Source organism: Rhodanobacter sp. L36, assembly GCF_009765755.1.
Taxonomy (GTDB): Bacteria; Pseudomonadota; Gammaproteobacteria; order Xanthomonadales; family Rhodanobacteraceae; genus Rhodanobacter.
In genome coordinates this window covers 968249-1066484 of the sequence record NZ_LMUV01000002.1, presented here as the reverse complement: position 1 = coordinate 1066484, position 98236 = coordinate 968249, and the positions used below count along the sequence as shown (strand labels likewise).

The 98236-nt window shown below is 60.6% G+C and carries 79 protein-coding genes, 3 tRNA genes and 3 rRNA genes (1 of these 85 only partly in view); 43 read left to right on the top strand and 42 right to left on the bottom strand.

Annotated elements, in window-relative coordinates; genetic code table 11:
- From GSQ73_RS17890 to GSQ73_RS04500, 13 genes are all read right to left on the bottom strand, one after another.
- Positions 1-418 (bottom strand): retropepsin-like aspartic protease (locus GSQ73_RS17890; protein WP_254063286.1); only part of this gene is annotated, 418 nt, incomplete at its 3' end.
- Between the two features lie 190 nt (positions 419-608).
- A complete protein-coding gene (gene glmU / locus GSQ73_RS04555) occupies positions 609-1985 on the bottom strand; it encodes a bifunctional UDP-N-acetylglucosamine diphosphorylase/glucosamine-1-phosphate N-acetyltransferase GlmU (RefSeq protein WP_158881387.1) in 1377 nt (458 codons plus the stop codon).
- Positions 1986-2047: 62 nt separating this feature from the next.
- The gene (locus GSQ73_RS04550; protein WP_254063264.1) at positions 2048-2473 is read right to left on the bottom strand and encodes a hypothetical protein; all 426 of its coding nucleotides are present in this window, start codon (positions 2471-2473) and stop codon (positions 2048-2050) included.
- Between the two features lie 220 nt (positions 2474-2693).
- A complete protein-coding gene (locus GSQ73_RS04545; protein ID WP_158881383.1) occupies positions 2694-3119 on the bottom strand; it encodes a F0F1 ATP synthase subunit epsilon in 426 nt (141 codons plus the stop codon).
- 106 nt (positions 3120-3225) lie between these two features.
- Entirely contained in the window at positions 3226-4638 is a 1413-nt protein-coding gene (atpD, locus tag GSQ73_RS04540) for a F0F1 ATP synthase subunit beta (protein ID WP_158881381.1), read from the bottom strand.
- 74 nt (positions 4639-4712) lie between these two features.
- Positions 4713-5630, bottom strand: a complete 918-nt coding sequence (gene atpG / locus GSQ73_RS04535; protein ID WP_158881379.1) for a F0F1 ATP synthase subunit gamma — start codon at positions 5628-5630, stop codon at positions 4713-4715.
- A 119-nt stretch (positions 5631-5749) separates the two neighbouring features.
- A complete protein-coding gene (gene atpA / locus GSQ73_RS04530) occupies positions 5750-7300 on the bottom strand; it encodes a F0F1 ATP synthase subunit alpha (RefSeq protein WP_158881377.1) in 1551 nt (516 codons plus the stop codon).
- A gap of 158 nt (positions 7301-7458) precedes the next feature.
- The gene (locus tag GSQ73_RS04525) at positions 7459-7992 is read right to left on the bottom strand and encodes a F0F1 ATP synthase subunit delta (RefSeq protein WP_158881375.1); all 534 of its coding nucleotides are present in this window, start codon (positions 7990-7992) and stop codon (positions 7459-7461) included.
- A gap of 3 nt (positions 7993-7995) precedes the next feature.
- Positions 7996-8466 (bottom strand): F0F1 ATP synthase subunit B, encoded by a 471-nt coding sequence (locus GSQ73_RS04520; protein ID WP_158881373.1) that lies wholly within the window; start codon positions 8464-8466, stop codon positions 7996-7998.
- A 99-nt stretch (positions 8467-8565) separates the two neighbouring features.
- On the bottom strand, positions 8566-8859 hold the full coding sequence (atpE, locus tag GSQ73_RS04515; protein WP_158881371.1) for a F0F1 ATP synthase subunit C: 294 nt from the start codon (positions 8857-8859) through the stop codon (positions 8566-8568).
- 63 nt (positions 8860-8922) lie between these two features.
- Positions 8923-9729 carry a F0F1 ATP synthase subunit A gene (atpB, locus tag GSQ73_RS04510; RefSeq protein ID WP_158881369.1) on the bottom strand — a complete coding sequence of 269 codons (807 nt, stop codon included), beginning with the start codon at positions 9727-9729 and terminating at the stop codon, positions 8923-8925.
- A gap of 3 nt (positions 9730-9732) precedes the next feature.
- Complete coding sequence (locus GSQ73_RS04505; RefSeq protein WP_158881367.1) at positions 9733-10098, bottom strand: ATP synthase subunit I; 366 nt, start codon at positions 10096-10098, stop codon at positions 9733-9735.
- A 261-nt stretch (positions 10099-10359) separates the two neighbouring features.
- Positions 10360-10749 carry a phasin family protein gene (locus GSQ73_RS04500; protein ID WP_158881365.1) on the bottom strand — a complete coding sequence of 130 codons (390 nt, stop codon included), beginning with the start codon at positions 10747-10749 and terminating at the stop codon, positions 10360-10362.
- Positions 10750-11252: 503 nt separating this feature from the next.
- On the opposite strand from GSQ73_RS04500, the gene GSQ73_RS04495 reads away from it, so the two are divergent.
- From GSQ73_RS04495 to GSQ73_RS04470, 6 genes are all read left to right on the top strand, one after another.
- Complete coding sequence (locus GSQ73_RS04495) at positions 11253-12305, top strand: glucokinase (RefSeq protein ID WP_158881363.1); 1053 nt, start codon at positions 11253-11255, stop codon at positions 12303-12305.
- Positions 12306-12426: 121 nt separating this feature from the next.
- Positions 12427-15621 (top strand): TonB-dependent receptor, encoded by a 3195-nt coding sequence (locus GSQ73_RS04490; RefSeq protein WP_158881361.1) that lies wholly within the window; start codon positions 12427-12429, stop codon positions 15619-15621.
- Positions 15622-15779: 158 nt separating this feature from the next.
- On the top strand, positions 15780-17168 hold the full coding sequence (locus tag GSQ73_RS04485; RefSeq protein ID WP_158881359.1) for an APC family permease: 1389 nt from the start codon (positions 15780-15782) through the stop codon (positions 17166-17168).
- Positions 17169-17217: 49 nt separating this feature from the next.
- Entirely contained in the window at positions 17218-19875 is a 2658-nt protein-coding gene (locus tag GSQ73_RS04480) for a sugar-binding domain-containing protein (protein ID WP_158881357.1), read from the top strand.
- 16 nt (positions 19876-19891) lie between these two features.
- Complete coding sequence (locus GSQ73_RS04475) at positions 19892-20899, top strand: LacI family DNA-binding transcriptional regulator (protein ID WP_158881355.1); 1008 nt, start codon at positions 19892-19894, stop codon at positions 20897-20899.
- An 83-nt stretch (positions 20900-20982) separates the two neighbouring features.
- Positions 20983-21828, top strand: a complete 846-nt coding sequence (locus GSQ73_RS04470; RefSeq protein WP_158881353.1) for a sulfotransferase — start codon at positions 20983-20985, stop codon at positions 21826-21828.
- Positions 21829-23966: 2138 nt separating this feature from the next.
- On the opposite strand, the gene GSQ73_RS17980 is transcribed toward GSQ73_RS04470, so the two are convergent.
- Positions 23967-24272 carry a hypothetical protein gene (locus tag GSQ73_RS17980; RefSeq protein ID WP_254063263.1) on the bottom strand — a complete coding sequence of 102 codons (306 nt, stop codon included), beginning with the start codon at positions 24270-24272 and terminating at the stop codon, positions 23967-23969.
- On the opposite strand from GSQ73_RS17980, the gene GSQ73_RS04455 reads away from it, so the two are divergent.
- From GSQ73_RS04455 to GSQ73_RS04440, 4 genes are all read left to right on the top strand, one after another.
- Positions 24271-25092, top strand: a complete 822-nt coding sequence (locus GSQ73_RS04455; RefSeq protein ID WP_216844717.1) for a reverse transcriptase family protein — start codon at positions 24271-24273, stop codon at positions 25090-25092. The genes GSQ73_RS17980 and GSQ73_RS04455 overlap by 2 nt on opposite strands.
- A 90-nt stretch (positions 25093-25182) precedes the next feature.
- A complete protein-coding gene (locus tag GSQ73_RS04450; protein ID WP_158881345.1) occupies positions 25183-25854 on the top strand; it encodes a recombinase family protein in 672 nt (223 codons plus the stop codon).
- Between the two features lie 208 nt (positions 25855-26062).
- A complete protein-coding gene (locus GSQ73_RS04445) occupies positions 26063-27325 on the top strand; it encodes a hypothetical protein (RefSeq protein ID WP_158881343.1) in 1263 nt (420 codons plus the stop codon).
- 133 nt (positions 27326-27458) lie between these two features.
- Positions 27459-28157, top strand: a complete 699-nt coding sequence (locus GSQ73_RS04440) for a hypothetical protein (RefSeq protein ID WP_216844716.1) — start codon at positions 27459-27461, stop codon at positions 28155-28157.
- 2 nt (positions 28158-28159) lie between these two features.
- Here the strand turns inward: GSQ73_RS04440 and arsH are convergent, their stop codons facing one another.
- Positions 28160-28888, bottom strand: a complete 729-nt coding sequence (gene arsH / locus GSQ73_RS04435; RefSeq protein ID WP_158881341.1) for an arsenical resistance protein ArsH — start codon at positions 28886-28888, stop codon at positions 28160-28162.
- A gap of 81 nt (positions 28889-28969) precedes the next feature.
- On the opposite strand from arsH, the gene GSQ73_RS04430 reads away from it, so the two are divergent.
- The 4 genes from GSQ73_RS04430 (at position 28970) to GSQ73_RS04415 (ending at position 31522) form a co-directional block, all read left to right on the top strand.
- The gene (locus tag GSQ73_RS04430; protein ID WP_158881339.1) at positions 28970-29479 is read left to right on the top strand and encodes an arsenate reductase ArsC; all 510 of its coding nucleotides are present in this window, start codon (positions 28970-28972) and stop codon (positions 29477-29479) included.
- A gap of 50 nt (positions 29480-29529) precedes the next feature.
- Entirely contained in the window at positions 29530-30558 is a 1029-nt protein-coding gene (gene arsB / locus GSQ73_RS04425; RefSeq protein ID WP_158881750.1) for an ACR3 family arsenite efflux transporter, read from the top strand.
- A gap of 12 nt (positions 30559-30570) precedes the next feature.
- Entirely contained in the window at positions 30571-31071 is a 501-nt protein-coding gene (locus tag GSQ73_RS04420) for an arsenate reductase ArsC (protein WP_158881337.1), read from the top strand.
- 67 nt (positions 31072-31138) lie between these two features.
- Positions 31139-31522, top strand: a complete 384-nt coding sequence (locus GSQ73_RS04415) for a metalloregulator ArsR/SmtB family transcription factor (RefSeq protein ID WP_158881335.1) — start codon at positions 31139-31141, stop codon at positions 31520-31522.
- Between the two features lie 4 nt (positions 31523-31526).
- Here GSQ73_RS04415 and GSQ73_RS04410 read toward each other — a convergent pair whose 3' ends face one another.
- Together GSQ73_RS04410 and GSQ73_RS04405 are read right to left on the bottom strand one after the other, a co-directional pair.
- Positions 31527-32909, bottom strand: a complete 1383-nt coding sequence (locus tag GSQ73_RS04410) for a site-specific integrase (RefSeq protein ID WP_158881333.1) — start codon at positions 32907-32909, stop codon at positions 31527-31529.
- Between the two features lie 276 nt (positions 32910-33185).
- A tRNA-Met gene (locus tag GSQ73_RS04405) sits at positions 33186-33262 on the bottom strand.
- A 165-nt stretch (positions 33263-33427) separates the two neighbouring features.
- Here GSQ73_RS04405 and GSQ73_RS04400 point away from each other — a divergent pair.
- The 8 genes from GSQ73_RS04400 to GSQ73_RS04365 all read left to right on the top strand — a co-directional run bounded on the left by GSQ73_RS04400 (position 33428) and on the right by GSQ73_RS04365 (position 38512).
- Positions 33428-33988: an RNA pyrophosphohydrolase gene (locus GSQ73_RS04400; protein ID WP_158881331.1), complete on the top strand. Its 561-nt coding sequence runs from the start codon at positions 33428-33430 to the stop codon at positions 33986-33988.
- 66 nt (positions 33989-34054) lie between these two features.
- Positions 34055-34252, top strand: a complete 198-nt coding sequence (locus GSQ73_RS04395) for a (2Fe-2S)-binding protein (RefSeq protein WP_158881329.1) — start codon at positions 34055-34057, stop codon at positions 34250-34252.
- Positions 34253-34407: 155 nt separating this feature from the next.
- Positions 34408-34878 (top strand): bacterioferritin, encoded by a 471-nt coding sequence (gene bfr, locus GSQ73_RS04390; RefSeq protein WP_158881327.1) that lies wholly within the window; start codon positions 34408-34410, stop codon positions 34876-34878.
- A gap of 102 nt (positions 34879-34980) precedes the next feature.
- Positions 34981-35736, top strand: coding sequence for a DUF6776 family protein (locus GSQ73_RS04385; protein ID WP_158881325.1), 756 nt, complete (start codon positions 34981-34983; stop codon positions 35734-35736).
- Positions 35723-36142, top strand: a complete 420-nt coding sequence (locus tag GSQ73_RS04380; RefSeq protein ID WP_158881323.1) for a polymer-forming cytoskeletal protein — start codon at positions 35723-35725, stop codon at positions 36140-36142. The genes GSQ73_RS04385 and GSQ73_RS04380 overlap by 14 nt, the downstream gene beginning before the upstream one ends.
- Before the next feature lie 46 nt (positions 36143-36188).
- Positions 36189-36557, top strand: coding sequence for an iron-sulfur cluster insertion protein ErpA (gene erpA / locus GSQ73_RS04375; RefSeq protein WP_158881321.1), 369 nt, complete (start codon positions 36189-36191; stop codon positions 36555-36557).
- Positions 36558-36566: 9 nt separating this feature from the next.
- Positions 36567-37541, top strand: coding sequence for an NAD(+) diphosphatase (nudC, locus tag GSQ73_RS04370; RefSeq protein WP_158881319.1), 975 nt, complete (start codon positions 36567-36569; stop codon positions 37539-37541).
- Positions 37542-37639: 98 nt separating this feature from the next.
- The gene (locus tag GSQ73_RS04365; RefSeq protein WP_158881317.1) at positions 37640-38512 is read left to right on the top strand and encodes a beta-lactamase induction protein; all 873 of its coding nucleotides are present in this window, start codon (positions 37640-37642) and stop codon (positions 38510-38512) included.
- 23 nt (positions 38513-38535) lie between these two features.
- Here the strand turns inward: GSQ73_RS04365 and GSQ73_RS04360 are convergent, their stop codons facing one another.
- Together GSQ73_RS04360 and GSQ73_RS04355 are read right to left on the bottom strand one after the other, a co-directional pair.
- A complete protein-coding gene (locus tag GSQ73_RS04360; protein ID WP_158881315.1) occupies positions 38536-40413 on the bottom strand; it encodes an MFS transporter in 1878 nt (625 codons plus the stop codon).
- A 197-nt stretch (positions 40414-40610) separates the two neighbouring features.
- Positions 40611-43736 (bottom strand): TonB-dependent receptor, encoded by a 3126-nt coding sequence (locus GSQ73_RS04355; RefSeq protein WP_158881313.1) that lies wholly within the window; start codon positions 43734-43736, stop codon positions 40611-40613.
- A 277-nt stretch (positions 43737-44013) separates the two neighbouring features.
- Here GSQ73_RS04355 and GSQ73_RS04350 point away from each other — a divergent pair, with 277 nt between their 5' ends.
- Positions 44014-44580 (top strand): helix-turn-helix transcriptional regulator, encoded by a 567-nt coding sequence (locus GSQ73_RS04350; RefSeq protein WP_158881311.1) that lies wholly within the window; start codon positions 44014-44016, stop codon positions 44578-44580.
- A gap of 60 nt (positions 44581-44640) precedes the next feature.
- Here the strand turns inward: GSQ73_RS04350 and glyS are convergent, their stop codons facing one another.
- Positions 44641-46788: a glycine--tRNA ligase subunit beta gene (gene glyS / locus GSQ73_RS04345; protein WP_158881309.1), complete on the bottom strand. Its 2148-nt coding sequence runs from the start codon at positions 46786-46788 to the stop codon at positions 44641-44643.
- Positions 46781-47692, bottom strand: a complete 912-nt coding sequence (gene glyQ / locus GSQ73_RS04340; protein WP_158881307.1) for a glycine--tRNA ligase subunit alpha — start codon at positions 47690-47692, stop codon at positions 46781-46783. Before glyQ ends, glyS begins: the two co-directional genes overlap by 8 nt.
- Positions 47693-47788: 96 nt before the next feature.
- On the opposite strand from glyQ, the gene GSQ73_RS04335 reads away from it, so the two are divergent.
- Entirely contained in the window at positions 47789-49612 is a 1824-nt protein-coding gene (locus tag GSQ73_RS04335; protein WP_158881305.1) for a GspE/PulE family protein, read from the top strand.
- A 25-nt stretch (positions 49613-49637) separates the two neighbouring features.
- Complete coding sequence (locus GSQ73_RS04330; protein WP_158881303.1) at positions 49638-50393, top strand: glutamine amidotransferase; 756 nt, start codon at positions 49638-49640, stop codon at positions 50391-50393.
- Here the strand turns inward: GSQ73_RS04330 and GSQ73_RS04325 are convergent.
- From GSQ73_RS04325 to tyrS, 7 genes are all read right to left on the bottom strand, one after another.
- Entirely contained in the window at positions 50382-51065 is a 684-nt protein-coding gene (locus GSQ73_RS04325; protein WP_158881748.1) for a rhomboid family intramembrane serine protease, read from the bottom strand. The two genes, GSQ73_RS04330 and GSQ73_RS04325, sit on opposite strands and share 12 nt — an antisense overlap.
- A gap of 283 nt (positions 51066-51348) precedes the next feature.
- Positions 51349-51462, bottom strand: a 5S ribosomal RNA gene (gene rrf, locus GSQ73_RS04320).
- Positions 51463-51579: 117 nt separating this feature from the next.
- Positions 51580-54463 (bottom strand): 23S ribosomal RNA (locus GSQ73_RS04315).
- 212 nt (positions 54464-54675) lie between these two features.
- Positions 54676-54751, bottom strand: a tRNA-Ala gene (locus GSQ73_RS04310).
- Between the two features lie 19 nt (positions 54752-54770).
- Positions 54771-54847: transfer RNA gene (locus GSQ73_RS04305), tRNA-Ile, on the bottom strand.
- Positions 54848-54951: 104 nt separating this feature from the next.
- Positions 54952-56496, bottom strand: a 16S ribosomal RNA gene (locus GSQ73_RS04300).
- The 16S, 23S and 5S rRNA genes sit together here with 2 tRNA genes alongside, the layout of an rRNA operon.
- Positions 56497-56901: 405 nt before the next feature.
- Positions 56902-58113 carry a tyrosine--tRNA ligase gene (gene tyrS, locus GSQ73_RS04295; protein ID WP_158881301.1) on the bottom strand — a complete coding sequence of 404 codons (1212 nt, stop codon included), beginning with the start codon at positions 58111-58113 and terminating at the stop codon, positions 56902-56904.
- A 183-nt stretch (positions 58114-58296) separates the two neighbouring features.
- Here tyrS and GSQ73_RS04290 point away from each other — a divergent pair, with 183 nt between their 5' ends.
- Positions 58297-59739: a peptidoglycan DD-metalloendopeptidase family protein gene (locus GSQ73_RS04290; RefSeq protein WP_158881299.1), complete on the top strand. Its 1443-nt coding sequence runs from the start codon at positions 58297-58299 to the stop codon at positions 59737-59739.
- Positions 59740-59741: 2 nt separating this feature from the next.
- Positions 59742-60896: an anhydro-N-acetylmuramic acid kinase gene (locus GSQ73_RS04285; protein WP_158881297.1), complete on the top strand. Its 1155-nt coding sequence runs from the start codon at positions 59742-59744 to the stop codon at positions 60894-60896.
- Here the strand turns inward: GSQ73_RS04285 and GSQ73_RS04280 are convergent.
- The 3 genes from GSQ73_RS04280 to GSQ73_RS04270 form a co-directional block, all read right to left on the bottom strand.
- The gene (locus GSQ73_RS04280; RefSeq protein ID WP_158881295.1) at positions 60842-61153 is read right to left on the bottom strand and encodes a hypothetical protein; all 312 of its coding nucleotides are present in this window, start codon (positions 61151-61153) and stop codon (positions 60842-60844) included. The two genes, GSQ73_RS04285 and GSQ73_RS04280, sit on opposite strands and share 55 nt — an antisense overlap.
- A gap of 99 nt (positions 61154-61252) precedes the next feature.
- The gene (locus GSQ73_RS04275; RefSeq protein WP_158881293.1) at positions 61253-62524 is read right to left on the bottom strand and encodes an MFS transporter; all 1272 of its coding nucleotides are present in this window, start codon (positions 62522-62524) and stop codon (positions 61253-61255) included.
- Complete coding sequence (locus GSQ73_RS04270) at positions 62514-63284, bottom strand: exodeoxyribonuclease III (protein ID WP_158881291.1); 771 nt, start codon at positions 63282-63284, stop codon at positions 62514-62516. Before GSQ73_RS04270 ends, GSQ73_RS04275 begins: the two co-directional genes overlap by 11 nt.
- Before the next feature lie 61 nt (positions 63285-63345).
- On the opposite strand from GSQ73_RS04270, the gene GSQ73_RS04265 reads away from it, so the two are divergent.
- From GSQ73_RS04265 to GSQ73_RS04255, 3 genes are all read left to right on the top strand, one after another.
- On the top strand, positions 63346-63840 hold the full coding sequence (locus GSQ73_RS04265) for a GNAT family N-acetyltransferase (protein ID WP_158881289.1): 495 nt from the start codon (positions 63346-63348) through the stop codon (positions 63838-63840).
- A gap of 24 nt (positions 63841-63864) precedes the next feature.
- Positions 63865-64512: an orotate phosphoribosyltransferase gene (gene pyrE, locus GSQ73_RS04260; protein ID WP_158881288.1), complete on the top strand. Its 648-nt coding sequence runs from the start codon at positions 63865-63867 to the stop codon at positions 64510-64512.
- Between the two features lie 100 nt (positions 64513-64612).
- Positions 64613-65269 carry a DUF4124 domain-containing protein gene (locus GSQ73_RS04255; RefSeq protein ID WP_158881286.1) on the top strand — a complete coding sequence of 219 codons (657 nt, stop codon included), beginning with the start codon at positions 64613-64615 and terminating at the stop codon, positions 65267-65269.
- Positions 65270-65335: 66 nt separating this feature from the next.
- Here GSQ73_RS04255 and GSQ73_RS04250 read toward each other — a convergent pair whose 3' ends face one another.
- The 3 genes from GSQ73_RS04250 to coaBC all read right to left on the bottom strand — a co-directional run bounded on the left by GSQ73_RS04250 (position 65336) and on the right by coaBC (position 69390).
- Positions 65336-67651, bottom strand: a complete 2316-nt coding sequence (locus GSQ73_RS04250) for a phosphomannomutase/phosphoglucomutase (RefSeq protein ID WP_158881284.1) — start codon at positions 67649-67651, stop codon at positions 65336-65338.
- 78 nt (positions 67652-67729) lie between these two features.
- Entirely contained in the window at positions 67730-68185 is a 456-nt protein-coding gene (gene dut, locus GSQ73_RS04245; protein WP_158881746.1) for a dUTP diphosphatase, read from the bottom strand.
- Positions 68185-69390, bottom strand: a complete 1206-nt coding sequence (coaBC, locus tag GSQ73_RS04240) for a bifunctional phosphopantothenoylcysteine decarboxylase/phosphopantothenate--cysteine ligase CoaBC (RefSeq protein ID WP_158881282.1) — start codon at positions 69388-69390, stop codon at positions 68185-68187. The genes dut and coaBC overlap by 1 nt, the downstream gene beginning before the upstream one ends.
- Positions 69391-69486: 96 nt before the next feature.
- Between coaBC and radC the strand changes: the two genes are divergently transcribed.
- From radC to GSQ73_RS04220, 4 genes are all read left to right on the top strand, one after another.
- The gene (gene radC / locus GSQ73_RS04235; protein ID WP_158881280.1) at positions 69487-70158 is read left to right on the top strand and encodes a DNA repair protein RadC; all 672 of its coding nucleotides are present in this window, start codon (positions 69487-69489) and stop codon (positions 70156-70158) included.
- Between the two features lie 484 nt (positions 70159-70642).
- The gene (gene argS / locus GSQ73_RS04230; protein ID WP_158881278.1) at positions 70643-72331 is read left to right on the top strand and encodes an arginine--tRNA ligase; all 1689 of its coding nucleotides are present in this window, start codon (positions 70643-70645) and stop codon (positions 72329-72331) included.
- Entirely contained in the window at positions 72331-73053 is a 723-nt protein-coding gene (locus tag GSQ73_RS04225) for an SPOR domain-containing protein (protein ID WP_158881276.1), read from the top strand. Before argS ends, GSQ73_RS04225 begins: the two co-directional genes overlap by 1 nt.
- Before the next feature lie 116 nt (positions 73054-73169).
- On the top strand, positions 73170-73634 hold the full coding sequence (locus tag GSQ73_RS04220; protein WP_158881274.1) for a thioredoxin family protein: 465 nt from the start codon (positions 73170-73172) through the stop codon (positions 73632-73634).
- 41 nt (positions 73635-73675) lie between these two features.
- On the opposite strand, the gene GSQ73_RS04215 is transcribed toward GSQ73_RS04220, so the two are convergent.
- The 5 genes from GSQ73_RS04215 to speA all read right to left on the bottom strand — a co-directional run bounded on the left by GSQ73_RS04215 (position 73676) and on the right by speA (position 79304).
- Positions 73676-74539 carry an NAD(P)-dependent oxidoreductase gene (locus GSQ73_RS04215; protein WP_158881272.1) on the bottom strand — a complete coding sequence of 288 codons (864 nt, stop codon included), beginning with the start codon at positions 74537-74539 and terminating at the stop codon, positions 73676-73678.
- A 39-nt stretch (positions 74540-74578) separates the two neighbouring features.
- Positions 74579-75781, bottom strand: a complete 1203-nt coding sequence (locus GSQ73_RS04210) for a patatin-like phospholipase family protein (RefSeq protein WP_158881270.1) — start codon at positions 75779-75781, stop codon at positions 74579-74581.
- Positions 75762-76502, bottom strand: a complete 741-nt coding sequence (locus tag GSQ73_RS04205; RefSeq protein WP_158881268.1) for an acetoacetate decarboxylase — start codon at positions 76500-76502, stop codon at positions 75762-75764. Before GSQ73_RS04205 ends, GSQ73_RS04210 begins: the two co-directional genes overlap by 20 nt.
- Positions 76503-76573: 71 nt before the next feature.
- Positions 76574-77374: a 3-hydroxybutyrate dehydrogenase gene (locus GSQ73_RS04200; protein ID WP_158881266.1), complete on the bottom strand. Its 801-nt coding sequence runs from the start codon at positions 77372-77374 to the stop codon at positions 76574-76576.
- Positions 77375-77414: 40 nt separating this feature from the next.
- Positions 77415-79304: a biosynthetic arginine decarboxylase gene (speA, locus tag GSQ73_RS04195; protein WP_158881264.1), complete on the bottom strand. Its 1890-nt coding sequence runs from the start codon at positions 79302-79304 to the stop codon at positions 77415-77417.
- Between the two features lie 309 nt (positions 79305-79613).
- Between speA and speE the strand changes: the two genes are divergently transcribed.
- Entirely contained in the window at positions 79614-80468 is an 855-nt protein-coding gene (gene speE, locus GSQ73_RS04190; RefSeq protein ID WP_158881262.1) for a polyamine aminopropyltransferase, read from the top strand.
- 67 nt (positions 80469-80535) lie between these two features.
- Here the strand turns inward: speE and GSQ73_RS04185 are convergent, their stop codons facing one another.
- Positions 80536-80739, bottom strand: coding sequence for an antitermination protein NusB (locus GSQ73_RS04185; protein ID WP_158881260.1), 204 nt, complete (start codon positions 80737-80739; stop codon positions 80536-80538).
- A 155-nt stretch (positions 80740-80894) separates the two neighbouring features.
- Between GSQ73_RS04185 and GSQ73_RS04180 the strand changes: the two genes are divergently transcribed.
- The 5 genes from GSQ73_RS04180 to GSQ73_RS04160 all read left to right on the top strand — a co-directional run bounded on the left by GSQ73_RS04180 (position 80895) and on the right by GSQ73_RS04160 (position 85586).
- A complete protein-coding gene (locus GSQ73_RS04180) occupies positions 80895-81911 on the top strand; it encodes a hypothetical protein (RefSeq protein ID WP_158881258.1) in 1017 nt (338 codons plus the stop codon).
- A 74-nt stretch (positions 81912-81985) separates the two neighbouring features.
- A complete protein-coding gene (locus GSQ73_RS04175; RefSeq protein ID WP_158881256.1) occupies positions 81986-82618 on the top strand; it encodes a ParA family protein in 633 nt (210 codons plus the stop codon).
- A gap of 37 nt (positions 82619-82655) precedes the next feature.
- A complete protein-coding gene (locus GSQ73_RS04170) occupies positions 82656-83129 on the top strand; it encodes a histidine phosphatase family protein (protein ID WP_158881254.1) in 474 nt (157 codons plus the stop codon).
- Entirely contained in the window at positions 83126-83686 is a 561-nt protein-coding gene (locus GSQ73_RS04165; protein ID WP_158881252.1) for a YceI family protein, read from the top strand. The genes GSQ73_RS04170 and GSQ73_RS04165 overlap by 4 nt, the downstream gene beginning before the upstream one ends.
- 25 nt (positions 83687-83711) lie before the next feature.
- Complete coding sequence (locus GSQ73_RS04160; RefSeq protein WP_158881250.1) at positions 83712-85586, top strand: phospholipase D family protein; 1875 nt, start codon at positions 83712-83714, stop codon at positions 85584-85586.
- A gap of 75 nt (positions 85587-85661) precedes the next feature.
- Here GSQ73_RS04160 and GSQ73_RS04155 read toward each other — a convergent pair whose 3' ends face one another.
- The gene (locus GSQ73_RS04155) at positions 85662-86948 is read right to left on the bottom strand and encodes an acetyl-CoA C-acetyltransferase (RefSeq protein WP_158881248.1); all 1287 of its coding nucleotides are present in this window, start codon (positions 86946-86948) and stop codon (positions 85662-85664) included.
- Positions 86949-87062: 114 nt separating this feature from the next.
- On the opposite strand from GSQ73_RS04155, the gene GSQ73_RS04150 reads away from it, so the two are divergent.
- Both GSQ73_RS04150 and GSQ73_RS04145 read left to right on the top strand, forming a co-directional pair.
- A complete protein-coding gene (locus tag GSQ73_RS04150; protein ID WP_158881246.1) occupies positions 87063-88205 on the top strand; it encodes a hypothetical protein in 1143 nt (380 codons plus the stop codon).
- Positions 88206-88300: 95 nt separating this feature from the next.
- Complete coding sequence (locus tag GSQ73_RS04145) at positions 88301-90772, top strand: GGDEF and EAL domain-containing protein (RefSeq protein WP_254063262.1); 2472 nt, start codon at positions 88301-88303, stop codon at positions 90770-90772.
- Positions 90773-90835: 63 nt separating this feature from the next.
- Here the strand turns inward: GSQ73_RS04145 and GSQ73_RS04140 are convergent, their stop codons facing one another.
- Positions 90836-91291, bottom strand: coding sequence for a GNAT family N-acetyltransferase (locus tag GSQ73_RS04140; protein WP_158881242.1), 456 nt, complete (start codon positions 91289-91291; stop codon positions 90836-90838).
- 156 nt (positions 91292-91447) lie between these two features.
- Between GSQ73_RS04140 and GSQ73_RS04135 the strand changes: the two genes are divergently transcribed.
- A protein-coding gene (locus GSQ73_RS04135) for a glucoamylase family protein (protein WP_158881240.1) crosses the window boundary here: on the top strand, positions 91448-98236 show its 5' portion. The gene runs 1857 nt beyond the window's last position; 6789 of the gene's 8646 nt are visible here — the first part of the coding sequence; it begins with the start codon at positions 91448-91450; its stop codon lies beyond the right edge, outside the window.

Sequence of the window (98236 nt, the reverse complement as noted above, 5' to 3'; positions counted from 1 at the left end):
ATACGATATCGGCGGTGCTGTAATTGCCGTCCTTGGACCAGTAAGCCAGCGCTGATTTATCGCAGCCCTCGGGCTTGAACAGCGTCATCTTTCCGTGAGCCAGATCGATTTCCAGATCGGCGATATCGAGCAGGTTGGCGCCAATCAATGCATATCTCGTGTCACTGCCGCCCACGACGAATTCGATGTTCTTGAGCGTCGTGCCGAGAATGCCGAATTCCTTGACCTGCGTGTACCGCGCCGAAGCGTCGCCGCCGACGCCACTGATGCGAAAACCGAAAGGGAGGTCTCTGGTCTTCAGCCCCAGCGTCTGTGCATCGGCGCGTGACATCAAGCTGTAGAAGGCGCCGGTATCAAGCATGAAGCGCTTATCGGTACCGTTGATCTTGATCAACGTGGTGGGTTGCTCGCCAAGCATTTCCACTTGCAAAGTGCCATACAGTTTCAGATGGCATTCTGCAGCCCATATTGGGCTCGCAGCGAACAAAAAACCTGCCGCCGCGACACAAAATCGCAATACCTTCATCACTCTTCCCCATATGACTTTCTGGATTCAACGCCCAACGCCGCGTTTCTGATGACGGCCAGTGTTCATGCTCAAAAAGAATCTATGCCGGAGACTTTTTTTCCGGCCGCTTCCATCCCATCAGCGTCTGCTGACGGCCACGCGCCACGGTGAGTTCGCCAGCGGGCGCGTCTTTCGTGATCACCGAGCCGGCGCCGATGGTCGCCATCGCTCCAACAGTGACCGGTGCGACCAACGCGCTGTTGGAGCCGATGAACGCCCCGTCCTCGATGCGCGTGAGGCTTTTGTTCACGCCGTCGTAGTTGCAGGTGATGGTGCCGGCACCGATGTTCACGCCGCGACCGATCTCGGTGTCGCCGAGGTAGCTCAGGTGATTGGCCTTGCTGTTTTCGCCGATGCGGGTTTTCTTGGTCTCGACGAAATTGCCGACGTGTACGCCACTGTCCAGTTCGGTGCCCGGGCGCAGGCGCGCGAACGGACCGATGGTGCAAGGGCCATGCGTGATCACGCCTTCGAGATCGCAGTGCGATTGCACCACGCTACCGGCGGCGAGCTGCACATTCTTGAGGCGGCTAAACGCGCCGATGCGCACGTCGTCGCCCAGCGTCACATCGCCATCGAGGATCACGTCGATATCGATTTCAACATCGCGACCCGCCGTTACCGTGCCGCGCACATCGATACGCGAAGGATCAGACAGGCGCACGCCATCGGCGAGCAATGCATGCGCGGCACGACGGCGATACGCCGCTTCCAGTTCGGTGAGTTGCAGCGGATTGTTGGCACCGGCAGCTTCCACCGGATCGACGCATTCGACACTGAGCGCTGCGCGTCCTTCGACAGCCGCCATGCGGAAAATGTCGGTGAGGTAATACTCGCCCTGTGAGTTGTTGCGATCCAGCCGTGCAATCCAGCTGCGCAACGCCTGCGCATCCGACGCGAGGATGCCGGTGTTGACCAGGCCGACCGCGCGCTGATCATTCGTGGCGTCTTTCTCCTCGACCACTTCGTGCACGTAACCACTACCGTCGCACAGCACGCGGCCGTAACCATGCGGATCCGCGAGGCGCGTGGTGAGCAGTCGCAATACCGCATCTGCGTCTACAAGTTCGCGCAATGTCTCGATGCGCGTCAGCGGCACGTCGCCATAGAGCACCAGCACCTCCACGCCGTCGGGGATATTTGCCAGCGCCTGCTCCACGGCGTGGCCGGTGCCCAGCCGTTCGGCCTGCAACACCCATTGCAGATCGGTCTGCTCGGCAAACGCGGCTTGCACCTGCTCGCCGCAGTGTCCGTAGACGATGTGGATGGCTGACGGTTTCAGCGCGCGCGCGGCGGCGATCACGTGTCCCAGGAGAGGCCGGCCGGCCAGCGGCATCAACACCTTGGCCCGGTTCGATTTCATGCGCGTGCCGGCACCAGCCGCGAGGACAACAACGTGCAGCGGAAGGTTTTCCATCGATCTCTGCCTGGACGGTATCAATCGAAAAAGCATAGCAGCGGATTCGGTGCGCCTGCCGGCTAGGTATGACCTCCGGCCGATGCATTGCTGGACACCTGCCCCTTTCCCGCATGACATGCGAAACGAAAGACATAGCCGAGGCTGAAAGGTTTGGTCTCGCTGTCCACGACATGGCTGTTGCCCTCGGCGTCGGCAGCCCAGTGATCGATCTTGAGCGGCGCGAATGTCCACTGGATGACTGCGGCACGCACTGCAGCGATGAACGATCGACGATTCGCAGCGGCCCGCGATTCGTCGGCGACGCGCACTTCGCCGACCTTGCCGTCACCGCCCACGATCACCAGCGCTTCCACTTCCACGGGAGGCGGACACGCGGCTAATTGATCTGCCGGATAGATCGGTGGTGCAGCCGGCAACACGTTCGCGCCGGTGGCCACATCGCCCATGGCCAAGGTGTAGTGCGCGGTATCTGCGTCTTGCTTCACGCGCCAGGAAGCGTCGCCTGTAGCGGGCGGTGTGGCTGGCTTATGCACTTGGACGGCACATCCGGCGAGCAGGGCCAGCAGGACGATGGGGACGCACCGGAATGTCGTGGGCGTGAGCGCCATGCGGTTCATCCTTGAGTAGTTGTTCGGCACCGATAGTGCCGACGCAAAAACGCCGGCACAAGGCCGGCGTTCGATAACGCTGCTGCTTGCGAAAACCTCAGTGCTTGAGATTCTTGCGAATACGCTCCAGTGCCTGCAGCTGCGCCATCGCTTCGGCGAGCTTGGCTTGCGCTTCGGAGATTTCCATCGCGTCGGTGCGGTTGGCGAGAGCGTCCTCGGCTTCCTTCTTGGCACGTTGCGCGGAGGCTTCATCCAGATCGGAGGCGCGCGCGGCGGTATCGGCCAGCACGGTCACGACTTGCGGCTGCACTTCGAGAATGCCGCCGGATACGTAAAACTGCTGGCGCTCGCCATCGGCCAGCACCACGTCGACGTGACCGGGCTTGAGGCGGGTGATCAGCGGCGCGTGGCGCGGCGTGATGCCCAGCTCGCCCAGCTCGCCGGTGGCAATGACCATGGTCGCGTCGCCGGAGAAAATCTCGGCTTCGGCACTGACGATGTCGACGCGAATGGTTTGGGTCATTTAAGTGTCTCGCTTTGCTCGACGGGAATGGGGAATGGGGAACGGTTAGATCAAGTACGCGCTCGCTGGCTCGTTCTGTTCCCGTTCCCTGTTCCCGCTTTCAAGATTAGGCTGCCTTTTTGGCGCCCATGTCTTCGGCTTTCTTGATCGCTTCGTCGATGCCGCCGACCATGTAGAACGCCTGCTCCGGCAGATGGTCCACGTCGCCGTCGACGATCATCTTGAAGCCGCGAATGGTTTCCTTCAGCGCCACGTACTTGCCCGGCGAACCGGTAAACACTTCGGCCACGTGGAACGGCTGCGAGAAGAAGCGCTCGATCTTGCGTGCGCGCGACACGGCCTGCTTGTCTTCTTCGGACAGCTCGTCCATGCCGAGAATCGCGATGATGTCCTTCAGTTCCTTGTAGCGCTGCAGCGTGCCCTGCACCCGACGGGCGACGTCGTAGTGCTCGACGCCGATCACGTTCGGATCAAGCTGACGGCTGGTGGAATCGAGCGGATCGACCGCCGGATAAATGCCCAGCGACGCGATGTTACGGCTCAGCACTACGGTCGCATCCAGATGCGCGAAGGTTGTGGCGGGCGACGGATCGGTCAAGTCATCCGCGGGCACGTAGACGGCCTGGATCGAGGTGATCGAACCGGTCTTGGTCGAGGTGATGCGCTCCTGCAGCACGCCCATTTCCTCGGCCAGCGTCGGCTGGTAACCCACGGCCGACGGCATGCGGCCGAGCAGCGCGGACACTTCGGTACCGGCGAGCGTGTAGCGATAGATGTTGTCGACGAAGAACAGCACGTCGCGACCCTTGCCGCTCGCGTCCTTCTCGTCGCGGAAGTACTCGGCCATGGTCAGGCCGGTCAGCGCGACGCGCAGGCGGTTGCCCGGCGGCTCGTTCATCTGGCCGTACACCATCGCGACCTTGTCGAGCACGTTGGAGTCTTTCATCTCGTGGTAGAAGTCGTTGCCCTCGCGGGTACGCTCGCCCACGCCGGCGAACACGGACAGACCTTCGTGCGCCTTCGCGATGTTGTTGATGAGTTCCATCATGTTGACGGTCTTGCCGACGCCGGCGCCGCCGAACAAGCCGACCTTGCCGCCCTTGGCGAACGGGCACATCAGGTCGATCACCTTGATGCCGGTTTCCAGCAGATCGTTCGCGGCTGCCTGGTCGTCGTAGCTCGGCGCCTCGCGATGGATTACCCACTGCGCTTCTTCGCCGATCGGGCCGGCTTCGTCGATGGGGTTGCCGAGCACGTCCATGATGCGGCCGAGCGTCTGCTTGCCGACCGGCACCTTGATGCCTTCGCCGGTGTTGCGCGCCATCAGATTGCGGCGCAGGCCGTCGGTGGAACCGAGCGCGATCGTGCGCACGACGCCGTCGCCCAGCACCTGCTGCACTTCCAGCGTGATCTCGGTACCGTCGATCTTCAGTGCGTCGTATACCTGCGGCACCTGATCGCGCGGAAACTCGACGTCGATAACCGCGCCGATGATCTGAACAACTTTACCCTGGCTCATGGAATGCTCCGGATGGATCTTTTAGTGTCTGTGTCGGCGCCGCTTCGCGTCGCCATGAATAGGTTGGGTGTTGCTTAAACTGCCGCCGCGCCGCCGACGATTTCAGAAATTTCCTGCGTGATCGCTGCCTGGCGCGCCTTGTTGTAGACGAGCGTCAGTTCGCCGATCACCTTGTTGGCGTTGTCCGACGCGCTCTTCATGGCGACCATGCGCGCGGCGTGCTCGCTGGCGAGATTCTCCAGCGCCGCCTGATACACCACCGACTCCACGTAGCGCGCGAGCACGTGCTCAAGCACGGCCTGCGCGTCGGGCTCGTAGATGTAATCCCAGTCGTGGCTCGCCTCGAGTTTGACGCCGGCGTATGCCGACTGACCCGATGCCTGATGCGCTTCCATTTCCGCTGCCACCAGCGGCAACGGCAGCAGCGCGTCAATGGTCGGCTTCTGCGTCATGGTGTTGACGAAGTCGTTATAGGCGAGGAACACGCGATCCAGCCCATTGGCCGTATAGGCGTCCATCATCACCTTGATCACGCCGACGAGTTGTTCCAGCTTCGGCTTCTCGCCGAGATGGCTGACGCTGCCGATCAGGTTGATGCCCTTGAGCCGACGGAAGAACGAAATCGCCTTCTGTCCGATCGCCACCACGTCCACCTGCACGCCGTGCGCCTGCTGCTCGGCGATCACCGGCAACAAACGACGGAACAGGTTGGAGTTGAGGCCGCCGCACAGGCCGCGATCGGTCGACACCACGATGTAACCGACCCGCGCCACCTTGTCGCTCTCGATCAGAAACGGATGGCTGAAATCGGTGCTGGCCTGGGCGACGTGCGCGATCACTTTGCGCATGGCGCGCGCGTACGGGCGCGAGGCCTTCATCAAGTCCTGCGCACGACGGATCTTTGCAGCAGAGACCATTTCGAGCGCGCGCGTGACCTTGCGCATGTTCTGCGTGCTCTTGATCTTGGTTTTGATTTCGCGTCCGCTGGCCATGCTTTATTCGCTCGCTTTGCTCGCTCGTGGGAATCGGGAGTGGTGATTCGGGAATCGCCTGAAGCCGCGAAGCCCTGCTTTCCGAATCCCTATTCCCGATTCTCGATTTCCGGCTTCTCTTACCAGCTACCCGTTTTCTTGTACTCGTCGAGCGACGACTTGAAGGTCGCCTCGATGTCGTTGTTCCAGTCACCGGTGGCGACGATCTTGCTCATCAGCTCGGCCTGGTTCTGGTGCATGAACGCGTGCAGGCCTTTCTCGAACGGCAGCACCTTGTTCACCGGCAGGTCGTCGAGGTAGCCCTTCTCGGCGGCGTACACCGACAGCGCGAGTTCGGCGATCGACAGCGGCGAGTACTGCGCCTGCTTCATCAGTTCGACCACGCGCTGACCACGATCAAGCTGCGCACGCGTCGCCGGATCGAGATCCGAGGCGAATTGCGCGAATGCGGCCAGCTCACGGTACTGCGCCAGCGCCAGCTTCACACCGCCGGACAGCTTCTTGACGATCTTGGTCTGCGCGGCACCGCCGACGCGGGACACCGAGATACCGGCGTTCACGGCGGGACGAATGCCGGCGTTGAACAAGTCGGTCTCGAGGAAGATCTGGCCGTCGGTGATCGAGATCACGTTGGTCGGCACGAACGCGGAAACGTCGCCGCCCTGCGTTTCGATGATCGGCAACGCGGTCAACGAACCGGTCTTGCCTTTCACTTCGCCGTTGGTGAACTTCTCGACGTACTCCTCGGACACGCGCGATGCGCGCTCGAGCAGACGCGAGTGGAGATAGAACACGTCGCCCGGATACGCTTCGCGACCCGGCGGCCGCTTCAGCAGCAGAGAAATCTGGCGATACGCCACGGCCTGCTTGGAAAGATCGTCGTACACGATCAGCGCGTCTTCGCCGCGATCGCGGAAATACTCGCCCATCGCGCAACCCGAATACGGCGCAACGTACTGCAGCGCGGCCGACTCGGATGCCGAGGCGACCACGACGATGGTATTGGCCAGCGCGCCGTTCGCTTCGAGCTTGCGCACGACGTTGGCCACCGACGAACGCTTCTGGCCGATCGCGACGTAGATGCACTTAATGCCGGAATCTTTCTGCGCGATGATCGCGTCAATCGCGAGCGCGGTCTTGCCGGTCTGGCGATCGCCGATGATCAGCTCGCGCTGGCCGCGGCCGACCGGGATCATAGCGTCGACCGATTTGTAACCCGTCTGCAACGGCTGATCGACCGACTTGCGCCAGATCACGCCGGGAGCAACTTTTTCGATCGCTGCGTTGAGCTTGGCGCCGAGCGGACCCTTGCCGTCGATCGGCTGGCCGAGCGCATCGACCACGCGGCCGAGCAGTTCAGGGCCGACCGGCACTTCGAGAATGCGGCCGGTGGTCTTGGCGGTGTCGCCTTCGCGCAGGTGCTGGTATTCACCGAGCACCACGGCGCCGACCGAGTCGCGCTCGAGGTTCAGCGCCAGCGCAAACGAGTTGCCCGGCAGCTCGATCATTTCGCCCTGCATCACATCGGCCAGGCCGTGGATGCGCACGATGCCGTCGGACACGCTGATGATCGTGCCTTCGTTGCGCGCTTCCGCACCAAGCTTGAACTGCTCGATGCGGTTCTTGATCAGTTCGCTGATCTCGGACGGATTCAAAGTCGTGCTGGACATGTTTGTCATCCTGAAAATTTAGAATCGAAGCTCTTTCTCAGAGTCCGACCACGGAACGGATGGTCGGTTTTGCTCTTCGCGAAACGACTTCGCGTATCACCTAATTCGTCCGGTCATTGACGACCGGTTTGCTCGTCGCGAAGAGACTTCGCGTAAAACTACTGACTCAGGGCGCTCGCCAGCTGTGCGAGCCGTCCGCGCGCCGAGCCATCGATCACTTGTTCACCGGTATCGATGACCACGCCGGCAAGCAGCGAGGCATCGACCTTGGTTTCCAGTTCGATCTCGCGCTTGAAGCGGCGCTTCAGCGATGCCTTCAACTGTTCCGCCTGCGCCGCGTCCAGTGCCATCGCGCTGGTCACCTTGACCAGCAGCTGCGACTCGGATTCGCGCTTGAACGCTTCGTACAGATCGGCGACTTCCGGCAGCAATGCCAACCGACGCTGCTCCGCCATTTCGCCGAGGAACTGCGCGAACGGCGAATCGACTGCCATGTTTTCCGGCAAATGCAGCGCAACGAGCTGCGCGGACAACATGCGCGGATCGCCACCGAGTTCGGCCACGCGCGAGTCTTTGGCAACGGCGGCAGCAAACGCCAACGCCTGCGACCACGCATCCAGCGCACCGGTTGCATGCGCCACTTCGAAAGCGGCGCGTGCATACGGACGGGCGAGAGTGATTGCCTGTGCCATCGATCAGATCTCGGCCGCGAGCTGGTCGAGCAACGCCTTATGCGTCGAGGCATCGACTTCGCGCTGCACGATCTTGCTGGCACCCTGCACCGCCAGTGCACCGACCTGCTCGCGCAACTGGTCACGCGCACGCTGCGCCATCGACGCGATGTCGTCCTGCGCTGAAGCCTTCAGCCGGTCGATCTCGACGATCGCTTCGGCGCGAGCCTTGTCGATGATCTGATTGGCCTGCTGCTGTGCCTTGTCGATGATTTCGCCAGCCCGCTGACGTGCCACCTTGATTTCGGCCTCCACCTTGGTGTCGGCTTCCTTCAATTCGGCATGCGCGCGCTCGGCCGCATTCAGCCCTTCGGCAATCTTGATCTGCCGCTCTTCAATGGCCTTGTTGATATGCGGCCAGATGAAGTGGACAGAGAACCAGATCAAGATGGCGAACGAAATCATTTCGCCAATCAAGGTCGCGTTGAAATCCATCGCTGCGTTACCTGTAGATACGGGATGAAACGGTCACGGACTTGCGCCCGTGCCGGAAATGTTCGGCGCGCATCAAGAATGCGCGCCGAGACACGGTTCTTACTGGCCCTTGCCCGCAGCCGACAGAACCGCACCAAGCAGCGGGTTCGCCACGGCGAAGTACATCGCCAGCGCAACACCGATCAGGAAGGCTGCGTCGATCAGACCAGCAAGCAGGAACATGCGACCCTGCAGCAGCGGCACCAGCTCCGGCTGACGGGCGGCGGCTTCGAGGAACTTCGAGCCCATGATGCCGATACCGATACACGCACCGAGCGCACCGAGGCCGATGATCAGGCCAAGCGCGATGGCGGTGAAGCCCTGGATTTGAGCGAACTGAACGAGATGTTCCACGGTGATCTCCTGAGAAATTGAAACTGAAAATTTGAAGCGGTTGAATGAGAGTGCGTAACTAAATCAGTGGTGGTCGTGCGCCATCGAGATGTACACGATGGTCAGCACCATGAAAATGAAAGCCTGGATGCCGATGATCAGAATGTGGAAGAGGCCCCACACCGTGTAGCCGATGATGCCCATGCCATAAAGCGCCCAGCTGCCAGCGCTGAACAAGCCGGCGATCAGCATGAACACTAATTCGCCGGCATACATGTTGCCGAACAGTCGCATCGCCAGGCTCACGGGCTTGGACAGCAACTCGACGATGTTGAGCGCGAAGTTGGGAAGCCAAAGCAAGGGATGCGCACCGAACGGCGCGGTGAACAGCTCGTGCATGTATCCGCCGGCACCCTTGGCCTTGAAGCTGTAGAAGATGATCAGTACGAACACCGTCAGCGACATCGCGAAAGTCATGTTGATGTCGGCAGTGGGCACGGCGCGGAAATGACCGAGGCCGAATTTTTCGGTGATCCACGGCAGCAGATCGACCGGCAGCAGATCCATCGCGTTCATCAGGAAAACCCAGAGGAATACGGTCAGCGCCAGCGGCCCGAGAATGCGGCGGTCGCCGTGGAACACGTCCTTGACCTGTCCGTCGACGAACTCCAGCACGATCTCGACGAACGCCTGACCCTTACCCGGCACGCCGGCCGTGGCTTTGCGCGCCTTCAACCAGAACAGCAGGCTGAAAACCACGCCCAGCAGCAACGACACGAAAACCGAGTCGATGTGCACCGCCCAGAAGCCGCTCTGATTTGCGTGTGGCATCAGATGCGTCAAATGGTGCTGGATATATTCGGTTAGTCCGCCCTGCGGCTCGCCTGCCATGCTTCAACCCTTGAATCTGTACGCCAACAAATAAACCGCGAAGGCAGCCACCAGCCCCGAAATGGCGGCCAGCGGCGGCAGTTTGTATTCGACCAGGATCACCAAAAGCCCTCCGACGATCACGGCCCATCGAAGGACCATTCCCGTCATCAGTCGGCTCAGTACCACTCCCGCCCCACTCAATCCGCTGAACAAGCGCATCGACAGCAACGCGGTTCCCAAAGCCACCACGGCTGCTCCCGCTGCCGCCGACACCGCTTCGCGGCGCCCCAGCGCCAGAAAACCGAGGCCGGCCAATGCCGCCACAGCAAGCTGCAGCAGTGTTATGCGCAAGGCGAGACGTCGACCAGAGGCAAGACTATTGAGCACGTAACGTCTCCGCGCGGTTTACACCAGGCGGCACCGACAGAGCCACGGGCCACGATCCAATCCGCAAAAGTATATCAGCGCGCCGAATACACCGACAACCCGGAAGCCCTGCGACATCTCGTCCCGCTTCGCAGAATTTGCATTGGATCGGTTGCCGCGACGCGTCATCGCGGGCTTTAGCGATACACACGCAAACAGGGCCGGACACGAATGCCCGGCCCTGCGATCACGATGAAGCCGTGATTTCTACGAACTGAAGTCCTACTTCGCAGCCTTCTTGGCGGCGGCAACGACCGGAACGACGACGGCGTCGTTGGCGGCCTGACGCTGTTCCTGCACGAGCGCATTCAGCGACTCGGCGGTCTTCTGGGTGATGGCCAGGACTTCCTGCGACACGGCAACAGCGCGCTCGGCGTTGTCACGGCTCAAGCTGCTGCCCTTTTCCCACAGGCTGCGCAGACCGTTGGCGTCACGCGTTTCCATCGCCTCGGCGACGAATTCGGCGGAAACCTGGGCCTGCTGCTCGAGCGCCTTGAGCTGCAGCTCGGCGACCGTCTCCAGACCCTTCAGAGCCAGCGACTGTGCCTTGAAGGCGCTATCGGTGAGCTGCTTGGTGAAAGCGAAAAGCTGATTGTTGAGTTGCTGCGTCATGGTCGTAGTCCTCGCTGAGGATGGGGTAGTGAAACGAACTCTACCAACACTTTTGGTGCAATGCAATATATTTTGTATTCGGGATGCAGACCAGTTCACAAATATTCATTCAAAACGTCAACTTGTCACGTACCGGAAATTATGGCGACGCGCAATATTGGTAGAGCGTAGGCACCGCCATCGCTTGCGCGAGCAAGACACTTCGAGCGGTAGCGAAAGAAAACTGACCGGATTCTTGGCCCTAAAAAGCCGCCCGTTCGCATCGCGACGTTGTATGAGCCGATGACCTGCAAGCGGAATCGCCGCCGGGGCATTCGCGATGTCGCTATCGGATAACGCGCCGCAGCACGCCCAATCAATCCAAAGGGGCGATTGCGGTTCTAAAGTCAGATAAAACAATAATTTATCTATGGTTGGTCGCCGGAGACACGCGTTCTGCATTGCGAATTGACAGCGGTGTCAATGGCCCGCAAGCTGATGCTCGTTCAATGCGGGGGAGCGCGATGAACGCGGCAATCGACCATCTGGATCAACGGATCAATGTCCTGACAGCGCCATTTCTGGCGGCGGACGTCGGCGGCACGCACGCGCGTGTCGCTCTCATGCGCGCCTCGAATGACGAGGCTCGCGCCGAGTTACTCGCCTATCGCAAGTTTGTGTGTGCCGAATTTCCCGGACTGACGGAACTGCTGCAGGCGTTCGTCGCCGATGAGGCCCAAATTCCAGTACGCCACTGCGTGCTCGCCTGTGCTGGACAGGTGATGGGCGACGAGGTCGTACATGACAACCTCGCCTGGCCGATTCAGCTGTCGCGATTGCGCGAAGCGCTTGCATTGGATGACGTCGCGATCCTCAACGATTTCGAGGCGATGGGATACGCCCTCGACAACCAGTCAGCCGAAAACAGGCGTCATCTTTGCGGCCCACACATCCATGCCGACGGCCCGATTCTTATCGTTGGGCCGGGAACCGGACTTGGCGCGGCAGTGCGTATGCCTGATCACGCGGGTGGCCACGTGCTGACGACGGAAGTCGGCCAGATGGACTTTGCACCGCATTCGATTCGCGAGCGCGAAATCCTTGCGCATCTGGCGCCGCATGGCGGCTACGTGCCGTTCGAACGCATCGTGTCTGGTCCCGGCCTGCTGACCATGTACGAAACCTTGTGCGCGCTGCACGGAAAAACACCGATGTTCTCGAAGCCTGAGGCCATCACCGCTGCGGCGGCTGAGTGCAGCGACGCACAAGCGGTGGAGGCAGTGGAGATTTTTTGCGCTTCCCTGGGAGGTTTTGTCGGCAACCTCGCCATGGCTTTCATGACGGCCGGCGGCGTGTATCTGGCAGGCGGATTTCTGTCGTCCATGTTCGCCTTGCTCGAGCGCAGTGATTTCGAAAAGCGTTTTCTGCACGAGCGCAGCGTGCGCGCGTTCCTGTCGCAAGTTCCGGTGTGGGTGACGGAGCACGGTCGCCAGGGCGTGCTGGGCGCAGCGCGGTGGTATCTCGGCCGCGGCTTGTCCCGGGAAGCAACACAAGCACATGCCATGACGGGAAGTTGACCCATGAATTGCATCACGACATCGACGCCGACGAGTTTCCGGCGTCCGGCAGGACAAGCACTCATTTGAAGGACCGCGGAACAGTCGGGATTCGACAGACATCAACCAAGAGGTAAAGCCCATGTCCACCGCACATCGCAAGCATCCATTGTCATTTGCCATATCCGTGTCGCTGTTTGCTGCCGTGGCGACGTCGGCCATGGCATCCGGCGTGCAGGCAGACAATCCGGGCGCGCAGACCAGTGCATCGCAAAGCACATCCGCGACGACAACGCCTGGTGCGAACAAGGCCAAGCCAAAAACCGGCACGGGTGCGACCAAGAATGCAACGACATTGTCGACCGTCAGTGTCGTCGGTGTACGTGCGTCGCAGATGCGCGCGATCGAACTGAAACGCTCGGCGCCGAACATCCAGGACAGCATCACCGCCGAAGGCATCGGCCAGTTGCCGGACGTGACCATCACCGACGCGCTGCAACGTGTCACCGGCGTGCAGATCAATCGCGACGCGGGCGTGGGAACCTCGGTCGATGTGCGCGGCCTGCCCGAGGTCGGCACGATGCTCAATGGCGAAGCGTTCATTACGGCGGACCAGATCGATTCGCAGCAACCGGACTTCAGCATGCTGCCGTCCACGCTGTTTCATGGCGTGGATGTCATCAAGTCGCCCACCGCCAGCCTGACCGACGGCGGCATCAGCGGTTCGCTCGACCTGCACACCAATCGGCCGTGGGATCTCCCCAGCGGATTCACCTATAGCTACTCCACCAACGCGGAGCGCGGCTCGACCACCAAGCACACGGGTCCCGAAGGCAGCGGTCTCGTCTCGTACAACGACGATGGTCACTGGGGTTTGCTGGTTTCCGCGGATTTCTCCAACACCACGCGGATGAACGCCAACGAGGGACTGGATCAATACGGGGTCGTGCTCAACGGCGAGAACGCCGCCAGCGCCGGCGGCTACAACGGTTTCCTGACGCCGTGGAACGGTGCGCCGATTCCGTCGGCCATCAAGCAGAACGCTGATGGAAGTGTCGACGTCAATGGCGACGGCAAATCCAACGGCGTCTTCATGGGCAGCCAGAACTTCGGTATCTACGACACGACAACGCAGCGGCGACGCAAGTCCGGCAGCGCTTCGTTCCAAGCGGATCTTGGCAGCGGCCTTACGCTGACCAGCGATTATTTCTACGCGCATCAGGCGCAGTTCGATCGCAACGTCGGCATCCAGTTCAACTCCACCAACTGGCAGGGCGCGACCTACGTGCCGCTGCAATCGCGCAACACCGGCAGCCCGATTGCCGGCGCGTACGGCACGCCCGATCCGGACTGGAACGGCATGCAGCTGTTCACCACGCAGGTGTACGAAAAGTGGCCCGGCGATGTGGAGTCTTTCTCGCAGACAATACGCAAGGAATCCACCGCGAAAAATTTCAATCTTCAACTCGATTTCGACAATGGCGGCCCCTTCACCGGCGGCATCCGCGGCATCCACGACACGGCCGCGCAGACGAATGCCGAATCCGATATCAACATTTCCGATTCCGATGGTGCGCTGTGGCCCAACGTGCTGAAGGACGGCGTGCCTGACGACGCCGTGCCGCCGGGCACCTTCGTGTTCCCGTCGCAGCTCGGCGGCAACCGCGTATTCAACGCCAACGGCGTGCCACAAAACACGGTGCCGATCATCGCCAACCTCGGCGGTCGCTACCTCACGGTCAGCATGCCGTCGTCGCTCGCCGCCGACTTCGCCAACCCCAACGGCTGGACGATGAAAACGCTGGAATCCTCCGGCGACTACAACCGAAAAGTCGCATTGAATGCCGTGCGCTTCGATGGAAAGTACGACTTTGCGGAAGGTTTTCAGCTCAAGTTCGGCGTGCGCAACAGCATCCGCAGCGCCAGCAATCTCGGGTGGACGCTGGTCACCCCGGTCTACGCCGGCATGGGCGCCAGCGATCCGAATGGATGCCTCGTGCGCTACGTCGGCGCCGACGTGGTGTTGAACAGCGGCACGTGCACGGCAGGCAACGACCAGGGCTATTTCCGCGCCGGACCGATTTCCGCCCTGCAGATTCCCAACACGCCGGCGCCGTTGTCGAGCAACTGGAAGGAATACAAAAATCTGCTCGGCTCGGGCATCGACTTCTGGGCAGTGAACCCCGCCGCGATGGATAACCCCGAAGCCTTCTGGAAGTCGCTTTATCCCGACACCATCCGGCAGGAAGAACCGGGTACCACGTGGGGCGTGGGCCTGAAAGAGTTGACCGGATATCTGCAAGGTGACTTCAACGGCAACATCGGCGAGATGCCATACAGCGGCAACGTCGGCGTACGAATCATTCGCAGCAACCTGGACGTCACGCAGCATCTCACCGGTGACCCAGGTGCTTACGGCACCGAACCGGCGGACGTCGGTACCAATGTCACCAAGCGCAGCTATCAGGACGTTCTGCCGTCAGCCAACTTCGCGCTGGACCTGACTGACAGCCTGAAGTTTCGCCTGGCGTATTCGAAGAACATGATGCCGATCGACCTGAGTACGTGGGGCGGCGGACTTACCCTGGACTACTCGCTGACGGAAACACCCAATGGCCCGGTATTCCGCGTGGCGGACGGCTCGTCGACAGGCAACCCCAACCTCAATCCGTGGCGCTCCACCAACTTCGGTACGTCGCTCGAGTACTACATCAACTCCACCAGCATGCTCAGCCTCGCACTGTTCAGGATCAACATGCAGAGCTTCATCAAGAGCGGCAGCGTGATCAACTGCACGCTGCCCGATGAAGACGGCGTGGTTCGTGATCATTGCATCGTCATTACCGAACCCGTGCAGGGTACGGGCAACAGCATCAGCGGCGCGGAGTTCGATTACCGCCAGGGCTTCACTTTCATGCCGGGCATCCTTTCCAAGACGGGCATGGAAATCAACGGCACGTATGCGCCCAGCAATTCGGGCGAAAAGGATCTGTCCGGAAACAAGATTCCGTTCCAGGACAACTCGACCAAGTCCGGCAATTTCATCCTGTGGTATCAGGACGATCGCTTCCAGGCGCGCGTCGCGTACAACTATCGATCGCGGCGCGCGGTGTCGGAAGACGTGGGCGGCATCACCGGCATGGAAATGTACGAGGCGCCGCAGAAGTACGTCGATGCGTCGGTGTCGTACAAGATCAACAAGTACGCCGAAGTGTTCGTGGACGGCACCAACCTCACCAACGAATACCAGCATTATTACCTCGTCTTCCCCGACCAGCCGGCGCATTCGACCTTCTCCGAGCGCATGTTCATGGTCGGCATACGCGGGCAATGGTGATCGTCGGGAACACGATGCGTGCGAGACGCGCATCGTGTTCCGCACGTCACGAATGCTTAGTTGTTTCGTGCGACGCGCGATCCGTGCGCAGGATTCGCGCATCGCGATAATCGTTGCATCCAGACACTCCTGATTGCACTCCACCACGCAAGGCCCACATGCAAGATTCCAGCGCGACCCAGCCCACCCGCGGCAACGGCTTTCATCGCTCCATCGGCTTGTTTTCGGGAACGGCGATCAACATGACCCAGATGTGCGGCATCGGGCCGTTCATCACCATACCGATCATGGTCGCCACGATGGGCGGGCCGCAGGCGGTGATCGGCTGGATCGTCGGCGCCATTCTCGCGATCGCCGACGGCATGGTCTGGGCAGAACTCGGCGCGGCGATGCCGGGCTCCGGCGGAACCTACGTCTATCTGCGCGAAGCGTTTCAATACCGCACCGGAAAACTGATGCCGTTTCTTTTCATCTGGACGGTGTTGCTCACGATTCCGCTGCTGATGTCGACCGGCATCATCGGCATGGTCGAGTACCTGGGGTTTTTCTTCCCGCACATGGGCTACTGGACCGTGCATCTCATCAGTGTTGCAGCCACCGCCCTCGTGACCTTGCTGCTGTATCGGCGCATCGAATCAATCCGCATCATCACCATCGCGCTGTGGGTGATCATGTTGCTGTCCGTGATCGGCGTGTCGGCGGCGGGCTTTTCGGACTTCCATTCGAGCTACGCGTTTACCTACCCGGCGAATGTGTTCGGCGGTCACTTCTTCATCGGCCTGGGTGCGGGCCTGATCATCGGCATTTACGATTACCTTGGCTATTTCACCACCGCGTACATGGGCGATGAACTGCGCGATCCGGGCCGGACGATGCCCAGCTCCATCATCATCTCGGTGATCGCGATGATGTTCATCTACCTCATCCTCAACATCAGCGTGCTCGGCGTGGCGCCGTGGCAGGATATCGCCAAATCGCAATCAGTGGCGTCGCTGGTGGTCGAGCACAGCTGGGGCCACATGGCCGCCGCGGTCATGACCATCCTCATCATCGTGACCGCGTTTGCTTCGGTGTTCACCGGCCTGCTCGGCGGTTCGCGCGTGCCGTTTCAGGCGGCGCATGAAAAAGTATTTTTGTCGGTGTTCGGCAAGCTGCACGCGAAGCATGGCTTTCCGCACGTGGCATTGCTCACGATGGGAATCGTCACAGCCATCGGCACGTTCTTCGATCTCGCCGAGGTTATCAACATGCTGCTGGCCGCGACCATCATCGTGCAGTCCATCGCACAGATCGCCGCGCTGATCGTGCTGCGCAAACGTCAGCCCACGCTGCCACGTCCCTACAAGCAATGGCTGTATCCGATACCTTGCGTGATCGCGTTGCTGGGCTGGATCTACGTCTACGTGTCGGCCTCGTTGTTGTCGCTGATTCTGGCCGGCGCGTGGATCGTCGCCGGCCTGGTGGTGTTCGCCATCTGGGCCCGGTTCAATCGATCCTGGCCGTTCGCGCCGGTGGAAATCCGCGAAGCCTACCTCGGGAAATCATGACGCCATGCAAACGCCAATCCGGTACGCGCTCTGCTTGATGATCGCCTCGATGGCATCAGTCGCGCATGCGCAAGCGACGTACGCTCCCACGCAAGTGAACGCCGACGCAGGCGTCGTCACCACCATCGACCACTGGTTGATGCAGGACAGCGCGAAGGCGCAACAGAGTGGCGCCGATATTTCCGCGAGCCGCTTTTCCACCGATGGCTGGTATCCGGTAAGCGGACGCGCGACGGTGATGGCCGGGCTGCTGGAAAACGGCGTGTTCAAGAACGACGTGTTCTACGCCGACAACCTGCGTGCCGTGCAGGTGCCTGACGCCAGCGGCAATCTCTTCGTGACGCCGTGGTGGTATCGCGCCGTATTCACGCTGGCGAAGCGTGCAGCACAGACACATACGCTGCTGCGTGCCAACGGTCTGATCGCGAGCGCCGATGTGTGGGTCAACGGACACCAGATTGCCGACCACGCCGAAGTCGCCGGCGCTTATCCAGTCCACGAGTTCGATGTCACGCGCTGGATACATGCGGGCGCCAACATCCTCGCCATGCAAGTGCATCCGGGTGATCCGAGAAAGAGCCTGTCAATCGGCTGGGTGGACTGGAACCCCACGCCGCCGGACAACAACATGGGCCCGTGGCGTGGCGTCGACATCGTGCAGACAGGTCCCGTCACGCTCAGTTTTCCGCAGGTGCAATCGACGCTGTCGCTGCCCGATCTCGCGCGCGCCACGCTGACCGTGAAAGTCACCGCGAGCAACCTCGACACGGTGGCGCACGACGCGACGATCGCCGGCACCGCCGCCGGTGTTCCCTTGCAGCAGACCGTTCACCTCGCACCCGGACAAACCCAAGTCGTTTCGTTTTCATCCGCGACCACGCCGGGTCTGACGATGAACCACCCGAAGATCTGGTGGCCGGTGGGCATGGGCGATCATCCGCTGTACCAGCTCGAGATGACCGCTGCCGTCGATGGCGTGACATCCGACCGCGCCGCCACAACGTTCGGCGTGCGCAGTGTCAGTTCGAGTCTGACCAGGCAGGGCTATCGCCAATTTTTCGTCAACGGGAAACCCGTGCTGATTCGCGGTGGCGGCTGGGCGCCGGACATGTTCCTGCGCGACGACCCCGCGCGCATGGACGCCGAGTTCAGCTATGTCCTCAACCTCGGCCTCAACACCATCCGCAGCGAAGGCAAGCTGGAGAACCAGCGCTTCTACGATCTGGCCGATCGCAACGGCATCATGATTCTTGCGGGATGGGAGTGCTGCGACAAATGGGAGTCCGCCGCCAGGACCGGCGGCTCGACGTGGAACGCTGCCGATATGAAAGTCGCGCAGGAATCGATGGCCAGCGAAGCGCGGTTGTTGCGTAACCATCCTTCGGTGATTGGCTTCTACATCGGCAGCGACAATGCACCGCCGCCGCCGATCGCGAAAATGTATGTCGATACGCTGCGCGCCGAGGACTGGTCGCTGCCGATCATCTCGGCGGCGGCTGACCAGCCGACGGCCCAGACCGGCCCTTCCGGCATGAAGATGGCCGGCCCGTACGACTGGATTCCGCCAGCCTATTGGTATGCCGACAAGCTGGGCGGTGCCTTCGGCTTTGATTCCGAAGTCAGTGCCGGTGCCGACATTCCGCGCATGGAAGATCTGCAACGCATGCTGTCGCCACAGGAGCAGGAAGCACTGTGGAAATATCCGCAGGCGCGGCAATACCACGCCTCTGCCGACTGGTCGACCTTCGCCGTGCTCACGCCATTCGACAACGCGCTGGCCAAACGCTACGGCACACCCAGGAATCTTGCCGACTACGTGGCCAAGGCGCAGCTCGACAACTACGACAACACGCGCGCGCAGTTCGAGGCATTCAACGCGCACATGGATGCGGCCAATCCCTCGACCGGCGTGATCTACTGGATGCTCAACAACGCGTGGCCTTCGCTGCACTGGCATCTCTACGACTACTTCATGAATCCGGCTGGCGCCTACTTCGGTGCCAAGAAGGCCAACGAGCCGGTGCACATCCAGTATTCGTACGACACGCGCGCGATCGTGCTGGTCAATCACACGCTCACCGATCAGCGCGGTTTGCAGGCGAGCATCCGCGTTCGCGACCTGGGTGGCAGCGTGCGCTACGAGCAACGTGTGCAAGACATCGAGCTCGCCGGCAATCGCACACATCAGTTGCTGGTGCTGCCGGCGCTGGCCGGCTTGTCACGGACCTACTTTGTCGAACTCGTATTGACTTCGACCAGCGGCGATCCCATCAGCCGCAACGTCTACTGGCTTTCGACTCAATCGGACGAACTCGACTGGGCGCATTCGAACTGGTACCTCACGCCGATCACGCAATACGCAGACCTGACCGCGTTGCAGTCGCTGCCGCACGCGACGAATACAGCGCACGCGACGCTGCGGCGCGATGGCGACAAGGACATGGTGTCCGTCACGCTGACCGTGCCCGCGTCGTCGAAGGCGGTGGCGCTGCTCCAGCATGTGGTCATCCGGCGGTCCGCACGCGGCGAGCTCGTGTTGCCGATCCTGTGGAGCGACAATGACGTCACGCTGTGGCCCGGCGAGTCGATCACTCTCACTGCGCGCTATGCGGCGAAGGAAATCGCAACACCGGTCATCGAGATAAGCGGATGGAACGTTCCAAGCCAGAGCGTACCGGTGGGCGCTTTGCAGGGAACGAATCATTGAATCTGGCCAGACTTTCATGACGCGCGCGACCATCGACGACGTTGCCCGCATCGCGGGCATATCGACCAAGACCGTATCGCGGGTGCTCAACAACGAACCGAATGTGCGCGATGTGGTGCGCCAGCGCGTGCTGTCTGCCGTCGCGGAACTCAACTACCGCCCGATGACGTCGGCGCGCAGCCTGGCGACCAACCGTTCCTTCATGGTCGGCCTGCTCTACGACAACCGCTCGCCCAGTTACATCATGGAAGTGCAGGCCGGCGTGCTGGAGGCATGCGAAGCGCAGCACTACAGCATGATGGTGCAGCCGCTGGTCTCGGCCGCGCCGGACTTTGTCGAGCGTGTCGACGACATCGTCTCGCGGCACCGGCCCGATGGACTGATCCTCACGCCGCCACTGACCGATCACCCCGAGCTGCTGGAATTCCTGCGCGGGAATCGACTGCCGTTCGCTTCGATCGCACCGCATCACCCCAAGGATTGCATCGGCGTGATCCTGCGCGAGCGCGAAGCCGCCGCGGCGATGGTGGATCACCTGGTGTCGCTGGGCCATCGCCGCATCGCGCATATTCTCGGTGATCCCGAACACGGCGCCGGCGTCTGGCGTCTGGCGGGTTATCGGGACGGGCTGGAGCGTGCAGGATTGAAGGAAGACCCGGCGATCATGATTCAAGGTCAATTTTCATTTGAATCGGGCGTCGCGGCCACGCGACAACTGCTGGCGCTGCCGCAGCGACCTACCGCTATTTTCGCGGCCGATGACGACATGGCCGTCGGCGCGATCTGGGCCGCTGCCGAAGCTGGCATATCGGTTCCTGGCGAAATTTCCATCTGCGGTTTCGACGACACCATGATCGCGACACAGGTGTGGCCACCCTTGACGACCGTGCATCAACCCGTGCGCGAGATGGGCCGGCGCGCCACCGAGGAACTGCTGCTCCGCGTGCTGGATAAGGGCGACGCCCGCATGGTCGAGGTCGACTACGAAATGCGCATCCGTTTCTCGACGGATCGCGCACCATAGCTGGCTCTGCCGCGTACCATTCGCCATGCACCACTGCCGACACTTTTCGGCAAGCCAGATCACCGATTCAGAGGAGTGTCCGCATGCCCGCCACATCTGATGCCACGAAGCCGGCCCGGAAGTTCCACTTCATTTCCGGCATGCCACGTTCGGGCAGCACGCTGTTGGCCGCCATCCTCAACCAGAATCCGCGGTTTCGCGCGAGCATGACCAGTCCGCTTGCCGACATCATGGGCGTGGTGATCGCCGAGGCCAGCAGCAAGAACGATTTTTCGTTCGACGTCTCCGATGATCAGCGCGTCGCCTTGCTGCGCGGGCTGGTCGAGAACTTCTACACGGGACACGCGGATGCGGGCATCGTGTTCGACACCAGCCGGCTGTGGTGCAGCAGGATGCCATTGCTCGACACGTTGTTCCCGGAGTCGAAGGTGATCGCCTGCGTGCGCCAGTTGCCGTGGGTGCTGGACAGCATGGAACGTCTGGTGCGCAGGCAACCGGTCGGCGTCAGCAAGGTGTTCCGGTTCGACACCAACACCACGGTGTACTCGCGCGTCGAGGCGCTGACCGATCCCAGGGGCATGGTCGGGTTTTCGTTTCAGGCGACCAAGGATGCGTTTTATGGCCACTACGCTCCAGGCCACCTGCTGCTGCTGACCTACGAAAGCCTGGTGAACAACCCGCCGGTGGCCATGCGCGCGGTCTACCAATTCATCGGCGAACCGTGGTTCGAACATGATTTCGACCACATCGCTTATAACGCGGACGAGTTCGACGCCCGCGTCGGCATGCCCGGACTGCACACCGTGCGCCCAAAAGTGGAGCCAATAGAACGCACATCCATCCTGCCCCGCGAAATCTTCGGTCGATTCGTGAACGAGTCGTTCTGGATGGATCCGAAGAACAACGTCAGCCAGGTGCCCGTCGTATAGAGCGGGCCATCGCTGGAAGTTTTTGCCGCGGCGCTGATCGCTTCCATCGATCAGAAAGTCAGACCTCCGCGAGACGTGCTTGCACCGAGAGCAGATGCATTCCATGGCTCTTGCTTAGCCGACGGATGTCACGTTCTGCGTGCGAAGAGTCGAGCGTCTCCGCTCACCTTGGCATTGAGGAGAATGCGCTCCAGACCATTGCGCAGCGCTGCCGCTTCTGAATCGCCAATGCCGTCCATGAGCATTTCGAGCGACTTGCAGTAGACAGGTGCTAGCTGCTCGGCCAATGAAGCGCCCTATTCAGTGATACGAACTTAAGACACACGTCGATCGTGTGCGCTCGCCAATCGAGTCGCCAACGACTGATCTACCAAGCAATCAACCAGGCGCGTGATGGCACTTGGTTGGAGCTTGTAGTGCTTCGCCAAGTCATTGGACGTCATGCCCTGATTGCCTTTGAGCAATAAAAGCATGCTTGCTTGCATACCAGTGATGCTCCGATTGCGTGAGTCTGGCGAGTGATGAAAGCCCAAATGGCTTTGTTGGTTCGCCCTGTCAGATCGACCAGGCTTTGCGGCTTTTCCGTACGAGGCTGAACGTGTCGAGAAAAAGTCATTCGTCCTTGACCTCTTTCAGAAGTTGCGATGCCGGCAGGCAGCGACAGGCAGGCCCGGAAAATCAGCTAAACCCTACTCAGCGTTCGATGAGATCGACACAGCAGTTTCGGTGGCAAAGTCTTTTTTATCTCCGTATCTCATGGAGCGCAGATGCCTCTTTCAGGACCGCGCAACCGAACGATGATTGGAGCGGAAGGTGGCGAGACGCTACGCCCGATGTGGTCTATCGCCTATCTCGTAAGTGAGCGCGCTGTTGCCAGGTGTGGAGAAATTGATGATCCCGGCCCGCGGTTGTCCACCCTCACTCAGGTCATGGTCCAAAGCTTCGCCTAATCTGTTGCCACAAACGTACCCCAAGAGCTGAAGCAGTGACTCGCGACGCATCGGCACGACGACGGAATGCAAGGTGAAGCTTCGACGCTCGGCCAAGTCGGTCACCTGCTCGAGTTCGCGCTGATAGGGATAAGCCATCAGGGCGAACAAGTAATTGACCTTGAAGAGGTTGACCGAATGGATGCCCGGTGCGCCTTCAAACGGAAAAGGCCGGAACCCTTGGTATTACCAAGTTTTCCGGCATTCTTTGGATGTTACTGGATAGGTTCTTGGTGGCTATGGGTGGAGGGGAAGCATAGCCACCGACCAACCTTAAAACCGAGCATATCCGCGGGTTCCCGCAACAGCGGTTAGGCTTAATGTAGCAGCAGATGCGGCACCGCATGTAGCGCTCGCCGTCCATGAGCAAATCGTGCGGCGCAAATTTCCGTTGGGGTATGAAAGGCTTTCAAATGGTCGGTCTCCCCCCTGCCCCCTTAGGGCTATTCGAGGGCCAAAGGGACACTCGAACGACCGGCTCTGCGCGGCGCACACCGTTCCCGTAAGCTAAACGCCAACTTAATGGGGTTCGCTTAGAGCGAATTATTGTCGCGGAAAGCATTCGTGTGTGCTAATTTGTAATTGTCGTGACGGGGATCTTCTTGCACGGTGTGAGTTGCTAGTCGACTCGAGGGACGAACAGTCCCAAATGTTCCTGCGGCGACCTCATCCCGACACATGTGTGGTGAGGAAAGACGGGGGATTCAGGTGGCTCCGGCAAGGGCTCGGAGCCGTGGATTGGTGGAGGGATAAGCTGACGTTTCCCCGCTTCTGGAGTGGCAAGGGGTGCCAATTTCGGCACTACACCAGAGGCTAAGACCATGAGTAGTAACGGTCGGAAACACGACAAACGTCGGTGGTTGCTGTCATACCTCAAACGCATGTTGCGTACGAGGTGGTTTTTCAGGTTTGTCGTCACAGTTGTATGGAGGGTCTTTGATCACTTCACACGCTGATGATTATGACGATGAAGCGGAAAGATAGAAGGCACGGCAACACCCTCCCTTAGTTCAACCCGGCGCGGTTAGCGCGACATCGAGGCAATCCTGAGGAGCCATGCTAGACAGAGCATTAAAAACGGTGAGAGAGGTCCATCAGATTCGACAAGCCGATCTTGCAGATCAGCTGGGAATCTCAAAGTCTCACCTCTCAGAGCTGGAAAGTGGGAAGAAGGCCGTTTCCATCGAGTTGTTGAAGAAATATGCCGGTATCTTCGATGTCCCACCCTCTACCTTCCTCAGTTTCATGGAAGCTCTCGAGGGAGAGTCTGAGCGAAGGCGCGAAAGAGCAAAAAAGCTTCTCCGTGTCCTCGAGTGGACTTTGGACAAAGATGATGACGCCCAAGCGCACTAGCGTTAAGAAGGTATACGACGTCAGCGCGTCGCCACTCTTTGGAATCCGGTCAAAGAAGCGATTAGCCGAAATCCTGTTTTGGTCGGGGTCTCCGAGCAGCATGCTGGGCTTCGCTCGAAAATCCAGCAACTACAACCGCTATACCGACCGCAGTAAGCCCGAGAAGCCTCGACTGATAGAGGCGCCTCAAGAGCAACTCAAGAAGTTTCAGAAACGCATTGAGGAGCTCTTGAAACGTACTGAAATGCCGGACTACCTTCACTCGGGCATACCTGGCAGGTCGTACCTCACATGCTCTGCGGCTCATCGTGAAAGCGAAGGGTGCACAGTGACGTTAGACATTTCGGGGTTCTACCTCGCTGTCTCTCAAGACCTGATCGCGCGGCTGTTCATCGTGACGTTCAAGTGCGCACGCGACGTCGCGGAGCTGTTAGCACAACTTCTTTGTTGCGACGGTCATCTCGCGACGGGTAGTCCCGCAAGTCCCCTGCTTTCGTTTCTCGCCAATAGAGAGGGGTTTGACCAAATCGCACTGCATGCAAGTCGAAGAGGCGGCGTCTTCACCTTGTACATTGACGACATGGCGATGACCGGGAAGGGAATCGGCACGGCCGATATCAAGTGGATCACCCAGGTTCTTGAACGAGCCGGCTTCACCATAAACCGACCTAAGACTCGGTTGTTTCTAGCCTCGGCAGCACGTCTCATCACCGGACGAGTCATCTTCAACGGGCAGAGCCGAGCACCGAATCGCCAGCATCAGAAGATGAAAGCTGCCCTCGACGCCTCGAAGGCGTTTCCGAAAGACGCGGTGCTGAAAGCCTCAGCTATAGGGCGTATTAGGCACGTGGCGCTGCTTGACGACGCGAGAAGAAATGACATGCGGGCGGACGCAAAGCGACTCGTCCCGCCGCGTCGATGAATATTGACCGCGCAACTTTATAGCGCAAGCGCGAGTGGGGTATAGTTCGGACTAACGAGCGTTACGCCGAACTATACCCCCGAGGACTTCATGAAGCTTGTCAGCTATCTCCGCGTGTCGACGAAGAAACAGGGAGACAGCGGATTAGGCCTCGAAGCGCAACGAGCAGCCATCGAGTTCTACGCGGCTCAGCGGCAGGGCAATGTCATTCAGACCTTCGTGGAGGTCGAGAGCGGCAAGCTCAACCAGCGCCCTGAACTGACCGAGGCGCTGCATCTGGCCAAGGTTACCGGCGCGACTTTGATCATCGCCAAGCTTGATCGACTCTCTCGCAATGCTGCGTTCCTACTGGCCCTTCGAGATAGCGGTGTTCGCTTCGTAGCGGCCGATATGCCCGATGCCAACGATCTGACGGTGGGCATCATGGCTCTAGTGGCGCAACAAGAGCGCGAGGCCATATCCAAGCGAACCAAGGAGGCCCTAGCGGCCGCCAAGGCGCGTGGTGTACGCCTAGGGAACCCTAATGGGGCGCAAGCTCTTGCGATGGCCGGGAAGGGCAACGCAGCGAGCCTGATGGCCATCAAAGCTACGGCTGACACTCACGCACTCAATCTTAAGCCTGTAGTCCAAGCGTTGGCTGCAGAGGGCAAGACCAGTCTGGGCGCGGTAGCTCAAGCCCTTAACGAGCGCGGGATGCTGACGCCTCGTGGAGGAAGGTGGCACAAGACCACCGTTCGAAATCTGTTCGCCCGGATAGGCTAGGCCGACTAGCCGCGTCACAAGCCGACAATGTTGCAGCCCAAAGCGTAATAACATACGATCCCCGCCCATCTTCTTCGTACACCCCTACAGGCATGCACTCGCACCTCCGGGTGCGGGGTGTCGAGTTTTAGTCAGGCAGGGCAACGTGGCGAAACGAGTAAGCAGGCAAGCCACAGCGGAGCTTGATGACGAAGAGCCGACGGAGCGCTTGTTCGACCCGTCCCGACTGCCAATCTCTTCCGAGCTTCAGTCCTACATCGCTGACGAGCTGAAGAGAATCATCGCGTTTGAGGCGAAGACAAAGCGCCGAGTTCGACTCAGGAAGGTCGAGGACCACAAGCGCTTTGAGAGGGTAGTTAGCGCCATCCTCTGTGACCTGGCACATGCTCACTTGGAAGAGCGGGGAAGTTGGCGCTATGCAACGTTCTCCAAAGAGATACTTGGGCGTGCAGGTCGTGGACCAGACTTCATTACGGAGACCTTTCCGGGGATCGTGCGGCTCTTGAGTGAACCAGCCATTGCTCTAGTTGAGTACGAGCCGGGAAGGTACTCGCCGTTCGGAGGCCGCTGCACAACTCTCCGGGCGGGCAAGATCCTCCGTTCGGCCATACGTAAGCACGGCTTCCACTTCGGAGACCTCAAGAGCGACCTAGCGCTGCGTGGTGAATCCATTCGACTCCGAGGACCGAAGCAGGAAGGAAAGAAGCGTGGCGCCGTCATGCTTGTGCCCCTTGGCGAGCCAGCAGACGGCTTCCGCCGCGAAGTGGACCAACTCAACCAGTGGTACGACAAAGCGGACCTCGCGTGCGATGTGCTGCCCGATGGGCGTCGCTGCGACCTCTCCAGCCGCTACCTGCGGCGACACTTCAACAACGGGCGCATGGACCATGGTGGCCGTTTCTTCGGAGCGTTCTGGCTGGATATGAAGGCAGCTCACCGACTGCAGTGCCTAACCATCAACGGCGAGCGCGTTGTCAGTCTCGACTTTGGTCAATGCGCTGTTCGAATTGCCTACGGCCATGCAGGCGTCTCGGTACCTGCTGGTGATCTCTACGGGGTCGGCAACCTGAGCCGCGACGGTGTGAAAAAGGTAATGAACGCCCTTCTGCACAGTTCCAAGGAGCTGTCTCGTTTCCCTAGGGACACTCGTCCCGACTTCGGTCCGGGCTTTGGCTTCCATCAGGTAGTCCGAATCATTCAAGCACGTCACGCACCCATCGCCCATCTGTTTGGCACTGGCTTCGGCATGACGGGATTCTTCATCGAGAGCCAAGTGATCGTGAAGAGCCTGCTTGAGCTGATGGACATGGGCATTGTCGCTCTCCCTGTCCATGACTGCGTGGTCGTCCCGCGTAGCGCCGCACTCGCAGCAAGAGACGTTCTGCTGAAGACGTTCACCGAGGTCACAGGAGCAGTGGGAGAGGTAGAAATGGAACAAGACAAGTACGCAACCACACGACTCCCACAGTAGCTCCCGATGACCTCCTTCGATGCTGCTGTGCCGCCCCTACTAGGTGAATCATTAACTGCCCTTTGAGGGGGTCATAAGGACACCCACGGGGTCTCGCAAGCCGAGCCGTTAACGAGTCAATGACGGATAGCACATGAGCAGTTCAGCACAACGCCAACAGCGCATCTCCAGCCTGCGCAAACGTATCTCGGGACCGCAAGACACCTATGAGCGCTGCAGGGTCTACCCGTGCACCAACAGCACCACGGCGGACCGTGGTGAAGGCCTCAACCGCCTGTACTGCCGCAAGCACATCGAGTTCTATCGGCGTCATGGCAGCTACGTCAAACGAAGCTACAGCGCGAGTGAGTTGCGGCCTTTTCGCCTTGAGGCTCTGGCAGCTCTCAAGACGGCCTGCGGGGCACAAGATGTCATGCTCGCGGTGGCTTCTGTGCGCAAGCTCTACAGGGCGGCAGGAGCGCCCATTGAGGCCTTCAGGTTGCCCGGCAAGAGTCCTAGGGAGCGTGCGCAGGCAACGTGGGCGCAGCTTCGCCAACGTGAGGTCGATCCTCTTGAAGTCGTAGCGGCTTGGGTCGCAGTTCAACGCCAACTGAGTGAAGACCCTCAACCGGATCGGCACGAGGAGTATCGGCATGTGCAAGTCGCAAAGCTGATTCACCGCATGGCAGGTGGCGCCCACAAGCGATGGGAACACCAGCGCGCTGACGGCGGGACCGTGGTCACTACGCTCCACAAGCACCCGATCAGTCGCGGGCGCGTTCTCCGAGTACTGGGCAGCCAAGCAGCCAAGGCCTGCGAGTCAGTCACCTTGACCGTCCGTTGCGGCGGCTGACCTTACTCGGCGGCTTCAACTACCGCCGCCGCTGCAGCAAGCGCCCTGGCTTCGCCGTCACCCTTGCGCTCGCTGTAACGGTCCACGAGGTAGTTGCTACGGTCGCGAATCATCAGGGTGAATTTGAACAGCTCCTCCATCACGTCCACCACGCGGTCGTAGTACGCCGAGGGCTTCATGCGCCCCTCGTCGTCGAACTCCAGCCAAGCCTTGGCGACAGAGGACTGATTGGGGATGGTCACCATGCGCATCCAACGGCCCAGCAAGCGCAGCGCATTGACCACGTTGAACGACTGTGAGCCACCACACACCTGCATCACTGCGAGGGTGCGGCCTTGCGTCGGGCGCACGCTGCCATCCTCCAGCGGTAGCCAGTCGATCTGGTTCTTGAACACACCAGTCACCGCGCCGTGGCGTTCGGGACTCACCCACACCTGACCCTCGGACCACAACGACAACGCGCGCAACTCTTGGACCTTGGGGTGGCTCGCCGGCACGCTGTCGAGCATCGGCAACTCGCGAGGGTCGAACACTCGTGTATCGGCACCAAGACACCGCAGGATGCGCTCCGCCTCCAGCGCGAGCTTTCTACTGAAAGCCTGCGGTCGGAGAGATCCATAGAGAATCAGGATGCGCGGTGGGTGGTCCGCGCCAACGGGCACCGACAGCTTGGCCACAGTGGGTATGTCCATCGCTTCGAGCGTGATGTTCGGCAGGTCGTGTGACTTCATGAAAGCTTGTCCTGTTGCATCAATTCGACGATTCTACCATTATGGAAATATCGAACACCAACGAACCCTTGAGCGCACCCAATGAACCCTTGCCGCGTCCTCTTCATCTGCACGGGCAACTCCGCTCGTAGCATCCTCTCCGAAGCGACCCTCAACCACCTGGGCAACGGTCGCTTTGAAGCCTTCAGCGCCGGAAGCCAGCCAACCGGGCGGGTGAATCCGTATGCGCTCGACACTCTGGCAGCGGCTGGCTTGCCATGCGGGAACCTATCGAGCAAGTCATGGGACCAGTTTGTCAGCGAGGATTCTCCACCACTAGACATCGTGATTACGGTTTGCGACAGCGCGGCCAAGGAACCGTGTCCCGTGCTCTTCGGGGACTTCGTGCGCGCCCATTGGGGACTTGCTGATCCGGCTGGTGCCACGGGTAGCCCTGCGGCTATCGGAGAGGCGTTCCGGGACGCACATGCGTTGATCACGCGTCGCATCGAAGCGATGCTCAAGTTACCGGTCGAAACGATGGGTAAGACGGAGCTGAAGGCGGCGCTTGATGGCATTGGCGAGATGACTGAAAGTAGGACCGTCCTGTGAGTCAGATCACGCCTCAATCTGTTGCGCCCGCGCAGCCCAAGGCCGGCTCCATAGGTTTCTTTGAGCGCTACCTGACCGTCTGGGTGCTGCTGTGCATCGTGGTGGGGACGTTGCTCGGCCATCTGCTGCCGGGGGCCTTCGGTGCCATCGGCGCCATGCAGGCAGCGCACGTAAACCTCCCTGTGGCCGTGCTGGTCTGGCTCATGATCATCCCGATGCTCCTGAAGATCGACTTCAGTGCGCTGGCCGGCGTGCGCAAGCAGTGGAAGGGAATAGGCGTCACTCTGTTTATCAACTGGGCGGTGAAGCCCTTCTCGATGGCCCTGTTGGGCTGGATTTTCATCCGCCATGTGTTCGCAGCGTACCTCCCTGCGGCTCAGCTGGACTCCTACGTAGCGGGCCTGATTCTCTTGGCGGCTGCGCCTTGCACCGCGATGGTCTTCGTGTGGAGCAACCTGTGCGGTGGCGAACCCAACTTCACGCTCTCGCAGGTGGCGGTGAACGACGCCATCATGATCGTTGCCTTCGCGCCTCTCGTTGGTCTGCTGCTTGGTATCTCCGCGATCATCGTCCCGTGGAACACCCTGATTCTCTCTGTCGTGCTGTATATCATCGTGCCCGTTCTCATCAGCCTCGCGCTGCGTCGCTGGCTACTGGCGAGCGGTGGTCCGGCAGCGCTACAAATCGTACTCAGCCGAATGGGACCAATCTCACTCGTTGCCCTGCTGCTGACGTTGGTGTTGCTCTTTGGTTTTCAGGGACAACAGATACTCGCGCAGCCCCTGATCATCGCGATGCTCGCCGTGCCGATCCTCATCCAGGTGTATTTCAACTCGGGCTTGGCCTACCTGCTTAATCGAGTCTTCGGTGTGCCGCATTGCATCGCTGCGCCTTCCGCGCTGATCGGTGCAAGTAACTTCTTCGAGCTGGCCGTTGCCACGGCGATTGGCCTGTTTGGCGTGCACTCCGGCGCGGCGCTGGCCACCGTGGTTGGTGTACTCGTCGAGGTGCCCGTGATGTTGTCAGTGGTCCGCATCGTCAACGTTAGTAAGTCTTGGTACGAAGCGCGCAGCGTCTAACTGGAGGTCACCATGCAAGGCCAATACAACGTGCTGTTCGTGTGCACCGGAAACTCGGCGCGCAGCATCCTCGCCGAGGCAACGACAAACCACTTCGGGCGGGGGAAGTTTCACGCGTACAGCGCCGGCAGTCACCCCAAGGGCTTCATCTATCCCGAGACGTTGGAAGTACTGCGGGCCGTGGACTTACCGACCGAAGGGTTACACAGCAAGAGCTGGCATGAGTTCACGAAGCCTGATGCGCCCGCTATGGACTTCGTGATTACGGTCTGCGATCACGTGGTGGGTGAGGCTTGCCCTGCATGGCCCGGCGCGCCCATCACGGCGCACTGGAGCATCCCTGATCCCGCCAAGGCCCAGGGTGATCCCCAGAAGGTGGTGAAGGCCTTCCTGCTAGCCCGCAACCTCCTGCAGCAACGCATCAGCCTGCTGCTGAACTTGAACGTCGCCGCGCTAGACCGGCTTGCGGTATCGAGCCGACTAGAGGCAATAGGCGAGCCATCAGACCCTTGAGACGCGCCATCGGCCCCTCAGGAACTACACTCACTCATGCTGCACCACGACCCTCACGGCCAAGGCAATGAAGAGCACACAAGCAGTCACCATCCTCTCCGCGCTCGCTCAAGAATCGCGATTGGCGGTCTACCGTCTGTTGATCGAGCATGCGCCTGACGGGTTAGCAGCGAGCGCTATCGCCGAGAAGCTGGGCGTACCCAACGCGACGCTCTCATTCCATCTCAAAGAGCTGTCCCACGCCGGCTTGGTAGTCAGTCGGCCGAGCGGTAGGTTCGTGTACTACTCGCCCGTGATCAAAGCCATGAACGGTCTCATCGGCTACCTGACCGATCACTGCTGCAGCCAATCAGGCGGGGATTGCGGCGTCGCCCAAGATGTCTGCGAACCCACCAAGGCAAAGGACTCCAAAGCAGTATTGCGCCCAAAGCAGCGCAACGAAGCCGCGTAATGGTTCAGACAGGCAAGACTAATAGAGCGAGGACGTCCAGCAACTTCGGCAAGCTGCTTCTCTTGCCGTACCTGCCCGTTGTGATGTTGTCGTTCTCGTGACCGGCAAGCTCTGCGATGTGATACTCAGGAACTCCCAAGTCCTTCAACCTCGTCGTCATCGTGCCTCGGAAACTCTGGACTTTCTTCTTCGGGTCGGTGACCCCGGCACTGCGCAGCCAGCGTGTGAGTTGCTTCGACAGCCGGTCAACATTTCCCCTTTTGTCGTTAGCCGTGTACCGGACACGTTCGGGAAAGAGAAACTCCCCACTACAACTCTCGGCGAACGCCAATATGCCGAGGTCTAACAGCCGTGGATGAATCGGCACGACGCGAGTGCTGCCGTCCGTCTTGAGAGTCTTATGGCTCGGCTCATCCGACTCCTCATTGAAGTCGAACACAGGTATTCCCTGGTCCACTCTGATGTCGACTTTTCTCAGCTGGGCCGCCTCCCCCATACGGCAACCGGTTAGCGCCATGATCCTTGGCACCCATAGACCGTAAGGCTCTTTGGAACGCTTCGCGGCTTCAGAGAAAAACGCCACTATGTCGGCGTCGTCGAAGGCCTTCCGAGCATCTTGGGCGCGCCCTTCCTCCACCTCGCGGAGTATCGTGGCTGGGCTTTGGGCGATGTGATCGTGATCAGCGGCCCAACGGAACAAAGTTCGCACGTGCTGGTAATGCTTGTTCACGCTTCGCGGTTCGAGCCTGTGCGTTGTAGCGTCGCCCTGCACCTTGCTTAATACCTCGCGAGCTGTCAGGCCGGGATACCTTTTAGTCATGTTGGCCGGTAGCCGTGTGATGTCGAGGCCGAGTTGGCGGACGTGATCCTTAGAAACCTCGTGGATAAATGGATCTCCCAGAAGGCCAGCTATGAGCTGGAATATCTTCTTGCTCTGCTCGGCAGTCTTGGGTGTCCACTTGCCCTGCGCGATACGCTCTTCTGAGTACATGGCGCAGACAGCAGAGACCCTCGGACTCACTTTAGCCTTCGGCTGCGGCGCTGCCCCAAGTCCTCTGGTGGCCGCCTCGGGACGCCTCAATGGCTCGCCAGCAAGCGCACGAAGCTCCGCATGGGCAGAGTGCAGCTGCGCCTCGATCAAGCGTCTCGCGAGCTTACGGTGCGCTATAGCCTCGGCCTCCGGCGCCATCCCCACGGCCAGCTCTATCGTCGAGGAAACATCGGCAGCAGCCAAGGCCTGAGAGAGTTCGTGACAGCGCTCATTGAGTTGCGAGGAATAAACGTCAAGGCCGCCAGCGGTCCAATCAAGCGCGAGACGGTCTTCAATCTCGTCGAACGTGGCCGCGAGGTAGCGCTGCGTCAGTTCGTCCAGGTCACCTTGCTTCATTGCGCGCCCATGCCTTCTCAACAAACTGAGCAGGGTGCCGATATGCGGCTCCCATAGCAAGTTCTTGCGCCCGGCTTCGCGTCGGTCCGTCGTCCTGAGGCTCTTGGTGATCTCAACACGGCCTAGAAGGCCCTGAAGGTCACGAGGAATGACTATGCGGGAGGTGAAGTATTTCTGTCTGCGCTGTAGCACTTTATGTAGCACTCGCTGTAGCACTCGGCCAAAACGGTGCGGCGATGCTAAGAAACCAATTCGTGTCAGTGGATTAGACACAACTGGTGGCTATGGGTGGACTCGAACCACCGACCCCAGCATTATGAGTGCTGTGCTCTAACCAGCTGAGCTACATAGCCTTGGGAATCCCGATTCGACGGGTTCGGAGCGAACCGTGCGGGCGCGGAAGTGTAGTGGTAGCGCTGATACGGTTCAAGCCTCGCGCTTGCTGCCACTTTGCGCGCCGTGGTTGAATCCACCGCAGGACCGACGTGGTTTTTCGCGTCAAGGGCCCAGGAGGCGACATGATCGACATCGATGGCTATCGTCCGAACGTCGGCATCGTGCTGCTGAACGAGGCCGGCCAGTTGTTCTGGGCGCGTCGAGTCAATCGCGACGGCTGGCAGTTTCCGCAAGGCGGCATGCGCACCGATGAAACGCCATTGGAAGCCATGTACCGCGAGCTGGAGGAAGAAACCGGCTTGGCCCCGCAGCATGTCGAGGTGATTGCGGCCACGCATGGATGGCTGCGCTACAAATTGCCCAACCGTTATGTGCGCCACCACCAGCGCCCGACGTGCATCGGCCAGAAACAGGTCTGGTTTCTGCTTCGGCTCGTCGGCAGCGAAGAGGCGTTGAAACTCGACGCCTGTGAAAAACCCGAGTTCGATATCTGGCGTTGGGTAGATTTCTGGTATCCGGCGGCGCATGTGGTCAACTTCAAGCGTCAAGTCTACGAGCGCGCCCTGCGCCATTTCGCGCCGATGGTCGAAGGGCTTTGCAGCCTTCAACTTGGCACAACACCACCACGGGAAACAGGAGACGACTCGATCGACCGTCCCCGTCCTGGTTGGGAAGCCGCCTGAATCACCTGTCCGCCTTGTTGCGGGCAACTTATTGACAATCATTCGCATCCGCGTTCTCATACGCGCATGTACATCTGCCTGTGCAACGCCGTCACCGATCACGACATCCGCCGAGAAGCGGCCGATGGCGTGCGTTCGTTTGCGCAATTACAGGCCCGCACCGGTTGCTCCGACTGCTGCGGCTGCTGCGAGCAGGAAGCTCGAGTGACGCTTGATCGAGCTGTCGAAAGCTTGATCCACCGGCTGCCGATCGTCGTCGCCTGACATTGCGCGCGAACCGATGGCGCGCTCGATACAACCACCTCTGCGCGGTTCGCAATTCGACTCAACCCGCGAGAAAACCATAGCCATTCGCATTCCGCCAGCGCTTGCCTGGAGTACGTATAGTTCCCGCAACTTATCGTTCGGCGGAGACAGTCATGAAGGGTGATGCCAAGGTCATTGAGTTCCTCAACAAGGTGCTCTACAACGAGTTGACCGCGATCAACCAGTATTTTTTGCATTACCGCATGCTTAAAGACTGGGGTTACACCGAACTGGCCGAGCATGAGTACAAGGAATCGATCGAGGAAATGAAGCACGCCGATCACTTGATCGAGCGCATTCTTTTTCTCGACGGCCTGCCGAATCTCCAACATCTGGGCAAACTGCGCATCGGCGAAAACGTGCTCGAAACATTGCAGGGCGATCTCGATCTGGAAATGGCCGCCGTGCAGGATCTTCGTGCAGCCATCGCGCACAGCGAAGGCATCTCCGATTACGTCAGCAGGGATTTGTTCAAGGACATTCTGCATGACGAGGAAGAGCACATTGACTGGCTCGAAACGCAGTTCAGCCTAATCAAGGACATCGGTGCCGAGCGTTACCTGCAGAGCAAAATACAGAGCTGAATTTCCCGAGACCCGGCACGAGCGCGATGGAAGCGTGCGCTCGTTCCTTGACGCGTTGATCGCGGCAGGGCTATATCTTCGTTCTTTGCCGGAAAGCCCTCCATGGCTTCACGACCACCGCCGCGTTTCGTGGTGCGCCGGCACGACGACATGGATTCTCGACGACGCTGGTTGTGGCTGGGGGCTGCGTGGCTCGGCAGTCTGGTATTCACCGCTTTCTGCGCAAGCTTGCTGGCTCGACACGCCTCGCCAGCAGCCGTAACGCAGCGGCAGCAACATGCTGAAAGCGTCGAACTGGACGGCCTCAAACAGCAGATCGCCAATCTTCAGCGCGCGGCTCAGGTCGATGACGTCGCGACCCGTTCGCTGCGCGGAACCTTGGCGCAGCGCGAGGAAGAAATCAGCGGCTTGCGTGCGGACCTCGGGTTCTATTCCCGACTGGTGGGCGGCGACGCCCAACGCCAGGGTCTCAAATTGCAGGAAGTGAAGCTGCAGCCGATTACCGGCTCGCGCGGCTGGAATCTCATCCTGAGCCTGACCCAGAACGCCAAACGTGGCGACGAAACCACCGGCAATGTCGTGGCCAGCGTCGAAGGTCTGCGCGGTGACAAGGTGGTTCAACTCGATTGGGCGGCGCTGGGCGATACATCCCAGAAAGATGGGCTGCCCTTTCACTTCATGTATTTCCAGCAATTGCAGGGCACCATGGCGATTCCGGCCGATTTCCGGCCGACCCAGTTGCAGATCCGCGTCCAGCCGCATGGCGAAGAGCCCATCGTTCGAACCGTCGCATGGGGCGACGCGTTGAACGGCAACATCATCAGCACAGCTCAGGGGAATCACGATGCTCAACCGTAGGCGCAACGAGCGCAGCAACACCAGCCACGAAACGAGCCTTATCGCGCGCGGTACTGTCATCCGCGGCGACTTGCGTTTCAGCGGCGCCTTGCATCTCGACGGCCGCATCGAGGGAACTGTTTTAGGGGAGGGCGACGATGCCATCCTCACGTTGAGCGAATTCGGACAGGTTCAGGGCGAAATTCGCGTGCCTCATGCCGTGATCAACGGACACGTAACGGGCGACTTGCACGTGAGTGCGCGGCTGGAACTGGCTCCGCAGGCGCACATCGACGGCGACCTTCGCTACCACACACTCGAAATGAGTGCCGGCGCGCAGGTCAACGGCAGGATCTCTCGACAAGTCGAGGAAGCGCAGCGCGAACTGCCGGCGCCTGTCGCGCTGGAAGAAACCGCCGCGGCCTGAAGCAAAGTATGCTTGCGCTTGTCTGCCACGGCCCCATCTGAAGTACATGGAAACCATCGTCACCATTCCCGACTATCGCAACAGCGGCGCGCCACTGCTGTTCACTGAAGCCGCCGCGCACAAGGTGCATGAACTCATCGCCGAGGAAGGCAACCCCGGGTTGAAGTTGCGGGTCTACATCACCGGCGGCGGCTGCTCCGGATTCCAGTACGGCTTCACCTTCGACGAGGCCCAGGCCGAAGATGATTTTGCGATTGAGCGCGAAGGCGTAACGCTGCTGTGCGATCCACTCTCGCTGCAGTATCTGACTGGCGCGAAAATCGACTACGCCGAGAATCTCAGCGGCTCGCAGTTCGTGATCAGCAACCCGAACGCCAAGACCACGTGCGGCTGCGGCTCTTCGTTTTCGACCTGAGCGGCACTCATGGATCAGATGCCATCGCCGCGCATCAATACCTTCGCGGGGCTCAGCCTCGTACTTGATCGACAGGCCGAACACCGTGACAAGGCTGGGTGGATCGACGAGCAACAGCGTTCCGGCAACACCCGCTACGTTCTTCTCGATGGCGCCGGCGAAGCATTTCTTCGCCGCGACGCCATCGCCTTGCGCTGGATCGATGCCAGCGATCGCACAAAACTTCTAGATGATATCCCTGCGACTTTTCTCGGTGTCGCCGAAGGCCATACGTATTTCATGCTGGCGATCGACGATCCTAATCGCATCGATGCGCTGGAAGTTGCACTTGATGCGCGCCGCATGGGCCTTCGTGTCGCAGGGCTTGAACTGATCGCCATGGAAGCCGGCCTGTTCGCATACGCCAAGGGCTTGGCTCATTGGCAGCGCGAAAACAGACATTGCGCCTACTGCGGCGCATCCGTGCAGTTGGTCGCTGCAGGTCATCGCGCGCAGTGTGCGAATCCGGAATGTGGCCGCCTGCATTTCCCGCGTACCGATGCGGCCGTCATTATGCTCGTCGAACATGCTGGCGCCTGCCTTCTGGGGCGTCAGGCTGGCTGGCCGGCTGGCCGGTATTCCACGCTTGCCGGTTTTGTCGAACCCGGCGAATCGCTGGAAGACGCTGTGCGTCGCGAAGTGGCCGAAGAAGCCGGCGTGATCGTCGGAGAGGTGCATTATCACTCTTCGCAACCGTGGCCGATGCCCGCATCATTGATGGTGGGCTTCATCGCGACCGCCACGTCACGCGAAATCATCATGCGCGACGACGAACTGGAAGACGCACGCTGGTTCACGCCACAGCAGATTGTCGATGGTCTGGCAGACGGAACCTTCGTTCCTTCCACGGCACTGTCGGTGTCTTACCAGTTGCTGTCGCACTGGCTCATGCTTCGTGCGGGACTGAGTCTGGACAGTCTTATCGAAGTGTCCGATCGGCCATGATGTCGCGTTGATTGGCGTCGATACGGCCTGAGCAAGCCAGCCTGCGCCGAAAGGATTTCGTCGCATACAATGTCGACAACGTTCCACGAGCTAGCAGCATGGCCATCAGCCTACTCACCGCCCTCATCGCTCTTGGATTGCTCCACTTCTTGCCGCAACTTGCGCAGGCGCGCGACTTCGGCTGGTTTCGACGTTGGGTAAGACAGCTGTCCGATACCAGCGGATTCGGGCGCGTGCTTCTTGCCATTTTGCTGCCCGTGATCGTGTGCGTGGTGCTGATGTGGTTGCTTGATCGCTTGCCGATCGGCGACCTTTTGCAGATGATTTTCTCGCTGGCCGTGTTGTTGTATTGCTTCGGTCCGCGCGAGTTCGAATCGGATCTCGAAGCGATCCTGCATGCGCCCGACGGCGCCAGTCGTGAGGCTGCGGCGCAGCATCTTTCCGACGATGGAAACAGCATCGCTTGGAACGCGCCGGATCTCGGCGTCGCCATCGCATACGCCGCACTGCGTCGGCGCTTCGCGGTACTTCTATGGTTTTTTCTGTTGGGACCGGCGGGTGCTTTGCTTTACAGGCTTGCGCAGACGCTGAGCCGGGATGAGTCGTTGTCACTGGATAACGGCAGCCGGACTGCGGCGGGGTATCTGGCAAACACACTCGACTGGCTGCCAGCTCAGTTTATGGTGTTCACTCTCGCGATCGTGGGTCACTGGGACGCCGTAATCGGTGCATGGCGCCAGTGGCACAAACAAGCAGCGCCCACGAGCTGGTACAAGTCGGGCCCGGAATTTCTAGGTGCTGCGGCACAAGCGGATGTTCTCGTGGACATCGAGGCGGGCGATGGCTACGCCGAAGAACGCAGCGACCCGCTGGTCGAACTGATCCGCTTGCGTGCGACCTTGTTGCGCGCTCTGCTGGCGTGGTTGAGCGTGGTCGCGTTGATCGTCGTCGGTGGCTGGCTCGGCGACTAACGCAGCCGTGCGTTCCTGACAGCTTATGGAGAATTCCCGCGCAACGCGCGGATTCGTGATTCGAGACCCGTTGCTTGTACGGTTTCGGTTATCGGAATAGCGGCGTCGATAATCAGTTCCACGTGTGCACGGAATCGCCGCGGCAATCGCGCCCTGCTCAGCGTGGAATCGCGCCGACTCCACATGCTGCCCCACAAACCGCGCAACGCCATCGGCACGACGGTTACCGGGCGACGTTGCAGAATTTTTTCGACGCCGGACCGAAATGGAGCAATCTCGCCATCACGCGTGAGCGCACCTTCGGGGAAAATGCAGACGACCTCACCTGCCGCTAGCGCATCATCAATGGCATCGTAGGCAGTCTGGAGCACCGTGGGATCTTCCTTGTGTCCCGCGATTGGAATGGCTTTCGCAGTTCGAAACACGAAACGCAGCAGAGGCACGTTGAAAATTTTGTAGTACATGACGAAACGAACCGGACGGCGGAGATTCGCCATCAGCAACAGTGGATCCATGTAGCTCACATGGTTGCAAACCAGCAGCACGGCGCCTTCTTCGGGGATGTTTCGCGCTCCGTCGGTTCGCACGCGATAAAGCGTATTCACCAGCACCCAAGTGATGAACCTCATCAGGAATTCGGGAACCAGGGTGAAGATGTAGACCGCGACCAGCGCGTTGAGCACGGCCGTCACCAGGAAAATTTGCGGTATGCCCAGCCCCATCGAACCAAGGCCGAGCCCGAAGCCGGCAGCGGCACAAATGAAGATCGCATTGACAATATTGTTGCCGGCAATCACGCGAGACAGGCGATCGCGCGGGGTGCGGCTCTGGATGAAGGCAAACAGCGGCACCACGTAAAAACCGGCAAACATGCCGATCAGCGCGAGATCCAGCGCAATACGCCAATTGCCGGAGGAATGCAGAAATTCCATCCAGTTCAGCCCATGCGTCAGCGCCGCATTTGGGCGCGCGAAAAAAAGATCGATCCCGAATATGGTCAGACCGAACGCGCCCAGAGGTACCAGTCCGACCTCAACCCGACGTCCCGACATCCGCTCGCACAAGAGAGAGCCGATGCCCGTTCCAATGGAGAAAAGCGTCAACACCAGGATATTGACCGAGCCATCGCCGCCAAGATTGATCCGCGTAAAGGACGGCAGTTGGGCTGTAAGCACAGTGCCAAAAAACCAGAACCAGGAAATGCCGAGTACGGCATTGAACACGGCGCGGTCCTGACGGGTGATGCCCAAGACGCGACCTGTTTCACTGAACAAATTCCAGTTGAACTTCAGGTCAGGCGCGGTTGCCGGCGCCGTCGGAATGGCGCGGCTCACCAGATACCCAGCGACTGCGATGGCTGTCGTCACGCCACCAGCGAGTAGTGTTCCAAAGCCGGCAACTTGCATCAGGCTGCCGCCAACGATCATCCCGATCAAGATGGCCAACTGCGTACCGGTCTCGATCAGGCCATTGCCACCGACCAGTTCATTGGGCTGTAGCGACTGCGGGAGAATCGCATACTTGATCGGGCCAAACATTGTCGAGTGCATGCCCATCAAAAACAGGACCACAAGCAGCATCGATGTGTGATGCGTATAGAAACCGAATGCCGCAAGCAGCATGGCGCCTATCTCGAACAACTTCACATAGCGGATGATCCTGCTCTTTTCGTACTTCTCTGCCAGCTGGCCCGCCGTTGCGGAAAAGAGAAAGAACGGAATGATGAAAAGCGCCGGCGCCAAGTTGGTATAGAGCGACACGCTCCGGTCATCCAGCCTCATCTGAAACGCAACCAGCATCACCAGAGCATTGCGGAACGCGTTGTCGTTAAAAGCGCCGAGGGCTTGTGTCCAGAAGAATGGTGCGAATCGACGTTTGCGGAGTAACGCGAATTGGCTCATGTGGCGCCCTTGATAATTAACGTTCGCGCTGGCTCATCAGACTTTCCTTGCGAGAACTGATTCTGATAAATCGCTCGACACGACAAGTGTCACGACCTTGAACTACCTTTGGCCGTGTCCAGATACGCCAAAAAAAGCCGCTGGGGTTACCAGCGGCTTTCTTGAAGCTACAACGATGTAGTTATCGCGTCAAAGCATCAGAAGTCGTACGTGACACCAACACGAACGTAGCGCGGGGTCTGCGCGGTATAGGGCCTCAGGTAACTGATGTTCAGGCCATCAATGGCGCCGCCGTTATCCGGATCCGGTTTGGAATTGCCGTAGATGGCATAAGTCTGCGTGGTCTTCTGCTGATTGAGCACGTTGTAGACAAATACATTGAACGCCAATTTTTTGTCAGCCCATTCCGGGCGGTACTCGCCACCCAGGCTGAGCGTATAGGTCCAAGGATTGTGTGTCTTGCCTGGCGACCACGGTGAACCGTTGCAGAAGTGGTGATAGTCACCATAGCCGAGACCCGGGTAGGTCTGGTCGGCGCCGTAGGCACCCAGGCAGGTGCGTGGCGAGCCGGACAGAACCGCCAAGTTGCCCGACACCATCCATTCTGGAGTCAACTGATACGCGCCGAAGGCCTTGAGCTGATGGCGGCGATCGTTGGACAGGTCGCCATTGGCGTAATCCATTACTGCAGCGTAATCCCAGTCCACCGTGGCCGACACGTCAGTCTGCCCGATGTCCGAGCGCACCTGGCCTTCGCTGTTGCCGTAGCTCTTCGAGTACAGGTAGTCGATCTTGCCGAACCACTTGCCATCGAAGGGATGCTCCAGGTACATGTCCAAGCCGTAGTACTTGCGCTTCAGGTTGGTGTTGAAATGGAAGTCATTCTTCCAATCCATTGCCACGCTGTAATAGCCACCGCCGACCTTCGGAATTTCGAAGATGTTGGTGGCACCAGGATTGATCAAATAGCTGCCTTGGATCGTCCCGATGGTGGCAGGATCGATGCCCATCGCAGCCATCTTGGCGGCAATGGACGGGGAGTCGCCGACATCATCGATCGCGTTACGCAGATCGCGATACGTGGCCTTGGCACCGTATACCCAGGTATCACCCAGCTTCTTGTCGAAGCCAAATATGTACTCGTCCTGGTACTCGGATTTCAGGTTCGTCGCCGCTGCCGTCTTCGGGTCGCGCGGGATACCGTATTCCAAGTTGGCTGAGATCGGACCGCCGGTGCTGGTCTGGATCGGTGTCAGACCTGTCGGGGTACCATTGGCATCAATGCCGCTGTAGGTGAAGTATTCACGAGTGTACAAAGAAGCACCGGCGGAGCGCTGGGCTACGCTAGCAGGCATCGCCAAATAATAACGACCGGCATTGCCATAAACCTTGAAGCTCGAGTCACCATTGACATCCCAGCTGAATCCGATGCGTGGTGCCCATTGCGGGCTGGTCAGACGCAGATAAGGCACGCCGACGCCGTTGTAGTTGGTGAACTGGTCATTGCGCAGGCCGGCCTTGATCAACCAGCGATCGCTGACCTGCCAGGCGTCCTGGATATATTGCGCATGCTGATTGACGCGCACCGAAGCGCTGGCGCTTTGGATATAGCGAGCCACGTAGTAACCGTTCGAGGCAGAACCAGGCGCCTGTACCCACGGACTCAACTGCCAGTCGGCCCCGGTTTCCGGACCACCAATGATGTAAGTCGTTGCCGAGCCCTTGTCGTATTCCCAGGCATAGCCCGGGCCACCCATCACCACGCCATCGTCCACGTCTGCCACGTTCTGGTTATCAATACCACCGGTAATGGTGTGATCGCCCAGCTTGTAGCTCAAGTCGATGCGCAGGTCCGTCGTATGCGTCTGGTGCTCCGGATCGGAAACCTGGATAACATTCTGGGCGTTCCGGATAACGTTGCCTCCGTTATATGCCGGGTTCTCGTTTTCCGGAGTAAACAGATACGTATTGGACGCGTCATAACCCGGCGTGTTGCTATACAGCGTGCCCTTCATCTTGCCGTACAGAGCCGTCAAGGTCAGATCGTCGGTGATGTAGCTGGTGAACTTGGCCGAAAGCAGATCTTGGGCGACTTTGGTAGAGGTGGCATAGCTGCTAAATCCGGTGTCCTTGTGCGTGACCGGACTCCACGAGTTGACCGTGCCCTGAAATGATGATTTGTCGGAGGCGCCGGTAAGCTCAAGGATATTGCTGTCGGTGATGTTCCAATCGATCTTCGTGTACCACTTCGGGTTATCGTAGCGTTCGTGAGTGTCTTTGTTCGTGCTTGCAACGCCCCCGACAGGCGCATTGAAGCCGCCGTGGCCTTCCACGCGCTCGGCCTCAACCGCAGCGAAGAAGAACAGCTTGTCTTTGATCAGCGGGCCGCCGATGTAAGCATCAACTGTGGTTGTCCACGACTTGTTGTCATTACGATACTGGCGGAGCGCACCCCGAGTACCAGCCTTGTCTGGATTCAGATCCGCCCGCGAATTCACGTAGTAGAAATTGCGTGGATCGTTCTGCAGATCGGTTGGGGTCCACTGTATGGCGGCGCCAAAATGCCATTCGTTGGTGCCGCGCTTACCGATTTGGCTGATCACACCACCATCGGAACGACCATAAGCAGCATCGTAGCCGCCGGTCAGAATTTCCTGCTGATCGATGGCGCCATAGGGGAGCGTGAGGCCGCCAAAGCCGCTGATCGGATCGGTGGTATTGAAGCCGTTGAGGTAGTAGGCATTCTCAGTCACCGACGAGCCGCCAAATGAAATTACTGCCTGGCCTTTGGCGTTGGTGAACAGACCCGATCCCGAAACAACACCCGGCGCCAGCAATGCAATTGCTTCGGCGCTACGGGCGATCGGCAACTTGGCGAGCTGCTCAGAAGTAATGACCGTGCGCGAATCAACCGCGCTGACGTCGATAGTCGGCAATGCATTGGCCTGGACCGTGACGGCGCCCAGATTCTGCGCATTCTGCGTACCTGCAAAGGAAACTTCAGTGCCCGAGCCGACACGTAATGTGACGTTTGAGCGCGAATCCACGGCCTGACCATTGTGTTGCAAGGTCACGGTGTAGTCGCCCAGCGGCAAAGCGCTGGCGGTATAGTGGCCCAAAGAATCGATGGCAACTTGGCGATTTACGCCGGAGGTGCTTTTGATCTGCACTGTTTCGCCGCTACCGACTGCTACCTGGCCAAATATGGAGCCGGTCGTCGACTGAGCCAGAACATTGCCAGTTCCGATCAGGCAAAGCCCAAGACCAATGGCGAGAGAAGTACGACGCAGCTGGCTCGTGGTCAAATTTTTACGCGAATTCATACGTGATGACTCCCCATGGTTCGGCCCGAACTGTCCGGGCGCATGAAACTTTTCTGTGTCCGTTACATCTAAAGCCCGGAGTTGAAGCCGGATCTATACCGCGCGGTCCACAAATGGATTAAAGTTGTGCTACGCGAGTTCTGCATACGTAGGTTATTACGAAGTTAGTTCAAGAAATCACGAAGGTCAACACTTTCCTAACCTTTATTTCTCCCCGCCTTCCGTTCAATATTGTTCAGATAGGCCTAAACATCGCCGTTTTCCACAGGTTGCAGATATGGATACGCAAAAAAACACGACCGTTGCTGGCGCAGGAAGCTTCGCCGAACGCATCAAGTTACTAATCCAACGGGTGGGAAGTGCTACGGAAATCGCCAGAATGTGCGGTTTTTCCGAAGGCGTTGTCCGCAGCTGGAGAGATGGCAATACCGACCCTTCTCGAGCGCGATGCGTCACGTTGGCTCGGACGTTGGGTATTTCGTTGGTATGGCTGGTCGCGGGCGAGGGCAGCCTGCAGATTGACTCCACGACCTTGAACATGGACGAGCAGTACACCTCGGAGAAGGTTTCCGCCCCACGCTCTATAGGTGGAGCGAAATTTTCCACCCACGCCCAGCCCGATGGCGGCGGAGTCGATACGCAACGGCTGAACACCGCGATGCGTATCCTTCAGTCCGAGTTGAGCCTTGCCAATAGCGACCTCTCGCTGGCGGAAAACACGGATTTGCTCAGTCAGCTCTACGACATTCTTGGCCCAGGCGGTTCACACGTAGATCCAATCGCGATGGTGACTTTCAACCATCGACTGGCGGAACGTCTCAGACAAGGCGGCAATCTGGCCTGATTCGATCAGCAAAAAGGCGGCCAGGAGGCCGCCTTTTTTTGTTGGGTCCCGACGTCGTTTCTACAAAAGGGAAATATCGGCGATCGCACCAAACTGAGCCTTCAACTGACTGAGCAGCGCCAGTCGATTTGCTCGTATCGCTGGATCGTCGGCGTTTACCAGTACGTTGTTGAAAAAGACATCGACGGGTTCCTGCAACTCTGCCAAGCGATCGAGCACCGCTGCGTAATTTCCGACAGAAAGCGCCGCAGTAGTATCCCGTTGCGCCGCCGACAGCGCTTGCGCCAATTCGTGCTCGGCGCCCGTCTCGAACCGAGCGGGATCAACCGCAACGTGGAGCGTACTTACACCGACCTCATCCGCCTGTTTGCGCAGGATGTTTGCGACTCGCTTGTTCGCCGCTGCAAGGCTCACCGCTTCCGGTCGTCGGGAAAATTCTGCGATGGCGCGCAGACGACGATCGAAATCCGCCAGGCTATTTGGCTGCACTGCGAGAACGGCCTCAAACTGCGCATTTTCGAAACCCTGCTCTGCGTAGTAACCGCGCAGGCGATCGAACACGAAATCATAAAGCTCGTCGACCAACATGGTCCGTCGCTGGCCGGAACTCAACGCGGGTAGTTTGCCATCCTTGCCTGGCTTGAGTCCCGACTGGATCGCGGTATCGGATAGCAGCTCCAGTGATTCAGTAAAGCTGCCACGCAAATCGAGGTCGAGACCACCCTCGATCAGGGTGCGCGCGAGACCAAGCGCGGCTCGACGCAACGCAAACGGATCCTTATTTCCGCTCGGCTTCATGCCCACGGCGAAGATGCCGGAAAGCGTATCGAGTCGCTCGGCCACCGCAAGCACCTGACCCAGCTTGTCGGCGGCGATGGCATCGCCCGCGAAACGTGGCTGATAGTACGTATCGAGAGCGTCGGAAACTTCGGCTGATTCACCGTGATGCGCCGCGTAGTAACGACCCATGGTGCCTTGAAGTTCGGGGAATTCGCCCACCATGCGTGTCAGCAGATCGCATTTGCTGATAGAAGCTGCGCGCGTTGCCAAGGCTGCATCGACACCCACGCGGTTGGCGATAATACGCGCCAGTTCCGCAACGCGTACGCTCTTGTCCCACAGGCTGCCCAGCGCCTGCTGATAGGTCACCTGCTTGAGCTGCTCCTGATAGGCATCCAGCGGCGTCTTCAGGTCTTCGTCCCAGAAAAACTTGGCGTCGGCAAAACGTGGTCGTATCACACGCTCATAGCCTTTTCGGATTTCGGACGGCTCCTTGCTTTCGATATTGGCAACGCCAATGAAGTGCTCCGTCAGCTTGCCGGCCACATCGAATACCGGCACGAATTTCTGATTCGCCACCATGGTGGTGACCAGAGCCTCAGGCGGAACTTCAAGGAATGCACGATCGAAAGTGCACGTGATCGCCATCGGCCACTCGGTGAGGTTGGCGATCTCGTCCAGCAGCGCTTCGTCCAGGCGAGGAACGCCGCCGGTCGCCTTCGCTGCCAAGGCGACCTGGTCGCGAATGCGCTGCCTGCGCTCCGAGGGATCAGCCAAGACTTTCGCCGCCTTCATTGCATCCAGCCAGCCATCGGCATCGGCCACATGCACTGGCTTGGGGTGCATGAAGCGATGGCCGCGTGACTTGCGCCCGCTTTGCAATCCAAGCACTTCGCCGTCCACAATTTCTGCGCCGTGCAGAATGACCAGCCAGTGCACGGGTCGCACGAAGTTGTAGTCGTGATCGGCCCAGCGCATGGGCCGTGGAATCGGCAGCAACTTGAGCGCCTCGGCGACGATATCGGGCAATAGTGCGGCAACCGACTGACCGGGTTTGACCGAGCGCCACACGTACCAACTGCCTTTGTCGGTCTCGAGCTTTTGCAACTGCGCGACATCCACGCCGCAGGACTGAGCGAATCCAATCAGCGCTTTGGAAGGTTGTCCCTCCATGTCGGTCGCCGCGCTCAGCGCCGGGCCGCGTCGTTCGATCACCTGTTCAGGCTGCGTCGTCGCCACCTCCGGAATGTGTACCGCGAGACGACGCGGAGATGCGTACGCTTTCGCCTGATCGACATCCGCACGAATGCCGAGTTTGCCCAGTCCATCGCAAATGCCGCGCAGGAAAGCTGCCGATAATTCATCCAGCGATTTCGGCGGAAGCTCTTCGGTACCGAGCTCGATCAGTAACGGCTTGTGCTCAGCCATGGGCGGCCTCCTTCATTTTCCTGAGGCCGGGAAAACCAAGTTTTTCGCGCTGCGCCACATAGGTTTCTGCGACAGCTCGCGAGAGCGCGCGCACACGCAGGATGTAGCGCTGGCGTTCGGTCACGCTGATGGCGCGACGCGCATCGAGCAGATTGAATGTGTGGCTCGCCTTCATGACCTGTTCGTAAGCGGGAAGTGGCAGGTTGGCTTGGACGAGCTTGTTCGCTTCGCCTTCGCAGACGTCGAACCAATGCAGCAACTCCGGCACGTTGGCGTGCTCGAAGTTGTAAGTGCTTTGTTCCACCTCGTTCTGGTGGAACACATCACCGTACGTGATGGTGCCGCGCGGACCATCGGTCCAGATCAGGTCGTAGACGTTGTCCACGTTTTGCAGATACATCGCGAGGCGTTCGAGTCCGTACGTGATCTCGCCGGTCACCGGCCGGCATTCAAGGCCACCAGCCTGCTGGAAATACGTGAACTGCGTCACTTCCATGCCGTTCAACCAGACCTCCCAACCCAGGCCCCACGCACCAAGCGTGGGCGATTCCCAGTTGTCCTCCACGAAGCGCAGGTCATGCACCAGCGGATCGAGCCCGAGCTCTTTCAGCGATCCGATATACAGATCGAGGATGTTCTCGGGGTTGGGCTTCATTACGACCTGGTACTGGTAGTAATGCTGCAAGCGATTCGGATTGTCGCCATAGCGGCCATCCGTCGGACGGCGCGACGGCTGCACGTAGGCTGCCGCCCAAGGCTCCGGACCGAGCGCGCGCAAGAATGTCGCGGGGTGGAAAGTGCCCGCGCCGACCTCAGTGTCGAGCGGCTGCAACAGCACGCAACCTTGGGCTGCCCAATAGCGATTGAGCGTCAGAATGACGTCCTGGAAAGTTCGCGCGGACATGGTTTTCCGTGACCGTGGATAAGCGCGTTAGTATAGCTGCAGCTTGCTTTCCTACCGGTTCGGGCGAGCAACAGCACGATGGGGGACATCACGGGAATGGCCGCTTCACCTCAAATTGCATCCTTGCTTGGTCGCCGAGGCCGACTCGAATTGGACGATCTGCTGGCGGCACTGGTCGTCGACGGTTTTCTGCTTGCGGAGGATGCCAAACAGGTTCGAATGGGCGCGCGCGCCGGACGCAGCGTGGTCGAATTGCATCCGCTCGTTTTGATCGCCAATTCCAAGCTGCCCAATCAGCGCGAACCTGGCCGACCTTTGAGACTTGAAGCGTTGACGGAGTGGCTCGCAGGCCATGCCGGCCTGCCGTATCTCAAGATCGATCCGATGAAGATCAACGCATCGAGCGTGACCCAGGTTGTCAGTCACGCGTATGCGCAGCGTCACAAGATCCTACCCGTTGCTGTCGCGCCCGGCGAAGTCACCTTCGCAACCTGTGAGCCGTTCGATGCCGCATGGGCTACGGACTTGGCGCAGATGATTCGTCGCGACGTGAAGCGCGTCGTGTCGAGCCCGATCGATATCAATCGTTATCTGCAGGAGTTCTACGGCGTTCAACGTTCGATCCAGATGGCGCAGGACGCCAAGGCCTTTGGCAGCGACGCGTCATCGGCGATTCTCAACTTCGAGCAGCTGGTTGAACTGGGAAAGACTGGCGAAGTCGGTGCCGACGATCGCCACGTCGTGCACATCGTCGACTGGCTGCTGCAGTACGCATTCGAACAACGCGCGTCGGATATCCACCTGGAGCCAAGGCGCGAAACCGGATCGATGCGCTTCCGTATCGACGGACGCATGCACAAGGTGTTCGAACTGCCGTCGCCGGTGATGACGGCCGTGACGGCGCGAATCAAGATTCTCGCGCGCATGGATGTGGCCGAGAAGCGCCGGCCGCAGGATGGCCGCATCAAGACGCGCTCGTCACTGGGTCGCGAAGTCGAGTTGCGCATCTCCAACATGCCCACGGCGTTCGGCGAAAAAGTGGTGATGCGCATTTTCGATCCCGACCTGGTGGTCAAGGATTTCGCGCAGCTCGGATTTTCCGCTGGCGAAGACGCCAACTGGCGAAGCATGGTGGAGCGCCCGCACGGCATCGTGCTTGTCACAGGGCCAACAGGTTCGGGCAAGACAACGACCCTGTATTCCACACTGAAGCACCTGGCCACGCCGGAGCTCAACGTTTGCACGGTCGAAGATCCCATCGAAATGGTCTCGCCGGAATTCAACCAGATGCAGGTACATGCGGCGATCGACTTGGATTTCGCGGCAGGCGTGCGAACGCTGTTGCGACAGGATCCGGACATCATCATGGTGGGCGAAATTCGCGATCTGGAAACAGCGCAGATGGCCGTGCAGGCTTCGCTGACCGGCCATCTCGTGCTATCCACGTTGCACACCAACGACGCACCGAGCGCGGTGACGCGACTGCTTGATCTTGGCGTGCCGCATTACCTGATCCAGTCCACCTTGACCGGTGTGGTGGCGCAGCGTTTGGTGCGAACACTCTGCCCCCATTGCAAGCAGGAAGCCACGCAGGATCCGCAAGAGTGGACCGTACTCACGCATGGCTGGTCACTCCCCGTGCCCGAGAAGGTTTTCAAGCCGCTCGGTTGTCTCGAATGTCGCAACACGGGCTTCATGGGTCGCACCGGCATCTACGAAATGATGAAGGTGTCGCCACGTTTACGCTCGCTGATTTCCGCGCAACTCGATCTGGGAAATTTCGGTCAGGCGGCACTGACCGAAGGCATGCGACCGCTGCGCATTTCCGCAGCCGATCAAGTGGCTGCCGGACTCACGACGGTGCAGGAAATTTTGACCGTGTTGCCACCGATAGAGACATTCGACGACACTCAGCCCTGACGCCTGCCTGATCGTTCGCAACTTGATGAAACCCATTTTGATCATCCGGACTGGCCGCGCGCCGGATCCCATTCGTGCAAGGCATGGCGATTTTCCGCATTGGTTTCGGATCAGTACCAAGCTGCCGCTTCGATATCTGCGCACGATCGATGTCACAGCAGGGGAAACCTTGCCGCCGCCTCGCGACGTTGCAGGCGCGATGATCACCGGCTCGGCATCGATGGTGACCGAGCGACTGCCCTGGAGTGAACGCACGGCGGGCTGGATTCGTGATGCCATGGACATCGATCTGCCGTTGTTCGGCGTTTGCTATGGGCATCAATTGATGGCGCATGCACTGGGTGGCCGTGTGGACTATCTACCCGGCGGCCGTGAAATCGGTACGCAATCCATCGAGATGTTTCAGGGGCATGAAAGAGATCCGCTGCTGTCCCGGCTTCCAATCATTTTTCGCGCCCATACGACGCACGAGCAAAGTGTGATCGAACGTCCCGGCGAATCTTCGGTGCTTGGGCGTTCATCGCGTGATCCACATCAATTGCTGCGTTATGGATCGCGCGCGATCAGTACCCAGTTCCATCCTGAATTCAATGCCGACATCATGCGCGCCTACATTCATCGCAAACGCACGGACATGCGGCGTGAGGGCGCGGATCCGGCGCTGATCTTCAAGGCGGTCGCTGCAACGCCGGTTGCGCGCAGATTGCTGCAGGCTTTCGCCAGCCATTGCGGATGGCTAGATTGCAGCATGCACGTATCGCCTGCTGCTTCAGCCTCGTAAGCGACGCGCTATCTGCTCGCGCGAAAACAGCGCAAACACGACCCCAAAAAGAAATCCGCCGATGTGTGCCCACCATACATACGCGCCGTAGCTAGGTCCCACGTAGCTAAATAGCAGCTGCAAGAGAACCCATATGCCGATCAGCAAGAACGCGGGCACTCGAACGAATTCCATGTAAAGCCCGAGCGGAAGTACCAAGCCGAGCTTGGCCCGTGGGAACAATGCTACATAGGTGCCCACGACCGCCGATACGGCTCCGCTGCATCCAATAATCGGCAATCGTACACCTGCGAGCGACAGCGCCCCGATCAGATTGGCGACGATGCCGCCAAGAATAAATAGTAAAAGAAATCTCAGCGAGCCCAGTGCACGCTCTCCCGGCAAACCGAAAATGACCAGAAAGAGCAGGTTGCTTAGCAGATGCAGCCAAGCGACGTGGATGAACAGCGCGGTAAACAAACGCAGTAACGCTGGATCCGTCAGCTGCGGCAGCAATGCTTCGTGCGCATTGAAAACATTGGCTGGAACCGTGCCCCATTCCAGCAAGAGTGATAGACGTTGTGGCGTCGGCGTCAACGCCAAGCCGACAAAGCACACGACACATAACGTCACTATCAAAAGTGTCGCCCAGTGCCATCGTGGCCGCTTGCGTGTTTCAACGTGGACGAACAACATGCGCTCCAACTTCAGGGTGTTAAATGATCATAGGGTATTGCGATAGAAGTCTTCTTTTAGCCCGCCATCTACCGCTCAACAGAGGCGGTTCTTGCAGCAAGGCGGCATGCGCAAAGTCGGCAATCAAGAAAATCGACACACTCATGCACATTCGATCACGAGGATGGCTCCATGGCTGCGCGTATGGCTGGGTTGTAGCCGCCCCATTCTGAGAAGCCTCAGGTCAATCACTAGCCATAAAAAAAACCCCCACCGAGCGGTGGAGGTTTGGGTGTAAGGCCCCTGGCGGTGACCTACTCTTGCATGGCAAAGCCACACTACCATCGGCGCATGCGCGTTTCACTTCTGAGTTCGGGATGGGATCAGGTGGTACCACGCCGCTATGGCCGCCAGGGAAGGGGTGGGAACAGCGCTGTGTGCGCCAGTTCCGCATAGGGTGTAAACGAGTGACAAGCGTCGAGGTGAATACGAATCGGGATCGTGCTTAAGGAACGAAGCGTCTTGGGGTTATATGGTCAAGCCTCACGGCTCATTAGTATCAGTTAGCTCCATGCATTGCTGCACTTCCACACCTGACCTATCAACCACCTGGTCTTGATGGTGCCTTAAGGAGAGTCAAGCTCTCGGGAGATCTCATCTTGGGGCGTGCTTCCCGCTTAGATGCTTTCAGCGGTTATCACTTCCGTTCATAGCTACCGGGCAATGCCATGGGCATGACAACCCGAACACCAGCGGAACGTCCACTCCGGTCCTCTCGTACTAGGAGCAGCCCCCCTCAAATCTCCAACGCCCACGACAGATAGGGACCGAACTGTCTCACGACGTTCTGAACCCAGCTCGCGTACCACTTTAAATGGCGAACAGCCATACCCTTGGGACCGGCTACAGCCCCAGGATGTGATGAGCCGACATCGAGGTGCCAAACACCGCCGTCGATATGAACTCTTGGGCGGTATCAGCCTGTTATCCCCGGAGTACCTTTTATCCGTTGAGCGATGGCCCTTCCATACAGAACCACCGGATCACTATGACCTACTTTCGTACCTGCTTGATCCGTCGATCTCGCAGTCAAGCACGCTTATGCCATTGCACACAGTGCGCGATGTCCGACCGCGCTGAGCGTACCTTCGTGCTCCTCCGTTACTCTTTGGGAGGAGACCGCCCCAGTCAAACTACCCACCATACACGGTCCCTGACCCGGATTACGGGCCTAGGTTAGAACGTCAAGCACTTCAGGGTGGTATTTCAAGGTTGGCTCCACGCAAACTGGCGTCTGCGCTTCAAAGCCTCCCACCTATCCTACACAGAAGAACTCAACGTTCAGTGTAAAGCTATAGTAAAGGTTCACGGGGTCTTTCCGTCTTGCCGCGGGAACGCTGCATCTTCACAGCGAATTCAATTTCACTGAGTCTCGGGTGGAGACAGCGCCGCTGTCGTTACGCCATTCGTGCAGGTCGGAACTTACCCGACAAGGAATTTCGCTACCTTAGGACCGTTATAGTTACGGCCGCCGTTTACTGGGGCTTCGATCAAGAGCTTCGCCTTGCGGCTGACCCCATCAATTAACCTTCCAGCACCGGGCAGGCGTCACACCCTATACGTCCACTTTCGTGTTTGCAGAGTGCTGTGTTTTTGATAAACAGTCGCAGCGGCCAGGTTACTGCGACCCTTCAACGCTCAGTCACGCATGTGACCACGTCAAAGGGCGCACCTTCTCCCGAAGTTACGGTGCCATTTTGCCTAGTTCCTTCACCCGAGTTCTCTCAAGCGCCTTGGGATTCTCACCCTGCCTACCAGTGTCGGTTTGCGGTACGGTTTTTCTATAGCTGAAGCTTAGTGGCTTTTCCTGGAAGCGTGGTGTCAGTCACTTCGCCCAATAGGGCTCGTCTCGGTGCTCGGCATAAAGGGTCCCGGATTTGCCTAAGACCCATGCCTACCGCCTTTCCCCAGGACAACCAACGCCTGGTAGACCTAACCTTCTCCGTCCCCACATCGCACTATAGAAAAGTGCAGGAATATTAACCTGCTTCCCATCGACTACGCATTTCTGCCTCGCCTTAGGGGCCGACTCACCCTGCGCCGATGAACGTTGCGCGAGGAAACCTTGGGCTTTCGGCGTGGGGGCTTTTCACCCCCATTATCGTTACTCATGTCAGCATTCGCACTTCCGATACCTCCAGCAGACTTTACAATCCACCTTCACAGGCTTACGGAACGCTCCTCTACCGCGTACACATAAATGTGCACACCCCGAGCTTCGGTGCATCGCTTAGCCCCGTTAAATCTTCCGCGCAGACCGACTCGACCAGTGAGCTATTACGCTTTCTTTAAAGGGTGGCTGCTTCTAAGCCAACCTCCTGGCTGTCTATGCCTTTCCACATCGTTTTCCACTTAGCGATGACTTTGGGACCTTAGCTGCGGGTCTGGGTTGTTTCCCTTTTCACGACGGACGTTAGCACCCGCCGTGTGTCTCCCGTGTAGTACGTGTTGGTATTCGGAGTTTGCCATGGTTTGGTAAGTCGCGATGACCCCCTAGCCATAACAGTGCTCTACCCCCAACAGTATTCGCACGAGGCGCTACCTAAATAGCTTTCGAGGAGAACCAGCTATCTCCGAGTTTGTTTAGCCTTTCACTCCTATCCTCAGCTCATCCCCATCTATTGCAACAGATGTGGGTTCGGTCCTCCAGTGCGTGTTACCGCACCTTCAACCTGGCCAAGGATAGATCACTCGGTTTCGGGTCTACTGCCAGAGACTATGCGCCCTATTCAGACTCGATTTCTCTTCGCCTCCCCTATACGGTTAAGCTTGCCACTGACAGTAAGTCGCTGACCCATTATACAAAAGGTACGCAGTCACCCATTTAAGGGCTTCCACTGCTTGTACGTATACGGTTTCAGGGTCTATTTCACTCCCCTCTCCGGGGTTCTTTTCGCCTTTCCCTCACGGTACTAGTTCGCTATCGGTCAGTCAGTAGTATTTAGCCTTGGAGGATGGTCCCCCCATGTTCAGACAAGGTTTCACGTGCCCCGCCTTACTCAATTTCACACAAAATGTCTTTTCGTCGACTGGGCTATCACCATCTATGGCCGGGCTTTCCATCCCGTTTGACTAAAACATAATGTGCTTTTGGGCTAGTCCCCGTTCGCTCGTCGCTACTCAGGGAATCTCGGTTGATTTCTTTTCCTCCGGGTACTTAGATATTTCAGTTCCCCGGGTTCGCCCTGCATGGCTATGTATTCACCATGCAGTACTCCTTGCGGAGTGGGTTTCCCCATTCGGACATTGCCGGATCAAAGCTTGTTGCCAGCTCCCCGACACTTTTCGCAGGCTGCCACGTCCTTCATCGCCTCTGACTGCCAAGGCATCCACCGTATACGCTTAGTCGCTTGACCATATAACCCCAAGTCGCCTCGGGGCCGATCCCTTTTACAGAATCATGTCCAAACCACTTCGTTACTTGCCTTAACACTTGTCTCGGTTCGGTTCGAACCAAGACGCTTGTCACTCGTTTACAGATTTTCAAAGAACATCACGCCGGCCTCAATGCCGGATGATTTCAAATCTTTTGTGTGCAACACATCCGCCGCTTTCATGCAGCACCAAGTGGTGGAGCCTGTCGGGATCGAACCGACGACCCCCTGCTTGCAAAGCAGGTGCTCTCCCAGCTGAGCTAAGGCCCCAAGAAAATCCTTGGAATAATGGTGGGTCTGGGTGGACTCGAACCACCGGCCTCACCCTTATCAGGGGTGCGCTCTAACCACCTGAGCTACAGACCCATACAACTTGGGCCGTTCAGGCCAGCATGCTTGGTTAACATGCGGATGTGCAGGTGTCTTGTGTGGACGTCTTGCGAATGAAGAATTCGCGACTGTCTTTCTCGAAAGGAGGTGATCCAGCCGCACCTTCCGATACGGCTACCTTGTTACGACTTCACCCCAGTCATGAACCACTCCGTGGTCGTCGTCCCCCTTGCGGTTAGACTAACGGCTTCTGGAGCAACTCACTCCCATGGTGTGACGGGCGGTGTGTACAAGGCCCGGGAACGTATTCACCGCGGCATAGCTGATCCGCGATTACTAGCGATTCCGACTTCACGAAGTCGAGTTGCAGACTTCGATCCGGACTGGGATCGGCTTTCTGGGATTGGCTCCACCTCGCGGTATTGCAACCCTCTGTACCGACCATTGTAGTACGTGTGTAGCCCTGGCCGTAAGGGCCATGAGGACTTGACGTCATCCCCACCTTCCTCCGGTTTGTCACCGGCAGTCTCCTTAGAGTTCCCGACATTACTCGCTGGCAACTAAGGACAAGGGTTGCGCTCGTTGCGGGACTTAACCCAACATCTCACGACACGAGCTGACGACAGCCATGCAGCACCTGTGTTCTGATTCCCGAAGGCACTCCCGCATCTCTGCAGGATTCCAGACATGTCAAGGCCAGGTAAGGTTCTTCGCGTTGCATCGAATTAAACCACATACTCCACCGCTTGTGCGGGCCCCCGTCAATTCCTTTGAGTTTCAGTCTTGCGACCGTACTCCCCAGGCGGCGAACTTAACGCGTTAGCTTCGACACTGATCTCCGAGTTGAGACCAACATCCAGTTCGCATCGTTTAGGGCGTGGACTACCAGGGTATCTAATCCTGTTTGCTCCCCACGCTTTCGTGCTTCAGCGTCAGTGTTGTCCCAGATGGCCGCCTTCGCCACTGATGTTCCTTCCGATCTCTACGCATTTCACCGCTACACCGGAAATTCCACCATCCTCTGACACACTCTAGCTGTCCAGTATCCATTGCCATTCCCAGGTTGAGCCCGGGGATTTCACAACAGACTTAAACAACCGCCTACGCACCCTTTACGCCCAGTAATTCCGATTAACGCTTGCACCCTTCGTATTACCGCGGCTGCTGGCACGAAGTTAGCCGGTGCTTATTCCTCGGGTACCGTCAGCCCCACAGGTTATTAACCCGTGGTATTTCGTTCCCGATAAAAGTGCTTTACAACCCGAAGGCCTTCTTCACACACGCGGCATTGCTGGATCAGGCTTGCGCCCATTGTCCAATATTCCCCACTGCTGCCTCCCGTAGGAGTCTGGACCGTGTCTCAGTTCCAGTGTGGCTGATCATCCTCTCAGACCAGCTATCGATCGTCGCCTTGGTGAGCCATTACCTCACCAACTAGCTAATCGAACATCGGTCCGTCTGACCGCGCGAGGTCCGAAGATCCCCCGCTTTCTCCCGTAGGACGTATGCGGTATTAGCGTAAGTTTCCCTACGTTATCCCCCACGTTCAGGTAGGTCCCGATGCATTACTCACCCGTCCGCCACTCGCCACCCACAGAGCAAGCTCTGCTGTGCTGCCGTTCGACTTGCATGTGTTAGGCATGCCGCCAGCGTTCAATCTGAGCCAGGATCAAACTCTTCACTTAAGTTTTCGACAACCTCGTCCTTGCAGACTCAGCCATCTATCTTTCCGAAGCGTTAGTTCCCAACCAATCAAAACTCATTACTGACTTTTTACTTGGTGGGACGCTTGCATTTATTTGGACAGGTCGTAACCCTCCATCGCAAGACGTCCACACAATTCACCTGCGCACACTGTCAAAGATCAACCACTTGTCACCGATTCCTCGATGACGCCCCAAGACATTTCGTCCCGGGTGAGCCGCCCATTCTATATCGTTTTTAGTGGCCGTCAACACTCTCGAAAGCTTTCCAAGAACATCGACCCCCGCCGAAACGACGCTTGGGCGACAGTGGGCCGCGCATCATACGAGGTGTGGAAAAAAGCACAAGCGTTTTCTTCACAACAATGCTTCGTGCTCGTGCACCGCTCACTCGGACGTGAGGCGCACGCGGGCAAAATTTCGCTTGCCTACCTGCAATACACCTTCGAAGCCTGCGTGGAAGATGCGCTGCGTGTCTTCCACGACTTCGGCGTCGATGCGAACCGCACGCTCCTTCAATTTGCGGTTGGCTTCGGAGTTGCTCGCGGTGATTCCCGCTGCAGTAAGCAGCGATGGCAGGCGCATTCCTTCCGCACTTACCTTGATGTCGGTGAGCGGCAATGAAGATGTGTCGCCCTCGCCACGAACCACGGCATGCCAACCGGTAATCGCCTGCTCTGCCACCGATGAATCGTGAAAACGCGTCGCCAACTCTCGCGCCAGCACCAACTTGGCATCACGCGGATTGAGTTGCCCTGATGCGATCTCGCCCTTCATCCGAGCCATGTCGTCCAACGATGTGTCGAAACTGAGCAGCTCGAACCAGCGCCACATGAGCTCGTCGCCGATTTTCATCGTTTTGGTGACGATGTCGATGGCCGGCTCGTTGATGCCTATGTAGTTGCCGAGGGACTTGGACATCTTGTTGACGCCATCGAGCCCTTCCAGCAAAGGCATGGTGAGCACGATCTGCGGTGGCTGTCCGTGATGCTCCTGCAGCGCGCGCCCCATCAGCAGATTAAATTTCTGGTCCGTGCCACCGAGCTCGACATCGGCCTTGAGCGCTACTGAGTCATAGCCTTGCACCAGCGGATAAAGGAACTCGTGGATCGCGATCGGCTGCTGCGCTGCATATCGCTTGGTGAAATCGTCGCGCTCCAACATGCGCGCCACGGTGTGTTGCGCGGCGAGCTTGATCATGTCCGCCGCGGACATCGAACCAAACCACTCAGAATTGAAGCGCAACTCGGTGCGCTCTTTGTCCAGCACCTTGTAGACCTGCTCGGCGTACGTCTCGGCGTTCGCCAGTACATCCTCGCGAGTCAATGGCTTTCGCGTGACGTTCTTGCCTGTGGGATCTCCGATCATGCCGGTAAAGTCGCCGATCAGGAAAATCACCTGATGCCCCAAGTCCTGAAACTGGCGCATCTTGTTCAGAAGAACGGTGTGGCCCAGATGCAGATCCGGCGCGGTCGGATCGAACCCGGCCTTGATCCGCAGCTGCCGACCTGTCTTGAGTCGTTCTGCCAGATCCTCGCGCTTGATGATTTCATCGGCGCCGCGCGCAATCGTCGCCAGCGCCTGCTCAAGCTCGCTCATGCATTTCTCTCTGGATAATGTTGAAAGGACCACGGTCGAATATGACGAGCGTGCCGCCAGCGTTAATTGTGCGTTAACCAACAATGTCGCGCAAACCCTTGATGGAAAAGGCGTTGACGACCTCTGCACATGATCGTTATGGTACGACCTGTTTGTTACTTTGTACTGCGGGGCTCAGACGGCATGGCTGAAGAAACTCAGGGGGCGCGTTCTGCGCGCAAGCAAGCCATCTGCCGCAAGGCGCAGCGTCGACATTCCCATTTCTACGAAAGTTGTGCGCATTGGTCGTTCAACCGTTCGGGAGATGTCGAACCGATCCACTGGCATCGCGAACGCTGGGTGCTCGCCGGCACCGCGCTGCTAATCACCTTGCTTTCCGGTTTCATCATGCCTGCGTGGGCGAGTGCCATGCGTCCTGTTGTCGTGCCGGAAGCGCATTCGATTCTTCCGCTGGCCTTGCCGAAGGTAGCCGCCATCAGCGCACCCTTGCCGACGGTCGACGACTGGCAGGTTGTGCGAGTACAGCCAGGCCAAACACTCTCGGACATCTTCACCGGCCGCGGTCTCAGCATGACCGACTTGCAGAAGGTGATGGACGCATCCGGCAATGCGAGGACAGCGCTGCACAACATTCGGCCCGGGGAAGAATTCGACTTCCTGCTCGGCAGCAGCGGCAATCTGAAGGGCTTTCGTTTCGACCAGGACGACAGCAACCGCGCCACCATCCGGCTCGATAAGGCGAATGCCACAGTGGCGGTGCAAAAGCGCGACCTCGATCTTCGCGAACAGGTAGCGCACGGCGTCATCAACAGCAGCCTTTATGCTGCCGGTGATCAGGCCGGCATGAATGCGGCGATGGTTGGCAAGCTGGCCGATCTGTTCAAGTACGACGTCGATTTCGTGCAGGACCTGCGTGTCGGCGACAGTTTTACCGTGATCTACGATGATCTCTATCGTGATGGCGTCCGCTTCGGTGAAGGCAACATCATCGCTGCCGAATTCATCAACCAAGGCAAGCGTTACACCGCTTACCGATTCAAGAAAGCAGACGGCAACTACGGCTGGTTCAGCGAAGATGGACGTCCAATCCAGAAATCGTTTCTGCGCATTCCGGTCGATTTCACGCGTATCTCTTCGACGTTCAGCGCTGGACGCCTGCATCCGATTCTCGGACTCATGCGTGCCCACAAAGGCGTCGACTACGCCGCGCCTACGGGCACGCCCATCCACGCCGCCGGCGATGGCACGATCAAGTTTCGTGGCTGGATGAACGGCTACGGTAACTTCGTGATCATCCAGCACAACAACACGATCAGTACCGCGTATGGCCACATGTCGCGCTTTGCCAACGAACGCATCGGTCAGCACGTGACGCAGGGCCAGGTCATTGGGTTCGTCGGCATGACCGGTCTCGCCACCGGCCCGCATCTGCACTACGAATTCCGCGTCAACGGCACGCAGCGTAATCCGCAGACCGTGACTTTGCCGCAGCCTGAGCCGCTGCCTTCGGTGCAACTTGCCCGCTTCAAGTCGCAGGTAGTGAAGCCGCAGATGGCGCGCCTTACCGAGCTTGACGACCGCATGAAACTGGCGCGCGTGAACGCACCGGCCAACAACGACAACTGAGCGTGAGCGCGACTGCCACGCTCTACCTTGGCCTGATTTCCGGTACCAGCGTAGACAGTATTGACGCGGTACTCGTCGATTTCGCCGATGCGCTGCCTCATCCCGTAGCTGTTCACAGCCATCCCTGGCCCGATTCCCTGCGCACACGCATGCTGGCGATTGCCCAGGGCGAAGCTTCGCTCGACCTAGATGCGTTTGGCCGTCTGGACGTCGAAATCGGCCATGGCTTTGCCGACGCCGCGCTGGCGCTGCTTGAGGAGAGCAATACGCCGTCGCGGAACGTTCGCGCGATTGGATCGCACGGACAAACCGTTCGCCATCGACCCGGCGGCGATTATCCCTTCACGCTTCAGATCGGCGATCCAACCGTCATCGCCGAGCGCTGCCATATCGATGTGGTCGCCGATTTCCGGCGCTCCGATGTTGCCGCGGGCGGGCAGGGCGCACCATTGCTGCCTGCGCTGCACGCCATGCTGCTGGCGCGATCCGGGCACACACGCGTCGTTTTGAACCTGGGGGGCATTGCCAATATCACCGTACTCGGTGCGGATGGCGGCGTTCTGGGTTTTGATACCGGTCCCGCCAACGGTTTGCTTGATGCGTGGTGCCTTCGCCATCGTGGCGAGCCATTCGATCGTGATGGTGTATTCGCCCTGAGCGGAAAAGTCGATCAAGCGTTGCTCACCGCGCTGCTGGCCGACGATTATTTCGCACTTTCACCGCCGAAAAGTACCGGACGCGAACATTTTCACCTGGCATGGCTGACCACGCATCCGCGATTTGCATTGCTGTCTCCTGCCGATGTGCAAGCCACCTTGCTGGAATTGACGGCTCGCAGTGTCAGCACCGCCATTGTCGAACATGCGCCATTGGCTGACGAGGTGTTGATCTGCGGTGGTGGCGTGCACAACGGGGCGCTGGTGCGCCGACTGGAAGCGTTGCTTCCCGGGCGATTGCTGCGCAGCACGGGGCACTACGGCGTCGATCCGGATTTTCTCGAAGCCACGGCGTTCGCTTGGCTTGCGCGTCAGCGAGTACTGGAACTTCCCGGCAATCTGCCCGCTGTCACGGGCGCGCGCGGGCCACGTGTGCTCGGTGCGATCTATTCGTCGAAGTCGTTCGTATCGTCAGAGCGTATGCTCTCCGGCGCCAACTGAGTCGGCCGCGTTTTCGCGAGCGCCTGCAGCGCTTCCTGAAAAACCATTTTTTCTTCGCTGTCCCAATGGCCGCTGAGCACCGTCAACGCCTGGGGATCACGCAGGCTTTCACTGAACTCCTGCGCGGCCGACAAACCCAGGCCATTGCGCAAGGCGTTCAACAGCACGTCGTTGACCGAGCACTGGCGCTCCTTGGCCAGCGACTTGATGCGCTCGACCAGCAAACCTTCAACGTGCTGCACGACCATGTCAGGCATAGATGCCACTCAGTAGTTACGCTCGAACTTTATACTCTCACCAACCTGTCCCGGCTTTGAAAAAATTGCCGTGTCAGGTTCGTGAACGTGTCTCTGTTATCAACGCGGCCTTGCCAGTTCGGCGCGATGAATGGCGCCGCGCAGTGCAATGACGAGAAGCAAACCCGGGATAGCCGACAAGGCCGTAATCACGAAGAAGCTGGACCACCCCACCTGTGGCACCAGCCACGCGGCAAGAGGGCCCAGAAACACGCGACCCACCGCTGAGAGTGAAGAAAGCAGCGCGTATTGGGTCGCCGAAAAACGAACATTGCACAGCGACGTCAGTAACACCACGAACGCCGTGCTGCCCATGCCACTCACGAAATATTCGACGGATACCACCGTGCCCATCGCGTAGACGTCCGGCCCGCTGCGAACCAGCCATATGTAAAGAAGGTTGACCAATGCCTGGGCAACGCCCAGACCAAGCAATGCAGGAAACAGGCGCATGCGCGTGACGATCCAGCCGCCGGCCAACGCACCCAGGAATCCCGCAACGAGGCCGAATATCTTGCTGATGGTACCTATCTGGGTGAGCGAGAATTTCGGAACCCGCAGTAGAAACGTGGTCGAGAGCGACAGCGCGAAGGCGTCGCACAGCTTGTAAAGAACCATGAGCGCCAGCCAGGCCAGAGCCAAGGCACCGTAACGCTGGAAAAAATCCGCGAAGGGCTGAATCACCGCGTCGACGAAACTTCGTGCAGGTTGCTCGTCTGGCGCATCTGGTGACCACGCAGTAACCAGCGTCGCCACGAGCATCAACGCACCCATCAGTCGATAGACCCAGGTCCATCCAAAATGATCCGCAAAAGTCAACGCCAGCGCACCGGATACCAGCATGCCCAATCGGTAACCACCCTGTGAAAACGCGGTACCCCAGCCGCGTTCAGCAGGCGGTAGGAGATCCGTGCGATGCGCGTCATACGCGATGTCCTGCGTCGCCGATCCGAACGCCAGCACCACAGCCAGAAATGCCAGCGTGCTGCCGGCGCCCTGCGGCGAAAAAAAACTCATGCCGATGAGTGCCGCGCCGCAAACAAGCTGCATCAGAAAAATCCAGCCGCGACGCCGGCCAAGAAACGGCAACGGCAGGCGATCGAGCAAGGGCGCCCACAGAAACTTGAACACGTAGGCCTGGCCAATCAGCGTGATCCAGCCGATTGCCTTCAGGCTCATTCCTGCAGTGGTGAACCACGCTTGCAAGGTTCCCAACGACAACGCAAGCGGCAGGCCGGAAGCGAATCCCAGCAAGCCGATGCTGAGCACGCGCCATTCTCGACCCGGCAAGCGCGGATCGAGCGCCGGCGCATCGCCAAGATCAGTCGGCATAGTCGACGACGTACGGCGCGTGGTCGGAGAAGCGCTGATCGCGATACACCGAACATGCCTGAAGACGATCGCGCAACGATGGCGTGACTACCTGGTAGTCGATGCGCCAACCGACATTGTTGACATGCGCCTGGCCGCGGTTGGACCACCACGTGTACTCAACCGCATCGGGCTTCAGCGCACGAAAACTGTCGATCCAGCCGCGCTGCTGGAACAACAGGTCCAGCCATGCACGTTCTTCGGGAAGGCAGCCGGAGTTCTTCTGGTTGGAGCTCCAGTTCTTGATGTCGTTCTTTGTGTGCACGATGTTCCAGTCGCCGCAGATCACGTAGTCACGTCCGCTGTTCAACCATTGGTCGAAGATCGGCTCGATCCACTCCATCACCTTGAACTTGAATTGTTGGCGTTCGTCGCCGGAGGATCCGGAGGGAACATACAGCGACACGACGCTGAGGTTGCCGAAGCGTGCCTCGATGTAGCGGCCTTCGTTGTCGAACGCGTCCCAGCCCAGCTCGGTGCGCACTTCATCCGGCTCGCGCCTGGCATAGATGGCCACGCCGCTGTAACCCTTCTTGCTGCTGGCATCGCGATAAAAGCAATGATGGCCGTCCGGACGGAACATCGGGTCACTCAGCTGGTCTTCCTGCGCCTTGGTTTCCTGCACGCAGACCACGTCGGCTTGTTGGCCGCGCAACCACTCGAAGACACCCTTGTTGGCCGCAGAACGTATGCCGTTGGCGTTGAGGCTGATGATGCGCATGGAGTCTCCCGACAGTGATGGGCGATCATATCAACCCGGACCGCAGGCATCGGCCATCTCCATGCATGAAGGTAGCTTGATTCGCGTCGAACCCGTCAAGGCATGGCCACAGCCTGCGCTGGAGGCGTTGCACGTGTCGGAATCGCAACGCAGATATGTCGGCCGCGTCGCGGACATGCTGGCCGATGCGGCGGTGTGCCCAGGCAGCGAGGCCATGACGATCGTGCATGACAATACGGTCATCGGTTGTTATCGAATTGACGACAGCGCGCGCAGCGTCAGTGGCCGGGACTTCGATCAACCTGCGCTCGGCTTGCGCAGTTTCTTCATCGACCGCTGCTGGCAAGGTCGCGGCTTCGGTCGTGCGGCAATGGATGCGTTGATCACCGATGCCATGCAGCGGCACCGTTACGCAGGCCTGCTGGTTCTGACCGTGCACACCACCAACACGATCGCGTTGAAACTCTACCGGCGTGCCGGATTCACCGACAATGGCGAGCTGTACCATGGCGGGCACGGCGGTCCACAGCATCTACTGCTGCGATCGTTGCCCTGATATCCCGACACTTGCGAGCGATCCGTGCACGACTATCAACGCAACTTCATCCAGCTGACCCTCGAACGCGACGTGCTTCGCTTCGGCGATTTCATCTTGAAATCGGGGCGCCAAAGTCCGTACTTCTTCAACATGGGTCGGATCGATTCCGGTGCCGCGCTGGCGCAACTGGGACGCGCCTATGCCGATGCACTGGTGAATTCCGGGCTCGCCGTCGACATGCTTTTCGGCCCGGCCTACAAAGGCATCGCGCTCGCCGCCGCCACGGCCATTGCGCTCGCCGAGAAACATGAAATCGATTTGCCCTGGGCGTACAACCGTAAGGAAGCAAAAGACCACGGTGAAGGCGGGTCTCTCGTCGGCGCGCCGCTCAAGGGTCGCGTGCTGATCGTCGACGATGTGATGACGGCGGGCACGGCGGTGCGCGAATCGCTGGCGCTCATCCGCGCCCAGGGCGCCGAACCTGCGGGCGTGCTGATTGCGCTGGATCGCCAGGAACGCGGCCAAGGCGATCGTTCCGCGGCGCAGGAAGTGGCGCACGACAACGGCATTCCGGTGATCGCGATCACGGGCCTCGACCACGTGCTTGCGTACGCTGGCGAACGACCAGAGCTGGCGGCGGAACACGCGCGTCTGCTGGCCTATCGGCAGCAATACGGCGTGCATCAATGAATCCACTCCCGCGATCTCCGTCACAAGCGCGACAACAGGCGCAATGCGCGCCTAGGCAGCGCGGAGGCCGTGGTTATACTGGCGGCCAAGGGGAGATTCCATGCGCAAACTTTTGACCGTTCTTGCTTTCACCACGCTATGCACGAGTGTCTGCGTGCATGCGCAAAATACCGGCAACGTCCGGTATCGCTGGCACGATGCTCAAAACCTGCCGCATTACAGCGACAGCCTCACCACCGAGGCGATGAAATATGGCTACGACGTTGTCAACGATCGCGGCATTGTCGTCCAGCACGTTTCGCGTCAACTGAATGCCGAAGAGCGCGCGGTCGCGAGCAAGCTCGCCGAGCAGCAGGCCGCTAAAGACCATGCCGCGCAGGAAGTGGCCGACGCCGAGGCGCAGATGCTCTCGGCGTATCCGGACGAGGAAACCTACCGCATTTCGCAGCAGCAGGCGCTCGATACCATCGATCAACAGATCCTGACCACGCAGATCAACCTGCGTAGCCAGGAGAAGGCGCTGACGGATCTTCTTGCGCGCGGCGCGGACATGGAGCGAAACAAGGAAACCGTGCCGAAGTACATCGTCGACGGCATCGCCAAGCAGCGCGACGTGGTGACGGGGCAGAGAAACACGCTCACGCATTTGCAGGATGTGCGATCGCAGACCGTGCAGCAGCAGGCACAGCAACTGCAGCGTTATCGCGTGCTCAAGGCGGCACAGCTCAAGGGGTCGCAGGGCGACGACGCGCATTGACTCTGCGAACGCAGAACAAAAAAAGGGCCGGCATATACCGGCCCTTTTCGTTTCAGAACTAGCAACTCAAAACGGCATCTTCAATTTGAAGTCCACGGCGAGCAGTTGCTTGCGGAACACCTGTTGTATCCGCTTGAGCGCCGTTTGATTGTCCGCCTCAAAACGCAGCACCAGCACAGGCGTGGTATTGGAAGCACGCACGAGCCCCCAGCCGTCCGGCCAGTCCGCACGCAAGCCGTCGATGGTGACGAGGCTGGCGTCTTCGAAGCTTGCCTTCTGGCGCAGCTTGTCCATGAAGGGATAACTCTCGCCTTCGGCCAGTTCGATCTTGAGTTCGGGTGTGGACACGCTCTTCGGCAGCGTGGCGAAAATTTCTTCCGGTGTTCGCGACTGCTGGTCGCCCGCGAGAATTTCCATCAATCGCGCGGCGGCATAGATGCCATCGTCGAAACCGTACCAGCGCTCCTTGAAGAAAAAATGTCCGCTCATTTCGCCGGCGAGTTCGGCGCCGGTTTCGCGCATCTTGGCCTTGATCAGCGAATGCCCGGTGCGCCACATCATCGGGCTGCCACCGGCGTCGAGAATTTGTCCCTTGAGATGACTGGTGCACTTGACGTCGTAGATGACGGTGGCGCCGGGTTGCCGCGACAGCACGTCGCGCGCGAACAGCATCAGCAGGCGATCGGGAAAAATGATTTCGCCGGCTTGCGTGACCACGCCAAGGCGATCACCGTCGCCATCGAACGCCAGGCCGAGATCGGCGCTGGTCTGTTTCACCGAGAGGATCAGATCCTCGAGATTGTGCGGATCGGACGGATCGGGATGATGGTTGGGAAAGGTGCCGTCGACGTCGCAATACAACGGAATCACTTCGCAGCCGACGCCTTCCAGCACCTGCGGCGCGAGTGCGCCGGCGATGCCGTTGCCGCAATCGACGACCACCTTGAGCCGGCGCTCCGCCAAAACGTCGGAGACGATCTTTTCGATATAGTCCGGCGCCACGTCGACCTGGCGCAGGTTGCCGCGGCCGTCGCCGTCGAGCGCGCCGGTAGCGATGCGCTGATGCAAATCCTGGATCGCGCCTTCGGACAGGGTTTCTCCGCCGACCACGATCTTGAACCCGTTGTAGTCGGGCGGATTGTGGCTACCGGTCACCGCGACGCCGCAGCCGGTGTTGTAGCGATAGGCCGCGTAATAGACCACCGGCGTCGGCACGGCGCCGATATCGATCACATCGATGCCGGCTGCGCGCAGACCATCGCCCAGCGCACCGGCCAGTTCCGGACCGGATAGACGTCCATCCCGGCCCACCACGATTTCGCGCAGGCCTTTCTCGTTCATCAGCGTGCCGATGGCCTGGCCCAGCGCATGCGCCACGTCCTTGTTGAGCGTCTGACCGACGACGCCGCGCACGTCGTATGCGCGGAAAATGCTGGGATCAACGGCAATGCTCGGCACGGCCGGCGCGACGACTTTTACCGGCGACGGGTCGTCGGCAGGCGTGGCGCGAACGCGCTCGATCTTGGATGGCAAGGGGACATCCTCTTCGACTTGCGGCGACGGCTTCGCTTGCGGCCCCCAACGTATGCGCAACAGGAAGATACCGCCGCCCAGACCCAACAGGGTCAGCAGCAGGCTCAGAATCCAGGAACGAGGCAGCAAGATGAATTCGTCGGGCAGGCCGGCACCGATGCTGAATGCGCTGCCTGCAATCGGCAAACTGGTTGTTTCCGCGACTGCCGAAGGCGCGCCGTGCGACAGCAACTGCACGCTGCCATGCTCATCTCCCTGACGCAGGTCGAGACGACCGGACCCCGGTGAAATGGATTCAAAGCGCTGTTGAAACGGCGCGAAAGGCATTTCAACCCAGGCCCAGGCTTGCGTTCGCTGCGGCGGCCCCAGCGGAATCACCAGGCTCAGACGGCGATCGGTGGACCCGTGCGAAGCGCTCTGCATCAGCGGCATGCCTGCCGCGCTTTGCGCGATCATCAGTTGCGCTGCTTTGGCATAGCCGAATTCGCGGTAGTTGGCGTGCAATACCTCGTTCAAATCGCCGCTGTAAAACTCAAGCGTCTGCGCCTGCGGCAATTGCTGGTGCACGGCTGCGGCGGTGCCTTTGGGATCGCTCATGGCAACGGATGGATCGACCGTGGCGAGCACTTTCTCGACCTTGGCGCGCTGGATGGCGACGTAGTCCGTCAGTTCGCGCGCGGCCGTTGCCTGTGCAGCGTGAACCGCTTCGATGGCGCGCCCTTCGGTGGCGATGAGCCAGGTTTGCCAGGCGCAGAAAAGTCCGAGCAGCAGCAGCAAGGTGGCTCCGGCCAATGGCAGCAGGCGCCTCCAGTCGACTTGCAAACGTTCGGTTGCGATCTTTATCGCCATCTCTTGTCCCCGCGCGAGGCGCTGGCAGGATCGCCACGCCCGATGCCGTGCCCTTGCATCCTATTCGATACCGATTGGCTATTTGACGCCGGTGGAACCAAAGCCGCCGCTGCCGCGTTCGCTCGGTGTGAACTCGTCCACGATATTCAGCCGCGCCTGCGCCACCGGCACCAGCAGCAACTGCGCGATCCGGTCGCCGATTTCGATCGTGTAGGGTTGCTGGCCACGATTCCAGCAGGAGATCATCAGCGGCCCCTGGTAATCCGCGTCGATCACGCCGACCAGGTTGCCCATGACCAGTCCGTGCTTGTGACCCAGCCCCGAACGCGGAACGATCAACGCACACCAGCCCGGATCGCGGATATGAATCGCCATGCCGCTAGGCACCAGCGAGCTTTCTCCCGGCTGCAGCGTCAGCGGCGCATCGAGCGCCGCGCGCAGATCCATGCCTGCGCTGCCCAGCGTCGCGGTTTGCGGCAATGCGATGCTGTCGCCGAGGCGTGGATCGAGAATCTTCAATTCGACGTCGATCATCACGGACGAGCGCTCCGATATCGCTCGCCGACATGTTCGATCAGCTGCCGCGCCAGATCGATCTTGGATGCTCGCGGCAAGGTCGCGGAGCCATCCGCCCAATACAATGCCAGCGCGTTGTCCGTCGCCTCGAAGCCCAAACCGTTGCCCACGAGGTTGGCGGCGATCATGTCCAGGCCTTTGCGCTGCAGTTTTTCCTGTGCGTAGTCAGCGACGTCGTGCGTTTCGGCAGCGAAGCCGACCAGGAACGGATGAGCCGGCTGCGCCGATAAACTGCCGAGGATGTCCTGGTTTTCGCCCAGCTGCAGCGTGAGACCTGCGCCACTGTGCTTCTTGAGTTTATGAGCCGACACTTCGATTGGATGGTAATCGCCAACCGCCGCCGCGCCGATATAGATATCCGACTGCGGTGAGGCGCTCATCACCGCTGCATGCATCTCCGCCGCGCTGCGAACGTCGACGCGATGTTCAACGCCAGCCGGAGTGGGCAAGTCGACCGGCCCGGCAACGAGTGTCACCTCTGCGCCAGCCTCGACAGCGGCCTGTGCCACGGCGAATCCCATGCGGCCCGAGCTGCGATTGCCAATGAAGCGAACCGGATCAATGTCCTCATACGTTGGCCCCGCGCTCACCAGAACACGCAAACCCGTCAGGGTCTGGTTGCCGAACGAGGCCACCAAGGCGTCGCGCAATTCGTGAGGTTCCAGCATACGCCCGCTGCCGACGTCGCCACATGCCTGATCGCCCACCGCCGGGCCGAGAATTAGCACGCCACGTTGCCGCAATGTATCGACATTGGCCTGCACGGCGGCATGTGCCCACATCTGCTGGTTCATCGCCGGAGCGACGTAAAGAGGCGCCGCACTGGCGAGGGAGATCGTGGTCAGGAGATCGTTGGCAAGGCCATGCGCCAGCCGCGCAATGATGTCCGCGCTGGCCGGGGCGATCAGGATGCGTTCGCCCCAGCGCGCCAGCTCGATGTGGCCCATCGCAGCCTCAGCCTGTTCGTCCCAGAGACTGACTCGCACGGATCGACCGGACAGCGCCTGGAATGTCGTCGGGCTGACGAAGTGCGTCGCGCCCTCGGTCATCACCACTTGCACCTGGGCATCCAGATCGCGCAGGCGCCGGACCAGCTCGCACGACTTGTAGGCGGCGATACCGCCTGAAATTCCGAGCAGGATGCGGCGCTGGGCGAGACTCATGTAAGACGGGCCTGACAATCGGGCAGACGCGTAGCTTACCGGATTCGCTCCAGCCAACTGCTGCGTGGAATGGCCCGTCGCCATCAGGCTGCATGCATGAGTATCCGCGACTGGCCCGAAGGTGAACGTCCCCGCGAAAAACTGCTGGCCCGCGGCAGCGCCGCCTTATCTGACGCCGAATTGCTGGCGGTACTTCTGGGCAGCGGAAGTCGCGGCAAGGACGCGCTGGCGCTCGGTCGCGAACTGCTCAACAACGCAGGCGGTTTGAGCGCCTTGCTCAGTCGGCCGGAACAGCAGATTCGCGCGTCCGGCCTCGGCCCAGCCAAGCGCGCGCGCATCGTGGCCTCACTCGAGCTGGCACGGCGCAGCCTCGCTGAAGATCTGCAAGGTCGCAAAAGCCTGGGCAATCCACGCGACAGTGGCGACTACCTGCGCGCGCGGCTGCGGCATCTGCCCTACGAAGTCTTCGGCTGCCTGTTTCTGGACAACCGACATCGCGTGTTGGCGTTCGAGGAACTGTTTCGCGGCACCGTCGATGGCGCCAGCGTGCATCCCCGCGAAGTCGTGCGCGCCTGCCTGCATCACAACGCCTGCGCGGTGATCTTTGCGCACAACCACCCTTCAGGCGTCGCCGAACCCAGCGCCGCCGACCGGGCGATCACCCATGAGTTGCGCGACGCGTTGCAACTTGTCGGGGTCCGCGTGCTCGACCATCTGGTCATCGGCAGTGGTGAGCCCGTTTCAATGGCGGCTCGCGGCCTGCTCTAAGGGATTTCATTCACCCATAAAAAACGGCGTGGAAGGGGTCCACGCCGTGGGTCCGATTTGGGAGAGGAGAGAGCGGCGTCTCCGTGTACCACGTCATGGAGGGGAATCATGTCGGTACTCGCTCATTGTCGCGGCGCCGCATGACAAGCCGGTGACGCCAGCGGAACGTGAAGAAGTGCGCGCGTTAGCCACGAAAACTTATGCACATATCAGCAGGATCAACACTTGGCGGACCTATCGCGCCTAGGTCCATAGATTGGTCGTTCAATCTCATGATTTAGATCATGTTTTTCTTAAAGGCTGACGGAAACGTCGATCTGGGCGGCTGCGACAACGACACAAGGCATGGATTTCCCACAGAGTTATCCACAGCCGGCACCGGTCGCAGGTTTCACATTCTGCCTTGACCGCGGCAAAGCCTTGTCCCGCAATGATCCGGCCGCCCCATGTTAGAATTTTCGGTTCCATCGAGGCTGGATCCACCGTGAAAGCACAGCTGCGTGAACTGGTTCTGCAGGCATTGCATGGCCTGCAAGACAATGCCGTCCTGCCTGCCGATCTGGCGCTTCCGGATTTCGTGATTGAGCGCGCACGCAGCCGCGAACATGGCGATTTCGCCTGCAACATCGCCATGCTCCTGGCCAAACCTGCTCGGGCCAAGCCGCGGGAGCTGGCGGAAAAGCTGGTGGCAGCGCTGCCCGACGATGCGATCGTGGCAAAAGTCGAGATCGCCGGCCCCGGTTTCATCAATTTCTACCTGGCCGCCGACGCGTACCACGCCGAAGTGCGGCGCATTCACGAACAGGCCGAGCGGTACGGGCTGGGCACGGCGGGTGCCGGCCAAACGGTGGGTGTGGAATTCGTGTCGGCCAATCCGACCGGACCGCTGCATGTTGGCCACGGTCGCGGCGCAGCCATCGGCGATTGCCTGAGCCGGCTGTTCGCTGCCACCGGCTGGAACGTCAAACGCGAGTTCTACTACAACGACGCCGGCGTACAGATCGCCAATCTGGCCATTTCGGTGCAGGCGCGCGCGCGTGGCATCACGCCGGACGACGCCGGATGGCCGGAAAACGGTTATCGCGGCGACTACATCGCCGATGTCGCACGCGCCTATCTGGAGCGCGCATCGGTAGTCGCCGACGGTGAAACCGTGACGGCCGCCGGTGATGTCGACAACCTCGACGCCATCCGCCAGTTCGCGGTGGCGAGCCTGCGCCGCGAGCAGGATCTCGATCTGCAGGCGTTCGGCGTCGACTTCGACGTGTATTTCCTCGAATCGTCGCTCTACAGCGACGGCAAGGTCGAGGAAGCCGTGCGCGAACTCGTTGCTCACGGCCATACCTACGAGCAGGACGGCGCGTTGTGGCTGCGCTCGACCGACTACGGTGACGACAAAGACCGCGTTATGCGCAAGTCCGACGGCACCTACACGTATTTCGTGCCCGACGTGGCCTATCACCTGAGCAAATGGCAGCGTGGCTACAAGCGCGCGGCCACGGTGCTGGGCTCCGATCACCACGGAACTCTGGCGCGTGTGAAAGCCGGGCTGCAGGCGCTCGATGCCGGCATCCCCAAGGCGTGGCCGGATTACGTGCTGCACCAGATGATCACGGTGATGCGCGGCGGCGAAGAAGTGAAAATTTCCAAGCGCGCCGGCAGTTACGTCACCTTGCGCGACCTGATCGATGAAGTCGGCCGCGATGCCACGCGCTACTTCCTCATCTCGCGCCGCTCCGATTCCCAGCTGGTATTCGATATCGACCTGGCGCGCTCGCAAAGCAACGATAATCCGGTTTATTACATCCAGTACGCGCACGCTCGCGTGTGCAGCGTGTTGCGCCAGGCCGGCGAGAAAGGTTTCGTTGTCGATCTCGACAACGGCCTCCAGCATCTGTCACGGCTCGACAACGAGCACGAGCAGATCCTGCTCACCGAATTGTCGAAGTATCCGGAAATCGTCGAAGCCGCGGCCGCGAACCTGGAGCCGCATCTGCTGGCTGCGTGGTTGCGCGAACTCGCCAACGCGCTTCACACGTACTACAACTCGCATCAGTTCCTGGTCGAAGACGCCCCGCTGCGCAACGCGCGACTGGCGCTAGTGGTGGCGACGCGCCAGGTATTGAAGAATGGACTTGGATTACTGGGCCTGAGCGCCCCGGAGAGCATGTAATGGCAGCACGCAAGGGCAAGGGCCGACAGGCCGTGCGCAACAACAGCGGCGGATTCCCCGGCTGGGGATACGCGGTGATCGGCATCCTGATCGGCGCCATTTTAATGGCGGTGATGATGCGTGGCAGCCTGCTGACCAGCATGAAGCCCACCGTTCCCCAGGCGAATCCGCAAGCGACCGCTCAACACGGCAGTGACCCGGGCGTGCTCGAGCCGGCCAGCGGCGAAAGCACACCGAAGAAGCCGCAATACGATTTCTATTCCGTGTTGTCGGAAAAAGAAGTACGCATTCCCGATGCCGAAATCACCGCGCAGGCTCGCGCCGAACAGCAGCAGAAACAGCTGGCCGCACAGCAGCAACAGGCACAGCAGCAACCCGTGGCGCCGCTGCCAGTTACCGCGCCGGCGACTCCGGCCAAGGCGCCTGCCGCTGTCAGCGAGAACATCACCGCAGCGCCGGCCAACACCGTGGCAGCGCCTGCTGCAGGCTCCGGCTATTTGTTGCAGGTGGGCGCGTTCCCCAATGCATCGGATGCCGAAACCCTGAAGGCCAAGCTCGCCATGCAGGGCTTTGTCGCCAATGTGCAGTCGGTGAATATCGGCGGGCAGCCTTACAACCGCGTGCGGCTTGGCCCATTCCGTTCGGCCACCGAACTCGAATCGACCAAGAAACGGCTTACCTCGGCCGGCATCAATGCCATCGCGCTGAAAGAGGGAAGGTGACCGGGTCGTCATCTGTCGCGATATGGGCCGCGCAAGCGGCCCTTTGTTTGGACGGCCAAACGTACGGACGTCAAATGGCGCTATGCTGGCCGTTCATTGCCTGCACCGGAACCTCCATGAAACGATTGCTCGTGCTGCTCAGCCTGCTGTTCACCGTCAACGCTTTCGCTGCGGATCTTCCGTACGACACGAATGCCGATGCCCATGCCGATGTGGCCCATGCGCTTGCCAGGTCGAAGGCGACGCATACGCCGGTGCTACTGATTTTCGGCGCCAACTGGTGTGAAGACTGCCGTGCGCTCAACGGCGATCTCAAGACTGGCAAGAACGCCGACCTGATGAAGCGAGAATTCCAGGTGGTGAAAATCGACGTCGGCAACTTCGATCACAACCTCGACATCGCCAAGCAGTACGGCAATCCGATCGGCAAAGGCATTCCCGCCGCGGTGATCGTGTCGCCCGACGACAAGGTGCTTTACTCGACCAAAGCCGGCGAACTGTCCAATGCGCGAACGATGAACTCCGAAGGCGTCTACGGCTTCTTCAAGCAGGCTATTGCGACGTCGAAGTCGAGCCGCTGATTCGCGGGTACTGATTTGCAAGATCAATTGAAGCGTTCTTCTCAGGAAGGGCGCTTCAACCGTATCAAGGCCGAGATGTCTTCGTCGCCATAGCCCTGGCTCATCAGCTGGGCGTAATCCGCCAGCGATCGCTCGATCACCTGCGTGGCGCTGCCGGCCTGCTGCGCGATGCCGCGGACGATGGCGAGATCCTTGTGCAGCAAGGCCAGCTTGAAGCCGACGCCGAACTCATTGCGCAGCATCGTCTCGCCGCGTTTCTCGAGAAACCAGTTGCCGGCGGCACCCGCGCCGAGCGTCGGGATTAATCGCGACGCATCGAGACCCAGCGCCTCGCCCAGCGCCAGGCCTTCGCACACGGCCTGCGCGATGCCCGCCACCAGCACCTGATTCACCGCTTTGGTCGCCTGCCCCGCGCCGGTAGCGCCCAGATGCGTGATGCGCAGCGCATAGGCTTCGAGCACCGGACGCGCGCGTTCGAGCACGCTGGCATCACCGCCGACCATGACCGACAACTTGCCGTTCTTCGCGCCTTCCACGCCGCCCGATACCGGCGCATCGAGGAAGTGCACGCCGACCTGCGCGAGCTTTGCAGCCGCAAGCTTCGCGGTCTCAGGCGCGACAGTCGAATGATCGATGACGATGGCGCCGCGCTGCATGTGCGGTGCAAGCACATCAATCGTCGACAGCACATCGGCGTCCGCTGTCACACACAACGCGATCACGTCGCACTGCGCAGCCAGCGCGGCGAGGTCGTCGGGCGCGGTCACGCCCAGTTCCTTCGCCAGCGCAACCGCCTTGTCCGATGTGCGATTCGCCAGCGCGGCCAGCAAACCGCGCTGATGAAGATGTCGCGCCATCGGCACGCCCATCGCGCCGAGTCCGACGAAACCTGTCTTGATCGTCATGCTTCTACCTGTCAGTGGAAATCGACAACACGGTAACGCTCATTTGCGATGCACGTCGTGCGTCACGAACGGCCGCGCAGGATCAGGCACGTCGAGCCAGTGCGGATGTGTCAGCGTGTGCCGCATGTCGGCCACGCCGCTGCGCCAATGCTCCTGCATGGTCGCCGCGCTGAACTCGAAATCCTTGTAGTGCCCTTCGTAAGGTTTGTTGCGATAGATCAGATGCACCACGTTCACCAGCGCACCGCTGGCGCGCGTTTCCGCGCGTCGATAGGCGGGGTCATCACGGCGGTTGGCCGGCACCAACGCCATCAGATCGTGCAGCAGACGTTGTTGTTCCTGCACATCGCGCATGTATTCGGTGACGATGCGCGTACGGCTGGAAAACTGGATGTCCTTGCTGCGCTCGGCGACCTGCAGCATGTCGTGCGGCAACGGCCCGATCGAACTCCACAGGTCCACCTGAAACACCAGCGTATCGCGGCGCGGATGCTCGGTCAGAACGCGGTACAGCGGCGTGTTGGAAACCATGCCGCCGTCCCAGTAGAACTCGCCATCGATTTCAATCGCCGGAAAACCCGGCGGCAACGCGCCGGACGCCATGAAATGTTCCGGTCGCAGTTTCTGATGAGCGCTGTCGAAGTACGCGAAGTTGCCGGTACGCACGTTCACCGCACCGACCGATACGCGAATCGTGCGCGGATCGTTGATGCGATCGAAATCGGCCAGCCGTTCGAGCGTCGCACGCAACGGCGTGGTGTCGTAGTAGCTCGCGGTGGCCGGACCATCGGGCGGCTTCACGTAAGGCGGCGGTATTCGCGGCGTGAAGAAACCAGCCTGGCCCTCGGTGATGGCGCGCCACGCAGCCATCCCGCTCATCGCACTGATCGCTTTCGCCGGCCAGCTTTGTCCGTTCTGCAAATCGGGCAAGCCGAACGCCGGCAACATCGGCGGCTTGCAGATCGTCTGCCAGAACTCGCGCAGTTTTTCGACGCGGTGTTCCGGCGCATTGCCGGCGATGATCGCCGCATTCAACGCGCCGATCGAAATACCCGCGACCCAGTTCGGATGATGGCCGCCCTCGGCCATCGCTTCGTACACGCCGGCCTGATACGCACCCAGCGCGCCGCCGCCCTGCAGCACGAGCGCGGTGGTGTGATAACTCGGCGCCTTGCCCACAGCGGGTTTTATTCGCGTCGAGGTCTTGGCACCGCTGCGCGATTTAGTCGGCGAGGTAGTCATGCACCACCTCCCCGAGATCGAGCGTGAGGTCGGTGATGAAATGCAGTGCCGATTCCACCTTGAGCACCGGCAGGTCAGCCACTGGCGCCAGGGCGTGCGGATGCAGCTCAAGCGAGGCCGGGCCGGTCCACGCGCCCTTGAGGTTGATGTCGGTGGTGAAGTAACGCACCAGCTCGCAGATGCGCGTTGTGCCATCCACATGCGGGATGATCTTCAGCAGGAAATTCGGCGCCTGCAGCGACGCCAGCACGGCGGCGTGATCGGCGGGTCGATGCTTGAAACCCATCGTCGCCTTGGCCACGCGCAGCTTGCCGTAATCGAGTGTGCCGACGACGGTGTCGATCTCCACGTCGAGACTTGGCGCGGCCAGTTTCTTCGGAAAACCCCATAGTTCGCGACCGGCGGCGATCGGCGGATGATCGTTGAGATACATCGAATGCACGTAGCCACCGCGCACACCTTTGTAGGTGACGGGAATCACCTGGCCCGATTCGGTGTAATCGCCGAAGCCCGTGGAATCGGGCATGCGAATGAATTCGTATTTGACCAGCGGCTCGGTAATTTCCAGCGGCTCGGGCACGACCGCGCGCAACGCGTCCATGTCGGTGCGATAGGTAATCACCATGAATTCGCGGTTGGTGAAACGGTAAGGCCCGGGCGGAAACGCCGGGCTGGTCAGCGGCATGGCGAACGCATTCGCCCTCACATCGGCAATCTTCACGGAAGCACTCCCTTGGACCCGCAAGAAAGCGGCGCGACCGACGTTGGCCGCGACGCATCGACTCAATCGCGTTACTGCATGTACCAGCCGTGGCTCACCACAAACGATTGCCCGGTCAGTGCGGCAGACGGGAACGCGGCGAGATACAGCGCGGTCTGCGCGATGTCCTCGACGGTGGTGAACACGCCATCGACGGTGTCCGCCAGCATCACGTTCTTGATCACGTCGGCCTCGCTGATGCCGAGCTCCTTCGCCTGTTCGGGAATCTGTTTCTCGACCAGCGGGGTGCGCACGAAACCCGGGCAGATCACGTGCGAACGCACGTTGCGATCCGCGCCTTCCTTCGCCAGCGTACGCGCCAAACCGAGCAGGCCGTGTTTGGCGGTGACATACGCGGATTTCAGCTTGGACGCTTCGTGCGAATGCACTGAGCCCATGTAGATCACCACGCCGCCCTGTGCCTTGCCGCTGCCGTCGACCTTGTACATGTGCTGCAAGGCCGCCTTGGTCGTCAGGAAGCCGCCATCGAGATGGATGGCCAGCATTTTCTTCCAGTCCGAGAAGGCGTAGTTCTCGATCGGGTTGATGATCTGCACGCCCGCATTGGAGATCAGGATGTCCAGACGTCCAAACGCCGCGACGGCTTTCTCGGTGCCGGCGTTGACCGCGGCCTCGTCGGTGACATCCATTTCGATGCCGATGGCCTTGCCGCCAGCCGCGTTGATTTCCGCTGCGGCCGCATCGGCGGCCGCCTGATTGATGTCGGCGATCGCCACCGCGGCGCCGTTCTTTGCGTAGAGCTCGGCGATCGCCTTGCCGATGCCGCTGGCGGCGCCCGTGATCAATGCCACCTTGCCGTCGAGACTTGCCATGTAGAACTCCTTGTAAGCGGGGAAATCGAGGGCCGAGCCGTCAGGCGACGGGCTCGGAAAGATACGTGTAACCGGTCAGGCCGTTGTCCAACGCGCGGTAGAACTGTTCGGCCTGGTCACCATCGACACCGGCGGCGGCAATACGTTCGCGGTAGGACTGCCGCAATACGGCGAGGTCGTAACCGACGTAGTCGAGCATCAGGTCCGTCGTGTCGCCGCGGCGGATGTGATCGAAGGCAAAGCTGTCGCCCGCCACGCGCACGTTCACTGCATCCGTGTCGCCGAACAGGTTGTGGATGTCGCCCAGCGTTTCCTGGTACGCGCCGACCATGAAGATGCCGAGCTGATAACTCTCGCCTTCGCGCAGATCGTGCAGTCGCAGGCTCACATCCACGCCTTCGCCATCGACGTAGTGATCGATACGGCCGTCCGAATCGCAGGTGAGATCGACGATCACGCCACGCCGTGTCGGCTCCTCGTCGAGGCGTGCAATGGGCGCGATCGGAAAAATCTGCTCGATCGCCCAGATGTCCGGCACCGATTCGAATACCGAGAAGTTGACGAAGTACTTGTCGACAAGCTTCTCGTCCAGCTCGTCCAGCGCCTGCCGATGCGAGCGCTCCGCCGGCTGCAGGCGCGTGCGCACCGCGTTGGCGATGGCGTAGTACATCTCGTCCAGTCGCGCGCGATCGGCCAATGCCAGCTGGCCCAGCGCGTAGAGCGTCTGGCCTTCCTGTAGGTGATGCTGCGCTTCGTGATACAGCTCCAGCGGCGGGCGCATGTCCAGTTCCGCGTGCACTTCGCGCAAATGGCGCAGCACTGTCGGCTCGTCGCCGCGCGCCGGTGGCATCGCGCCGGCAGGGACTTCTTCGACCTCGGTGACGTTGACCACCAGCACCGCATGGTGCGCAGTCATCGCTCGACCGGCTTCCGTCAGGATGTGCGGCGCATCGAGGCCTTCGGCTTCCACTGCTTCGGCCAGCGACTGCACGATGGTGGCGGCATATTGTTCGATCGAGTAATTGATCGAGTTGTGGCTGCGCGAACGCGAACCTTCGTAGTCGACGCCGAGGCCGCCACCGACGTCGACGATTTCCAGCGGTACGCCCATCGCTTTCAGCTCGACAAAATAGCGCGTGGCTTCGCGCATGCCGTTGGCAATGTCGCGCACGTTGGAAATCTGCGATCCCATGTGGAAGTGCTGCAGCTTCAGCGTGTGCTTGAGACCCGCCGCGTCGAGCCGTTCGATCAGGGTCAGCACCTGATTCGGCGAGAGGCCGAACTTGCCCTTGTCGCCACCCGTGTTCTGCCACTTGCCGGCGCCGATCGAGGCGAGACGCACGCGTACGCCGAGCAGCGGTTCGACGTCCAGCGCCTTGGCTTCGGCGAACACATGATCAAGCTCGGACAACTTCTCGATCACGATGAACACGCGCAACCCGAGCTTGCGGCCAATGAGTGCGAGACGGATGTATTCGCGATCCTTGTAGCCGTTGCAGATCACGATGGACCCGGGCCGCGCCATCGCCAGCACCGCCATCAACTCCGGCTTGGAGCCGGCCTCGAGACCGAAGCCCTGCGTGCCAGCGGCCACGAGCTCGCCGGCCACGCCGCGCTGCTGGTTCACCTTGATCGGATAGATGGCCGTATAGCCGCCCGCATAGTTCCACTCGCCGATGGCCTTGGCGAACGCCTTCTGCAAGTGTGCGAGACGATCGGCGAGGATGTCCGGAAAGCGCACCAGCAACGGCAACCGCAGCCCGTCGGCGCGCGCGTCTTCGACGATGCGCGGCAATGAAAGGGCGGGGCCTTGCGCGCCGTGCGGCTTCATCACGATGTGGCCAGCGTTGTCGACGTCGACGTAGCCGTCGCTCCAGTGCGGCACGGCGTAGGTGTGACGAGCGGTATCGATGTTCCAATGCTTCGCCATGGCGAAATCTCCTTGTACAAACGGACGATGTCGTCGCAGCGGCGAGCCTTGACGGTGTTGCTCCACGGAGCACGAGTCCGAGCGACCGGAAGCCTCGCACGCCGCGGGGCCGATCGGACTTGTCGGCCGCCCGCGCGATGCACCGGCTTTGCCAGCCGATATTGTAATGGCCGTCTGTGACGATATGCGCACAGCGTGTACGCGCGATGGCACCACGTTCACCAGGCTGTCGCTGACCGCGCCGCGACGACTTGCCGTTACAATTGGCGGTCTTCGTCTTCCATCATGCCTTCGTCAGGATCTTCCACCATGTCGCAGCAGCTCAGCTGGTTCACCGAAGCCCACCAGGCGTCGGGCTCGTCCATCGGTTTTCGCACCGAGCAACTGCTGCACGCGGAGAAGACGCCGTTCCAGACCATCGAGATTTATCAGACCACCGACTGGGGCAATCTGATGGTGATCGACGGCTGCGTGATGCTGACCACGCGCGACAATTTTCTTTATCACGAGATGATGACGCACCCGGCGCTTTTCACTCATGCGCGTGCCAAGCGCGTGGTGATCATCGGCGGCGGTGATTGCGGCACGCTGCGCGAAGTGCTTAAGCATGAGGAAGTGGAGTCGGCCGTGCAGGTCGAAATCGACGAGCGCGTGACGCGTCTGGCCGAGCAGTATTTCCCGGAACTGTGCGAAGCCAATGGCGATCCACGTGCCGAGCTGCTGTTCATCGACGGCATCAAGTACATGGCCGAGTGCGAACCCGATTCGCTGGATCTGGTGATCGTCGACTCCACCGATCCGGTGGGCCCGGCTGAAGGCCTGTTCAATGCCGCGTTCTACGCGAGTTGCTACAAAGCGCTGCGTCACGGTGGCCTGCTGGTGCAGCAGAGCGAATCGCCGCTGGCGCACCTGGACCTGATCAAATCAATGCGTTCGGCCATGCGCACCACCGGTTTCAACGCCGTACGCACGCTGCCGTTTCCGCAGCCGTGCTACCCGACCGGCTGGTGGAGCTGCACGATGGCGCGCAAGGGCGGCGACCTGTCCGGTTTCCGCGAGCGTGGCGCGATAAGCAAAAACTTCCCGACCCGCTATTACAACGCCGATATCCACAAGGGCGCACTGGCACAGCCGGAATTCATGCGCGAGGCATTGGGGGAATAACAGCGAGGAACGGGAGCGTGACTCGCGATACTTCACATTCCTGTTCTCCATTCCCTGTTCTCCTCCGTCAAAACATCTTGCTGCGCACCTTGGGCAGCAACACCAGCAGCAGTGTCGCGAACGGCCCAAGCAATATCGACACCAGAAACCACAGCAGGCCACTGCGGTTCTTGCCTTGTGCCAACGCGGCGTTGATCAGTGCCAGCGTGCCCCAACCGACAACGGCAAACCACGGGGCGCCATCGGCGAAATTCGAGAAGAAATGACCCACTGGGCGTCTCCAACCGTTGTGTGGTGAGCGCGCTTTCACGCCAGAACGGGCATCGTAGCAAGCCTGACGCGACCTGCCTGCCGACGTGGTCACCGCGATCAGCCGGGCTTAATGCGCCCGCGTTATCCTCGATTCTTTGACTCCGGATGAAGCCTATGTTGCGTGGACTGCGTTTTGCCCTGCTGGCCGCGGCCGTTTCACTGGCGATGACGCCGGTCATCGGTGCCGCCACGGATGCTTCTACCACCGCCGGCAATCAGGATCGCGACAAGGCGCAGCTGGCATTCCAGCGCGATCTGGTCAGCGTGCTGGCGCCGCGGGCCGATGCACTGCCGTTGCTGGCCGCCGCTTTGATGGCGCGGCCGCTGCAGAACCAGCCGAAAACCAACAGTTTCCATTCGCTGATCGCACGCGCCACCGATGCCGACGCGCAGAACCCGGCGATCAGCTGGGTGCGCCTCGCCGACTGCGACGCCAAGGCCGACGCCTGTCCCGATCCGACTTCGCTGCAACACCTGCAGCAACAGGCGTCGGACAATGCCGCGGTGTGGCTACTCAAGCTGGGTGTCGATACTCACGCGATGAAACAGGATGCCGCGCGCGAGGATCTCGCCAAGGCGGCCGGCGCCAAGCTCTATGACGATTACACCGGCACCAGCCTGAAGGCGCTGGCCACATCGGTCGGCGTGTTGCCGCCCCCCGCCGGTTCGTTTGATCCCGCCAACGCCGCTGGCGCCGTGGGCATGCAGGCGGTGATGGTTTTCGGATTGGCCAGCGCACAGCCGCAGCCAGGACTGCAGATCACCGCCAAGCTGTGCGAGAACGCAGCCGGCGACGCGGCGATCAAGGCCGATTGCCTGAAACTCGGCAGCACGCTCGAATGGGCTTCCAGCCCGCTGGCCCGTTCGCTGGGCCTGCATCTGCGCGAAGTGCTGGCCGACGATCCGGCCCAACAGGAAGACGCCAAGCACGCGCGCATCAACCTGATCTGGCAGGTACAGAACTTTGGTCAGCTGTTGGGTCGTGCCCAGAGCGATGCGGCGCTGGCCCAGCATCTGCTGGCTTTGGCGCGAAACGGTGGCACCGAAATGAGCCTCGTGCTGGCCGCCCTGCGTGACGGCAAGATCGCGCCCGAGGCACCGTCCGACTGGAAACCGCAACAGCCGGGCTGACCTCCGCGCCGCAGCTTTGCGGCGCATCCCCGGCCGTGTAGGCTTGGCCCACCTTCAGCGGCAAGGGTCCGTCCATGTTTACGACGCTCGTGGCAAGCAGCAAAGGTGGTTGTGGCAAGAGCACGCTGGTGACCCAGCTGGCTTCGCACTGGGCACAGGCGGGCCAGCACACCGCGATCATCGACGCCGACCGGCAGGGTTCCAGCTTCCGCTGGGCCGCGCTCCGACCGGAAAACGTTCCCGGCGTACTCGCCTACGAAGGAGGACGCCGCTCCCTGCAGCGCTTGCCGCCGGACACGCAGCAACTGCTGATCGATACCCCCGCCGGTTCCGGCGAGCGCGAACTGGAACCGTATCTCGAACAGGCCAACGTGCTGCTGGTGCCGGTGCTGCCGTCCTCGTTCGACCTGCACGCCACGCTCGGTTTCATCGAGGAACTGCAGCGCATCAACCGCATCCGCCGCGGCAAGCTTCCGGTGGCACTGGTCGCCAACCGGCTGAAGCCGTGGACGCACGCAAGCCAGGACGCCGTGGCCCAGCTGGCCGAGCAATCACCGTTCCCGATCGCCGCGCAGCTGCGCGACAGCCAAGCCTATGTGCTGCTGACCTCGCTGGGCAAAGGCATTTTCGATTACCAGTCCGAGCAGGTGCGCAGCCACCAGCAGGATTGGAAAGCATTGTTGCGCTGGATCAAGCGACATTCGTAAGACGGACCTTCGCGTAAGACCCCCACAGGAGTTTTCCATGCACGAACTGATCTTGTTGCGACACGCCGAAGCCGTCCCGATAGAAAAGGCCGGCGACGATCAACAGCGACCACTGAGCACGCGCGGCGAACAGGAGGCGCAGGCCGCCGGCAAATGGCTCGCCGCCCATCGCAGCAAGCCCGACCGCGTGCTGTGTTCACCCAGCCGCCGCACCGACGAGACCGCGCGGCTCGCTCTCGCCGCGATGGATTCCCCGCCCACGCCGCAGATGGCCGGCGAAATCTACGACGCATCGCCCGGCGAACTGCTTGCCCTGCTGGATCAGCATGGGGATGCCGAAACCGTGATGCTGGTTGGCCACAACCCCGGCATCGAACGACTCGTGGCGCTGCTGGTCGAAGGTCGCTCCGACGAATTTCGCGGCATGCCGCCCGGCGCACTCGCGGTGCTCCATTTGAATGGCGCCCTTGAACCGGGCAATGCGCGACTGGATGCTTTCTGGTCGCCGTGAGGCGACTTTCGATCACGTCGCTGTTCACGACGCTGGCGCTTGCCGCGTCGGCGTGTCACGCCAAGGAACTGCGCATCGACTCCAACCGCTCGCACGCCGATTTCGGCGTGCGATTGTTGTGGGTTCACACCATCGGCGGTCGCTTCACCGACATGCACGGGCTGGTGAATCTCGACCGGCAAAAGCTGGCCACGGTGGACGTGCAGATCGAAATCAACAGCGTGGTGATGGATTCGTCGCGTTTTCGTCGCTGGGTACTGGCGCCGGAATTCTTCGACGCGCAACGCCATCCCGTTGCACACTTTCTTTCCGACCCGGTGCCGTTCGACCGCCTCGCCAGCGGCGGCGAACTGGACGGCCGGCTCAGCCTGCGCGGCGTGATGCATCCCATACATCTCGAATTGCTGCCCGCCAGCTGCGCCACCACCGCCGCCTGCGTGATCGAAGCACGCGGCAGCGTCTCGCGCAGCGACTTCGGCATGATCAGCCACGGCACGTCGCTGTCAGACCAGGTGAAACTCGACCTGATGATCGCGCTTGAACCGACGCCGGATTGACCGATACCTCCGTATCATGGCGCGCATGTCGTCGCGCCGCCTTCTCGTTTTGCATTTGCTGCTTGCGGCCCTCGTGCTGCAGGGTTGCACGGTATCGCGCTTGCGCATTCGCCAGGCGGATGCGGTCGTCACCGCCAGCATCGACCGACGGATCGACTGCAATCGCCCCGATCATTGCGCGCAGTCATCGCCACTGCTTCAGGCCGCGCAGCAGGCGATGGCAGAGTCCACACCGCAACGCCCCGTGCATGTCGTCACGCTGCTCAACGACAGCGAGCCGGCGATGGCGGCGCGTATCAACCTGATTCGCGCGGCGCGTCGATCGATCGATGTACAAACGTACATCTGGGACCACGACGACGCCGGCCAGCTGATACTCAATGAACTGGTGAAAGCCGCACGTCGCGGTGTGCAGGTGCGCATCCTCGCCGACCAGCTGTGGTCGTTCAACGATCCGGTGCTGCTGGAACGGTTGTCGCGGGTCAACGTCAATCTGCAGGTGCGGCTGTACAACCCGACGTTCCACAAGGCGCAGACGCAGCCGGTGGAATTCGCCGCCGGCCTGTTGTGCTGCTTCTTCAAGTTCAACCAGCGCATGCACAACAAGCTGCTGCTGGTGGACGACGCCATCGGTATCACCGGCGGACGCAATTACGAGGATCGCTATTTCAACTGGGACGACAGCTTCGATTACGTCGATCGCGACGTGATGGTCGGCGGTCCTGCCGCGAAACAGATGGCGGAAAGTTTCGAACTTTTCTGGCAGCACAAGCGTTCGGTACCGCTGACCCACCTGCGCGACGTCAACCGCAAGATTCTCGATGAAGGCACGCCGACACCGTGGCCCGAGCCAACTTATCGCCAACCGCTTCGCGTCGCGCAGGTACAGCAGGCCGCCGAAGATGCGGCGTGGCTGAATGCCTGGCTGATTGAACCCACGCTGCGAACCGGCCAGGTCGAATACTTCAGCGATCTGCCGGCCAAGACCGACAAGCCGGACAAGGCGCACGCACGCGATTTCACCCGCCACGTCATGCGCATGGTCAGCGAGGCGAAGCACGAAGTGGTGCTGCAGACGCCGTATCTGGTGATGAGCAAGCGCGCGCAAAAGATTTTTCGGCAGCTCCATCACGGTGTGGATGCGCCGCGCATCGTCGTGTCGACCAATTCACTCGCGTCCACCGATGCGTTCGCGGTGTATGCGATGTCGTACAAGCATCGCAAGAGGTATCTCACCAAGTTCGGTTTCGAGATCCACGAAATGAAACCGCATGCGCCCGGCCCCGCCACCGACAACGAGCTCGCCAATCTCGGTACGGACCACCTGAACCTGCCCGCGGAAACCGCCACGCCGATCAGCGCAGGCAAGACTCGCATGCACCTGCTCGGCAGCCACGGCAGCAACAACCGGCCCGCGCCGTTGCTGAGTGACGGACGCCGTTACGGACTTCACGCCAAGTCGATCGTTATCGACGACGCGTTCGGCATGGTCGGCTCGCACAATTTCGATCCGCGTTCGGATCACTACAACACCGAGGCCGGCGTGATCGTCTACGACCATCACTTCGCCGACCAGTTGCGCCAGAGCATCCTGCGCGATACGCAACCTGAAAATGCGTGGATGATCGCGCCGAGGCAACGCAAGGTGCCGGTGCTGTCGGATCTCAACGACATGATCGGCACGGTGTCCGAACATCTGCCGTTGTTCGACATATGGCCGTTTCGCTACGCCACCAGTTACGACCTCAAGCCAAACTGCGAGCCGCTGCGTGCGAGCGATCCCGGGTTCTTCGCCTGCTACAAACCGGTCGGCGATTTCCCCGAGGTCGACGTGTCGCCGAAGCTGATCATCACGCGCATGATCACCGCCTTCGGTGCGGGCACCACCGGGTTGCTCTGAGTCGAGCGTCTGACCGGATCAAGTGCTGTGTATCGGATACCGATTTGAGCGCGGCGCAGATCCGAGCCGGCGAGGTTACGGCCGTTCGAGGATCGCCGTAACGCCCATGCCGCCGGCGGTGCAGATCGAGATGAGCCCGCGACCGGAGCCTTTCTGTTCGAGCATCTTCGCCAGCGTGGCGACGATACGTGCACCGGTGGCGGCGAACGGATGACCCACGGCGAGGCTTGAACCGTGCACGTTGAGCTTCGCCGGATCGATCGCGCCGAGCGGCGCGGCGAGACCGAGCCGATTCTTGCAGTAGTCCGCCGATTCCCACGCGCGCAACGTGCACAGCACCTGCGCGGCGAACGCCTCGTGGATTTCGTAGAAATCGAAATCCTGCAGGCTCAGGCCGTTGCGCGCGAGCATGCGCGGCACCGCAATGGTCGGCGCCATCAGCAGGCCTTCGCCGTGCACGAAATCCACTGCGGCGACTTCGGCATCGCGCAGATAGGCCTGGATGGTGAGGCCGCGCTGCGCAGCCCATGCTTCGCTGCCGAGCAGCACCGCGGCGGCACCGTCGGAAAGCCCGGTGGAATTGCCGGCGGTGAGCGTGCCCTTGCCCGAGCGTTTGTCGAACGCGGGTTTAAGCGTGGCGAGTTTCTCCATGCTGGAATCCGGCCGCAGGAATCCGTCGCGCTTGAGGCCGCGAAACGGCACCAGCAAGCCTTCGAAGAAATTCGAGTCATACGCGGCGGCGAGTTTGTGATGGCTGTCCAGCGCAATCTGGTCCTGTGCCTCGCGACCGATGTGCCACTCCTTCGCCATCTGTTCGCAATGCTCGCCCATCGATTTGCCGGTGCGCGGTTCGGCCACGCCGGGGAACGATGGCTTCAGCTCCTTCAGCGAAAATCCACGCAACGCGAGCTTGAATTTTTCCATCGGTGTCTTCGCGCGATTCATCGCGAGCAGCCGCTTGCGCAGGCGCGTGCCAAACACGATCGGCACGTCGCTGGTGGTGTCGGAGCCGCCAGCCACGCCGGCTTCGATCTGTCCGGCGGCGATCTTGTTGGCGATGATGATGGTGTTGTCGAGCGACGTGCCGCAGGCGCGCGCGGTGGTGATGCCCGGCGTGGTGGGCGCGAGGCCGGAGCTGAGCAGCGCTTCGCGTGCGAGGTTCCAGTCCGACGAGTGCTTGATCACCGCGCCCATCGCCACTTCACCCAGTTCCACGCCATGCAGACCGTAGCGCTCGACCAGCGCGCCAAGCACTTTCACCGACATGCCGAAATTGCCGACGTCGGCATACGCGGTGTTGTTGCGGCAGAACGGGATGCGAACACCGCCGATGACTCCAACGCGTCGCTGCGTGTTTTCCATGGTTGAAGCAGTCCGTCACACAAGTCGTTCAAGGCTAACCCGGCATGCCGCGCGGCGAAAGCCCAAATCGCTGAATGGTAGAATCGCGCTCTTTACCGTTCGGAAATCTTCGCCGTGGAAGCGCAAACACTGGTCGCCCTTTCCGCCGTGCTGGCGCTTGAGCCGGTCACCGGCGAAGCGCCGGCACGTCTTTGCCTGAGCCGCGACGAAGCAGCCGAACTGGCCGCGTGGATTGCCGAAGATCTTCACGCGCTGTTGCCGCAAGTGAAGGACACGCGACTCGCGCTCGCTGGCGCGCTGTTCGACCCGGTCGAATTGTTGCGGCCGGGTTTTCCCGTGTGGGGCATGCTGGAGGAACTGGCGCGCCGCGTACCGCGTGGTTCGATCGATCACGTGGTCGCGTTCGGCAGTCATGACGGCCATATGCCGGCACAGACGCTGGAACCATCGCCCGCATTTGCCGATGGACCGATGCGTCTGCTGCCGATCAGCCTTCTGGTTCCCGAAGCGCTGGTGGCCGAATTGTCCGAGCAGATGGAAGTCCAGCTGGTCGGTCGCGGTGAAGCGAGCGCGCAGACGGCCGACTGGCTGATGCGCACACTCGGCATACGGCTGGAGCACGTTCGCTATCTCAGTCGCAACGACCTGCTCGCGCTGACCTGCGTCCAATACGAACACGTGAACCTCGCACCGTTATGGACGGTACTGGAAACCGCACTGCTGACGCCGCAGCGCGAGGAATCGAGCATGAGTGCGCGCGGACTCGCGCTGCAGTATTCGCAAGGCGTCGTTTGCGTGCAGTCGCCGTCCGCATGGCTGGCTATGCAAAAGGGCGACGCGGGCAAATTGCGCCACGACTTTGCCGGCGCGGTATTCGAATTGCGCCAGTACGCCGCCCTGCTCGATGCACATCAGCTGCCGCTGCAATTACAGGCCGGCGCGGAGCAGGGTGTCGAAGCCGATGCTGGCTACCTGCTGGAAACCTTCGCGAAAGTCGACCCGGCGTACGACCCGCCAACTCTGTTCGCACATGAGGCACCCGGCCTCGGCGTGGTGGCGATCACGCTCGCGCAGCGCGGCGACGGCGGCATCGCGCGGGTACTCGCGCATGGCTATCCGTTGCAGCCGCAGGCGCTCGGAACCTTGCTGGCGATCCTCACCGATCGGTATGCCATCGCGCCTGCATGGCAGGCGCTGGGCCAGATCCTGCTGGACGAACACGGCCGACTTGCTGCGCCCGCGACCGCCCTCCACTAAGCCCTTCGGCCCTGTGCAGCGGCGGATAGTTGGCGCATGATGGGTAACGCGCCAACGGGGAGCGCCTTGCTGACGGGATGAGCATGCGGCCGCACATGCCTGCCGAGATATCGCCTTCGCTTCCGTTCGGACCGGACTGGGCCGTGCGCGTGCTGGACGGCACGCCAGTGCTGCTCGCCTACCTCGATATCGAACAACGCTTCCGCTACGCCAACGAAACCCATCGCACCTGGCTCGGCGTCGATCCGGTGGACCTGATCGGCCGGCACGTGATCGAGGTCATCGGCCGGCGTAATTATCGCCGCGCCGGTCCCGCGCTCGAGAAAGCGTATGCCGGCCACATGACCAGTTACGAAGGCGAGCTGTTCAGTGGCGACGAATCGCGTTTCGCGCACGGCAATTTCCAGCCGGATTTCGACGAGGCCGGCCAGGTCTGCGGCGTGTTCACCGCGCTGGTCGACATCACCGGACGCCGCACGCTGGAGCTTCAGCTGCACGAAAGCGAGCAACGTTTTTTCGGTGCGTTCCAGCACGCGGCCATCGGCATGGCGCTTACCCATCCGGACGGCCATTTCATTCGGGTCAATGCCGCGGTGTGCCAAATGCTGGGCTATCGCGAAGACGAATTGCTGAAGCTCAACATCGCCGATATCACGCATCCTGACGACCTCGCTGGCGATCTGGCGTTGCTGGCGCAGCTGTCCACGGGCGAGCGCGATTCGTACCAGCTGGAAAAGCGTAACTTCCACAAGGACGGCCACGCCGTGGATATCCAGCTCAGCGTGTCGCTGGTTCGCGATGCGAATGGGGCTCCGCTGTATTTCGTTTCGCAGGCGCAGGACATCAGCCAGCGCAAAGCGTTCGAGGAAGCGCTGCATCGCGAGCGCGAGTTGGCGGAAGTCACCCTGCGTTCGATCGGCGATGCGGTCATCACCACCGACACGCATCTGAGAGTGACCTCGCTCAATCCGATTGCCGAAGCCATGACCGGCTGGAGCACCAGCGAAGCGCAGGGCAGGGCGATCGAGGAAATCTTTCAGCTGTTCGACGCGCAGCATAACGAGACGGTTACGAATCCCTTGCGCACCGCGATCGAGCGCAACACCATCGTCGATCTCGCCGGCAAGACGCTGCTGCGTCATCGCCATGGTTTCGACACGCCGGTGGAAGACTCCTCCGCGCCGATCCACGATCACGCCGGTAACGTGATCGGCGGCGTACTGGTATTCCACGACGTCAGCGAAACCCGTTCGCTCGCGCTGAAGATGATCCATCTGACCCAGCACGACACGCTTACCGGCCTGCCCAATCGCAGCCAGCTGCACAGCCATGTGGAACAGGCGCTGGCCACCGCTGCGCGACGCCAGCAACACGCCGCGCTGCTGCATATCGACATCGACAATTTCAAACAGGTCAACGAGCTTTACGGCCAGGCTGATGGTGACCGCGTGCTGCGCGCGCTTGCCGCGGAAATCCGCCTCACGCTCAGTGGTGACGAACTGCTCAGCCGCTACGGCGGCGACGAGTTCGTGGTGGTGTTGCCCCATCTGGATAGCGTCGGCGAAGCCGCCAGTCGCTGCCAGATCCTGCTCACCCATTGCGAACAGTTGCGCGTGGTTGGCGTACCCGAATTGTCGCTGCGCGTGAGCATCGGCATCAGCGTTTATCCGGATGACGCCAGCGAGCCGGAAACGTTGTTGCAACATGCCGAAACCGCGCTGGTCGCGGCCAAGGCGCAAGGTGCACACGGCTATCGCTTCTTCACCGCATCGATGAACGAGCGCGCATTGGCCAAGCGACGCATCGAAGCCGCCTTGCGCCAGGCGCTCTCACGCCATGAACTCAGTCTGCACTATCAGCCCAAGGTCGATGCCGAAACCGGCAGCATCGTCGGTGCCGAAGCGCTGTTGCGCTGGCATGTCGAAGGCATCGAACTGCACACGCCGGACCAGTTCATTCCGATCGCCGAAGACAGCGGCCTGATTTTGCCGATTGGCGCGTGGGTGCTGCGCCAGGCATGCCGACAAGCCCGCGCGTGGCAACGCGCCGGTCGCGCCATTCCCATCTCGGTGAATGTGTCGCCGGTGCAGTTCCAGCACGCGGATTTCTACACCTGGCTCGACGACGTGCTCAACGAAAGCGGGCTCGACGCCGGCCTGCTCGAACTGGAGCTCACCGAACGCATGGTCATGTCCGGCGACGCCACCACCGGCCTGCTAAGGCGGATCAAGCAACGCGGCGTGCGGCTGTCGCTCGACGATTTCGGTACCGGTTATTGCAGCCTTTCCTACCTGAAACATTTTCCGATCGACGCGCTGAAAATCGACCGCGCGTTCGTGCGTGATCTGCCGAACGATCACGACACCGCGATGATCACCCGCGCGATCATCGCGATGGCGCGCAGCCTGCATAAGGAAGTGATCGCCGAAGGCGTGGAAACTTTCGAGCAAGGCGAATTCCTGCGCACCGCCGGCTGCTCGCAGATGCAGGGATTCTTCTACGGCATGCCGATGCCGGCAGCGGATTTCGGCAAGCTGCTCGACATGGCGCCTGACTCCGCGCTGTAGGAGCGCACGCTGTGCGCGAGCTTCCCGTCACGTGAGAAAGAACGTGGCGCACAGGGTGCGCTCCTACAACGGCGATGTTTCGTACATGAAATAGTGACAACGCTCCATCGCCAGATCGGCATACGTCTGTTGCGCACGATGGTTTTCGGTTTCCACGTAAAGGCGCAAGCCGATGGCACCGGCTGCGCGCGCGCGTCGTGTGACATCCGCATGCAGTGCGCGAAACACGCCGCTGCGTCGCGCGTCCGGCGTCACGTAGACGCTTTGTATCCACCAGAAGTCACCGTTGCGCCAGTCGCTCCATTCGTAGGTCACCAACAGGCTGCCGATGGCGGCGCCCTCGCGTTCGGCGACGACGTAGAAGCCGCGTTGCGGTTTGTCGAATACACCCGTGATACCGCGTGCGAGTACGTCGGCATCCAGTGTCTTGTGTTCGGTTTCCCACGCCATCGCCGCGTTCCAGGCAAGCAGGTCGGGAAGATCGGCGCGCTCTGCGGCGCGTATCAACAACGATGTCACGATGCGACTCCGGCAGTCATGGTCGAACGATCATCGTAGCCTGCGTCGCCTTCACATGCAGGAGCGTAATCTCGACGGGTACCGGCATGCCGGGGAATGGCAGCTGTATCCGCGCAGCCGCGAGCGGATCGCCGAGAACGTGGAAGGAAAGTCAGCTTGAACATCAGCAGCACACTCGCTCTACTCCGATTGCGACGTCTGCATGCGTTCCGCCGCCGCCGTGCCGCTGCACGCACCCGGCCGGAGCAGGAACCTGCCCTGCGCTCGGAACTTTTCAGCGCGGAACAGATGGAACGCCACGGTCAGGCGCTGGCGAGCCAGCATCGCATCAGTGCCAAGTCGAGTGGCAATTTGTTGCTGGCCCGTCTGGACGACAACGAAGCGGTGTTGATCCACGCTTGCGAACGGCTCACCGGCGCGACACGGCGCAAACGTCGCATCACGCCCGCGGCGGAATGGCTGCTCGACAATTTCTACCTGATCGAAGAACAGATACGCATCGCGCGGCGACATCTGCCCAAAGGCTACAGCCGAGAACTGCCACGACTTGAATCCGGCCCATCGGCCGGGTTGCCGCGCGTCTACGACATCGCGCTGGAAATCATTTCGCACGGCGATGGCCGCGTCGGTACCGCCAACCTCAGTCGCTTCGTCAGCGCGTATCAATCGGTGAGCCCGCTGAAGCTCGGCGAGCTGTGGGCGATCCCGATCATGCTGCGGCTGGCGCTGATCGAAAACCTGCGTCGCGTGGCGGCGCGTGTGATGGCCGACTGGCGTCATCGCGGCAAGGCCGCGCGCTGGGCCGACACCATGACCGCGACGGCCGAACGCGATCCGAACAGCGTGGTGTTGGTGGTCGCCGACATGGCGCGCTCGAACCCGCCGATGAACGGGCCGTTCGTGGCCGAGATGGCGCGACGGCTGCAAGGCCAGAGTCCGTCACTTGCGTTGCCACTGAGCTGGATCGAGCAGCGGCTTTCGGTCTCCGGCCAGAGCATCGGCCATTTGGTACAACTCGAAGCGCAACAGCAGGCGGCGAGCCAGGTGTCGATCAGCAACAGCATCGGCAGTTTGCGCGCGTTGTCCGCGATCGACTGGCGCCAGTTCGTCGAACACACCAGCATGGTCGAGCAGCGTTTGCGCGACGATCCGGCCGATGTCTACGCCACCATGGATTTCGCCACGCGCGATCGCTATCGCCACGTGATCGAAGCGATGGCGCGCACGCACGAGCTCGAGGAATTCGACGTAGCCGAGGCCGCAGTCGTACTGTGCGAAGAAGCCGCGCCCACCGACTACCCTTCGCCACTGCATCGGCATGTCGGCTTCTATCTGATCGACGAAGGCCGCGCCGCGCTCGAACGACGGCTCGGCGTGCGACCCGCTCGGGTCGAACGCATACGCCGCGCGTTCGATCGCGCGCCATTGCCGATCTATCTCGGCCTGCTCGCGTTGCTCACGTTCCTGTTTGCCGAACCATTGGTGATGTCCGCCACGCATGCATCGCTGCCGCTGTGGGCGTTGCTGACGATCGCGGTGCCGGCGGTCATCCTCGCCAGCCAGCTCGGCCTGAGCCTGATCAACTGGATGTCCACGCTGACGGTGACGCCACAAAGATTGCCGCGGATGGATTACTCCACCGGCATTCCGGCGACCGCGCGCACGCTGGTGGCGATCCCCAGCATGATCGCCAGCACCGACGACGTGGAAGCGCTGGTCGAATCGCTGGAGGTGCGTTTCCTCGGCAATCGCGATGAGCACCTGCACTTCGCGCTGCTCACCGATTTCACCGATGCGTCGAGCGAAACCCTCCCGGGCGACGACGCCATGCTGCGGCTGGCGCGTCGTCGCATCGAAGGGCTCAACGACCAGTACGCGAGCGTCGGCGCCGATCGGTTTTTCCTGCTGCACCGGCCGCGTCGCTGGAACGACACCGAGCAATGCTGGATGGGCCACGAGCGCAAGCGCGGCAAGCTCGCCGACCTCAACGCGTTGTTGCGCGGACATGGTGAAGATCGCTTCATGCTGATCGTCGGCGACGTCGCTGCGCTGCCGCCCGTGCAGTACGTGATCACGCTGGACACCGACACGGAACTGCCGCGCGATGCGGCGCAGGAGTTCGTCGGCACCATCGACCATCCACTGAATCGCGCGGTATACGACCCCGAATTGCGACGCGTGGTGAGCGGTTACGCGATCCTGCAGCCGCGCGTGGGCATCAGCCTGCCGAGCACGGCGCGATCGCGCTACGCGCAGTTGTACGGCAGCGACGCGGGCATCGATCCGTATACGCAGATGGTGTCGGACGTCTATCAGGACGTGTTCCGCGAGGGCTCTTTCATCGGCAAGGGCATCTACGATATCGATGCGTTCGAGCTCACGCTGGACGGCCGTTTTCCTGAAAGCCGCATCCTCAGCCACGATCTGGTCGAAGGTTGCCACGCGCGCGCCGGACTGCTCAGCGACGTGCAGTTGTTCGAGGAATATCCCGCGCGCTACAACGCCGACGTCAAGCGTCGGCATCGCTGGATTCGCGGCGACTGGCAACTGCTGCCGTGGCTGTTGCCGTGGGCGCCGACTGCGCACGACGGCTGGCGCCGCAATGCGCTGACCGCGTTGTCGCGCTGGAAAATTCTCGACAACCTGCGCCGCAGTCTGGTGCCGATTTCGCTGCTGCTGCTGCTGGTGATCGGCTGGCTGGTGATGTGGCCGGCGCTGTCATGGATGCTGGCGGTGCTGGCCATGGTGCTGATTCCGCCGGTGCTGTCGATCATGCTCGATTTCGTGCAGAAACCGCGGGAGGTGCAACTGGATCAGCATCTGCGCGCCGCATTGCGCGCAGGCGGCCAGCATCTTTCACGCATGGCACTCGGCCTGGCCTGGTTGCCGCACGAGGCGCTGTACAACCTCGACGCGATCGTGCGCACGCTGTGGCGCATCACCGTCAGCCGACGCATGCTGCTGCAGTGGCAGACATCGAGCGATGTCGAACGCCACAGCAGCAACAGCGCCGGTGCCATGTGGAAGCTGATGTGGTTCGGCCCGTTGCTCTCCGTGTTGCTGACGGCGGCGCTTGCGATACAGCGGCCGATGGTGTTGTTGATCGCCGCACCGTTGCTGATCCTGTGGCTGCTGTCGCCGACGATCGCTTGGTGGATCAGCCAGCCGCGCGTACCGCGCGCGTTCATGCCGAACCATGCGCAACGCGGATTCCTGCGCGCACTGGCGCGTCGCACGTGGGCGTTCTTCGATACGCATGTCGGCCCGGAAGATCACTGGCTGCCGCCGGACAACGTGCAGGAAAAACCGCAGTTCACGGTCGCGCATCGCACATCGCCGACCAACATCGGACTGGCGCTGCTGGCGAATCTTGCCGCGATGGATTTCGGTTTCATCAGCGCCGGGCGCCTGCTCGATCGCACGCGCCACACGCTGGACACGATGCAAAGTCTGCCGCGCCATCGCGGACACTTCTACAACTGGTACGACACGCTGAGCTTGCAACCGCTGGCGCCGCTGTACATCTCGGCGGTCGACAGCGGCAACCTCGCCGGCCATCTGCTGACGCTGCGTCCCGGCTTGCTGGCACTGCTCGACGAACCGGTGTTCCAGCCGCGGGTGCTGCAGGGCCTGCTCGATACATTGCTGGTACTTGGCGATGCGCTCGGCGATGCGGACGCGACGCCACTGCGCCCGGTGCAGCGCGAGCTGGAAGAAGCGCTCGAAACGCCGCCCGCCACGACCGGCGCAGCACTGCAACTGTTGCAGCGCCTGCTCGATCACGCGCATGCACTGGCGCGCGCATTCACCGCCGACGCCGGCAGTGAAGCAGAGTTCTGGGTGCACGCGTTGCTGGAGCAATGCAGCGATCTGGTCGACGAATCCAGCGTGTTCAATCTCGATCCGCCGCCCGATGAGGACGACGGATTCCGTGGCATTCCGACCTTGCTGCAGCTGGCGCGCATCGAGCCGTTGTGCTGGCCGAGTGAAGCCGGCGCCGAAGCCATTCGCGAACTCGCGCGCGAGCGCATCATCGCCATCGAGGCACTGGCGCAGCGCAGCGGCGAACTTGCGCTGATGGATTACCGCTTCCTCTACGACAGCGCGCGCGATCTCCTGGCGATTGGGTACAACGTCGACGAACGACGCCTCGACGACAGCTACTACGACCTGCTCGCATCCGAGGCGCGATTGGCGAGTTTCGTGGCGATCGCGCAAGGCCAGTTGCCGCAGGAAAACTGGTTCTCGCTCGGACGCCTGCTCACCACCAGCGGCGGCGAACCGGTGCTGCTGTCGTGGAGCGGCTCGATGTTCGAGTACCTGATGCCGATGCTGGTGATGCCGAGCTACGAAGGCACGCTGCTCGATCAGACGTGCCAGGCCGCGGTGGCGCGGCAGATCGAATATGGCCGGCAGTTGAACATTCCGTGGGGCGTTTCCGAATCCGGCTACAACATGCTGGACGCGCACTTCACGTATCAATATCGCGCGTTCGGCGTGCCCGGGCTCGGCCTCAAGCGCGGCTTGAGCGACGACGTGGTGATCGCGCCCTACGCCACTGCGCTGGCGATGATGGTGTCGCCGGTGCCCGCATCGAAAAACCTGCAGCGACTGGTGGACGAAGGCGCGCAGGGTCGCTTCGGTTTGTACGAAGCGATCGACTACACGCCGGCGCGTTTGCCGCTGGGACAGAGTTCCGCGCTGGTGCGTTCCTTCATGGTCCACCACCAGGGCATGAGCCTGCTCGCGTTTGCGTATGCGCTGCTCGACAAGCCGATGCAGCGTCGCTTCGAAACCGATCCGCAGTTCCAGGCGACCAGCCTGCTGCTGCAGGAGCGCGTGCCGAAAACCGCAGCGGAATACATGCATGCTTCCGGCTTCCCGGACATGGACAGCAATCCGCGCGCATCGGAAACGCGGCTGCGCGTCTTCGCCGATCCGGATCGCGCGCGTCCGGCCGTCCAATTGCTGTCGAACGGCCGCTATCACGTGATGGTCAGCAGCGCCGGCGGCGGCTACAGCCGTCGCAACGAATTGGCACTCACGCGTTGGCAGGAGGACATCACGCGTGATCACTGGGGCATGTTCTGCTACCTGCGCGATGTGGCGAGCGGCGCGTACTGGGCGACCGCGCATCAACCGACGCTGAAGAAAACCGAAGTGTTCGAGGCAATCTTCTCCGATGCCCGCGCCGAGTTCCGTGTGCGCGAACGCGACATCGACGCACACACCGAGATCGTGGTGTCGCCCGAGGACGACATCGAGCTGCGTCGCACGCGCGTTACCAATCGCAGCCGCAGTCGTCGCACCATCGAACTCACCACGTATGCCGAAGTGGTGCTCGCGCCGCCGATCGCCGACGCGCTGCATCCGGCCTTCAGCAAGTTGTTCGTGCAGACGGAACTGGTGCCCGCACTGCAGGCGATCGTGTGCACGCGTCGCCCGCGCTCGCACGACGAAGCGGTGCCGTGGATGTGCCACTTGATGGCCGTGCACAATGCGGACATCGACGAGATTTCCTATGAAACCGACCGTGCGCGTTTCATCGGTCGCGGGCGCACCGCCGCCCATCCGCTGGCGATGGAAGCGGGCCATTCGCGGCTTTCCAACAGCGATGGTTCCGTGCTCGATCCGGTGGTGGCGATTCGGTGTCGCATCACGCTGGAACCGGAACAATCGGCCACCATCGACATGGTCACCGGCATTGCCGACACGCGCGATGCGTGCCTGGCCCTGATCGGAAAATATCGCGATCGCCATCTCGCCGATCGCGTGTTCGATCTCGCCTGGACGCACAGCCAGGTGTTATTGCGCCAGCTCAACGCGTCGCTGTCCGATGCACAGCTGTACGAACAGATGGCCTCGTCGATCATTTATCCCAATGCCAACTTGCGTGCCGAGCCGGGCGTGCTGATCGGCAACCGACGCGGGCAATCCGGCCTGTGGGGACAATCGATTTCCGGCGATCTGCCGATCGTGCTGCTGATGATTGCCGACCCGGCGCGCATCGAAATCGTGCGGCAGATGGTGCAGGCGCACGCGTACTGGCGATTGAAAGGGCTGGCGGTGGATCTGGTGATCTGGAACGAGGATCGCGCCGGCTATCGCCAAGAGCTGCAGGACCAGATCATGGGCCTGATCGCTTCTGGCAGCGAAGCGAGCCTGATCGATCGCCCCGGCGGCATCTTCGTGCGCCCTTCGCAGCAACTCTCCGGTGAAGATCGCATGCTGGTGCAGGCCAGTGCGCGGATCATCCTCGCCGACAGTCGCGGCAGCCTCGCCGATCAGATCGGTCGGCGTGTGGTGGAGACACACGCACCGCGATTCGAGCCGACGCGTGCGCGACGCATCGCCACCACGCCCGCAGCGACCGAAGCGCTCGCGCCGCGCCAGGACCATCTGCAACTCACCAATCCGCACGGCGGTTTCAGCGCCGACGGCCGCGAGTACGTGATCGTGCTGGCGACCGGCGACACCACGCCCGCGCCGTGGTCGAACATTCTGGCGAATCCGCATTTCGGCACGGTGATTTCCGAAAGCGGCAGCGCGTACACCTGGGGCGAGAACGCGCACGAATTCCGCCTCACGCCGTGGCACAACGATCCGGTCAGCGACGGCAGCGGCGAAGCGATCTATCTGCGCGACGAGGAAACCGGCCAGGTGTGGTCGCCCACGCCATTGCCCGCGCGCGGCAGCGGCGAATACGTGACCCGACACGGTTTCGGCTACAGCGTGTTCGAGCATGTCGAGGACGGCATCCATTCCGAACTGTGGATCTACGTCGCGCTCGATGCCTCGGTGAAATTCTCCGTGCTGAAACTGCGCAATGCGTCGGGGCGGCCACGTCAGTTGAGCGTCACCGGCTACGCCGAATGGCTGCTCGGTGACCTGCGCGAAAAAACCTCGATGCACGTCGTCACCGAGTCGGATCCGTCCAGCGGCGCG

Excerpts from the sequence above, each read along its gene's own strand:
- GSQ73_RS04160 (WP_158881250.1), top strand. The coding sequence starts at position 83,712 with ATGTCGTCGCGCCGCCTTCTCGTTTTGCATTTGCTGCTTGCGGCCCTC.
- GSQ73_RS04170 (WP_158881254.1), top strand. The coding sequence starts at position 82,656 with ATGCACGAACTGATCTTGTTGCGACACGCCGAAGCCGTCCCGATAGAA.
- GSQ73_RS04265 (WP_158881289.1), top strand. The coding sequence starts at position 63,346 with ATGCATGAAGGTAGCTTGATTCGCGTCGAACCCGTCAAGGCATGGCCA.
- GSQ73_RS04270 (WP_158881291.1), bottom strand. The coding sequence starts at position 63,284 with ATGCGCATCATCAGCCTCAACGCCAACGGCATACGTTCTGCGGCCAAC.
- GSQ73_RS04410 (WP_158881333.1), bottom strand. The coding sequence starts at position 32,909 with ATGAAGCAAGGTGACCTGGACGAACTGACGCAGCGCTACCTCGCGGCC.
- GSQ73_RS04350 (WP_158881311.1), top strand. The coding sequence starts at position 44,014 with ATGGATACGCAAAAAAACACGACCGTTGCTGGCGCAGGAAGCTTCGCC.
- GSQ73_RS04400 (WP_158881331.1), top strand. The coding sequence starts at position 33,428 with ATGATCGACATCGATGGCTATCGTCCGAACGTCGGCATCGTGCTGCTG.
- bfr (WP_158881327.1), top strand. The coding sequence starts at position 34,408 with ATGAAGGGTGATGCCAAGGTCATTGAGTTCCTCAACAAGGTGCTCTAC.
- nudC (WP_158881319.1), top strand. The coding sequence starts at position 36,567 with ATGGATCAGATGCCATCGCCGCGCATCAATACCTTCGCGGGGCTCAGC.
- GSQ73_RS04470 (WP_158881353.1), top strand. The coding sequence starts at position 20,983 with ATGCCCGCCACATCTGATGCCACGAAGCCGGCCCGGAAGTTCCACTTC.
- GSQ73_RS04485 (WP_158881359.1), top strand. The coding sequence starts at position 15,780 with ATGCAAGATTCCAGCGCGACCCAGCCCACCCGCGGCAACGGCTTTCAT.
- GSQ73_RS04415 (WP_158881335.1), top strand. The coding sequence starts at position 31,139 with ATGAAGAGCACACAAGCAGTCACCATCCTCTCCGCGCTCGCTCAAGAA.
- GSQ73_RS04280 (WP_158881295.1), bottom strand. The coding sequence starts at position 61,153 with ATGCCTGACATGGTCGTGCAGCACGTTGAAGGTTTGCTGGTCGAGCGC.
- atpD (WP_158881381.1), bottom strand. The coding sequence starts at position 4,638 with ATGAGCCAGGGTAAAGTTGTTCAGATCATCGGCGCGGTTATCGACGTC.
- GSQ73_RS04335 (WP_158881305.1), top strand. The coding sequence starts at position 47,789 with ATGGCCGCTTCACCTCAAATTGCATCCTTGCTTGGTCGCCGAGGCCGA.
- GSQ73_RS04525 (WP_158881375.1), bottom strand. The coding sequence starts at position 7,992 with ATGGCACAGGCAATCACTCTCGCCCGTCCGTATGCACGCGCCGCTTTC.
- erpA (WP_158881321.1), top strand. The coding sequence starts at position 36,189 with ATGGAAACCATCGTCACCATTCCCGACTATCGCAACAGCGGCGCGCCA.
- GSQ73_RS04250 (WP_158881284.1), bottom strand. The coding sequence starts at position 67,651 with ATGGCGATAAAGATCGCAACCGAACGTTTGCAAGTCGACTGGAGGCGC.
- GSQ73_RS04430 (WP_158881339.1), top strand. The coding sequence starts at position 28,970 with ATGAACCCTTGCCGCGTCCTCTTCATCTGCACGGGCAACTCCGCTCGT.
- tyrS (WP_158881301.1), bottom strand. The coding sequence starts at position 58,113 with ATGAGCGAGCTTGAGCAGGCGCTGGCGACGATTGCGCGCGGCGCCGAT.
- GSQ73_RS04495 (WP_158881363.1), top strand. The coding sequence starts at position 11,253 with ATGAACGCGGCAATCGACCATCTGGATCAACGGATCAATGTCCTGACA.
- speE (WP_158881262.1), top strand. The coding sequence starts at position 79,614 with ATGTCGCAGCAGCTCAGCTGGTTCACCGAAGCCCACCAGGCGTCGGGC.
- GSQ73_RS04490 (WP_158881361.1), top strand. The coding sequence starts at position 12,427 with ATGTCCACCGCACATCGCAAGCATCCATTGTCATTTGCCATATCCGTG.
- GSQ73_RS04290 (WP_158881299.1), top strand. The coding sequence starts at position 58,297 with ATGGCTGAAGAAACTCAGGGGGCGCGTTCTGCGCGCAAGCAAGCCATC.
- GSQ73_RS04180 (WP_158881258.1), top strand. The coding sequence starts at position 80,895 with ATGTTGCGTGGACTGCGTTTTGCCCTGCTGGCCGCGGCCGTTTCACTG.
- glyS (WP_158881309.1), bottom strand. The coding sequence starts at position 46,788 with ATGGCTGAGCACAAGCCGTTACTGATCGAGCTCGGTACCGAAGAGCTT.
- GSQ73_RS04520 (WP_158881373.1), bottom strand. The coding sequence starts at position 8,466 with ATGGATTTCAACGCGACCTTGATTGGCGAAATGATTTCGTTCGCCATC.
- GSQ73_RS04330 (WP_158881303.1), top strand. The coding sequence starts at position 49,638 with ATGAAACCCATTTTGATCATCCGGACTGGCCGCGCGCCGGATCCCATT.
- GSQ73_RS04215 (WP_158881272.1), bottom strand. The coding sequence starts at position 74,539 with ATGACGATCAAGACAGGTTTCGTCGGACTCGGCGCGATGGGCGTGCCG.
- GSQ73_RS17980 (WP_254063263.1), bottom strand. The coding sequence starts at position 24,272 with ATGCTGCTCGGAGACCCCGACCAAAACAGGATTTCGGCTAATCGCTTC.
- GSQ73_RS04220 (WP_158881274.1), top strand. The coding sequence starts at position 73,170 with ATGAAACGATTGCTCGTGCTGCTCAGCCTGCTGTTCACCGTCAACGCT.
- GSQ73_RS04545 (WP_158881383.1), bottom strand. The coding sequence starts at position 3,119 with ATGACCCAAACCATTCGCGTCGACATCGTCAGTGCCGAAGCCGAGATT.
- speA (WP_158881264.1), bottom strand. The coding sequence starts at position 79,304 with ATGGCGAAGCATTGGAACATCGATACCGCTCGTCACACCTACGCCGTG.
- dut (WP_158881746.1), bottom strand. The coding sequence starts at position 68,185 with ATGATCGACGTCGAATTGAAGATTCTCGATCCACGCCTCGGCGACAGC.
- GSQ73_RS04225 (WP_158881276.1), top strand. The coding sequence starts at position 72,331 with ATGGCAGCACGCAAGGGCAAGGGCCGACAGGCCGTGCGCAACAACAGC.
- GSQ73_RS04380 (WP_158881323.1), top strand. The coding sequence starts at position 35,723 with ATGCTCAACCGTAGGCGCAACGAGCGCAGCAACACCAGCCACGAAACG.
- atpG (WP_158881379.1), bottom strand. The coding sequence starts at position 5,630 with ATGGCCAGCGGACGCGAAATCAAAACCAAGATCAAGAGCACGCAGAAC.
- atpA (WP_158881377.1), bottom strand. The coding sequence starts at position 7,300 with ATGTCCAGCACGACTTTGAATCCGTCCGAGATCAGCGAACTGATCAAG.
- radC (WP_158881280.1), top strand. The coding sequence starts at position 69,487 with ATGAGTATCCGCGACTGGCCCGAAGGTGAACGTCCCCGCGAAAAACTG.
- GSQ73_RS04475 (WP_158881355.1), top strand. The coding sequence starts at position 19,892 with ATGACGCGCGCGACCATCGACGACGTTGCCCGCATCGCGGGCATATCG.
- GSQ73_RS04255 (WP_158881286.1), top strand. The coding sequence starts at position 64,613 with ATGCGCAAACTTTTGACCGTTCTTGCTTTCACCACGCTATGCACGAGT.
- GSQ73_RS04420 (WP_158881337.1), top strand. The coding sequence starts at position 30,571 with ATGCAAGGCCAATACAACGTGCTGTTCGTGTGCACCGGAAACTCGGCG.
- GSQ73_RS04360 (WP_158881315.1), bottom strand. The coding sequence starts at position 40,413 with ATGAGCCAATTCGCGTTACTCCGCAAACGTCGATTCGCACCATTCTTC.
- GSQ73_RS04155 (WP_158881248.1), bottom strand. The coding sequence starts at position 86,948 with ATGGAAAACACGCAGCGACGCGTTGGAGTCATCGGCGGTGTTCGCATC.
- glyQ (WP_158881307.1), bottom strand. The coding sequence starts at position 47,692 with ATGTCCGCGCGAACTTTCCAGGACGTCATTCTGACGCTCAATCGCTAT.
- GSQ73_RS04500 (WP_158881365.1), bottom strand. The coding sequence starts at position 10,749 with ATGACGCAGCAACTCAACAATCAGCTTTTCGCTTTCACCAAGCAGCTC.
- GSQ73_RS04145 (WP_254063262.1), top strand. The coding sequence starts at position 88,301 with ATGCCTGCCGAGATATCGCCTTCGCTTCCGTTCGGACCGGACTGGGCC.
- GSQ73_RS04450 (WP_158881345.1), top strand. The coding sequence starts at position 25,183 with ATGAAGCTTGTCAGCTATCTCCGCGTGTCGACGAAGAAACAGGGAGAC.
- glmU (WP_158881387.1), bottom strand. The coding sequence starts at position 1,985 with ATGGAAAACCTTCCGCTGCACGTTGTTGTCCTCGCGGCTGGTGCCGGC.
- GSQ73_RS04365 (WP_158881317.1), top strand. The coding sequence starts at position 37,640 with ATGGCCATCAGCCTACTCACCGCCCTCATCGCTCTTGGATTGCTCCAC.
- GSQ73_RS04455 (WP_216844717.1), top strand. The coding sequence starts at position 24,271 with ATGCTGGGCTTCGCTCGAAAATCCAGCAACTACAACCGCTATACCGAC.
- GSQ73_RS04210 (WP_158881270.1), bottom strand. The coding sequence starts at position 75,781 with ATGACTACCTCGCCGACTAAATCGCGCAGCGGTGCCAAGACCTCGACG.
- GSQ73_RS04200 (WP_158881266.1), bottom strand. The coding sequence starts at position 77,374 with ATGGCAAGTCTCGACGGCAAGGTGGCATTGATCACGGGCGCCGCCAGC.
- GSQ73_RS04385 (WP_158881325.1), top strand. The coding sequence starts at position 34,981 with ATGGCTTCACGACCACCGCCGCGTTTCGTGGTGCGCCGGCACGACGAC.
- GSQ73_RS04275 (WP_158881293.1), bottom strand. The coding sequence starts at position 62,524 with ATGCCGACTGATCTTGGCGATGCGCCGGCGCTCGATCCGCGCTTGCCG.
- GSQ73_RS04395 (WP_158881329.1), top strand. The coding sequence starts at position 34,055 with ATGTACATCTGCCTGTGCAACGCCGTCACCGATCACGACATCCGCCGA.
- GSQ73_RS04355 (WP_158881313.1), bottom strand. The coding sequence starts at position 43,736 with ATGAATTCGCGTAAAAATTTGACCACGAGCCAGCTGCGTCGTACTTCT.
- GSQ73_RS04440 (WP_216844716.1), top strand. The coding sequence starts at position 27,459 with ATGAGCAGTTCAGCACAACGCCAACAGCGCATCTCCAGCCTGCGCAAA.
- atpB (WP_158881369.1), bottom strand. The coding sequence starts at position 9,729 with ATGGCAGGCGAGCCGCAGGGCGGACTAACCGAATATATCCAGCACCAT.
- arsH (WP_158881341.1), bottom strand. The coding sequence starts at position 28,888 with ATGAAGTCACACGACCTGCCGAACATCACGCTCGAAGCGATGGACATA.
- GSQ73_RS04175 (WP_158881256.1), top strand. The coding sequence starts at position 81,986 with ATGTTTACGACGCTCGTGGCAAGCAGCAAAGGTGGTTGTGGCAAGAGC.
- GSQ73_RS04480 (WP_158881357.1), top strand. The coding sequence starts at position 17,218 with ATGGCATCAGTCGCGCATGCGCAAGCGACGTACGCTCCCACGCAAGTG.
- coaBC (WP_158881282.1), bottom strand. The coding sequence starts at position 69,390 with ATGAGTCTCGCCCAGCGCCGCATCCTGCTCGGAATTTCAGGCGGTATC.